Here is a 115,343-nt window from a genome sequence, read left to right on the forward strand (position 1 = left end):
TATCATTGATGAAATCAATGAAGCCCAAAAAAATGGGGGACAGTACACGGCTGATTTTGATCAGTATGATATCAGCCGGGAAGCGGTCATCCCCAAGAATTGTTATTTGGTTTTAGGAGACAATAGAGAATATGGGTATGACAGTCGAGATTATGGACTGATCGACAAGGAGCAGGTGATAGGGGTTGTTCGTATGCGCTTATTGCCTTTGAATGACTTGACGGCCTTCTGAATTTGGATTTAAATCTGTTAACAATAAAAAATGTACAAGGAAGTTTTTATTGAACTGGACAATGTGACTGTGGGGAAGATTATCGAAGTCACAATGAAAAACAAAGTTGTCAGCAAAATCGTTGTTGGCAGTATGAATATGGGTGGCAGCTTTGACGATAATGGAGAAGCACTGTCAAGGGATGAAACGATTGACAGTCAGGAACATTGGATTCCATGATTTAAGTACAAACATATATTTTAAAGGGGAAGCAGACAGCAGGACTGAGAATAAAATCTCAGTTCTTCTGTCTTTTTTTGCTCTATAATAAATTGGAACTGATCATCTATGCCAGTTTAAGTTCTCTGTTCCTCATTGTGCCTGTTCAGAGGAGCCCTTTACAACCAGTTAGAACGGAATAAAGGTTACTAGAATTCGCTTTGATTCCTTTAATTATTTACCTCTTGTCATGGAACTGGCCAAACAGTGTTATTTTTGTTTGGCTTATACCTGTCATTAGATGTCTCAATCTTATTTTGTTGCTTCTCATTGCTGTATTGCTAAGCATTTTTCTGGGAAGATTGCTGTGTTATTAAAAGAGAAAATTTCTCTTCATCTGATCACTTCTCTCTGTTAAGGTGTCCATTATACAGTCAGCCGTGTTCTTAAAAGTACAGAAGTGTATCTCCTTATATGAAAATGAACCTGTTTACCTTCCGTGTTGATGTTGGATGGATTTTGTACCTATACTTTCCTTGAAGATAACATGAGATCTATCTGTATCAATGGAGAAACCGGAGGAAGAATTAGTTGATCTGCTTCCTTCCTGGAAATCGAAGAACCTCATCCATTGATTTAAGAAATGTCCCGATTCAGAGAAGGTACGTGTTCTAGTCACAGATATGAATATCCACTATTTTCAATTAATTCCACAAGTCTTCTCCAAAGCGAAGTTTATCATTGATCGTTCTCATATTGTCCAACACTTAAATCGCGTGTTTAATACTTTTCGTATCAAAGAGTTTCTACATTTGAGGCAGGAGAATCACCAATACATAGATTTAGTCAGACTACCATGACTAAGAGCTGTCTCAATGAGATAATATTTTTCTTTTAGACATCTGGTTAGAATGACACTGCCGATACCTCCACCGGTATTAGTAATAATTACTTTTTTATTTTTACTCTATTCACTTTCTTTTTGCAGTTTGTTGTTCAATAGGATAGAAGAATGAATAAGTGGTTAATTTACAAAAAATTTATCTGATTTATCAGCAATTCTAACAGCCTCAATCCAAAAACTGATTATCCAGATATCTGGACATCAGCTCTAAATGATGCATGACTGCTGCTTTACGCATCACGCCCATTCCGGGAAACTTCTGTATGTTTACTGAATCGATCAACAGTTGAATTCCTAAAGTTGGTGTATCCCCGCACAATTTCTTCAACCAGTCAGTAACTTCGTTCATCAGTTCAAAAAATTTGTCTTGTTGAGAAGGGGCTTCTTCGCTGGAAAGAAAATGATGTATCCGAAGTACTCTTCCTTCGAAATAGACAAGATGCAGACTCAATATTGGGGATGGATAACCACCTTCATAATAGATACGGCTGTCAATCGAAAAATCACTAAATCCAACAAATCCACGTTTTTTATAGGACAGATGGGTAGTTGAAAAGAGTTCATCCGGTACTTCCTGGTAGAATATAGTTTTAGGCAGTCGTGTAAACACATCCTGAGACAGAATTTTAGGACCTTTTATCTTTTGGAGCAATCGAAATTCCTCTGGTAAAAGTACAGCTGTCTGATTGTTCAGCCAGTCACTCTCCAATATCGGAGTAGATTCATTTACGATTAATAGCTTAGGTGTTTCATCAAGTGTTTCAATCGGCTGTTTAATAATCAATGCATTGGCAGAGGGTAGCGAATTTAAAAAATCTACCCCTTCAGCAGTCAGGAAATCACCGGACTGAGGGTTTTGGATTAGATAGAAGGGATGTTGTTTTTTTTGGGATTCTGATAAAAGTTTTTTTAAAGCATTGGAATTTTTAACAGGTTCGATAATCGGCAGAATGTTTCTGGATAAACGCTCCTTTTCAAGGAGTGCAGTCAGTGCAAATAGATCAAATTGCTTGCCGCGAAAATAGGGATAATACATTAGTCTCCCTCCAAAAATCGTTGTTCCAGTTCAAAGTAGGCTTCACGAGTTGCTTCTAGTTCGCTTTTTAAAGCTTCAATTGCCTGATTTTGAATATCTTCTACGAAGCGATCATAGAAATTAACTCCGCCGCCAAACAAATCATAATCCGGCTGTCTTTTCTTTAATTCTTTATAGAGCTGATCTGTTGAAAAGACCCTTAGCCCCCGTGCTGTCTGTTTGGCTTTTCCTACTTCTCTTGCCTGAGCACCGATTAGTCGGAAGAGCAAGGTCTGTTCGTTGACTAGAAGTTTTTGCTTTTGTGGTTTTTTTTCAATAGTAAAATAGCCTGGGAGTGTCAGATTTTCAGCTGGCAGATAGGAGTGGTAAACCATCGCCCCAATATGTCCGGGAATGTCATCTTTTACTTTTTCATAAAGAGCTTCCGGCAGGACAAAATAATTATAGTGTCCCACAAAAGAAAGCTTAGCTTTTGAACGAAAGTCCGCTTTACTTATCTTAAGTTCATAGCAGCGCCACTCAAACTGATTTTCTGAAATCAAACGACAGCTGAGCGTATCAACGACGCCATGATCCTCCGGCATATTGACTTCCTCTATGACAATATCGCCATTTTCACGGCAATAATAATAAAGAGCTTCTTCCATCTGTATAGTTAATGAAGTTTTCATTTCAAATTCCTTTAAGTTTTTCCTCTACTATAAAACATAAGTTCGTATTTTAAAAGAGGAAACTTTGCATTTAAAGAAAAAGAAATATTCCTGTTCTTCTGAATGACTTCCTAGTTAAAAAGGAAACTAAGACATTTTTTTGTTTTTAACTGCCGCTGCTTGAAATGTCAGCATCTGCTGAGTCAGTGCCTACTTTTTACTAAAAATAAACTGTATATTGTTGATAAGCCGTGTATTCTCAAAATTCAGATTACGAAAATCCTCTTTACTTCAATCGCTTTTCAAAAGCGGTTTCGATAAAACGGTGAGTACAAGTTTGCTGTTAACTAATTTAAGAATTGTTTATGAATTAATACTAATTATGGAAGACTGAGTTTTGACCTGATGCAAAATGATACATTGTCTGGCTTGTATCTCTCGAAATTAACGACTGTCTCAGCAATTTTTCAATTGTGAGTATTTTTTATTTTGCATAGTTGTGTTGAGACAATAATTTTCATTTTGTAAGAAGAGAAAGAGACAGAATTAAAAAGCTGTGGGTCAATTGCTCTCTCAACTAATGCTGGATATATTTCTTTGTTTGTCAAAGAAAGCAGTGTTTTTTCTGCTGTATCTATAATGATTGAAGCTCCTGCCGCTCAGATAAAATAGAAGGTCCCTGTCGGTGAAATGAGTGTTTGTCACAGTCTCCTTCTCCAGCTTGTATATGGTTTAGTTTATAGTATAGCAAGAAGGAGAAATAGTTCTGGCAACCTTCAGTTATATTTTCTGTGAGAGCAGCTCCTTTAAAATATGCAGTTACCGAGGATTTATTTCTTCTATTCCTTATTATTTTTTTAGTCTCTATCTTGTTGCATTGTAAAAAAAGAAGAGCAGTTCGATTGGGCCGCCTGCTCTCTAGGAAGTACTTGGATGATAGTTTACATATAGGAAATTTGTTCATTTAATTATGCAATACAGGTTTAACCGAGATAGATTAGTTGCTTTTTATAAGCTACTGTTTTTTCAGGAAAATGTTCCCACTTGCTAAGGGAGCCTTACAAATACTTGATATACAAGTATTCACAAACTGTTCTCATTCTCTTGCTTTGCAATGGCTTGATTGTGTTATATTAGTTAGCGAAGTAAAAATTTGCAATGAGCAGTGTTGAGCTTAAATAGTTGTTATGGCGCTTTTTTTTGTATTTTTTACTATCAGAACATTCAATGATGGTGAGTCGTTGTCAGGTGGATCAGTTATTTAATTAGTAAGTTTTTCATAGATTCTTTTGAGTTGCCTGCTAAGGTCCGTTTATTTTAGTATGATTATGAATTTACAAAAATAGCAGGTTTGTGATAGTCTTAGAAAGTACGAAAAAAATTTCATCTTGTTAAACAGACAAACCTCTCAAATTTTCTTCATATAGTACTTAAAAACGGGGATAATAAGATATTAAAGTAATGTTTGATATAAGTTGAAATATTCTTGTAATGTTAATATTTCTAAATTGACACATGGTTATGTTAGAATTTACGTGTTGCAATTGAGGATTAAATTTAAAAAAATTAATTGGTGAGAATCCGTCGGAGGAATTAAGAGTGAAGAAACGTATATTTGCATCATTATTATTGTGTTCACTGACACTTAGTACGATAGCAGCTCCCAGTATTACTTTAGCAGATAACTTTGATGAAAAAATACAGCAAAAAGACAGTGAAATTTCCAACCTTAAGGAGCAGCAGGGAACAGTTGCTTCTCAGATTGCTTCCTTAGAATCTGATATTTCAGCTATTATTGAAGAAGGTACTGAGCTGAGACAACAACAGTTGGAGCTTGAAAATAAAACACAACAGCTGAAAACTGAAATTGAAGAGTTAAAGGTTCGCATTGAAAAGCGCGAAGAAGCAATCAAAAATCAGGCTCGTGATGTACAGGTCAATGGTCAAAGTACAACAATGATGGATGCTGTTTTGAATGCAAGCTCATTTACAGATGCAATCAGCCGTATTCAGGCAATTTCAACAATTGTCAGCGCCAATAATGACTTGGTAACACAACAAAAAGCAGATAAAGAAGCAGTTGTTGCAAAACAAGATGAGAATGAAAAGAAACTAGCTCAAATTGAAGAAACAAAAGCTGAATTAGAAGTCAAAAAAGAAGATATTGTTGTAAAGCAAGCAGATTTAAACGTTTTGAAGTCTTCTTTGGAATTGGAACAAGCATCAGCTGAGAGTTCAAAATCAGCATTGGTAGAACAAAAAGCAGCAGCAGAAGCAGAACAAGCTCGTGTTGCAGCTGAGAAACAAGCAGCTGAAGAACAAGCGAAAAAAGATGCCGAAGCAGCAGCTCTGGCAGTTGAAGAACAAAAAGCAGCAGCTTCTGCCAAAACAACAGAATCAAGTACAGCTACTTCAGCAACTCAAACCAGTCAGGACAGCGGAACAACGCAAGCGCAAGCGCCAAATACTGGAAGCAGTTCAGGAAACAGCGGATCATCAAATTCAGGAACAGGAAATACCGGTAATAATAATTCCGGCGGCGGTACAGTCTCAAACTCTTCTGATCCGACATTGGCAGCATTGAATGCATTGCGCAGCTCACATGGATTGAACCCTGTAAGTTGGGATGCTGGTCTTGCAGCAACAGCAACAGCTCGTGCGGCATTAGTTGAAGGATCTGGTTTCCAAATTCCTTCAGATCACTGGTCAAATGGCTATGAAGTAATCGCTATTATGTTTGCACCAGGTTCAGCAGTAATTAATGCCTGGTATTATGAAACAAACATGACGACTTCAACAGGAAGCGGACACCGCGACTGGGAATTGAATCCAAGCATTACTCGTGTTGGATTTGGCTATAGCGGTAGTGTAATTGTTGGACGTTCAGCATAAAAATGGAATTTTTAAAGACAGTTTCTCTTGAACGGAGAAGCTGTCTTTATTATAGAGCCTGAATAGAGACAATCTCAGGTTCTTTTTTTATTTATTTTGAAAGAAAAGAGAAGGGGCTTGGACAGAGGTAAATACTTGCGGGTGATAGAAATTGCTTTTTTGGGATATACCTTGATGAAAACAACAAGAAAATCTTTGGAATAATCTGCACCTGTTTTTTATATAAAAGAGTATTTTTAAGATATCTGTTTGATATTTTAGGTGTTATTTTTTATTTCATTTCGATTTTTTATTCAGTATTTTGTCAGTCTAAAGACTGATTTTTCACTGTAGTTATTAAGAAAGAAGAATATCCATAGACAAATATTTTTTAATAGGATAGAGTCAATAGTAAATGGTGAAAAGGTCTATCCAATCCCTCAGTCAGAAGGAACTTATTTTGATCGGTATAGAATTAATAATGAGATAATTTTACAAAAAACGAAAGAGATAGTAAACTGGATAACGAACGTTAAAGTTTGTATGCTACCCGCAATATAAATGCTGATTTGACTGATTGGGACATATAGAAACGGAAAAAGTAAGGAAGGAAATTTGAAATTGACTGCTGCAAGGCAGAAGATTTCCGCTTACTTTAGAGATAGTAAAATAGTAAATAAATTTAGAAAAAGATTATGGTGAAAAGTGCTTATGATAAAAATTACAATGTTCTCGCAGGCAGAAAAAGTTAGTGGTCAGGGAGTGGGAAGTGCCTACTCGGAATTAATGAAAACGTTAAAGAAGAATTTCAGCGATACGCTGGAAATAAAGGTAAATACGTATGGAAAATCAGATATTTCACATTATCATACAATAAATCCAACGTTCTATTTCTCAACTTTTTTCAAAAAATCACGGGGAGTCAGAGTGGGATATGTTCACTTTTTACCTGAAACCCTAGAAGGAAGTATCACTTTGGCCAAACCGTTTAAAGCGGTTTTTGATAAATACCTGATGTCCTTTTACAAGCGTATGGATCAGTTGGTAGTTGTTAATCCTGATTTTATCAACAAACTGGAAGCATTAGGGGTGTCACGGGAAAAAGTAGCGTATATCCCAAATTTTGTCAGCACCGATGTCTTTTTCAAAATGAGTGATACGGATAAGCAGGCATTTAGACGAGATAAACTGATTGAGGAAGAAAAATTTGTGGTATTAGGTGTCGGACAAATTCAGAAGCGAAAAGGTGTAGACGATTTTATTGAACTGGCTAAACGGAATCCGGATATTCAGTTTATCTGGGCTGGCGGCTTCTCATTTGGAAAAATTACTGATGGCTATGATGAATACAAGGAAATTTATGATAATCCCCCTGCCAATCTTTTATTTACAGGAATCATTGATCGGGAAGAGATTGTCGGCTATTACAATATTGCGAATGTATTTCTGCTTCCATCATTCAGTGAGCTGTTTCCTGTAAGTATTTTGGAAGCATTTAACTGTGAAACGCCGGTTATGCTGAGGCATTTAGATTTATATACAGGCATTTTAGGTGATTCGTATCTGAAAGCGGAAGATGCAGAACAAATGGATCAATTGCTGAAAGAGTACGCTGGGAATCCGGAAAAGCTGGAAGAGTACAGAGTGAGGTCCAAAGAAGCAGCAGCGTATTATTCTGAAGAGCATACTTCAAAAAGATGGTTGGAATATTACAGTCATTTAGTGGGTAAAGAAGTTTTTGAAAATGACTAATTCATCAAGAGACCTAGCCTATCAATAAAGGTGTATGAAAGCGTACAAGAAGGACTTGAAAAGGAGATTGTAGAAGCACAGAGCTTCAAGAGCCAAGTAGTAGTATGCAGTATATGCTCCTGCGGTTACTCGTCGCAGTTTCAGGCTGTGTAAGTGCTCCTGCGGTTACTCGTCGCAGTTTCAGGCTGTGTAAGTGCTCCTGCGGTTACAGGTCGCAGTTTCAGGCTGTGTAAGTGCTCCTGCGGTTACAGGTCGCAGTTTCAGGCTGTGTAAGTGCTCCTGCGGTTACTGTTCGCAGTTTCAGGCTGTGTAAGTGCTCCTGCGGTTACTGTTCGCAGTTTCAGGCTGTGTAAGTGCTCCTGCGGTTACTCGTCGCAGTTTCAGGCTGTGTAAGTGCTCCTGCGGTTACTGGTCGTAGTTTTAGACTGTATAAGTGCTTTTGCTATTACTGATCGTATGAAAAGACTTGCTTTGATAAATCAATCGCAGCGGTTCCAGAGGAATGAACGACAGGACCAAATAAGAACAGTTCTTTGATTCGCTCTTTCTATGAAACTAGAGTGAATCAGAAAACAATGGAGGAAATGGGTTTTACCAACGCTTTTCCAAATAGACATGTTTGTATCGAGAATCGAACAAGGTCCTTCAATTCTTAATGGCTCTGCCATTTAGAAATTGATGAGATCGAAACGAAGTGCAGTGTAGTGAGACTTGTAGATACAAGAATTTTCTTTAATGTAGGAGCATCTAGTAGAATGGTCTGCGTTGCCAATACGAAGAACGGGACAGCATCCTTTTTTAAATGGAAAGTAGTCTCTGTCCATTTTTTCGAAAATAGTTGCCGCTAGAGTTTTCAGACAGGTCCTAAACAGCGATAAAAATAATCCACCTGTAATATCAGATTTTTGGTTCTGGTATTACAGGTGGATATTTCATTAGAGCGTTTCTTTCAGCTATTCGTCTTTAAAGTGAATCAGCTGGACTGGCGAACAATCAGCTCAGTTCCAACAGTGATCTTTCTTGGAACAGGAGCACGTTCCCGAATCAGCTGATCCATTGTTTCAATGGCCAGTTCACCCATCCATTCTGTATAAACCTTTACAGTTGTCAATGCAGGTGAAACATATTTCGCTACACTGACATCATTAAATCCAATAACAGAGATTTCTTCTGGAATGCGCAAACCTGCTTCCTGAAAGGCTTTTAAAGCACCGATTGCCAATGCATCACTTGAGGCAAACAAAGCTTCCGGATATTCAGAATGTGTCTCCAAAAATTTTTTAGTTTGTCTATATCCATCATCCAAAGAAAAATCTGCAGAGATAATCAGTTGCTCATCAAATAATTCTGCTGCTTCAAGCTTTGATTTCAAATACTGGAAGCGGGGATCTTCAACACGCGTTTTGTTGCCTTTTGTGAATTCAACACCTGTCAAACAACCAATTTTTTTATACCCTGCCTTCATAAAGTGGTTGAATACCAAGTCCATTCCCTGAGAAAAATCGACAACAATTGAATTGTGACCATAGGTGATTCCGTCAAAGTCGACAAATAGCAGTTCACCATCCAGCGAAGCCAGTTCCTTAATCTGATCGTTATCAAATTTTCCAAGAGCAATCGTCCCATCGGCAGTTCGTTCAGATAATGTGTCGAAGGATTCCTTGATTAGCTGAACGTTCGCTTCTTCTGCTCTCTTCTCGATTCCCAGTCGTATAGAAAGATAATAGATATCTTCCAGTTCTTCCTGATCACTGAACCATTGAATTAAGCGAACTGTTTGACTGCTTGCCCGCTGATTCTTTTTATACTTGGTATAGTTCAATTCTTCCGCTGCTTCAAAAATTTTTTTCTTGGTTTCCAGTGCAACAGAGAGTTCGGCATCGTAATTCAATACTCTGGAAACAGTTGCTGGAGATACTCCGGCAAGCTGTGCAATATCTTTAATTGTAGCCATCGTATCAACCTCTCTTTATAAATAATTAATGAATCGCTGAAAGGCTTCCTGACCTTCCGTATCTCTTTTAAAAACCCCAGCGTCAATTAGTACTTGCTCAAAAATATGTCCGATAGAGTTTTCGATAACAGAGCGAACGGTTTCAGCAGTGAAATTTTGCTCCTTCAGCTGATTTGCCCAATCCAAATGTCGATCATTGATTATATTTGGTTTATTCAGTAAATAGTTTTCAACCTCTTTTATTTCATCTGCCAGACGGGGAGGAAGAATGGCCAGTCCCATTACTTCGATTAAACCAATATTTTCTTTTTTGATATGCTGCACATTTTTATGAGGATGGAAAATACCATCCGGATGATCCTCTGACGTATTATTATCTCTCAAAACCAGATCAAGCTCGAACAGCTCTCCATTACGTCGTGCAATTGGTGTGATAGTATGATGCGGAGTTCCGTCTTCTGAATAAGCTGAGACCCTTACTGTCGGATCAGAATAACTTCTCCATTTTTCTAAAATCATAACAGAGGCTTGAATCAGGTCTTCCTGCGAGCGGCTGCTTAGTCGAATAACAGACATTGGCCACTTTACGATTCCAGCATGGATTTGCTCGAATCCGGGAACTATAAATTTCTGTTCAACAGAGGCTTTGGCCATTGGAAATGTGTGACGGCCTGCCTGATAATGGTCGTGTGACAGAATAGAGCCGCCGACAATTGGCAAGTCGGCATTTGAGCCAACAAAATAGTGAGGCAGTACCTCTGTGATGTTTAACAGCCGCTGAAATGTTTTTTCATTGATGAGCATTGGTCGATGCTCTTCCGACAGAATAATCGAGTGTTCGTTATAATATGCATAGGGTGAATACTGAAAGCCCCATTTTTCGTCGGCAATATCCATTCGAATAATCCGATGGTTGGTGCGGGCAGGGTAATTCAGTCTGCCCTGATAGCCTTCATTTTCCATACACAGCATACATTTTGGAAAGGCAATGCTTGGCGCATTTCTTTCCGCTTCAATCTGCTTAGGATCTTTTTCGGGCTTGGAAAGATTGATTGTAATTTCCAAAGTACCGTAATCTGTCTCAACAGGGAAATAAAGGTTTTGAGCAATCGCTTTTGTTTTAATGTAGTTGTTTTCCTGACAAAGCCTGTAAAAATAGCTTGTTGCTTTTTCGGGTGATTCGTCATACAAGGTTGAAAAAAATTTATTTACAGCAGAGGGGGAGGGCGTCAGCAAATCCATCAGCTGAGCTTCCAGAATATCTGTTTCTGCCTGTAAATCCCCAATTACCTGGTTCTCCTGAGCTTTGGCAAGCAGCAGCTCAACCAGCTCCAAAGCAGATTGTTCAACGTTTCTGACAGGGGTGTTCTCCATCATTTCTTCACCGATTAAGCATAAAACTCTGTTTTCCAAATAGAGGCGGTCTATTTCTTCCCATTCTCCGGATTGGATAACAAGTGTTGTAAAATCTGTAACAGTCTGACTCACTAACACTCTTTTTCCTCCTAATCCTGATATCCATTAGGATGACTGTGATGCCACTCCCAAGCCGTTTTAATAATTTCGTTAATATCTGTATATTTCGGCTGCCACCCCAAAATTTCCTGTGCTTTTTTGCTGGATGCAACCAGACGGCTGGGATCTCCTGCTCGGCGTGGTACAACAGTCGCCGGAATTGCTTTTCCAGTAACTTTTTCTGCCGCTGTCAGCATTTCCTTAACAGAGTAGCCGTGGTTGCTGCCAAGATTGAAGACAGAACTGTCTTTACCGTTTTCCAGATAATTCAGAGCCAGCTGATGTGCTTTAGCTAAATCTTCTACATGAACATAGTCGCGAATACAAGTACCGTCTGGTGTACCATAATCATCTCCAAAAATTTGCAGCTGCGGCCGCTGTCCCAACGCTGTCTGAAGAATGATTGGAACTAGGTGACTTTCAGGCGTATGATCTTCTCCAATAGAAGCATCAGATTTTGCCCCGGCAACATTGAAATAGCGCAGAGCCACATACTTCAGACCATAGGCGTTGTCGCACCATTTAATCATTTTTTCCATAATCAACTTGCTTTCACCGTATGGATTCTTTGGATCAGTCCGGGTAGTTTCATCGATTGGTGTAACTTCAGGCTCGCCATAAGTTGCTGCCGTACTGGAAAAAACAATGTATTTGACATTAAACTCAACCATTGTTTCCAGAAGTACCTGCATACCATAAACATTGTTGTTGAAGTAAAGCAGCGGCTTTTCAACAGATTCTCCAACCAGAGAGCTTGCAGCAAAATGGACAACGCTATCGATCTTTTCATTTTGAAAGACACTCTGTAAAAAAGCTTTATCTCTGATGTCTCCCTGATAAAAGGCTGCCTCCGGATGAACAGCTTTTCGGTGACCAGTAGCCAAATTATCGACAACAACGACTTTCTGTCCTTCATTAATAAATAAATCTACTGCGTGAGAACCGATATATCCAGCTCCCCCTAAAATTAATATTGTCATTTGATTTCCTCAATTCTTCATTTTTTAGACTTTCTAGATCATTTTATCAGTTTTCCGGCACTATCGGCAATTTCTGCCGGATAGAAATCAGCTGCATAGCCAATTGCTTCTTTATATCCAGAACTGACAGCCTCTTTAAAGGCTTCAACAGCCTCTTTTTTCACTAAAGCAATAGCACAGCCGCCAAAACCTGCACCTGTCATCCGGGCACCCAGAACATTTGGCTGCTTTTGTGCAAAGTCAACCAGTGTGTCCAGCTCGATACCAGTTACTTCATAATCTTCCTGTAATGAACGGTGGGAATCATTCAGCAGCAGACCAAAAGCTTCCAGATCTCCAGCCTGCAGTGCTGCTTTTGCTTTTAATGTTCGCTGATTTTCAGTCACTGCATGTCGTGCCCGTTTTATCAGAACAGGATATTCAATTAAAGATTGATGTCGATTAAACTGCTCTTCTGTCAGCTCACCTAAAGATTGTATCTCAAGTATTGTCTGCAGCCGATGCAGTGCTTCTTCACATTCAGCTCGTCGTTCATTGTATTTTGAGTCAGCCAGTTCTCTTCGTTTATTTGTATTCATGATGACAATCGTATATTCTCCGAATGCAGCTGGTACTAATTCATACTTCAATGTATTGGTATCCAGCAGAATTGCGTGATCCTTTTTCCCCATACCGATGGCAAACTGATCCATGATACCAGAATTTACACCAATGAATTCATTTTCCACTCGCTTGCCGATTTTAACCAAGTCCAGTGTTTCCTGCTGCAGTTTGAACAGGTCGTTAAAGATAACTCCTGTAAGCAGCTCAATGGAAGCCGAAGAGGAAAGTCCCGCACCATTTGGGATGGTTCCATAAAAAAGAATGTCTGCACCAGATTCGATTTTTGCCCCGGCTTCAATTAAATACTTGATCACTCCTTTAGGGTAATTTGCCCAATCGTGTTCTTGATTGTAGGAAAGGTCATCCAGTGAAAAAGCGATGGTTCCTTTTTCCGGGAAATTTTCAGAGTACATGCGAACGGTTCGATCGTCCCTTTTTTCAGCAATTCCATAGGTACCAATACTGATTGCAGCAGGGAAGACATGACCGCCATTATAATCTGTGTGTTCACCGATTAAATTAATTCTTCCAGGTGCAAAATAGCTGCTGCTGCTCTCTGTCTCAAAAATTGTGTTAAATTTTTTCTCTAAGCTCTTTTCCATTTTTTCACCTCGTGGTAAAATATTTAGTAAATATATTATAAAACGTTTACTAAAGAATTTCAATGATAAATTGAAAGGGGTTTCCAGATTACAAGATACTTTTCTGTTTTTACAGCTGACTTAGTGCCATTTAAAGAAATTTCATGTAAAATGGTTGTTATAGATTATGCATGTAAAAGAACGGAAGATCGTCGAGAAAGGAAGAAATGAATAATGAAACTGACACAAAAACCGTTTGGCAACGGAGCGACACTTTATTCTCTTGAAAATGGAAAGGGTGTTATTATGGAGATTACGGATTTAGGAGCCCGGATTGTTCGGCTTCTTGTTCCGATAGGAGAAGAAAAACGAAATATCGTTTTGGGCTTTGATTCAGCAGAGGAATATGAAGAAAAAGATTTGTATTTTGGTGCAACAATCGGTCGAGTAGCTGGCCGAATACTAAATGGAACATTTACTATGGATGGTAAAACCGTTCAAATAGAACGGGCAGAAGACCAGCTGCATACGTTACATGGCGGAATACTGGGATTTGAAGCGAAAACATGGCTTGCTGAGACAAAGGAAGAAGAGTCAAAGGCATCTGTTACATTTTCTTTGGTGAGCCCAGCTGGTGAGAATGGTTTTCCGGGAGAACTGGCGGTTTCAGTGACCTATAGTCTGAATGAAGAAAATGAGTGGGAAGTTGTCTATCATGCTAAAACAACGCAGCCAACATTGTTTAACCCAACTAATCATGTGTATTTTAATCTGTTGGGAGATCCTGCCGCAGTTATTGATGACCACGAATTAATGGTTCGAGCGGAAGAATATGCTCCAGTGAACGAGGATATAACAGTTAAAGGAGAGCGTGTTTCTGTAGAAGGAACGGCGTTTGATTTTCGAAAGGGGAAAAAGCTGGTAGAAGCATTTAACAGTGAGGATCAGCAAATTATTCAAACAAAGGGAATGGATCATCCATTCTTTTTGAAAAAAGAGAGCAGCAAAGAGCCAAATGCGACTTTGATCAGTCCCGATAATAGGATTGAAGTAGAGGTGTTCACGGATCGTTCGGCAGTCGTTATTTTTACAGCAAACTTCTCCGGAGAAGGGCCGATAATGCAAGGCGAAAAAATGGTGGATCATGGAGGTATTACTTTTGAGACTCAGGAGGCACCGGGGGCAGAGCATTTCTCTGAATTTGGTGATATTACTTTGAGACCGGAGAAGGCGTACTATTCATCCACAATCTACAAAATAAAGACAACAGAATAAGTCTTTCAGGAAATGTTTAATTGAATCAGCTGAATAAACAAAAAAACATACTAAGATTAGTGGGTAAGATATTCAACAGAATATCTTACCCACTATTTTCTGTTTTCTGCAATATCAGCCACAGTTGTGTCCTGAAGTGTTTCCTGTGAATTAAAGGCGATCTCATAGACTGGTGCAACTTTTCTTGTCAGTTTCTGTAAATTTTGCAGCAGAAGTAAAATCCAGCTGAATGCCAGAAAGAAGGCGATCAGTTCGAAGGCAGTCAGAGAGAGATAACCAATATTTTTGAACAGAACATTGGCGATAAGCAGTACGGCTGCAATCATATACGAGATTCCCAGAAATTCTCTGGAAATAGCTGGCAGGAGCCAGCGAATACTGATAATCAAAATAATAATCATGTAAACAAGATAGTTTGCTGCCTGATTGTGCAGCTCATGAAGTCGTCCGTTTCCATTGTTGGGAAAGAAACCAACAGCACCCAAATCAATTGCCGTCAATGTCAGTAAAATACGCAAAATGGTCAGTTGAATATTTTTAGTCATTGATTTTTGCAGGGAAACAAAGAGATAGTCAATCAGTGCGATCATCAGCAATGCAGAAATAATCAGCGTTAGATTAAATTGCCAGCTGCTGTTGGCATTGCTGGTTCCTAAAAAGCTGAAATTGTACTGCCACCACTGAAGCTGTCCATTTGCAGCCATTGACATCAATACACCGCCGATGATGACGGAGATCAGCAGAGTTGTGATCAGTGCTGGTGAGATAGCTAGTGCAAAATAAATCATCAGGTAATTGATCATTCCAACAAACACAAAAAAGATAAATGTCGCTGTTAAAAGATCAAAGCTGGCTCCTTCAAAAAGAATTCCCAAAAGCCAGAAAAATCCCAGTAAAACCAATGCAAGAATGATCACAAAAGAAATTAGTATGGTGAGGAAGTTTCGCCAGTAAATGTCTTTAAATGAAAAAAGCTGTTTTCTTTTCCCTTTAACAAAAAAAATAATAAAGGAGCATATGCCGCTTAAAAGTCCCAAAATAAGAACTGAAGCAGCAATGGAAATACGCCCTGTAAGCAAGAGGTGGGACCGTCCCTGTTCATAAAAAAAGCCGAAAAAGATCACGCTGACCAGTAAAGACGGAATTAAAAACCAGCGAAGTGAAACAGCTTGTCTTTCTGTTTTTGTACGTTTCGGTTCAATAATTATTTTCTTGTTTTCAATTTTTATCTGAAGCGGTTCTTCTTCCTTCAGCTGCAGTTCCTGAACTACTTCTTCAGGTAGCTGTATGGTGTAATGAGGTTTTTTCATGTATATAACTCCTTGTGTGAACATAAGTTGTTTGTAATCAAGTACTTTTCATTGATGTGTAGAGACTATCCTCTTTGGTTGCTTCACTCGAAGAACAACGATATTCTGGATATATTCATTATAGTATTTGTTGTTTTATTCTCTCAGACTGTCAGAGTAATTACAAGCGACAATAGACAGAGAGGGGGATAAATTCTGTTGATATGCAGAACAAAGCCCGCAAAATTTCGACAAAAAAATTTTAAGATAAAGGAGACAATACCGACAGAGGAATATAAGCTACTTATTTCCATTTCAAATTGAAAAAGAGACTGTTTTAAATAAAACGGTTTCAAGTTATCTTATGACTATACGAGGAGGAAAAACAGATGAGGGAAGAAAAAATCATTCAGTACTTGATTGCCAGTACCGGTCGTCAGTCCTTGTTGAAGCTGGCGGATTTATTCGAAGTCTCACCTCGCACCATTTCCAGTGATATAAAGTTGATCAATGCCGCAGCAAGTCGTCATGGCTTTCAGATTACGAACAAGAGGGGGCTGGGATACGGTCTGGAGATATTTGACCATCCAGCATTTAACAACTATTTCACTCAACTCTCTGCAGAAAATGAACGAGAGATTTTAAATCCGAATTCACGTAAAACAAATATTGCTTTACTGCTGCTTTTTGCAAATGACTATCTGACAATGACTCAGATATCCAATATACTGGCTGTTAGTGTTTCAACTGTGAAAAAAGATATGAATCAAGTGAGAACAGAATTTGAACTGGATGGTCTGACCCTGTATTCAAAACCTCATTATGGATATAAAGTTGTTGGTTCGGAGGAAAACCGGAGAGCACTGATCATTCAACTGCTCCGTAATGAAATCACTCAGCCCAAAATTACGGCAGAGTATGCGGCATTTCTTTCCGCTTTTGATGAAGAGAGGTTTAAAGCCTATTTGATTCAGCAGATTCAGCAGTTTGAAATCAAAATGAACGATCTTGTCTTGGATAATCTGGTCCAGCATGTGGTGCTTTTGGGATTTCGTATCAGACAGAATAACTTGTTGAAAGAAGTACAGGAACAAGACGAAGCATCAACAGAATATGAAAATCTCACAGATCAAATTGCGGCTTATCTGAAGGCTGAGTTGGGGATTCAACTCCCGGGAAATGAAAAAAATTATTTGACTCGTCAGCTTTATGGAAAAATGCTAGCCGTTAATGAGCTGACCAAATATGATGATCTTCGCAGATATATTGAGCAAAGCTTGAAAGTGATTGATCATAAATACCACACTTTTTTCAGTCATGATGAAGAATTGAGCGGTGCACTGATTCTTCATGTGGCGCCGCTGCTGCAGCGGCTCTACGGTGGACATCAGCTGGAAAATCCGATTATTGAAGATGTGTATACCCGCTATGCCAATGTATTTACAATTACCTATGAATTTATTCAACTGATTAGTGATAATGTCGAAGTGAAAATCAGTAAGGATGAAATGGGGTATTTAGCAATTTACTTTGCCGCAAGTCTGGAAAAGACATCTCAGAAAGAGATTAAGCGATATCGATCAATTGCTGTCATTTGTGCGACTGGCGGAGGGGCTTCTTATTTTTTGAAAACCAAACTGGAACAGATTTTTGCCAATGCAGAGGTTCAGACGTTTTCGATCATTGAGAGCAATGAAATTGACGAAGATTTTGACCTGATTATTTCAACGGTACCAATTGAACAGAAATTTACTAAAATACCTGTCATTTATACACAGGCACTGCTGACAGAAAAAGAAATTCAAAAAATTCAAAATGATCTGCTGCTGATTCGGGAAAATCAGCTGTTGGAAACGGATGTTGATCATCAGCTGTTGTCACTTTTTTCGAAAGAGAATTTTAGTATTGCAAAAGAAACGAGTTACCTTGATTTATTGAAAAAAAGGGCAGAACGGCTGCAGGATGATGGGTATGCTGCGGCTGAGTATACAGAGCTGGTTCTGCAGCGGGAAAAGCTGTTGGATACGATTTATCAAAATGGGATTGCCGGACCTCACCCGATGGAGGCCAGAGCACTGAAAGAATGTATTGATGTTATACTGCTTCGACCGGGATTAACATACAGAAAGAAGCCTGTCCGGTTAATTTTTCTGATTAATATTGAAAACGGACATCTCTTTTTACACAAGGAAATCAGTCGTTTGATGATCCGCATGATTGATGATCAAAATTTGGAGAAGAATTTAAACGGCATTAAGAACTATCAGGACTTTTCTCACTATTTAAGAGAATTGATTAAGAAAGGATAAGCAGACATGACAGAACAGGAAAAAAGTATTTTTCAGATTATATCTTCAGCCGGAGACAGCCGAGGTGCTGCGTTTGAGGCGCTGCGTCTGGCCAGAAAAGGAAAATTTGAGGAAGCGGAAGTAAAGATGCAGGAGGCAAAGGAAAAGAGTATCACAGCCCATGAAGAACAAACTGCATTGATTACCAAAGAAATTAATGGAGAAAAAACAGAAACAACATTATTGATGGTTCATGCTCAGGACCATCTGATGAATAGTCTGCTTGCAAGAGATCTGATCGAAGAGATGATAGGGATGTTGAAAGAGAAAAATCTTGAAGCGTAAGAAAGGATGAAAAAAATGAAAACGTTATTAGTCTGTGCAGGTGGTTTTTCAACAACCATGATGATGGAAGCCATGAAGAAAGTAGTAAAGGATTCAGCTAAGCTTGAAATTGAAGACTATCCGATGGAAGCCATCGGAGTGGATAAGCTGGATCGGTATATTAATGAGTACGATGTTATTTTGGTTGGTCCTCAGCTCAGCCACAAATATGCGTTCATCAAAGGGGAGGCAGACAAACTGAATAAACCTGCTGTTCTGCTTACATCTGATATTTATGGATCAATGGATGGAGCGACAGTCATGAAACAGGCAATATTAGCTTACCGCAAAAATCAATAAATTTGTTATTTGGAGGAGAGAAAATGGAACAACAGAAAGTATCGGCCTTTGACAGAGTTGAAGGATTTATTCGCAGGACCCTTGTACCGGTTGCGAACAAAGTAGATAACAATGCTTATCTGACTGCCATTAAAAAGGGAATGGTCGTCTTAACACCAGCTTTATTACTAGGCTCAGTAGCAGCAATTTTTCCGTCGATTCCAGAGTTTATTAATGCAGCACCTGTTCAAAACTGGTTTGAGCAGTACGGCTACATTTTCGGTCTTTTATCAAAAGTGTCATTAGGGTTGGTGGGTCTTTATGCAGTGCTGGCAATTGCTTATTTTCTGAGTGAACAATGGAAACTCTATACGATTGGGTCCATGATTCTGTCGGCAATTGGTTTTTTACTGGTTGCGATGGATGTGGATGAGAATGGAAATATCATTCCAACCTATCTGGATTCAAAAGGACTATTTGCAGGAATTTTTATCGCTATTATTTGTGTTAAAATCTATCAGTTTTTTACAAAGCATAAGCTTGTTATCAAGATGCCGGAAGGGGTACCTGATTTTGTTTCCAGTTCCTTTGAACTGATTACACCGACAGCAACCATTGGAGTCTTGTTTATTACAGTTCGAGCGGTTACGGATGCACTGACGGGCGGGGTTCTGCTGCCGCAGGTTATTATGGAGTTTCTAGCACCGGCAATTGGTGGACTGGATTCATTAGGGGTCATTTACTTTGTTTTAGTTCTGCGTTTGGTTTTCTGGTTTTTCGGCATTCATTCAGCCGTGTTGTCGCCTATTCTATCGCCGATCGCAGTTCAGTATCTGTCAGAAAATATCGCAGCACATGAAGCAGGTCAGCCGCTGACGCACGTTATTACCGGAGGAACGTTATCCGCGTTCGCAAATTTTACTGGTTCCGGTGTGACAATGGGTCTGGTTATAGCCATGCTTGTCAGCAAATCTCTACGATATAAAAAAGTCGGAGCGGTTGCGCTTCTGCCTTCATTATTTGGGATTAATGAGCCTGTTCTTTTCGGAGTGCCGATTATTTTGAATCCGGTGTTAATGATCCCGTTTATCTTTGGCGGTGCTTTTGTGGGGATGATTCCAATGATCTGCATGAAGCTGGGCTGGCTGAATTATCCGATTTTTGATCCGCCTTATGTACCGGTCTTCATGGAAGGATTTCTGACTGGCTTTGACTGGCGGGCAATTATTATTCAGCTGGTTCAAATTGGTCTGTCTTTTGCTTTATATCTGCCGTTTTTCAAAGTGTTGGAGCGTCAGGAACTTGAGCAGGAAAAAGATGTAAAAGAGAGTCATTCAATCCTAAGTGAAGAAGATGAGGCATTGCTGTCTGATTTAGATTTCTAATGGAATAAAATATGAGGTGGAGGGAGGGTTGCTTTTTCGGTAATCATTCCTCTATTCTCATTCTGTTTTAAAGCAAGGAGGTGCAGCCGATGAATGAACGGCTAAAACAAGTGAAAAAAATAATGCATGAAAACTATTCGATCGATTTTTTGATAGTAAGTGATAAAATCAATTACCGGTACCTGTCTGGTTTTACTGGTTCAAATGGACTTTTAGTTGTGGGGGATGAGCGGGAATATCTGTTAGTTGATGGACGCTATACAGAACAGGCAGAACAGCAGACAGAAAATATCTGTATTCTTACAACAACACCGCAAAAAAATCAGTGGCAGTATCTGGCTGAAATTGTTGGAGATGGCAGTGTCGGCTTTGAACGGTCATCCATTTCTTATCTAATGTATCTTGAACTTGAAGCAGTCATTTCTGAGCAGAAGGGAAAACTGATTGAGACCATCCATCTGATTGAACAGCTCCGGATGATTAAAGAGCCGACAGAAATCAGGTATTTAAAAGAGGCTGCGATGTTGGCAGATCAAACGTTTGAGTATATCAAAACAATTATTAAACCAGGTATGTCTGAGTTGGATGTTGCCAATGAAATTGATTACTACAGTAAGCGAATCGGCAGTCAAGGACCTGCATTTGAGACCATTGTGGCATCAGGGAACCGGACAGCCCTGCCTCATGCACATGCATCCCGAAAAGTTATTCAGCCGGATGAGTTGATTATGATTGATTTTGGTTGCATGTATCATGGCTATCATTCTGATATGACACGGACTTTTGCATTGGGAAAAGCAGCTGATAAAATCAAGGAGACATATCAACAGGTTTTGAACGCTCAAAAACAGGCGATTCAGGCGATTGAGACTGGGAAAACGCTGAAGGAAATTGATCAAACTGCTCGAATGTATTTAGAAGAATCAGGAATTGCCGAGTATTTTTCACATGGACTGGGACATGGTATTGGTCTGTCCTGTCATGAATATCCTGTGGTTAATCAGGACAGCGCTGTCAATATTCGTGAAGGAATGGTATTTACTGTTGAACCAGGCATTTATTTTCCAGGAGACTACGGTATTCGGATCGAAGATGATATTTTTATCACAGCTGACGGCAGAGTAAAAAGCTTTACACAAACAAGCAAAGAATGGATGGAACTCGAATGGAACTAAAAGATCATTTGCTTTATTTATCAAATTTGGATGGAATTGCGGGAAGAGAAGATGCAGTGGGTGATTATCTGGCAACGATTATCAAACAATCTTCATTTAAGGATACGTTTAAAAATTATTATTTTGGCGATTTGACAACGAAGAAAAAAAGGGTGGCTGTTTATGCACATCTGGATGAGGTTGGCTTTTTCGTTAGAGAGATTGATTCGGCTGGCTTTATTCGTTTTCAGCCAATCGGCAGCTGGTGGGGACATGTCATTTTAGGTCAGAGAGTCCGCATTACTTCGAGAAAAACCGGACAGACTTTTATTGGAATTGTCGGAACGCTGTCTGAAGGTTCTGTGATGGATGACAGGGTTGTTGAGGTTGATAAGATGTATATTGATCTTGGCGCCGGCAGTCGGCAGGAGGCAGCAGATCTGGGAATTCAGATTGGTGATATGATCACACCGGATACAGCTGCTCAGGAAACGGCAACAGGTAACTTCATTACAGGAAAAGCATTGGATAACCGTGTAGGCTGTAGTGTAATGGCTGGTGTTATGGATTATTTTTCCAAGAATGAACTGGCTCAGATCGAAGTTCTGGGTGTTGCGACGGCTCAGGAAGAGGCAGGTACACGGGGATCAAAAGTGGCTGCACCGAAGGTTCGGGGAGATATTAATCTGATCATCGATGTAGCAAACGGGAAGGATACACCGAAGGCTGCTTCAACCAAAACCCGTATTTTAGGAGCAGGTCCCGGTATCTGTCTGTATGATAAAACGGCACTTGCCGATATAACTTTGGCAGATGCGTTGAAGGAAACAGCTGAGTCGAATCAGATTCCTTATCAATTTGATCAGTTTACCGGCGGTGGAACAGATGCCGGCTCCATTCAACTTTATGAAGGAAAACCAACAATTGTTATAAGTGTTCCAGTCCGCTACTGTCATTCATGGAATTCCATGGTTCATTTGTCAGATTGTGAAAATGCCGTTACGCTGATTTGTCGATATATTGAAAATTTTGAAAAGAAATTGGGTGAGTTGAATGACAAATTTTGATCGAGTAATCTCCAGATACGGAACCTATTCTACACAGTGGGACTATATTCAGGATCGTTTCGGGGAGAAAAATTTACTGCCTTTTTCTATTTCAGATATGGATTTCGAGCTTCCCTCTGGAACGAAGCAAGTGTTGAATGCAGCTGTAGAAAAAGGGATTTTTGGCTATACCCGCTGGAATCATAAAGAGTTTAAAGGAGCTATAAGCGGTTGGTTCCGCCGACAGTTTCACACACAGCTGAAAGATGACTGGATTGTCTACAGTCCCAGCGTAATCTACAGCTTATCTACAGCATTGCAGCTGCTTTCAAAGAGAGCGGGAAAGATTGTCACGCTGACACCTTGTTATGATGCCTTTTTTAATACTATCAAAGAGAATCATCAGCAGTTAATCTCAGTTAGTCTGATAAAAAATGAACGGTTTGATATTGATTTTTCAACACTTGAAGAAGCATTTAAAACAGAACAGCCGGAGCTTTTTCTTTTATGTAATCCTCATAACCCAACTGGCAGAGCATTTACGGAAGAAGAGCTTTTAACTATCATTGATCTGTGTAATCGTTATCAGGTTGGTCTGATCAGTGATGAGATTCATATGGATATTCGACGGTCGGGCATTGATCATCTTCCAGTACTAAAATTTATTAAGCAGATTAAAGTACCGGTTATGTTGGTGTCTTCAGCTTCAAAATCATTTAATACACCCGGATTAGGCTGTTCGTATTGTGTGATTCCTGATGAAAAATTGAGGGATCAGTTTTTGACTGTGTTAAAAGGTCGTGATGGTTTATCATCTGTTCCTTATCTCGGGCTGTTGGCATTGCAGGACTGCTATACACATCAGGAGCTGTGGCTGCAAGAGCTGAATCATTATATTGATGGAAATTTTCAGGTGATGCATGAACAATTGAAGAATCATCCATTCATCTCATCGTATATACCTGAAGCTAGTTATCTGGCTTGGCTTGATTTGACAACTTTACCGGTTAACATGGATCAACTGCAAAAGGTGCTTATTCAACAGGAAAAAGTAGCGATTATGCGAGGAGAAACCTATGGAGCAGAAGGAAGTATGTATCTGCGTCTGAACCTTGGTGCACCCCGAGAGAAGGTACTGGAAGGAACAGAACGTCTGTTGAGGGGAATTCAGGCTGTTTTGTAGTAAAAAGATGAAAGACAAGACTATGTCGCATGCTCTAAAAAACGAATAGACGGTGTTCCCGTCTTTGTATGATTCGAGCATTCGTAAGAAGCGCAGGAGCACGTGTATGAACTTAACTGCGACGAGTAACCGCAGGAGCACGTGCATGAACTTAACTGCGACGAGTAACTGCAGGAGCACGTGCATGAACTTAACTGCGACGAGTAATCGCAGGAGCACATGATACTTGATATCTCGAGGTAAAACACTTTTTTATCTGACCAGACATTGAATATTGGCAGCTTCCATCACTGCTTTATAGGTGTACAAATCCTCTGTATGCAGCTGAGGAATATCATGCATTGCATAATCCCGATTCAAGTATTGATACTTTTTTTCACCAAACTGGTGGAAGGGCAGCAGTTCAATCTGATTAACGCCCATTTCATTGAATAGCTTTGAAAATTCTTCTGCATCAGCCAGACTATCATTATAAAAGGGAATAACCGGAATTCTAACTACGAGTCCGGCATGCGTGCGAACTGCTGTCTGCAAATTCTTTAAAATCAGTTCATTCGGTACACCGATGCCGCTTTTATGCTTGGCTGAATCATAATGCTTTACATCAAAATATAATAAATCAACATGCTGGATAAATGCTTCAAAAACATCAGTTTTTGCATAACCGGTTGTCTCACAGGCGGTGTGAATATTTTTCTTTTTAAGCTCTTTTAGTAATTCAGTTGCAAAGACTGCCTGATACAAAACTTCTCCGCCTGACAACGTAACACCACCACCCGATTCTTCATAAAAGGGTTCGTCTTTCATGACCTCATTGACAATTTCAGCGATTGTCTTATATTCTCCTATAATTGTTGTCTCTTTTTTTTGGCTATTCCACATTTGTTCAGGTTCACCGCACTGTGATTCTGGATTTGAACACCAGTAGCATTTCAGCGGACAGCCTTTAAAGAAAACAACAGTTCGAATACCGGGGCCATCATGAATACTGAATTTTTGAATATTGAATATGCATGCTGTTTCACTCATTACTTTTCCCTCCTGTTTTTCAGTTCGATTTTAACATATGTAATTTCATTCGTAAATATTTTTAGTTTCGAAAATAAAATTTGTTGGATTGAGATAACCGAATGGCTGTGATAAACTAATGAAAACAGGAGGACTTATCTTATGTCGAGAGAAGAAGATATTATTTCAATAGTAAGCAGTCAAAAGAAAATAGAAGTGAATCAACTAGCTGAGCAGTTAAATGTTTCAAAGGTAACGATTCGAAAAGATCTGGACAAGCTGGAAGCACGAGGGATACTTCACCGTCAGCACGGTTTTGCTCTGCTGAATAATGAAGCAGATATCAATTATCGCTTAGCTAAGAACTATGATTTAAAGCTGAAAATTGCCAAAAAAGCTGCAAAGAGTGTCTCTGATGGAGAGATCGTTATGATTGAATCAGGATCAACCTGTACATTATTGGCAGAGGAATTGGCATTTAACAGAAATAATATCACAATTATTACTAATTCAAGCTTTATTGCTTCTTATATCCGCAAAGCGGAAAGTGTAAAAATTATTCTTTTAGGCGGAGAATATCAAAAGGAATCACAGGTTAATGTTGGACCGCTGATAAAGAAAGTTGTGGAAAATTTTCACGTGGATAAGTTGTTTGTCGGCGTTGACGGCTGTGACGAAAAGCGGGGATTCACTGGGAGCGATATCACTCGTTGTGATGCAGCAAGAATGATGGCGGAACATGCTGACAAGACCATTGTGCTGACGGATTCAAGCAAATTTATGCAAAAAGGTGTAGTTGCTGAGTTTGGCTTTGATGAGGTTTCTCTAGTTTATACAGATCAGGCAATTACTAAAGAGAAGAAGCAGTTATTAGAAAAAAGACAGATTGAGGTAGTGGCTGTATAAAAAGCATCATTTGATGCTTTTTTATTTTTGCACATATGTGCAACTTTATCTTAATTCTAAACAGGAATTGAATTTTCAATTGAATAATGATATATTCGTTTCAAAAGAAACTAATTTTCGTTTCAAAAGAAAATAGATTGGAGGGATTCAAGTGAATACGGTAATAGAAAAAGAGAGACCGCGATCCTATTTTGGGGAGCTGACTCCCAGAATGGCAGCATACCGCGAAAGTGTCTTGTCTACAAAGCCTTATGTCTGTGCAGAGCGCGCCCTTTTAACTACTGAGGCATATAAAGAATATCAGGATCAGCCGGTGGTTTTAAAACGGGCATATATGTTGAAAAATATCCTTGAGCACATGACATTATACATTGAAGATGAAAGTCTGCTGGCAGGAAATCAGGCTGCTGCGAATCGGTCGGCACCGATTTTTCCGGAATATGCGATGGACTGGGTAATTGCAGAATTGGACGAATTTGAACAACGTGATGGGGATGTTTTTTATATTACTGAAGAAACAAAAGAAGAGCTTCGTTCCATTTCTGATTACTGGAAGCACAATACAACAAAAGAAAAAGGTCTGGCAGCGATTCCTCCAGCCAGTCGTGTATTTTATGATTTGGGTATTATCAAGGCAGAAGGAAATATCACTTCCGGAGATGCACATATTGCAGTAAGTTATGAAACAGTTATTAAGAGCGGATTGAAGGGTTATCGGGAACGTGTGGAAAAATTAATGAAGGAATTGGATCTAACAGTTTTGGAAAATCAGAAGAAACTGTATTTCTATGAATCAGTTCTAATTACGCTGGATGCTGTTCAAAATTTTGCGTTGCGGTATGCAAAACTGGCAGAGGAAAAGGCGAGGTTGTCATCACCTGAACGAGCGGTTGAATTAAAGGAGATGGCGCGTGTTTTGAAAAAGGTTCCTTATGAGCCGGCAGAAACATTTTATGAAGCGATTCAGTCTGTTTGGATGATTCAGCTGGTTTTACAAATTGAATCAAATGGTCACTCACTCTCTTATGGTCGAATGGATCAGTATTTGAATCCACTGCTGGAAAAAGATTTAGCTGAGGGAAAAATGACCGAAGAAACTGCTGTGGAGCTGCTGACTAACCTCTGGATTAAAACGATTACGATTAATAAAATCCGCAGCTGGTCGCATACGCAATTCAGTGCCGGAAGTCCTTTGTATCAAAACGTAACGATTGGCGGACAGACAACAGAGAAAAAAGATGCAGTAAACAAATTATCCTATCTGATATTGCGCAGTGTGGCTCAGACCAAGCTGCCGCAGCCTAATTTAACTGTTCGCTATCATAAAGGACTGGATGATAGGTTTATGCGGGAATGTGTGGAAGTGATTAGAATTGGTATCGGGATGCCGGCATTTAACAATGATGAGATTATTATTCCGTCCTTTATTGAAAAGGGAATAAAAGAGGAGGATGCTTATAATTATAGTGCAATTGGCTGTGTGGAAACAGCAGTTCCGGGAAAATGGGGCTATCGCTGTACGGGTATGAGCTTTATTAACTTCCCCAAAACATTGCTGATTGCGATGAATAATGGTGTTGATCCGAAATCAGGAACTAAACTGGTTGAAGGATTGGGACATTTCGAAGAGATGACCTCTTACGAAGAGTTGGAAAAAGCCTGGGATCATGTGATTCGTGATTTCACCAAACATAGTGTCATTATTGAAAACAGCTGTGATATGGTTTTGGAAGAGGATGTCCCAGATGTTTTATGCTCAGCGCTGACAGAAGACTGTATTGGACGAGGAAAAACGTTGAAAGAAGGCGGTGCCGTTTACGACTTTATTTCAGGACTGCAGGTAGGGATTGCTAATTTGGCTGATTCACTGGCAGCAATTAAAAAGCTGGTTTTTGAAGAACAGAAGATAACTCAGAAAGAGCTTTGGGAGGCATTAATGACGGACTTTGCCGAAGAAAAAGGACAGGTAATTCAAAAACTATTATTGGAAGAAGCACCGAAATATGGTAATGATGATGATTACGTGGATCAGCTGGTTGTTGATGCGTATGACAGCTATATTGATGAGGTGAAAAAATATCCGAATACCCGTTTTGGCAGAGGACCAATCGGTGGTACAAGATATGCAGGAACTTCATCAATTTCAGCCAATGTTGGACAGGGAAGGGGAACGATGGCAACGCCTGACGGACGAAACGCTTCAACTCCTTTGGCGGAAGGCTGCTCTCCTTCTCACTCCATGGATAAAAATGGACCAACTGCAGTACTGAAAACTGTTTCGAAGCTGCCAACTAAAGAAATTACCGGGGGTGTATTGCTGAATCAGAAAGTAACCCCGCAGGTTTTGGAAAAAGAAGAGGATCGGATGAAACTGGTTATGCTGCTGAGAACTTTCTTCAATCGATTGCACGGTTATCATATTCAGTACAACGTTGTTTCAAAAGACACACTGCGGGATGCGCAGGCACGTCCTGAAAAATACCGGGATTTAATCGTTCGGGTAGCAGGCTACTCAGCATTTTTCAATGTTCTGTCCAAAGCAACACAGGATGATATTATTGAGCGGACGGAGCATATATTGTAGGTATTAGAACGTAAATAAAATTTGCCTGTAAATGATAGAAAGACAGCTGAATAAAGTACTTTGCATTTTTAAGAAGATGTGACAAACACCCATGAGGGCGATCGCCCTCATGGGTGTTTGTCTCGACCTCTTTTTCTTAGTCTTTATAAAATTTATGTCTCTTTGATAATTCTGCATAAAAAAATTCTTCATCATGTTCCTGAAGCCCTGAGACCTGTCCATCGCCTATCTCTATAATGATCAATTTGCCAGTTGTTTTTCTAGCATAGTCGACTGTGAAGAAAGGAGAGTGTATTTTCTTTCCCTGTTGTTTGATAAACCGCTCTTCCTCTTCCGAAAGCTGTACAGAATCATTATGCCAATAATCTATTAATGCAATCGGTTCATTTAGCCAATAAAAGACTCGATACTCTTCAAAAATTGGTGTATAACTTTTAGGATGTTCTCCAATTTTCATCAATTCAACAAATTCCCTCAAAACAATACCGCCCATTAAATTTTTTTCCTGACGTTCAATAAATGTATTGATTACTTTCAAGGCCTGTGTTGTATCGGACACATCAGGGACAAAAAAAGCATCGTGCCATTCATGCTTTCTGCTTTTAACAAAATCCTTTACGGTGACTGCACCGCTGAAGTGGGAAAGTAGATTAATCAAGGCTGTTTCTGATAAACTCTCTGTCCAATTCGTCTGCAGCATATGAGGCATACCAGCCCAGCTTGGAAGCAAGTGAGTATTTTTGTACTCTGAAAGAGCGGTCAACATCGAAGCTCCCTGTTGCTCAACGGCTTGTTGAAGCTGGTCATACTGACAAGGTGTCAGCATCCATCCTCGATAGACGATTATCTCGTTTTCAGTCAGGAGACGACTCAATTTTACTTTGTTTGATTCCATCAATGGCTCCAGCTGCAGCAAGCCAACATTAAAATATTGTTTTGCTGCATCATATTCTTTTTTATAGTCCTCATCCGGTAAGCTTGTATTGAGTGGATCTGCGGGAAACAGGAAGAGATAGTGAGAAATCATCTAGTTTCCTCCTTTTTGTATGCTTCATTAATTATATCAGGAATAGCGGAAACATTGACAGAATGACTGAAAATTAGTGTTCTAAAATTCGACCGGTTGAATGAGTGAAAAGAATTAGAGGATGGATTCCAGCTTAAAATAAGTGAGCGACTGACAAAAATCACCAAGTAGTTTTGCTTACAGAGATAATTGATTTAGACTCAGCATTAATTGATGTTAAAGTTTTTTCGGATGGTTAAACAAAAAGTGTAGAATGATATATAATGGAAAGTAGCTATGAGAGAAGAATCGATTAATTTATTTTTCGATCAATCGGATGGAAGAGCTATTTTCTGGTAAAAACGGTTTCGTTAAGGAGAAATAGTATTTTTCTGCAACTTCTTTCCAAATACAATTCTAGAACATTACACAATAACCAAGCAAATGAACGGTCATTAAATTATCAAGGAACAAAAAATGACAATTGAACCGAAAAAATTAGTTTATAAGTTTAGTTTATGAGGAAATATGGTATGAGAATGGTGTTTTCAAAACAGGAGCTGCTTGTAATTGTAGAAATGTTAAATGCAGAACCAATTGATTCCCGTTCTTATTTTGGATGGCAATACTAGCTTGTGGTAAGTCTGAAGCTCCAGAAGAGTGGCTGTTGGATTTGGTCTTTACTAACAAAAATTAAGCTGCTGTTCAGGTGTTTAGAAAATACATATATGACCTGCTCTTTGGGGAATTATCTGGAGGAATGGACTATTATACTGCTTCAATGTATATCCGCTATCGATTAGGATTTATCAGTTGGAAAAATTTTCTAATAATGTGTGGGCATGAAGCAGACAGACGTTGCAAAGAAAAATCTGACTGCAGTTGCTTCTTGGTATTTCTAACTGAAGCTGAAGGGAAGCAAAAGCTGTTTCGTGAGGTCAGACAAAGAAATCAGGCAGAGGTATCAAAAGGAGATTCAACAAGCGACACAGTTGAAAGTTTTTTTGACACGTTTTACAACGAGGAAATTTGTTAGCTGATTAGATGACAGGAAGGGAAAAGATAAATGATAAAAAATATTGTATTTGATGTAGGAAATGTACTGGTGCACTATGCTCCGGCAAAATTTATTAAGAGATTCACAGATGTTCCAGAATATCAGGAGCTGCTGCTTCATGAGATTTTTCTGTCTGTAGAATGGATTAAGTATGATCGGGGAACGATCTCCAAAGAAGAATTAGGCAGAGCGATTTGCAGCAGGGTAAAGGAAAATCTTCATGATACTGTGTTGGAAATTATTGACTGCTGGCACGAAGAAATCAAACCGAATGAAGCGATGAAACCTCTTGTAAAACAACTGAAAGATCAAGGATACAAGTTATATATTCTTTCTAATGCTCCTCATGCCTTTCATGAATTTAAACATAGAATTCCGGCGTTGGATCTTTTTGATAGTGCTTTTGTATCAGCTGAATGGAAGCTTTTGAAACCCCAAATCGAAATATTCCAGGCTTTTTGCAGTCATTTTCAACTGGTTCCGAGTGAATGCCTTTTTATTGATGATCTGGCGATAAATGTTGAGGGAGCAATCAATGCCGGAATGGACGGCTGTATTTTTAAAGGAAATATTCAGGAGCTGGTTTTGAAACTGGAAAATGCAGGAGTGAAATTGGATAAAAAGCAGCTGAACTTGAATATAAGTGATGACTGACGATATTTTTCTTAACTGTTACTTTGTAAATGATTTATCTATTATTAATAAGCAGAAATCTGATGTTATTTTCAGGTTTCTGCTTGTTTTCATTTTTCTGACTTAAACAGAGATCAGGTTGGGATTCAACTGCTTCAGTTTTTTAAACAACTCAGAGCACTCATTCAAATCTGTGATAACCCAATCGAACTCACAGATGCTGCCAATCTTGCAAAAAAATGTCTTTTCAAATTTAGTATGGTCTGCAACCAGCACATTTATTTTTGACTGAGCCATAATTGCCTGTTTCGTAAAGGTGTCTTCTTCACTTAGGAGAGTAACATTTCCTTGAGCATCAATTCCTTCAGTACCTATAAAGCAAATGTCAAAGTGATAGCTCCTAATATAACTGGCTGTTTCGATTCCTAAAAAGCCTTTTGAGAGTTCTCTGTATTTGCCTGGAATACTGTGGAGCATGATTCCTTCAATTTTTGAGAGAGCATTCAGAACCAAAAGAGAGTTAGAAAAAAAGTTACAGTATTTAAATGAAAATAATTCCTGAGCAACAAACAGAGTAGTGGTTCCTGTTTCAATAAAGACAGCATCTCCGTTTTTTACCAGATTTTTACAGTATTTAGCTATCATTTTTTTTTCTTCCACAGAGACATCTTCTTTGATGGACATAGGGTATTCCAGTAAATTTGCATCTTTATAAACAGCGCCGCCATGGAACAGTTCAACAATCTGCTGATTTGCCAGTTCTTTTAAATCCCGACCGATTGTCATGGAAGATACTGATAATTCATCAGCCAATTCTTTGGTAGTCACTTGTCCGGTCATTCGGATTCTTTCCACGATTAAATCCTGTCGCTGTTTTTGGTTCATTCTCTCTCCCTCTTTTCTTCAAATTATTATTTTAAACCCTCTGTAGAAATGACTGTTCTAAGACTAGTGATAGTTGGGTTTGTTTCTGAGCTCTTAAATTCAATTTTCTCTGAAATCTAGTAGCCTATTTTTTTACTGAAAAAGCCAGATTTTGATTTAGCAGGAAAGGTCTGTAATAAGCCACGATGTCATTCAACGGCAAAATGTCTTCTGAAAGCTGTATATTTAATTCGTTAATAATGTAGTCTCTGCGTTTGGAAAAACGTTCCCACATTTCAGGATATTCCTTTTGGATTTCAGCACGCAGCTCGTTATCTGCCAGTACAATACCATCTTCGCAGCTGACTCCGCCGTACCCCTTTACTTTAGGGATGATGTCAATTTGAAACAGCTGCCCGCTTTTAAGAATACTGGTTGAGCCCTCACAAAAAGGAGAAGCCATCCATTCTTCATCTGCTGTAAAATGACCGGGATTTAATTCCCAGTGATAGTTTTCTTTTGGCAGTATGGTCTGAATTGTGTCAAATAATTCTTTTCCAGTCATCCCGATTCGAATTGTCTCCAGCCAGGTAACAAATGCCTGATAATACGGCTGAGCAATTTTTTCTTCATAATCCTGTACAGCTGCCGGCAGATCTTTTGGAGACTGAGCAACATAGGCGGCTCGACTGGATAGTCCGCCCTTATAGCCAGTTGTTAATGAAAAGGTATCCCCTAGCTGAACCTGCTTATTTCTTGGATAAAGTACAGCGTTTGTGAACCGATCACCTGTTGCACAAATCGTTGTAACACTGTGAGGCTGTCCGGAAGCAGCCAGTGTTTCTGCCAGATCAAGCTCAGTTTTACCGAGCTTGATCCGATTTAGAGTAGTCAAAATACATTGACCAGCCAAGGCAGCACCGTATTCGTAATGTGCTATTTCATTTGCGTTGTTCACGGTTCTTAGACCATCAGAAGGACCAATCAGTAAATCTGCATAATTCATTAACTGAGCCGGACTGGCAACGAGCTTTTCCAGTCCTGAAACAATGAAATGCGGCAGATCAAATAGTGATCGATTATCCTGATAAGCTGTAGTGAAATTTTTCCAGCCGATAAGCCCCAGCCGACTGTCTTCATGAATGCCGGCCTGTACCAAATAACTGGTGAAAGGGGCGTCATCTTCCATCGGCTGATTAGGTAAAGAAAAGTAAGGAACATGAATAACTTCAGCAGCTATGCGGGAATAGCTGCCCATTTTTGTATTTTCATTTCCTAAAAGTAAAAAAGCACTGCCGTTTGAATGAACAACCAGACAGGCTTCTTCAAAACGGGGAATAAATCCAGTCAAATATTCGAAATTTGAACCATGCTCACGGTCCGCATAGATAAAAATAGTATCCAATTGATGTTCCTTCATTTTCGTCAATAGATTATTTTTTCTTTCTTCCATAGTCGTCTGACTCAAATCGACTGGAAATAACTTTTGGGATATAGTAGGTTGCGCGATTTCTGAGGTAACAATTTTCATTTTTCTTCTCCTCTATAAGTAATGATTTTCTACAAGTTTAATATAGCATGGTAAATATAACGAAACAACATATAACTTTATTTTTGTTATAATTTGTTAATTTCAAAGCGGATGTCAAATATAAAATCAATCTAAAGATAAATACATCGGAAATGCCTATTAATTATTGTCATTAAAGAATGACCGGATAGTAAATTATCTAAACAAATTGGATTTTTTAGACTGCTGTATAGTGTGGTTTTTTTTCCTTTATTTCCTGAATCAAGAAATTTACTTTTTTTCAGTGAGACAAAATTTCCAGAGTATGCCTTCCAGGAAAATATACTGAAAAAGTTGTTCTTAATCTCTTGACCTAAAGTTCACTTCAGGGGGTATTCTTGAAAGTATTGAAGGAATCTATTCAGTGTAAGTTAAATATTTGAAGATTTTATAGATACATGGAAGGGAGAGGTTTATGAGAATATTAATTTTGGGGGCTGCTGGAGAGATTAGTCGTCGGTTCACTAAAAGGATTTTGAATGAGCGGCAGGACGAACTGATTCTTTATGCGAGAAATGGCACTCGTCGGTTAACACGATTAAAACCAAAAAGAGAAAAAATTATTGATGGTGATTTTACTGATTGGAATATACTGGTGGAGGCAATGGAAGGAGTGGATATTGTTTATTTAAATAGTCTGGACTCTCCGGCAGCGACACAGCAGATTTTAAATGCTATGAAAATTTGTGAAGTAGATCGATTAATCTGCTCTTCTATTTTGGGAATTTATGATGAATTAATTGCCAGATATGGACATTCCTATGCTCGGATAGCAGGAAATACTCTGGTAGATCGCCAAAAACTTTCTGCTGAAATTATTGAACAATCTGGAATCAATTATACAATTCTACGGATGACATGGCTTTACAATCAGAGAAATAATGAAAGATATGTTTTGACACAAAAATCGGAGCCCGTCAGGGGCAGGCAAGTTGCCAGAGAGGCAGTTGCCCGGTTATTGATGGATATTTTGGCTGATCCCGAGTGTTATGCTCAACAAAGTCTGGGAGTAGCCGAGCCGAATGCAGACTGGACTGCGCAGTTTTATATTGATGATACCTTTTGGGCATGTGATGTCCGTCAACAGGTATTGGACGAATGGAAGTAAGGTGAACTGACAAGGGCTGGAATATGGACTGCATAAGATGATTTTAGTTTGAGAAGAGATAAGATGGAGGAGTATAGATGATAAAGAATGAAGAAATAAAGAACGGTATTATTTTTCCGGTTGGAGAAAAAAATGGGGTATTTTCCCAGTATTTTATCGGTCAAAGTTATCTTCAAATATTGATTGCTGATTCGGCTGTCAATGTTGGTGCGTAAAATGTGACTTTTGAGCCGGGCTGCCGGAATTACTGGCATATTCATTGAGATGGCTATCAGCTTTTACTGGTAGCGAGCGGAGGAGGCTAGTATCAGGAAGAAGGTTAGAAAGCCAGAGTGTTGAAGGTCGGAGATACAGTTATCACTCATGAGGGTGTGAAGTATTGGTATGGAGCGGCAAAGGATAGCCGGTTTGAGCATATTACGATAGCTGTCGGCATACCGGAATAGCTGGAGCTTATTTCAGATGATGAGTATGGTCCAATAATTAATTAGAGAAAAAAATTATTTAAAAAAGAGAAAGACTTCTTTGATAGGAATTTGTAAAAAGTCTCAATCTTGAAGATGATATATAAAGACTGAAGTCTTGTTATCTTCTTTTACAAGTATATTGGTAGAGAAATAATAATTAAAAGACCCGGAGGAACCTTCATAAATGAAGATTCACCGGGCTTTTTGTATGAAAATGAATTAAATTACTTACTTAAAGGTATTATGTACTTTATAAAGAGAAAAAAACAGTTATTTATCTGACTTTAATCAAAGTTATTCATTCTGCAAGACTTGTTTTTCGTGTTCAATAATTTTTGATGTATCATATAAAATAAAAATTGAAGTGTTATTTTCAAAATGTTATGATTTTTAAATGAGTATTTAATTGTAAAAAATATGTTTTTTTTTGAGAGAGAAAGAAAAAATGGTTGTGTGATTTCTACCTTATTAAATCAAGGGTAGTAATGAAACATATTTCTTAATTCAGCTAAAATTAGGAAATGTAAATGTTATTAAAATAAATATTTACAACAGAAAATTTTACAATCTGTTCATTACTTGTCGATATTATCTTAGCAATGTACTTAGTTTTTGTCAAGATAATCATAAAAATTTCACTTTTATTTTTTTATGATTTGTAAATTCAGAAAAAAATAAGAATTTTTAGAAAAAGAAGGAGGGAAAATACAAAATGAGCCGTCAAAAAAATTGTCAAGTGTTACTAGTGATGAGTGGAGAAAAGGGGAGATTCAATTGGCGAAAAAAGGTGAGAATATCTATAAACGAAAAGATGGCCGATGGGAAGGCAGATACGTAAAGGCAAGAACCAGCAACGGGAAAATCATCTATGGTTCTGTTTATGGGAAAAAATACACTGAGGTGAAAGAAAAATTATTCAAGGTAAAAGCACAACATCTTGAAAATAGTGCAGTGATTAATCCTTACTATGACCTATTTTCTGACTGGCTTCAATATTGGGTGACTACTCAGGTGAAAAATCAGGTAAAGCCTACTACGTATTCTAACTATTTCCGCTTGATTAAGAAGCATATATTACCGCTTCTAGGAAACTATCCACTCACAAAACTTCAAACAAAAGATTTACAAAATTTTATTTTTATTCTACAAAAAGATTTATCTGCAGGATCAATAAAAAATATATTCAGCATTGTAAAAAAATGCTTGAATGATGCAAAACGTCAGTCATATATTGTGGAAAACCCCTGTGATTTTGTAGAGCTTCCAAAAGCAAAAAGAACAGAGGTCCATGCTTTGTCTATAGAGCAACAGAGAAAATTGGAATTTGTTGCATTTCAGGAGAAAGGATGTTCACCAGTCATATTGTCTCTTTATTCCGGCATGCGAATTGGGGAGATCAGCGGCTTAAAATGGTCTGACATTGATATAGAAAATGAGCTTATCTACGTTAGGCGAACTGTATCCAGAGTGCTGGATGAGTCTTCTTTGCATTCGAAGACAAAATTGATAGAAGGGACACCTAAATCCAGCCGTTCAATCCGTCAGATTCCACTGGCAAATAATCTAAAAAAATATTTGTTGGAAAAACATAAGAGGGCTGCTACAGAATATGTCATAGAAGGTGCAACTGGTTTAGTGGAACCAAGAACAATAACGAATCATTTTAAAAGAAATTTAAAGGATGCCGGATTGAAAGATGTCAAGTTCCATGTATTGAGAAATACGTTTGCTACAAGGTGCATAGAAAAAGGAATAGATGTAGCCAGTTTAAGCAAAATCCTTGGACATCAATCAATAAAAATGACATTGGACACATATACAGACTCACTGATGGAAACAAGGCGACTGGCTATGTCAACAATCGATACCATGTTTTACGGGTCAGTATAACACGTCAGAAAAATGGTCATATTTTTTTTAATCCCGCATTACTATTGGAATTAGAAAGAATTTTCTCAATTTTAGCTGAATTAAGAAAGTTGTCAATTATTTACTTTGTAAAAAATAGTGGGATAAGAAAGAAAAAAATAGTTGAGCTGTAACAAATTGATGCTGTAGGAAATAATGTTTTAACTGAGGTGCAAAGAATTAAGGTTGTTTGTAAATGTTGTAAAAAAAAGATAGAAGATTGGAGCGGTGACACTAAATGTTTGGACTAGGTAAGCGTAAAGAGGAACAAGATTATAATGATGTCTATGTTTATGAAGATGAGTATGAGGACGAGTACGAGGATGAGTATGAAGAATACGATGACGAAGAATATGATGAAGAGAGCTATGATAGACAGTCGCAATATTCTACAAAGAGACAACGGGAAAAAGAAGTTCAGAGCGTTGCTGAGTCTGGCATTTCCAAACAGGAAGAAGAAGAGTTGCGCTTTGAGATTGATCATTTAGAGGAAACGGTGGAACGATTGACAGGTCAGTTGGAAGTGAAACAGGAAGAACTTTATAATGTGACCAATTTACTGACTGAAAAAGAAAGTCTCTCTGATGCAGCTGTAAGTGAGCTGAGAAAACAAGTAGATGAAGAAATTTCTCAGGTTCGCAGCGAGTCAGAGGCAGTGTTAAGAGAGTACAAGAATCGCATAGAGATGCTGGAAGATGAGCTGTCTGAACGTAAAAGACAGGTTCGCACACAAGATAGGCAGGTAGATTCTGTCAAACAGTCTTATGAAAGAAAAATAGCCGAGCAGGAGCAGCGAATTCATGAGCTGCAAGGGAAAACACATCAGCAGGAATCACTCAAAAATGATTTGGCAAATATTATTATTGAAACAAAAGAACAACAAAAAGAAACAATTACACGTGCGCAATGGGAAGCGGAGCAAATTCGTGAAAATGCACAAAGTGAAGCACAACGAGTGTTAACAGAAGCTGCAATGGAGTTACGTCTGATTAAACAGGCGGCAGAGAAACATCGGGAACAGCTGATTGAAATGAAAAATGAATCCGGTAAGCTGTTTGACCAGCTGATTATCAGAACGGAGAAACTAAGTCAGCAGGAAATACGGGGAGGGGACTTTACCATTGAAGGTAAGAGAGCTGCAAGTGAACATTTACCCGACATTAGCCCCGTCAACAGAAGAGCTACTCTATAAAAGAGAAGAGCTGGACGAATTATGTTATGTTTGTGAAAAAATCCATTTGAACAGGGAAATATTGGGGAAGTATGAATGTGATCAAGTCAAACAGCGTTTTCATTCTATGTTAAAAATAATGACCTTTGTTCATCATATGGAGTTTTCAATAATATCAGGAAAACTGAACTGGGAGCAGCTGATGCAAGACCTAGCTGTTTTACTCCCTCAGTTTGCCTGGATTAGGTGTAAAATGACAAAGAAAAAAAATAATCGATTTATTTATTATGTTGATTTTATTCCAGTTGTGTATCGTGAAACTAGCTGTACTTACGATATTCATCTGCAGGACAGTATCCAACAACAACTGTTTTATAGTCCAAAAGAATCAGTTAATAATTTATGTTCAGATATTGAACAAAGTATTTTATCTAAATCTTTAATACACCCATCGCAAGAAACAGAAATTAGCAAGAATGAACTTTATTCAGAGCCGCAGGAAGAAGCTACCTGTTTTATCAGAGAAGCGACCAGCTTGAAAAATCAGCTGTTGATATATCAGGAAGAGCTTAAACGAAGTAATTATACGAAAGAACGGATGCGAATTGCAAATGAGAAGCTGGAGATTCTGATTGAAGAAATGGAGCGGGCTGCAATATATAGCGGCATCCGTCAGTTAAACTCTTCAAAAGAAACTGATGAGGATAAAGAATATTTACATATTGCTTTTCGGGAATACTCTTATTTAATGCAAAAAGCCAAATATTTAGAAAAAATTTGGAAGCAGAATAGAGAGCTAACTATGCAATCAGAAAAAACAGTTGGAAAAACTCCAAACTACAAGTATAAAAATCAGGTGGAGGAGATCAAATCGACAATTTTGGATAGTGATGTATTTTTAACGATGAATAAGTGCAGAGAGATTGAAGAAAATGCCGTAATTAATCTCTATCCATGGTTTCGTAAGCCTTTTGTTAAACTAATGAAAGCAGACTACATTAGTTTGAAGAATAAGGCTGCCTATTTTGATTTATTACAGGGAGAAAATTACTTTTTAAGAAAATTAATCTACGATTGTCAACCTATTAACAGCTATCAGGTGAAATGATTTGTTCTTATATTCGATGGTAGCATTAGGTGTTTGAGTACATATACAGGGGGAATTAAAATGTGCACAGTTGGAATAATAAATGTTTCTGGAGAATTAGATGAATCCTATATCGGAGCCTTGGCAGAAGCGCAGCATGAGATTGTTTTTATGGATTCAGAAGATTTACTGTTCACGGCAAAGGAGACTGATGCAGTAGTTATATATGCTGAAGAAGAACAATTTGTTGGAATGGTCTGTAATTTAATTTTACAGATCAAAGATAAAAAGCATTCGTTTATATGGGTTGTTTCAAAAAAAATATCTGATGTTAATCGGCTGGTTTATCTTCAGCTCGGTGCAAATGGAACAATTCAGAAACCATGTACACCGACAGAATTCCAACTAGTTTTGGCAAATACTGTGAATCATTGCAAAGTCAAGAGTGAGGATGAAAAGTCTCTAAAAAATGCTAAACAAATAGTAGAATTGCGTAATCACAGTCAAAGTATGATGATTGATGACCGAATTGAAATTGGTTTGACCAGATTGGAATATCGTTTAGTGGATGCTTTGCATAGTGAACACGGAAAAGTGTTTGGCTATGAGGAACTAAATAAAATTCTTTGGAAAGAAAATGGAGTAGAAGATTACAAAATGCGCATTGCAAATTTAATTTTTTATTTAAGAAAAAAAGTCGAAGATCATACCGGCTGTTCAGAATTTATTCGAACGATCCGTTTGAAAGGCTATATGTTAAATCCGGAATTCAGTATTTAATTGATTGAAGGTGTGCAGCTGTTGTTGCATACGAAAGTAGTTGAATGTTAAAAAATGGAAAACTATTTTTTAGTAAGGGTAATTGTTAAAATCAGATGTTTTTTCGGGTTAATTATTTGAAAATTCTGACAATAAACAATAGTTGATAGATGAAAGTTTTTTCTAACCTTCTGATTTAAATAAGCTGAAAGTGTTGCAGCCGTGAATGAGAGGAGGTCTGTTTACATGTACAGACGTAACATTCAGATAAAACAATACACGCTATTATTCTGGCTGCACTATGTTGCTTCGCTGGTATTACTGACTGTTTTTTCTATCGTATTTTATTTTTGCTATTTTACTGACTTTCAGGAAAAAGTGACATTGGCTCATTTAATTTTGATGGTTCTGCTGATTATGCTAACCACTTTTTTTCGAATAAATGCCTGTCATTATCAAAGATTTTTATGGAAGGAAGAAGAAGCAGCCCGTGTACGGATAAGTAAAGAAAAGTTGCAGCAATTGAGGGAGGATACACAATTTTATGAATAAAAAATTGAATTATTTCACTGCTCTGACGATTTGTGCAGGGTTGCTGTTTTTGGGTGTAAAAAATGTACCCGGCAGAATTTTGGCACAGGAGCAGAACCAGACAACTGAAAGTACAGAAGAGACAGAAAGAATGGAATCAACAGATTTGAATACTGCTGAATTATCAGTTTTAGATATAGAGGAAACAACAGACAGCAGGTTGGAAGCATTAGAATTTTCAACAGATACAACAGATACAACAGAATCAACAGATGTAACAGATACAACATATGAAAGCACAGCATCTTCAAGTATGGAAGAGCCGTCTAGAGAAAGCCAAGAAGAGATAGCTACTACAACCTCTTCGGTCACTGAAGATTCTTCTGTTACTGAAAGCTCTGCCAGTCAAACAACAGAGTCCAACAGAAAAGAAACCTCACAAACAGAGGCAGCGGAACAAATGGAGGAGGAAGCAGCTGAGTCTCTTCCAGGAAGTGCTGTAACAGAAGAGGTGGAGGCAAATTATGAGTTTTCAGTTGTAAAAAATCAGAGCACAGGCGAGTTTATTGATTCGATCAGCTCATTTGCACAGGAAATTGCATGGAACAATGACTTATACGCTTCGGTAATGATTAGTCAGGCAATTTTAGAAACAGGTTCTGGCGGAAGCAGTCTTTCTCAGGCACCTAATTATAATTTATTTGGTGTCAAAGGTGCGTATGACGGAAAAAGTGTCAGCTTCCTCACTCAGGAAGATGCAGGAGACGGGAGCTTGTTTACTATAACTGCCAGCTTTAGAAAATATCCTAGCTACAAAGAGTCATTGGAAGATTACGCGAAATTGTTGAAAAACGGTATTGACGGTAATAAGAATTTCTACAGTAAAACGTGGAAATCCAATACTGAAAGTTATCGAGATGTGACGGCTTTTTTAACCGGCAGATATGCAACAGATACACAATATGGAAACAAATTGAATGCATTGATTGAAGCCTATGATTTAACAACCTTTGATGGCAATGTTATAGAGAAAAAGAAAAGCAAGCCTTCTGAGAAGGCAAAGCAGATAACAGATACTGAGCTTGATTCAAGAGCAATTGAGATTGTAGAAAAAGTGAAAGCTGCCTATAAATTTGGCTTTAGCAACAGTCAAGAGACCGATCCTTCACAGACCACAACCTACATTTTTAAAAACTGGACGGAAGAAAAAATGTCTATTTTCAAACAACCTGCCAGAGAAATTATGGGTAGTCAAGTCGTTTCATCTACAGTTGATGATACCTTTTCAGAGAGTTCAGAAGTCGATGAGGAATAGAATTGAAACGGTGCTGAATAGTTTGCGAAAAAACTGGAAAATCGAGATGGCTCATCATGAAGAAAAATAAAGAGGGGCGGGTTAAAACAGCTGTGACAGAGATCATAAGGAGCAGACAGCTGGATGAACGAGGTTTTTCATTACTGGAAATACTGATTGCCATTGTTTTGTTGGGGACTTCGTTCTTGTTTCTGGCATCAATGATTTATCAAAATAATCAGGCAATTAAGCTCAATAAACGAAAAGAAGAAGCAATCTTTGTTCGTGAAGACATTAAAGAATGGCTGCTTTATAAATCACAGCTGCAGGATATTGCCAACTTAAATTCATTTGTTTTTATTGAATTCAAAGCGTCGCTTGACGAGGGACAGATAGCTAGAAGGAATCATTTGATTCTGGATAACTCCGGCATTCAAAGAGATGTGCTGACAGGTAAGGGCAAGTATGGAGAGATTGAAGTGCCGTTGAGTGATGATGAGCGGGGAACCTTTATCCAAAAGCTTAAGTATCATTTGACGGATGCAGATTTTTTGCCGGAATCACTAAGAACGGATGGGAATCAATTATACATTGGTCAATATGTTGATCGTTTTAATGAAGAAACTGATTTTTTAGTGAAAGTTGTTGTGAATCACAAGGTTGGGGTTTCCGAATACAATCCGCGGACAGATGGTGTAAGCTTGAATATTTTAATTTATGACAAACAAAATGGCAGCTTGTTAACGGAAACTTACGTGAACTGGGTTGTTGAATCATAGGAGGGATATAGTGAGGAAGCTGTTGCAGGATGAAAATGGACTTTCAATGTTTGAATTAATTGGAGCAATTACCATTTTTGGGCTGGCTTCTTTCTTATTTTCCGCTATATTATTCAGTATTTTCAGAGCTTCTGTATTGCAGGGACAACAATTGGAGCTGCAGCAGACAGCTAATAATCTGGTTGCTCAAATGGAAGGAATCAGTAAAATTGAAAATATTTATAAAGATGCAGGGTATCGTGGAAAGTTTAACAGCGACTGGTCAGAGGCGCATATTGTCAAAATACTTGCTGCAGATAAAATGAGTGAGCTTCTGTCGATTGACCAGGGAGACAATCCTTTATACATTTCAGATATTTTAGATACTTCCAATCAGCGAGCTAGCAGTTATCATGTAAAGGATCAGAATATCAAGATTAAACTGATTCAGCAAAAAAATGAAAATGAAGTTACAAAGACTATTTACGCAACACCCAACTATCGGGATACATTCAGTATTCAAACCAGCGGAGTCATTCTTTTTTATAAAGAAGAGATTGAATTCAGCGATTATTACGACAGCTCTGCAGGATTATGGGCGCTTGAACAGCTGTTGGCTGAAAATGAAGCTTCTATTGTCTACAGCAGGAAATTTGTACTGACCTACAGAGATGATGAGAAAGCGAGCGGGGAGGTTCCTGGAAATGGGAGATGGTAAAGATGAAGCGGGCTATGCACTGCTCTATACACTTGGAGCAATTTTACTGATCAGTATGATTGTCGGCGGCATTTTCATTTTGGCAAGAACTGTATTTTTCCAGATGGAAAGAGTAGACAGCTTGAAAAAGGCAAAGGATGTTGAAGAATATGCTTTGCAGGAAGCCAGCAGCCAGATCAAAAAGAAATTAGAGCTTGAACTTTCTGAACTTGGAGCGGGAAGCAGCTTTGGAACAGACGAAATAGTTCTGAGAAACCTTGTGAACGGCTGGATTGGTGATTTTGAACTTTCAGATGAGGGGCTCGGCAGCGGACAGCAGTTTTCTTACCGTACAACGTTTAAAAACAGTGATCTTAGTGCCAGAAAGATTCTGCCCTATGTACTTGATACGGATATAGGGAGTTACGGCTGGAAGCAGTCCTCCACTGATCTTGCGAAAGTGACAAATGTTGAGCTGACTTTTCCGATCAGTGTTGAGGTCACTGAAAACAGGAAGGGGACGGTAACAACTGCTTCCGCTCAATGTGAGTATATTTATGAAATACAGTGGGATGAAGTAGAGGTAAATGAGGAAATTGTTGCATTGGATGTATGGCGCAACGTATTTTATTCCTATTATCTGCCCAACAGTGCCCAAACAATTTCAGCCGATGAATGGATGCGAAAAGTTGATCGAATTTATCGTTACCAAGCAGATGTTCAGTACTTTGATTATACTTCCTATAATAATTATTCCAGCTTTCAGTTTGGCGAAATGAACGGACAGATACAGGATATTCGTGATGGACTTTTCTTGGATTTTTCAACAGGGAATAAAACGATTGGACAACTTGGTTTTTCAGGGTCTTTATTTCTGGAAAACGGTGTAACCCTTAAAGGGATTGGGGGAGGTCAGCTTCAGACAGATAATTTACTTGTTTTAAGTAATGCAGCGAATCCCTCTGCTTCTCTTTTGAATTATCTGCAGGTTGATCAGGTTGTTGCAAAGATTGGGACATATATTGACTTTCCTAAAGAGCAGTCCAGATTTATTTTGGAATCAGGTCAGTTTACCACAAGTAATCTGCTGATAAACAATACAAATACAGTAAAAAAGGCTAATGTTTCTTCTGAAGGAGTACTTTTTTCAAAAGGGAATTTGATAGTGAATAAAGTTGCCGGAGCAGAAAACTTTTCTTTTGCCAACTATTCTGTGGAGGCGGGCAGGAAAAATCCCAAAGACAATTTGTGGACGGAGTTTTTAAAAGGTTCAATGGTTATTGCCAGTTCCAGTTTGTTTGCAGGACCGATAAATGAAAACAGCTCCCTCCATTCGGAATCGGGGGATACTCGAACAATTATGGTTGCGGGTAATTTTATGTTGACGAATGCAATGCTGTCAAGTGAGACAGGTGAAGATGGTTTTTCTTATTTTCAGGAGGAAGCAACTTTTACCCATCCCAATACACCTTCAAAAGTTACACTGGACGGTTCAGCAACCAAGATGATTGTCAGTGGTCAAAGCTTTATCGATTCGCCAAAAACGGAACGGCGGCAAGCATTGACAGAAAATGATTCAGCTTCCTCTTTTAACGGATATTACAAGGATAAGGATTTCTGGAACAGTATCAGTTTAAAAAACGGTGCGGTGATGGAGCTCGATTATACAGGCATTGAGCCGTTCAATCTGGATATTCAAAAAAATTCTTATTTATCTTTAAAGACATTGCCTGACTTGGCGTTGTTTGATACAAGCTTTATTGAGTACAGTGTCAGCAGAAGTCAGTTAAACGGTAAGCTGATTATTCAGCCTTTCAATAAAAAAGATGCAACAAGTTTAGAAACAAAAATGACGAGTGCAGCAATTCCTGTTGAGGTAGTTAATACATTTGCTGAAGCTGAAGCTGCAGAGGATGGTCAGGTAGTCATCGTTATGCCGGTAAATACGTCGGATAAAGAAGCTGCACAGATCATTTCAAGAACATTTGATTATGTGGGAACCATAGATTATTAAAGGGGAGAGCAATGTGAGACAAGAAGAGCGACCAATTGGAAGACATCGGAGCAGACCTGTCAGTGAGCGTTCCTCGATCAAACATCAAACCATTGATCTTTTCAATAGTTCACTGGATAAACAATTACTGGAGCTGATTCCAAGAAGTTTTGCGAAACAGTATAGTGTGTTTCCGATAAAAAGAAAACGCAATCGTTTGGTTGTAGCTATGAGCAATCCTGGTGATTATGCTGCACTAAATGAATTGCGTTTGATTACAGGATTGTTGATTGAGCCGGTTAAAGCAAACGAGGCAGATATTCAACAGTTGATTGTTCGTGACTACCCATCAGAAATTAATATGGAAGGTCTGCTTGAATCAGATCTGCCGGAAAAGGAAAGTGCGGCATTCAGTGAAACGGGCAATGACGATTCGCCGATTATCAAACTGGTAAACACATTGATCCATGATGCGATTGACCGGAGAGCCAGTGATATCCATTTTGATCCGCAGGAAAAGTATCTGGCTGTTCGAATTCGAACAGATGGAGAAATGAAGGAATTGAAAATACTGCCAAAAAATATTCAGTCAGCAGTGACGTCACGTTTGAAAATTATTTCTTCTCTGGATATAACTGAAATACGTGTGCCTCAGGATGGTCGAGCAATGCTTAAAGACGGACATAAAATCATTGATCTTCGGGTATCTGTGTTACCGACCATTCATGGTGAAAAAGTAGTTATTCGGATATTGGATCGTTCCGTAGGTATTCGAAAACTGGAAGATTTTAAGTTCAATACTCAGATGCTGATAGAGTTTCGCAACCTTTTAAAGCAGCCTCATGGAATTATTCTCGTTACGGGGCCTACAGGTTCAGGGAAATCTTCTACTTTATATGCCGCTCTGGGAGAGTTGAACAAACCCAATGTCAACATTATTACTGTAGAGGACCCTGTGGAGTATCAGCTGGAAGGAATCAATCAGGTGGCGGTAAACAGCAGTATCGGCTTGTCTTTCGCCAGTGGATTGCGCTCTATTTTACGGCAGGACCCTAATGTTGTCATGGTCGGAGAAATCCGAGACGGTGAGACAGCTGAGATTGCCATACGTGCTTCTATGACTGGACATTTGGTCCTGTCTACACTGCATACCAATGGCTCTGTGAGTACCATCAATCGTCTGGTGGATATGGGTGTAGATACCTTTCTTGTTGCGAATTCTTTGGCTGGAGTACTTGCTCAGCGTTTGGTTCGAACTATTTGTTCGGGCTGCAAAATAGAAGAGACTGCTTCAGCAGCTGAAGCAGCCTTTTTAGAAGAAAATCAGCTGCATGCCCGCCGACTGGCCAAAGGGAAAGGCTGTGCAAAATGTGGGTATACAGGCTATCAGGGGCGAATGGCTGTACAGGAGCTGTTGACGGTAACACCGGAACTGAGAAGGATGATTACCAGACAGGCAACCAATGATGAACTGCAGCAGTATGTCCGTCAGCAGGGAATGAAATTCCTGATTGATGATGGATTGGAAAAGGTTCTGGCTGGCTATACAACAATTGAAGAGGTATTAAAAGTTGCTGCACAGGAATGACATATTGAATGAATGGGGATGAAGCAGTTGAGAGAGTGGGAAACAGAACGTCCAAAAAAGTACAGAAACAGAGAGCAGGAGGGAGTCACGAGACGTCGAATCTCAAATCAGGACTACCGTTCACGCTATTCAGAGGCAATGACAGCTTCTGATGATCCAATCCGGCCCGCTGCTTCTGCATCCGTCAGCGGTTCGGTTTCGCCTAAGAAGCAGTTGGACGACTGGCTTAGATTGGCGGTTGAAAAGAAGGCATCAGATATTCACCTTATTGAAGGAGTTCCGCCGATGTTTCGTCTGCATGGAAATCTGCAGCCGATAGAAGGAATGCCGGTTTTGTATTCAGATAAAATTTCTGCTATGGGGGAATCTATCTGTACAAAAAAACAATGGGCGGATTTTAATGAACTGGGCGAAGTGGATTTGGCTTATGAGTTAAAAAATGTCAGCCGCTTCCGGGTAAATATTTTTAAGCAGATGGATGAAGTGGCCATCGCATTACGTCAGATTCCCATTGAGATTCCAAACTTGGATTCTTTGGGTGTTCCAGATGCGTTGCGCAGAATGATTCACAAAAGTCAGGGCTTGTTTCTTGTGACCGGACCAACCGGTTCTGGTAAATCGACAACCCTTGCCGCTATGCTTGACTACCTGAATGATACGAAAAAAACCCATGTTCTTACATTGGAAGACCCTGTGGAATATATACATAATCATAAGAAAAGCATTATTTCCCAAAGAGAAATCGGTCGGGATACAGCGTCATTTTCCAATGGACTGAGGGCAGCCTTACGGCAGGATCCGGACGTGATTCTGGTAGGAGAAATGCGGGATTTCGAAACAATTTCAATTGCTCTGACTGCAGCTGAAACCGGGCATTTGGTTTTAGGCACACTGCATACATCCAGTGCTCCTTCAACGATTGAACGGATTGTTGATGTTTTTCCGGCAGAGCAGCAGTCACAGGTTCGTACACAGCTGGCAGGAGCGCTTGTAGGTATCTTGTCTCAGAGGCTTCTGCCGACGCGAGATGGCAAAGGCAGAGCAGCCGCCACGGAAATGCTGATTAATACTAAAGGGATTGCCAGTATTATTCGCTCCGGCAAGACACATCAAATCAGCAACATGCTTCAAATGGGTAAAACCGAAGGTATGCATACGATGAGCGGCTCAATCACACATCTGGTCCAGTCTCAACGTGTAGATGCAGAGATTGCAGAAAGTTATCTCGAAGAAGGAAGTGATTTTTAGTGGCGTTGTTTACTTATCAGGGGATGAAATACACTGGTGAGAAAATGCGAGGGAGTATTCGCGCTAATTCAGTAATTGAAGCGAACAGCCTGCTGAAAAAAAAGCATATTAAGCCGCTGTCATTAGTTGAGCAAAAAGAGACGGCAGCTAATAAGGAACTCAACTTGTTTTCCAAAATCAGTTTAAAAGTACTGGTCGCATATTTACAGCAGTATTCAACACTGATTACTTCCGGCATTACAGTGCTGGAAGCAGCAAATATGTTGGAGGAACAGCAGCAGGATAAGAAGTTTAAGAAAATACTGACAGAAGTAAAGCAGGATTTGGAGGCGGGGTCTACTTTGTCTGAAAGTTATCGTAAACATCCCAATGCCTTTCCGACATTACTGGTTAATGTTATTGCGGTAGCTGAGATGTCTGGCTCATTGGAGAAAAATTTACAGCAGATGGCCAACTACTATGAAAAAAGCTCTGCGAACCGCAGCAGTATAATCACTGCAATGATCTACCCAATCCTCATGTTGATAGCTTCTATAGGGGTAGGAATATTTTTAATGCTTTCAATCGTTCCTATGTTCGTGGGAGTTTTTGAAAGCTTTGATGCAGAACTGCCGTTGATTACGAAAATAACCATGAAGATCAGTGAATTTCTTCAGACTAGAGGGGGCGTGATTGTGTTGATTATTTTCCTTATCTGGCTGGGGATTTTCATCGGGAAAAAGAACCCTGCATTTCAGCTTCAATATGACACATTCAAACTGAAGGCACCGATCTTTGGAGAGTTTATCCAAAAAAGCTATTTCTCTGTATTTATGACGACGTTGTCTTCTTTATTGTCAAGTTCTGTTCCTATGGTTACAGCATTGTCAATGAGTAAAGAAGTTGTGAATAATCAGTTTGTTAGAAATATGATTCAACAATGTGAAACAGAGGTAGAGCAGGGCGGGAGAATCAGTGAGGTTTTTTCACAAAACAGTGTGGTCCCGATTCTGGCAACACAGATGGTAAAAATCGGTGAAAATACAGGCTCTCTTGAAGATATGCTGGAAAAGTTAAGCAAGATTTTTGAGGCTGAAGCAGATGAGATGAGTGTTCGGATTAAGACCATAATGGAACCTTTGGTTATGCTGATTATCAGCGGTATTGTCGGCTTCATCATTGCCGCAATTATGATTCCGATGTTTTCCATGTATGGTTCTATTCAGGGATAAAAAGGAATGATGAATATATCTGCTGAATTGAAGCAACAGCAGTAGATAGAATAATTTTTTGAGTGAATAACACTTGGAAGAATTTGTTCAACGTCGAATGTGTTATTAACTGGATACCTAGACATCCAGTTAATATAGATGAACTATAAAATTAGAAACAATCAGGAGGAGAAACGAAAAATGATAGAAGCTTTAACGTTTCAAGAAGAAAGCAGAATGAGTCGTCTTTTAAAAGATGAGCGAGGAATGACTTTAATTGAATTATTGGCAACAGTAGTAATTTTAGCAATTATTGCTGGAATTGGTGTAGTAGCTATTGGTAATGTGATTCAAAACTCACGGGAAGATGCAGCAGTTGCAGATGTACAACAAGCTTTGAATGCTGCGAAGCTATATCAGGCCTCACCTACAAAGGCATTTGTACCTACTTCAACTTCTTTAGGCGATTTTTCATTACAAGAGGTTATTGATGCAAAAATGCTTGAAGGGACTTCAAAGTGGGCGGATCCTGATAAGGTAAATTTTGTAATAGATACTGAGGGAACTTTAACGGTTTACATTCCGGCAGGACAATTAACTGCTGGCTCTAAAACATCCCAAGAAATTGGAACTACAACAGTAGGAGTAGATACCCAAGAAATTAATAACTTAAGAAGAGATAACCTGTTTTAATTTTTTAGTAATCCAACTACAACTATATGAAGAAGGAATTTTTTATGAATATATTGAGTTACACAATACCCTCAAGTATCGTTTATTGCTATATATTTGTCATAGGAATGTGTCTGGGCTCATTCTTCATGGTTGCAGGCTATCGAATTCCCCGTAAAGAGACGCTGGTGGGACGCTCGCACTGTGAGAATTGTCAGCATGAACTGGCCTGGTGGCAGCTGATTCCGGTTGTTTCCTATATTTTCTTAAGAGGGAAATGTAAATATTGTACATCAAAAATAGGGGCAGCTGCCCCTGTTTTTGAGCTATTTACTGGAACTCTGTTTATGGGTACGGCAATGCAGTTCAATTTTTCTCCGGAAGTGCTGGTGGGCTGGCTGTTGATTTCTTTACTGCTGATTATCAGTGTATCTGATGTTCTATACCAGATTATTCCTAATAAAGTATTACTGCCGTTTTTCATTGCAGCAGTTTTAGAACGAATCATCATTCCTCAAAATCAGCATTGGTGGTATCCGGCGGCTGGTTTTCTGGTAGGCTTTATTCCGTTATATATTTTGGGAGAAGTCAGTAAAAAAGGAATGGGCGGCGGTGATATAAAACTTTTTGCCGTGTTAGGCGTTTTTCTGGGACCTGTTCAAGTATTTGCTTCTTTGTTTTTCGCAGCACTTATTGCACTTATTTTTGCTCTTATCTGGTTTGCTTATAAAAAAGAAAGACAGAAGTATATTCCGTTCGGTCCCTTTATCGCAATCAGTTCAGTGTTGGTTTATCTAATTTCAGCAGGTATTGGCAGGTAACACTTGGGACTCTAAATTGAAAAAGGCAGGTAGTAAAATGTTTGGAAAAAGAAAACATGCCGCAATCGGTATTGATATCAAAAAAAATATTCTAAGATATTGCACGACAAGAAATAATCAGCTCGTCTTTGGAGAAAAAATAATAAATGGTTCTTTTTTTAAAAATGGCAAATTAAGAAATCCGGAAGAGTTCATTTATATTCTGCAACAAATTGCTGCAGAGGTACATAGGAGAAACCCGGATTTTATATTTTCTGTGATGAATGAAAAGCTTCTGATTCGTCAGGTACCTTTGGGAGATATGAAATCTGAAAAGGAAATTAGAGAGTTTTTGTATTTTGAATTAGGGGAATCAATTTCGTTGCCATTTGATAATCCCATTTTTGATTTGCTGATTCTTGAGCAGCAGAATAAGAAAAAAGTAAATAGAAGAAGAGGCAGACACCGTCAGGAAAAAAATGCTAAACGCGCCGTTAAGATTCAGCGCAATCGGTTTGCTGTAAACGGTAAAGTGCCGGTTGTAGTTACTTCGGCACCTCTTATTGAGGAGGTGGGAGATTGCATTCACCAAAGCGGCGGACAGCTTATAGGGGTAGATTGCAGTGCTCTGGTCTATTCCCGTATTTTACAGAAGCGTATTAATTGGGGAGAAAATTTTCTGTTGGTGGAGCTGGATGCTGGAATGGCAACGATCACTATTTTTGAGCAGCTGGTCCCTGTGTATGTTCAGCATGATGATTATAACCAGGTGAACTGGAAATTTTTGGAAACAGAACACGGAGTGAAAACAGAATTTAACCACGTTGTTGAACTGGAAGAACTGGAAAATCTGGGAATAACTATTCGAAATGTTGTCCACTATTTTGAAACGGAGATCTCTTCTGGAAAAGAGCTGGTACAAATTTATTTAGTGGGCGGGCATCCGCTGCTGACCAAGGAAGTTCTGAAGATCATCCAGGCAACAAATGAACTGCCGGTGAAAGAGCTGCAGTCACCGTTAAGGCTTTCGAATCAAAAACGTTTACCGGAACGCTTTTTACTGGCTGCCGGTTTGTCGATGAAAGAGGTTTGATGAATGAACGTTAACTTATTACCGAAAAAATTTATAAAAAATCGGGCCATGGATGTCATCATTGTTACGACAGCTTTGATTTCTGCGATCCTGATTATCGCTTTTCTGATTACACACCTCTTTTTCACAACGCAAGTACGAACCTATACTAACAATGTTCAGATTGCTCAAACAGAAAAAATTGAACTGGAGAATAGAATCAATGAACTGCAGCAGGCGCAGTCACAAGCGATGCAGGATTTTTTACTAGTTTTAAAGGGAGAACAAAAACTGATGGAGCCGATCATGAGTGCGTTTAATGATATTGCACATAAGCTGAATTTGACACTGATAAATTATGAAGTCTATCTGGCTGAAGGAGAAGCTGCAGGAAACCAGAAGTTGGTAGGAGAAGACGGTACAGAGCTTTTACCTACAATTACCATTAAATTCAGAGGAGACCTATTTTCCAATTCTCCAAGCTTTAAAGAGAATGTTGAAATGCTTGAATGGGTCTATGATTGTCAGCCGATCTCAATGAGTCGCGACAATGATTATGCAGAAGCGGAGTTTGCAGTTCGGCTGAAAATGGCAGATGTCCCTGTAGTTTTGATGAAGGGAGAGGCTGCTGATGAATAGAGTATTGTTTACCAAAAAACATATATCTATTTCAGTGTTGATTTTGATTGCCATCGTTTCGCTGAGTATCGTCAGCTGGTTTTTGATTATTGCGCCTAAAAGTAAGGAACTGGGAGAATTGAATCAAAAATTGTCTGCCGTTAATGAAGAAATCAAACAGCAAGATAATTTATTGAGAAAAGTGGAGAATCTGCCAACATTATTGGAGTCGGATACGGTTAAAAACGAACCGGTTATTCCCAATGGACTCCAATTACAGAAATATTTTGATCAGCTTAGACAGCTGGATGAATCATTGGGCATTTCTCTTCAGCATATTTCTTTTGACAATGCAGTCATCTTCCCAGATCCGGAAAGTGGTGAAAGTGGAGAAGTTTCCGCAGCCGGGCAGCTGAAACAGTTGCAGAATACGACCGTTGGAATTGACATTCTTGCGAGGAATGAATCAGATTTACTTAACTTTGTGAAAGAACTGGAGTCTGCGCAACGATTTACCAAAATTGGACAAGTGAGTTATCGCTGCAATCCTGATGCTGTCGGAGAAGATGCTTATGCTTTTTCAGCAAGTATTATTATGCAAATGTATTACATCTCTTATGCAGAAACCGGCAAACCAGTTGAATGAGAAAATAGGAAAAAGCTTTAATGAAAGTAGTTAAAAATGTGTTTCAGACTTGTTCTATCGGTTGTGGAAAACAGGTTCATCTTTTCCTGTGTTCACATGCAGAGAGTTGTGCAAATAAATTAATAGTCAACTTAATTGGCAGTTTGTCTTGCATGACCATAAGACATGCGACGAGCATTCAAAGAAGCAGACTTTTAATACAGGAATGAATTATTGCTAACGTATCTGATTGTCAGTTCGCATACCGCTGTCTCTTTGGATAGGGAATAAATTTTGATAAATTTATCCCCATCAGAGCATTGCATACCCTCTCACTAGTTTATTTATTTTAGTGAGACGGGCAATCCCACTAGCTGCTCGTTCCTATCATTGAACCACATAAGTTAAAATTTTCTATTATTGAATATCATTTATAAAATACCTTTTAATATAAATTACAATCTGATCGGAGTCCTGGATCAAGTACTGTGATTCAATACTGCCCATTGTAACGCGTTTACTTCACTATCTAAGACAGCATAATTAGATTGTTGCAAGTGAGGGGCGAAAATAGATTGTAAATCTTTGTATATCAAGAATTTGGAAGGTTTAGGTGAATATATTTTGAATTACCTATTGTAGAGGAGGAAACAGATGAAGAAGAAACGCAGAAGAATTGTTCAGCCTAAATTGCTGATGGTAATAGGCAGCCTGCTGCTTACAGCATCTTTACTGGTTATCCTGGTTATTAACTTTTTGGGGAATCTTGGGAAAAACAACTATGTTCTTTCCAGTGAGTACAATGATCAGCAGAGTCATTATTATGTAACGATTGAAATCAATCAGCCAAAGGAGGAAACGATCCTTTTCCAGTCAACAGATGCTATGTCTGTCTCAATGGAATCACTTGAGGATTTTCAGTCTGATGAAGTGGAGCTTACAGAAGCACCGAATGAAGAAAATGGGGTTCAGCTAAAAATAAAGGCAGCCAATAAAAAGGTTCGCCTGTCATTGCCGATTCCCATTCTTGAAACAGAGGAACAAACCTTCCAGGTAGTTCGAAAAGGCAAGGTAATTAAAAAACACAAGGTAGCTATTTCAACAGAAAATCTTGAAGCAGCCGAGTTGGAAGAGGTGGGAACCGCAGCAGAAATGGAAAAACTATCATCTACCAATTCGGTAGTAAGGATGGCTGACCTTTCGTTGAAAAATAGCAAGAATCAGTTTGTATTGTTGGATGACAGTCAGTCAGAAACTGCTGTTGTCAGCACGTATCAGGAGTTGATTACAGCAGTAAACACTGCAGCTGTTTCTAAAATTGAATTTGCTGAGAATATTGTTGCCACAAGTACAAGACTGGCAAATATTACCAGAGATTTAACTATAGACGGAAAAGGGTATGCTTTTACAACGACAGCCAATACAGCGTTTACGTTGGGAGATACTAAAAAGGCAGATTGTACGTTTGAGCTGTTGAATCTTTCAGTAAATTATTCAGCTAGAAATGATGGCTTTATTTTTGCTTCTAATACAGCAGTTTCTTTTTATTGGACGGTTAATATCCAGAATGTTGAAGGCTCTTATGAGCAAGTTGGTACAGCAGGCCCCTATTTTCTAAGTATCCCTCAGGGAAATGTCAACATACAGGGAAGATTTTATTGGTACAGCAGCAATACCATCCCGTCTTTAAACAATTTTAAAGGAGTAATCTGTGCTTCAAATGTTCATATAACAAATAATGCAGACGTACGAATTACAGCGGCGCATACGATTATTCGTCTGTATCCTGGAACAAATTCAGTTGAAACATCCTTGATTATAGATCAAGGTTCAAAGGTCGTCTTGGCCAGTGATTTGCGACAAGCAGTCTGGGCAAACTATGAGGGGGCTAGTAATGTGATCGTTTTTTCAGTAGTAGGTGAAGGGACGACACTGACCGCTACGTCAAAAGGGTCATTCTATGGTTCTGACGGCGGGGTTATCACGCTTCAGGGCAGTGCAAAAGACGGACGTATTTCCAAGACAGAGGTTTTGGGAGGAGCGGTTGTTCATGTCTATGCGCAGGCTTCAAGCTCTGAAGCAGGAAAGGATAATCCAAGGACAGCCTCAGCATTTGTCAATCAGGTTATAGACGGCGTTTTTAATCTGGATGGTGAGGGCAGTATTTTAACTTTGGAAGCAGATGGTGAAGCACATAATTATTGTTCAACATTACGCTTTCGTCTGGTAGGTGCACAGACATTTTCTGTTACGAACAATGCAGAGATGAATGTGATTAAGCATTCTGGGGCAGCAGCAGCGGTAAGACTGTATGGTAGAGACAACAGCTTTATTGCCAAATCCGGCGGCAAGGTGAATATTGTGAAAAACGGAAATAACCGGGCGCAAAATGGCGGTGATACAGGTGGGCAGCAGGCGATACAATTCACTGTTGATTCCTATGGCGTTTCACTTTTCGAAATCGAGGATTCTGGAAGCACCATTTATGCAAAATCTTCTGATGGTCCTGCGATTGAAGCACTAAGTGGTGATTTCCGGTTCATCATAGGAAAGGACTCAACCTTTCGGATGGAAGGAACAACCTATGGCGCAGAACGAGGTATTGTTCATGCTGGAGCAGCCCAAATTGATATTCAAATAGATGAACCCATCTTTTATGATTTTAGGAATAATCGTATCAATGGCGGACAGGTTTTTTCAACTGGTATTTTTGGAAACAACCAGATATTTACTTCAAATAATGTTAGTCTTTCTGTCTGGAAAAAGAAAAACAATGTTGATTTGGATGCAAATCCTGATGTTTTTTGGAGCAAAATCGGCTATGAGTTGACTGGGAGAGATTTTAAGACTATTTCTTACTCTGAATTTCCCGGTCAGTTCAACGCCACTAATTATGAAGGAGCTGATAAGTATACACGAATGACTGGTAATAACTATCGGGCGGTTGTTGATGAACTGAGAGTACCTACAAATGCGGATAAACATGTTTATGGTCATGTAACGGTCCCTTATTCTGATGATGGAAGTGAATCCAGAGATGCTTGGGAAGAAGAAGTTTGGGTAACCCTTCAAATCGTAAATGCTGACGGTACTGAAAAAGAAAAGGCGATTGTGTCCACAAAAGGGATGAATGATGTCCTGCCGGGTGTAGCTGTGTATGGTGAAGCAGCCAGAGGAGGTATCTTTGAGTGGGAATTAGACGATTTTCTTCGTGAAGGGGAACAGGTCAACGTGCTGGATGCCTATCGAGGCGGTTCCATGGATGCTTCTTCCAGTCAAAATATTCATAGTAATGCAGAAGACATCAAGGTTGAAACAGTCGTTGTTCAGGATGTCACTCCTCCAATGAGTCTGACAGGTGATATGGAAAAAGTTACCGATACAACGAAGCAACTGACTGGAATAATTGATTTATGGGATGAACGAGATCAGAAACAGATGGACAAAGTACTTATTTTTGCGAAAATAGGTGAAAATTTCCTGACAGACAACGATGGAAATTTATTGTATGAAGAAATTACTGCAGATAGTGAATCTGTCTCAGATTCAGAATTGACAAAGAAAAAATGGGTGTTTGACTTATCTGACTATCTGCTTGTAGGAGAAACTATTGAAATCTTTGCAAAAGATACTGCTGATGTGGTAGGGACAAGCGGGGCACTGCCGGATACATTTACAGACACCCCTAATGGAGCGGCAGGAAATATTAATCCGTCGGCTTTTACCTATGACAGCTATGAAGGGTATCATGACGCGGTTGGTGACCAACGGTTTACTCCATCACTATATTTCGAGGCAACAGCAGCGGCGCCGTCAAACCCGGAAATCATTATTGAGGTTCCGGAAGGATTTGATCGTAATGAGGAAGATATTCCGATTTTAACAAAAGGAAATCAGCTGCTTTACGAAATAATCGTTAGAAGCGGCGACAGCAGAAATTCCGGAAGGGATCCTGTTAAAAAGCCGAAAGTAACAGTGACTTTATCAGATCAGCTCCAGTATGATTCATTCGATAAACTGTTGAATAATTCGGCTGTTGATTCTTATGAGTATAAATCAGCGGAAAATACACTGGATGTTTACCTGAAATCAGAATTGAAGGCAGGGAATATTGTATCCTTCGGTTTAAGTGCGGTAGTAAAAGATGATACACAGGCTATTAAAACAACAGCAACAGTTATCGGAGAATCCACACTTGAAGAACCATTTATTATTGGTCCGCCAAATGATACACATAATCATAAACAGCTCAGTGCAGAAGACAGTGTACTGGTTGTTCCTGGTGTGAAGAAGGAAAGCGGTGAAGCTGTCTATCTGTCTGTGGTCAATCAGCGATTGAAGGTTTTCTATTCCAATATTACTGAATTTACGGTGTATATGGATGGCAGTGTCTATAAAACGTATACAGTACCATTAAAAAAGACAACAGATTCAATGCAGCTGGATATTCCAGTTGATGAAATTCGAAATAAGATTTCTGTAAAATATAATGATGGAGCGGTCGATAAATGGGTGTACTGGAATAATAAATGGGACTTTGTTACAGAATAGGAGTGATAAAATGAACTTTTCTTGGGAACGTGAATTATCTGGATTTTCTGATGGAAAAATCGATCAAATAACAGAAAAATATTATAAGGATCTTCAAAATCAGGCTGTACATCTCATAGCAAAAATAAATGCAGAAAATTTTTCAGAGAGTATTTCGAAACTTCATGGAATTGATGAGAAATGCCAGCTGCTGTTTTTCTATATAGGACATATGGAGGAAGAATGGTTTAGAGACAGTTCTGAAATGATTACCTGTATTGAAGCAGATTACTTAAAATCCTATTTGGAAAAACTACCTGCTCAACAAGCATACGAAAAAGGGGCATTACTTTATACAGTAAGCTGAATAAAATAGAAAGTGGTAAGGATTCAATTTCTTAAATCATGTTTAAAGTTGTGAAAAAAAATGGGGATGGGACAGATGCTTGTCACGCCCCATTTTTTTCATATCTGGCTGAAAAACGTGACCTCCATAAATCCTGGAAGCTCGTATACTAAGAGTATAAATAGAAAGCTCACAGGAGGAAATCAGCAATGAAATGGCACAATCTAAAAAAAGAAGACATTACTCGAAGTTTAAATATATCATCTGAAGGCATGAATCAGAAAGAACGATTGATGAAGCTTCAAAGCGAAGGACCAAATAGTTTATCAGAGAAAAATGAATTGAAGACTTGGCAAAAGCTAGGAAAGCATTTTATCGATTTGTTAATGATTGTATTGATGGTTGCTGCATTGCTGAAAGGTATTACGGGAAGCTATGTTGAAATGGGTATAATTTTAGCTGTTGTTGTGATTAATGGACTGATCGGTTATTTTCAGGAGCGAAAAGCAGAGGAATCATTGAATGGTCTGAAGCAGATGATGGGACAAGAGGCGGTTATCCTTTCAGAAGGAGTCAGAAAAACGGTGGATTCTGATACGCTTGTGGTCGGTGATATTGTGGTTCTGCAAAGCGGTGATGTTGTTCCGGCGGATATTCGATTATTGGAGACGCATGAGTTAGTTATAGAAGAATCTGCACTCACGGGAGAATCTTTGCCTGTTGAAAAGCAGGAAGAGGAATTGGCAGAAGATACCCCGTTGGGCGATCGAACCAATATGGCATTTTCAGGAACGTTAGTACAGGCCGGTTCAGGAAATGGTGCAGTTATTGCGACAGGCGATGAGACACAGATTGGTCAGATTAATGCGGCATTACAATCTGTTCAAAAACAGACAACGCCTTTAATTCGAAAAATGAATCAGCTGAATAAGCAAATCTTTAAAGGATTGATGGGCTTTATCGTATTTCTGATTTTTTTCACAACCTTCAGATATGGAATGAATTTCAGCCTGCTTCTTTCTTCTGTTATTGCATTGATTGTGTCTGTGATTCCAGAGGGGCTGCCGGCAGTTCTAACAATGATCTTGTCTATGGGCGTAAAGGAAATGGCACAGGAAAAAGCAATCGTTAAAAGTATGCCGGCAGTGGAAACACTGGGAGCGATGACCGTTATTTGTTCGGATAAAACAGGAACCCTGACAAAAAACGAGATGACTGTTGTGGATATTGTTCTGCCAATGGACAGCGAAGAGGCTGACAGAAAAATGAGTGCTGAAACCAGGCTTTTCTCCATTATGAATAACTGTCAGGATTTGAAACTTCAGGAAGATCAGCAGCTGGAAGAGCTAAGTGGAAACCCAACTGAACTGGCATTGCTGAAATATGTAGATCCGCTTTCTGTACCGTATCTGGACAAACTGGAAAAAATTCCTTTCAGTTCTGCTTACAAGTACATGGCAACTGTTCATCGCAATACGGAAGGTAAAAAAGTGCTATTTGTAAAAGGGGCTCCAGAAGTATTGCTTGAAAAAGCAAAGTTATCCAGTGCTCAACAGAAATATTGGGAGCAAAAAGCCGCTGACTTGGCTAAAGAAGGGCGTCGTGTTCTTGGCTTTGCTTCAAAAGAATTAATTGAAAATGAGCTGCTGACGCATGAAATTTTGAATGAGCTGACAATGATAGGGCTGACAGGAATTATTGATCCTCCGAAAGAGTCAGCGATTCATGCTGTCAAAGAAGCACAACAGGCGGGTATTGCTGTAAAAATGATTACAGGAGATCACAAGGATACCGCTCAATCAATCGGCAGACAAATTGGACTGAATCATACTGCACAGGTATTGGAAGGAAAAGAGATTGATTACTTAACAGATGATGAGTTACAGATGAAAGTAAAATCAGTTGATGTTTTTGCACGGACAACCCCGGAGCATAAGCTGAGAATTGTAACGGCTTTGCAGCAAAATGGCGATGTTGTGGGAATGACCGGAGATGGTGTGAATGATGCACCTGCGTTGAAAAAAGCAGATATTGGTATCGCTATGGGGATTAAGGGAAGTGAAGTGAGCAAACAGGCTGCAGATATGGTACTGGCAGATGACAACTTTGCGACAATCACCCGTGCGGTAAAAGAAGGGAGAAGAATTTTTGACAACTTGAAAAAGACAATCAATTTCTTCCTGCCGACAGCATTAGCTCAGGGACTGATTGTAATTTTTGCTCTTTTGACTAATCGGGAACTACCTTTGACACCAGTTCAAATTCTTTGGGTGAATATGGTGACAACCATTACATTGTCTTATGCACTTGGTTTTGAGCAGGCACATCCGAAAATTATGCAGCGGATGCCGAGAGATCCAAAAGAGCCGATTCTTTCTGGCTACAGCCTATTTCGAATTCTGTATGTATCTCTGTTGATTACGATTCCTGCCTACCTGCTGTCAATGCAGTATGACAGCATTCAGGTACAACAGACCCTACTTTTACAAAATATTGTACTGGCACAGGCTTTTTACATGATTAACTGCAGAGAGCTTCTGGACCCGGCAATTAATAAGAACCTGTTTAAAAATCAGGCCCTTTTCATCTCACTTGGATGTCTGGTCATTTTGCAGGGGGCAGTTCTTCTTCTTCCAATCGCACAGAATATGATTGGGACAACAGCACTGTCACTTAGCCAACACCTGCCAATTCTGCTGAATACATTGATTATATTCCTTGTTGTAGAAGTAGAAAAGTTGGTGTCTAAAAAAATTAAAGCAAGAAAAACAGCAAAAGAAGTAATGATTTAATTTAAAAAAGCCTATTTACTGAAAACAGCCAGAATGCTGAACAGTAAATGGGCCTTTTGTATTTTTTAGAGGTAAAAAGGGCGAATAAGCTCCCTGATTTCCTGCATTTCGTTTTGTGTGGGAATGGAAGAGACATAAACAACTGTCTGTTTGGATTGGTATTGCAATGGATAGTTTGAAATAATAATATCATTTTCTTCTAACTGATAATTGCTGAGCTCATCTGTATTCAGGTTTTTTAAATGAACCCTGTTTCCCAGAAGATCCTGCAGTTCTCTGTATAAAAAGCTTTTCCATGCTGGTTCACCTTGGAAAAGAAAATAAGCTGTAATTTGTCGTGGACTGATACTATACAAGGCCTCTTTGATCAGAAACGCTAAGGTATTAATAACATAGCCTGAATCAGACAGATAATCTAATCCATAATTTTTAACTTCTTGACTGATTAACTGGTATAGCTCCGGAAATCGGCGCTGACTCAATGATGAAAGCTCATGATATTCCAATAAAAATTTATCAGAAAGCTGTTTGGATTCAAAATATTTTAGTAAAAACAGCACAAGATTCTCTGTCAAATCTGATTTATCTAAGTTATTTTGATTTAAAGCGGCAGACAAGCCGCTTACAAAACGATTCGCTCCAGCAAACAAATCAGGATATTCTTTTAATAGAAGATTTTTCAAAAAGGCATCAGGAATAACACTGTAATTCCAGCTTTCAATGAAACAGAAAAAGGCAAAGAAATGCTCCGTTTTATTTAACCGAATACCTTCAGAAGCATACAGTTTTTCTAGGTCTTTATGATAAAGTTTAAAGAGTGCATCTTCTTCATCAAAATGAAAAGCCTCTGTTAAACATCCGGCCTTGATTCGAATTGTATTTATGAAAAACCAGCAGGTACCAAAAATTTCTTCTGTTTCAATACCAATACCTGATCGTGAAATTCTTGCAAGAAAATCACGGTAATTGGTTTGATGAATGGCATATTCCTCGAAGAAAAAATTGTTATGAGTAAAGGGCAGAAGCAGACGATGGTAGAAGACACGAATACTTGATTCTTCACCGGTCAAAGAAATAGCGGTGGCAGAGACAGTAATGCGCAGCTGAAAATCTTTTAATTTCTGATTAACTTTTTTAGTGTGGCGTTTTAGTGTTTCAAAAGAAATTCCGTGAGTGTTAACAAAGGTCTGTACTGCGAGTTTTTTTGAAAAAAGTAATTTCTTGATAAGTTGAATACTGATGGAATCCTTCATGAAATATTCCCAGACTTCATTAGTTGTTGCATAGTCAGCAGAAATAAGCGACAATCCATTATTCCCATCGGCTTCCAGTTGCCATCCCATAGGTAAATCGCTTCTCAAAGATTGGATATCATTAAAAACAGTTCGTTCTGTTGTACCAATATTGGCCGCCAGTTCTTTTGCCGTCAATTGCGGATGATTTACTAAATTTTCGAGAAGACTGATTTTTCTGCTTAAATCTTTTTCAGTAATAAGGTTTTTTGCTAATGAATACATATAATTTTCTCCTCTTGCTTATTAAGTGAAGTATACATTTTTTTATGAAAAGCCTCAATGGGGAACTACCCGTAAATACAATAAAAGCATGAAAAAATATTTTTCTGAAACTGTAGAAAACTTTCTGAAATACATGGTTATTAATCAGAAAATTTGCAATTGGTACGTAATAACTGTGAATTACAAGAAAAGACCGTACAAGTAATCTCCCGGTTGTTGAAATTCATGTTTAATTTATAGTAGGTCTCCGGCTATTACAGCACTTTGCATCATCATTTTTAAATTTTTATAGCTAAAATACTTATTTTCAAATATATGAAGAATATTCTTGATGACTCTTTAATGATTTATAATAATTGCTGAAATTGTTGCCGAGCAATCATTTCAGCAATTATCTTCTTTTTCCTACAGTGAATCAGTATAGGTATCCAGTGTGGGTTCAATGGAAGTATGGTCTAGTAATTTACTTAATGAAGAAATAGCTACTCAGCTTTCTATAACCGCATACAGCGGAGGTATATCTTAAGGCATAGAAGTTAAAAAATTCAGTATTACATTTTACAATTGTTTTCTTTAAGCTGCAATTAATTACTCTTGATTCCATAAAACTAGCATTGTTTGATGCGATATGCTCTGAAACTATCTGTTTTTTCTTTTATAATAGATAGATGTTCAAATTCTTAGCCAACGTAATCTTGTGAAATGCTCCGTTTATTTTTTGACTATTTATAAGTATTTTTATTTTCTTTAAGTTATCTGGAATAGGAATTCTTTAAAGTGTATGCTTAATATTTATAATATCTTCAGTAAAATCAATATCTGTCCATTTCAACCCGCACAGTTCTCCAATTCTCATTCCTGTTGCTAAACCAATAATAACAGTGGAACAATAGTTTTCTCGAAGTCCATATAATTCAAGCTTTTTGCAAGTGAAGGTACATGTTCTTTGAATATTTAGTGTTTATTGCACACGTCTAAGATATTTTTGAAATATAACAGAAATGTTTCCGGACGTATTATCCTAATATTTTTTTGTGATAAATAGTAAAAAAAACCTAGATACATTATTTTTTATAATAAAAATATTTTTTTCTTACTAAAAAAGCTGATATGATTTCTGAATTTCACCTCGTAGCTAATCTATGTAGATTGTTTTACTTGTTTCTTTATTACTTCCCGCAGCCAGTAATTCATCCATTCTTCTACAAAATAATATTTCTGAATCTTCTATAATGTTATGTTTTTTTGTTGACAATTTTTCACATATTTCTATATATTCATTCCTATAAGTATACTTGTAAACAATTTTTTCTTTTCTATTTTGGGCTTTTTTATACCTGTCTTCCCAGCAGCCATCTTTCCGCTTGCAATTTTTTTCTCCTCTTCTGACCATATATCTACCACTCTCCATTTGACGTTTTTTTTGATAGTCAATAAAATCTTTCTCAAGAAGATATCTTTTAAAATGCTAAAAATAATGATTGTATTTTAAGTTCCTCTCATTTTTTTCTTTTAAATGTTAAAAACATGAGAAATTTTACTTATATTTTATATAGACTTTAAAAAATACGTATATTATAATTTGAATTGTCGAAGATAACATTTAAATTTGATTTCTTGTAATATAAAAAATAATTGTTTATCTGTTTATATCTGAAAAATAATCTAAATAATCATAATTTCAAGATATTATTTCATCGGAAATTTTATTTTTATCTCAAAATAATAAAAGTGAAGGAGGAAGGTACATGTATAACATAGGTGTGAATCATTCAGCGAAAGAATTTGAGTCTACATACATAGAGAATATAGAAAAGAATAGATACAATGTCTTGCAAGTTGATAACGAAAATATGGATAAGGTTGTAGACAATCTGGATGGAGTTGTTCTTAAAGAAGATAGTGATCAGAATATTGGTGTAATCTGCGGGTTGATTATGAAAATCAAAGAAAAATCTAATCCGCTTATCTGGGTTCTTTCCGATCAGCCATCTGCCCTTCAAAAAGTTCTTTATCTTCAACTGGGAGTAGACGGTACATTTACTTCAGAAACAGCTCCTGAAGAAGTAAACCTGATTATCAGAAATTCATTGAATCGTTATCAAAAAGTGAAAAGTAAATCAACAAAGCCTGAAATTGAAAAGGGATTGGGTATTGAACTGCTGCCATATAACCTGAGTATCAAACTAGAGGCAACACAGCAGGAAATTCCTTTAACCAAACTGGAATTTCAATTGATGAAGCTGTTGTATGACAATTTGCATGTCGGCGTTTCGTATAAAGAGATTTACGAGTATGTTTGGCAAAAGCCATATAAAAATAATAAATACAGAGTAGCAAATCTTGTTTTTCATTTGCGATCCAAATTGGAAGGTGCCGAAGTTGAATCAGTAGTTATACGAACAGTTCGCTCCAAAGGATATATGTTGTCAGCCTAGTTAATGGAATAAAAACTGGACAACAATCCAATGTAGAAAAAAAACAAACAATTATATAGTATTTCGTTTCTAATCAAAAATCAGAGATCAAAAACACACTATGAAATCTAAAAGATCTCCTTTTTGAAGAAATTGAAATAAATGTGTTGTCTATCATCAACACGCTATTTTTGAGGAAAGGAGGAAAATAATGAAAATTGGAAGAAAGCTTCAATATCTTATAAAAGCTGGTGTAGTTGTTACGATGCTATTTATATTTTTGGGTACTGCTCAAAAAGCTGAAGCAGGCACAGTAACTTCCTGGGCAGAGTTTGTTTCGGAACTTCAAAATCCTGATATTTCAGAAATAACTTTAGGAGGTCCTATTACAAAGCCGACGGGAGGAGCTACTCCTGGAACCATTTCCAGAGATATTACGATTAATGGGAATGGCAACACTATAAATTTCTTTACAGGTACTGTTAATGGTGTGATTTTGGGGAATGTCGGCAGTCCAACGACGTTGACTTTAAACAATGTGGATTTGCATAAATACACAACTCCCGCAACAGCAGTTTTTTCTGGTAATGGTACCAATTGGACGATTAACCTGAATTCAGTAACAACTGGAACGCAGACAACAACAGCTCAAAGTGCTATTTTGGATGCTGTAGGTGCAACAGTAAATATTTCCGGTACAACAAAGCTGCGTATGCAGTCGAACACAGATATTCCTCATATTAAAGCCACATCATTAAATATATTAGATGGAGCAGATGTTACATTTGCTCAAACATCCAATCGACATGGTGGTGCTTTTCAAGGAAATACAGTGACGGTTGGCGAAAATGCAACAGTTGATTTAGGGACATGGACGACCAATGGAGCTGCTGCAAACTATAACTATGGCTTGAATGCTGCGACAAGTGTTGTACTTGAAGAAGGTGCTTCTGTAAAAACTGGTACTATTTCAGCAAACTACACGAGGGTAATCAATACAGGTTCATTTACTGCGAAAACAAATTCAACACTTGAAGCTGCATCAACTTCGACTTATGCAACGGTTATTGCCACAGCAGGTGATATCACAATTGAAGACGGAGCAACTGTAAAAGGTTCTTCGACAGGTGTTAACAATACACAGATTGATGCTGCTGGCTCTGTAAATGTCTTAAGCGGCGGAACATTGGATCTAACTGCCAGTGGGGCAAATACTACGCAAGTAAAAGCTGGTGCTGCTGAGTTTGTCGTTCGTAATGGAGCTAACCTTAATATTGAGTATACCAATACAACCAATACAACGAGTTACTCATTTTATGTGAATAAATTTATTGTAGAGGACAATACAACGTTTAAACTTACTCCAACAGGAACTGGTCACCGTATTTATGGAACCGGCTTTACTGTAGGAAAAGGTGCCGATGTAGAAATTACCAGCAATTCAGCGAATAGTGATGCAGTTATCTTTCTTATGGAAGAAGCAGATGTACTGATCAAGGAAGATGCAAAAGTAGCAATTACCAACAATGGTACATCTACTACAGTATCTACTAGTGCAAACTATGCTGCCGGTGCACAAGGTTCACATGGTATTTATGGACTGATTTCCAGCTTTACGATGGAAGCTAACTCTACACTTGACTTGAATGCCAATACAATTGGCTACTGGGTAAGAGGGAGAAACTCATTAACGATGTCTGATGGGGCTGTTTTTAATGCCTATTCAAGAACTAGAGAAGCTTTAGCTTTGTGTTATGACTTTGGTGATGGAGCCAACGCAAATACTCCATCGACAATTAATATTTCTGGTGAAGGTACTCAATTGAATATGGACTCTGGGAATACTTCAATGACTGCTAACAATGGAGCAACCATGCGTGTTCAAGGAGACGGAGCTGAGTTCAATCTGTCAGATGGAGCAGAGCTAAACAGTAAAGGGCTCCGTACATCTGCTTTGCAGATACAGTCATTAGGATCTGTGTTTAATGTGAGAAACGGTGCAAAACTAAAACTTCTTAAAGATTCAACTGGGGTGGCAAACTATGATTTAGGTTCAGCTTTACGTTTCCGTATCAGAGGAGCGATGACTTTCAACATTGATAATGCTGTTGTAGATATCACTAGTAGAGCAACTACCGCTTTTGGTATTCGGATGTATGGTGATGGTAATGGTGTGAATGTTACAAACGGTGGACAGTTACGTATTACCAATGAAGGATATAATGGCTCTGCCTCTAATAATAGTAATGGCGGAATAGAATACACGGGTACAGGGTTCTTCTATTTGGAAGGGAAAGACAGCTTGGTAGATATTACTGCTGCCGACGGTCCGGCAATTTTTTCTACATCTGCATTAAGTGCAGATGTTGGTCCGGGTACAAACTTTATTCTAGAAGGAAGAAGTTCTTCTGCAAATAGCGGTGGAGCAATTGAGGCAGGTACATTAACCTTTGATTTAAATGCTCCTAAGTATTTCGATATGAGAAATAATCGTCCTGGTGGTGGATACACACTTTCGGGGGGACCAAGTTCGAGAATGACTTCTACACAATCAGATTTGTCAGTATGGAAAGTAGGTTCAAATCTTAACGGAAATCCATTTAGATCATGGTCTATTTTTGATTATACGCTGACTGGTGCTGATTTTGTTACGATAGCCAGTACGAATGTTCCTGACGAGTTTAATACAACACCTACTTCTTATGGAAATATTGGGGCACGGGCTTATTCACGGATGAGTGCGAATAATGCTTCGGCAATTATTGATGAACTCAGAATTCCAACCAATGCTGACAAATTTATCTTTGGGCATGCTTCTGTTCCGGAAGGACTAGATGACATCCGAGATGCTTGGACAGATGAGGTATACATTGAAGTGCAAGTTTATAATCCTGATGGTTCACCAGCATTTAAAACAACAGGTGCTAGTGTCGGTAAAGACGACACCAGTCCGGGGCTGAGTGTTTATGGAGAAGATCCGCGCGGAGGAATATTTGTTATTCCAATTCCAGATGGTCAATTTGCTGTTGAAGGAATGACAGCAGAAGTCATTGCTGCATGGCGTGGCGGAGCCGATTCAACATCTGATCGTGTCCATACAAGTGAGGCTGATGATATCTTAGCGGGGACTGTCAAAACAATTGATGTTACACCTCCAGTTCAAGTTGTTTCATCAACCGATTTAACCAATGCAACCAAACAAATTTCTGGAACTGGCGATGAAAATGGTGCGAAAGTCTTTGTTAAGCTCAATAATGAATGGCTGGAAGACAGTGATGGTAATTTGGTTACTACAACAGTTGCAAATGGACAGTGGCTGATTAATTTGCCTGCATATGTAGAAGAGGCAGATAAAGTAGATGTTTACCTAAAAGATAATACACTAATCGATCCTGTTCCAGAGTATGTTCTACCAGTAAGCTATACACAGGAGCCTGATGGTATTTATGGAAATATCAACAAAGAAGTGGACGGTTATGATGCTTTTGAGGGATATCATGATGCTGTAATTACGGGTGATGCCGATTATCGTTTCGATAAGGCTTTGCGTCTTACAGCTAATAATGTAATTCCGGAAGATGTTTCACTTGTAAAGGATGCGAAAGTATATCGTAAAGATATAGAAGTTTCCGATGCACAAGTTGGCGATACAGTGGAATATTCTTTAACGGCCAAAAATTTGACAGCTGACACATTCTGGAATGCTGTTGTTTTGACAGATGTTCTGCCAAGTCAGGTTGATTTTGATTTAGCAACTGCTGATGTAAAAATTGACGGAACTGCTGTGACAGAAGATCAGGTAGAGTATGACGAAGCAACTCGTACATTGTCTGTAAAAGTAGGAGATATAACGACGAATCAAGTAGTTGTTACGTTTAATGTGAAAATTAATACGACTGGTGCTGGAGCAACTATTATAAATAAGGCAATAGCCGATGGTGAATCTTTACGTGAGACACCGTTTGTTCCCGGTCCAGTGAATCCTGACTCTGACCATGAGCCAATCACTACTGAGTCCAATGAAAATAAATTATTGGATGTTTATGGAACATTGAGTTTAGTTTCAGCTCCAAGTGAAATTGACTTTGGAACAAAAACTACTGGAAGCTATGGAGCAGTTTTTGCTGACCAGCCAACATTTGATACAGCTTTAGTTGTGAATGACAGCCGTGCTACTGCTTCAAACTGGACATTGACAGCGACAGTTACCAAGGTAATGACTTCTGTGGATGATGAAAACTATACGTTGCCAACTTCATTGAAATATAAAAATGATGATGGAATAGAAACAATGAGCTTAGATCAGGCAGTTATAATCACCCAACAGACTGCCGCAGGTGACTATAATGTCAGTCAGTCGGAATGGGAAAACAAAGACAATGGCTTTGTGATGGATGTTTCTGCTACGCAATATCGAAAACTTGGTGAGTACCAAGCTGTCATTGAGTTTACTGTTGCGGATACGTTTATACCATAAAAAGGAGGTAATAGTGTTGAAAATGAAAAAATTGTTCCTACTATTATCGTCTCTGATTATGGTAATAGGGTTTACAGTAGTTGGAAATACAGCTTTTGCTGAAGGTAACGGCGGTCAAGTTCAGACCAATGGACAAATAACATTCTATGAAGATGAACCGAAGCCTTCCAGCTCCGAACCGCCTGTTTCAAGCAGTTCGCAAGAACCTGTACCTTCGGTCAGCTCTTCTGAACTGCCGGTAACCAAACCGGCTGGGAAATACCCCTCTACAGGGGAACTGGTGAAGAAAAGTCTGTCCATCAGCGGAGCAGCTCTGATTGTTGCTGCCTTCCTCTTATTCCTTTATAAACGTAGGAAAAAGGAGGCAGAAGAATGAAACAGACGTTAACACATCTGCTTGGCTGTCTAGTTCTTGGGAGCGTACTCTGTGCAGCACTTCCTGTGTCTGCACAGGCGGAAACCTCAAGTACAGCCGGCAATGGCCACGTACGGTTTGCTGGGGATGAAGGCGACGGGCTGGTCAAGGATCCGGAACATCCGGATACACCGGTGGATCCGGGTGAAAGTCCAAGGACCAACGGAGACCTGCGCATCGAATTTGTTCCGCAGCTGAGCTTCTCAGCGAATAGGCTGTCATCAAAGGATACCAGTTATCCGGTCAATGCCCAGCTGTTTCACGACGGTACGGCAGCCCGGGGAAACTTTATCCAGATTTCGGATTACCGGGGTGGTGCTTTAGGCTGGACGTTACAGCTTCGGCAGGAGATGCAGTTTTATAATCCTGACACCCCGAACCGACAGCTGGATGGTGCCGTGCTGTCTCTAGATCAGGCGTGGACTAACTCCGCCCAGACAGCGGTTCAGGCACCGGTGGTGTCCAAAGAAGTCATTCATCTGGACAATATCGGTTCTACCTATAATCTGGCAGAAGCTGCCGTGGGTACGGGTTCAGGTACCTGGTCGATTTCCTTTGGGGCTTCAGCGGAGAATCCATTAGGATTAACCAGTACATTGACCCCTAAAATAACGGAAGATGGTCAGCCTGTCGTTGATGCGGCCTATGAAAACCAGCAGGTTTATGAAAACAGCGCCATCAAGTTGTCCATACCGGGGGCAACCAAAAAGGACCCGGTTACTTACACAACGGTGTTAACTTGGATATTAGCCGAGTTGCCATAAATAAAACACACACACATTAGGAGGAAACACACATGAAATTATCACACAAATTATGCGGAGCTGCATTAGTAGCAGCAGCAGGACTGGCAATTGCGTTGCCAAATGCTACAAAAGCGGTAGAAGATCCAAAAATTGGTACCGGTACCGGGCATATTGCTTTCACATCTGACACTTCAGGTGTACCAACAATCACAGATCCAGGTTCTTCTGATGGTACACAGATTACAGATCCATCTATGGTAAACCCAGGTGATTTCGGAATGATCTTTGTAACACCATTAGAATTTGGCGAGCACAGCGTGGCTGGTATAGGTTCTCAAACAACTTGGAATGCTGAATTATTTGCAGCAAACAAAGGTAATGCTGATGAATTTGACGTACAAAACTTTGTATCTTTCCAAGACTTCCGTGAAGCAGCGGATCACCAATATACATTGCAAGCAGAAGTATCAGAACAATTCAAAACAGGTACAGGTGTGCTATTAACTGGTGCGACAATCCAATACAACAACATGTGGTTAAGCAACAACGGTGGAGCAGCTGAATTGGATCCTGCAGGCGTAACAACAAGTGCAGTAACATTAGCCGGTGACACTGGTGAAAAACAAACATTTATCGACAACCCAGCAGGTGGTGCAGGGAAAGGATACGGACAATTCGAATTGAACTTCGGTACAGCATCTGATGCAACTGGAGCAGAATCAGTTGTTCTTGAAATTCCAGTAACAACAGCGAAAAAAGGGGATTACACAGCAGTAATCACTTGGACACTTGCGTCTGTAAACTAAGAAGATTTAATGTGTTGGAGGGCGTCGGCTTGACTCAAGTCGGCGACCTTCTTTCATAAAAGGAAGCGAGGAAGACAAAAAGATGAACAAGCGATGGATCAGCCTGATGATTGGGCTATTATACATAGTAGGACTGGGAGGTTTTGCGACCTCGACATATGCAGAAGAAGGATCTTCTGACACGAATGCCAACCCGGCGGGTTTTTCATACAAGGTGATGTTTCCAGAGAATCAGCGAGATATGACGATCGGGTACTTTGATTTACGGATGAGTCCTGGCCAGCAACAAACGGTTCAGATTGAATTGGCCAACAATGGAGGGGTAGAAAAAACGGTGGAAGTTTCGTTAAATGGGGCCAAGACCAATGGGAACGGCGTTATTGAATATGGTCCTATCGCCATTGATAACGATGCTTCGTTAAAGTACGATTTCAAGGACTTGGTAAAAGGACCGGAGACGGTGACTCTCCCGCCGGGAGAAGTGGTGACGCTGGATCTGGCCATCACAATGCCGGAGGTAAGCTATGACGGCGTGATTTCTGGTGGGATTCAGCTGAAGGAAAAAATAGATGAAGAAGCCCGAAAAGGACAGACTGGATTGATTAATGAATATGCCTTTTTGATTGGTATGATGTTGACAGAGACCGATACAGAGGTACAGCCGAATTTGGAACTGAATCAGGTATATGCAGGTACCAACAATGCCCGCAATACGATCTATGTAAACTTTTCAAATGTGGAAGCAGAATACCTGAACGCGTTGACTGTGGAAGCGCAAATTACTAAACAAGGTAGTGAGGATGTCATCTATGATACAAAGAAAGCCAATATGCGGGTAGCTCCAAATAGTATGGTGGACTTTCCTATCTCCATGAATGGTGAACGGATGGAACCTGGGGACTATCATGCTCGTGTTGTGGCCACTGCCGGTGACCGAAGTTGGGAATGGGATCAGGACTTCACGATTACAGATGAAGAAGCGGACAAATTTAATAAACAGGATGTACAGCTGACTCAGGAACAAGGCATCAACTGGTTGTTGGTGGGACTGATTGTCGGAGGCGGGCTGGTGCTTGGTGGAGTCCTCTTTTTGATTGTGTACCTGAATCGTAAGAAAAAGAAAAAACAACGCAAAACAAAGAAAAAAAGAAAGTAAGTAATGGAGAGGAGGGAAAGAAATGAGTGTATTAGATTGGTCATTCGTTTCGCTGTTAGCTGCGGCCCTTCTCTTTTTGTTTTTCGGGCTGTTCTTTCTTTTTTTCTGGGGGCGAACCCGAGGCAGAATGAAGAAGCTGTCGGGGAGACGACCGCCTAAAAACAAAAAAAAGAGAAAACGGTGGAAACGACAACAGAAAGAGTTGCGTGCACAGTACAGCCGTCAGTGTACCGGTTGGATTGTTCTACTGGTATTGGCACTACTGGCAGGTGGGGGCAGTTTTTATACCCGCTACTATCAACAGTATCATTTACAGGCAGAAGATTCAGAAGCCATTGTTCAAAGTTATTATTTATTGGAGGAGCTGGTAGTACAGCTGCAGGAGCTGGAAGCTGGCACAACGCCGCAGAAATCCTTTAAAAATATCCATGAGCTGTCAGGACGACTGGGCAGTTATGGGGCACGAAAGGCTTATCAGGGGTTGACAGAAGACAATCAAAAGCTGTTGAACCGATACTTTGTTCAGTTGAGAGAATTAGGTGTGAACCTAAATGGACAGAGGGTGGAAACGTTACAGGCGACAGAAGCCATTCAGGGCTATCTAACAGATATTGAAAAAGCAGAAGAAAGTCAGACAAAAGTCTTTAAGCAGTTTAAGGTAAATGAAGCCGCATTGAAGAAGAACCAGTAAGAAGGTGGAGAAGCGTGCAGAAAAAAAGAGCAGCCACCAACCAACGACAAATAAAGCTGCAGGCCTACACAGAAGGAACAGGGAAGCAGAAGAAGACAGCTGTGGCTAAGCAGGGAAAGAAACAGAGAAAAACAGGGAGACCGGCTTCCGATGATTGCGGGAACGCGTCTTCTACAGTGAACCTGCAGAAAGCAGCTGCGAAAAAGAAAAAACGAGTAAACAATACAGAAAAACCAAAGTCGGGTAGAAAAAGACGAAGCCGTTCAGTTAGTGCTTCTTCTCATACATATGTAAAAATGAAAAAAAGAAAACAGAAACGATCCCGAATACTACGCACTTTTTTGATCGAGCTGGGTCTTACAGTGGCTATTGTGAGTATGCTGGCAGGAAGTATAGGCTATCTGACGCTTTCCTTACCAGTAGTGGACGGTTACGGGATGACTCCGACACTGAATGATCAGGAGCGACTGTTGGTGAGAAAACAGGGAAGCATCAAACGATTTAGTCTGGTATATATCAAGAATCCACAGACTGGGCAGCGACTGATTCGTCGCGTGATCGGTCTGCCGGGAGAAACAGTGGAGTATCAGGAAGGACACCTCTGGATCGATGGAGAGGAAATCCCAGAACGTTTTTTATCTAGCATCGGAGAAAGCGAAGATAGCACACCGGCAACAGCAAATTTTATTTTACAGGAGCTACTGGGCCAAAGTAGGGTCCCACAAGACAGCTATTTTGTATTAGGTGACAATCGTCGCTATGCCAGCGATAGCCGAAGTTTCGGTTTTGTTTCGGAAGAGGTGGTGATAGGGGTAGTAACAGCCCGTATCTTCCCCTTACATCAAATGACTCAGTTTTAACAGACAAGGAGGTGTGCAGGTGAGTGTAACGCAGTCAGCTGTATCGTCAAAAAAACGTATACAAAAAAAGTCACGGACTCGTCAGGCAATGGCACAACCGATCAGTCCTCGTCAACAACATACGCCACGTTCTAAGAAAAAGAAACCAACTGTCGGTGGTAGTGTCCAAACACCAAAAAAAATGCGCGTGAAGGTGAAAAAAGTCCCTAAGATGGTAGCTTCAGCGCCACAGACAGTTGGTCAACGAGTCAGTCGCTATCGAGATACACTGATTATATTGAGCTTGGCTGTTTTGCTGGGGCTTTTCTTTTTCCGGTTTGGCACTCACCGGGTAGATGGCCGATCGATGGCACCAACCTTTCAAACCAATAATCGAATTTTGTTCAATAAGCATCAACTCCCTGTACGCTATGCCATTGTAACCTTTATTCCTGCAGATGCGCCCGATGACTCATATGTGAAACGGGTGATCGGTTTGCCGGGGGATCCTCTGCTGGTGGATGGGACGGCCCTGTATCTTTTGCCTAAAGAAACCGGGCAGGAGCTGCCAGTAATAGAGGAGCTATCCTCTTTACCTGACGGGACCATCAAGCTGACTGTGAGCGAAGGTGTTGCTCAGTCTCTGACAAACCTGACAGAGATTCCACCAGACCAATACTTTGTATTGGGCGACAATCGAAACCACTCCACTGACAGCCGGGCCTTTGGCTTGATCAGACAGGATCAGATTGAAGGTGTGGTGGTGTCACGTTATTATCCGATTGGTGGGCTAGAAGGACAGATAAATGAAAGAAAGTGAGAAGACGATGATACAGACAATAAAGAAAAAATGGTTGAATCAGAACAGCGCTGCTGCGCTGCTGAGTTTTTTACTGCCGGTATTAATACTGGCAATCGTTTATTGGCGTCATGGGATTTATCCGGGAAGTGAGCTGACCATTCTGTCCAGTGATTCCTTTGTCCAGTATTCGAATTTCCATGCCAGCTTACATAACGTTCTTACAGGAAAACAAAACATATTTTATACATGGTCCGGGTCTTTGGGCCTGAATTACTGGTCGCTGATGGCCTATTACTTAAATGGGTTGTTCAGTCCGCTGGTTGTATTTTTTGACAACTATGCCATGCCGGATACCCTATACTATCTGACACTTTTGAAGTTTGGCTGCAGCGGCTTGTCCTTTTGGGTGTTTGGCCGGGCAACCTATCGTAAGCTTTCTCCTTGGATGGTGATGGGACTGAGTGTCAGTTATGCGCTGATAGGCTATGCGGTGGGGTATTCTCAGGTCATTATGTGGCTAGATACATTTGTTTATCTTCCTCTGATTATTTTAGGAATCCATCGGCTGATGGATCAGCAAAAACCAGGCCTGTTGTTTATCAGTTATCTGGTCTTGTTTGTTTCAAATTTTTATATGGCATTCATGGTTGGTGTGTTTAGCTTCCTGTATTTTCTGATTCGTACCCTGATTCACTGGGAGAAAGCAAAAAGACAGATCGGGCTGTATTTGGCAACATCCTTGTTGGCCGGAGGCGCCTCCATGGTGACCATTTTACCTACCCTGCTGGATCTTAGCAGCAATGGGGAAAGTTTGACGAGTATACAGACTCTAGTGACCGCTGATACAGGGCCTTGGGATATGGTGGCAAAATTGATGGTGGGGGTCTATGACACATCTAAGTATGAAAGTATGGCCTTTGTTTATGCCGGACTGCTCCCGTTGATTTTCTGTCTGTTTTATTTTGTCAGCAGACAGACCACATGGAAGGAACGTCTGGGCTATGGCAGCTTATTTGTTCTGTTGATTGGGAGTATTTATATCTACCCGTTGAACTTATTTTGGCATGGGCTTCATGCGCCGAACATGTTTTTATTTCGGTTTAGTTTTTTGATTGCTTTTTTAATTTTATTGTTAGCTGGTTATGGATTAGAACGATATACCAGCAGACAGATGAATACATTGATGAATATCTTTTTAGGCCTCGGCGGTGTGTTTCTGGCTTTTCTGCTGCTGTCGAACAAGAAGCGTTATGGGATTATCACCACTGAAACCATTTACATTACTTTTGGTCTTTTGATCATTTATCTAGGGATTTATCTACTTTGGGAGAAAAAACCGACTTGGCATAGGGGCTTACTGGCCTTGCTGGTTCTGTTGATGTGTGGAGAAGCCTTTGTCAACACTCGGGCAATGATTACCGGAATCCGTCAGGATTGGGGCTATCCAAGCCGGGTCCTCTATACTACCGGACATCAGGAGATTCAAACGCTGACTGATCTTGCAAATGATTCACAGGAAACGTTTTTCCGTATGGAAAATCTGGACAGACTTACATTAAATGACAGCTTTAATTTTGGGTATTCTGGTGTAGGAATGTTCTCATCAATCCGGAACCGACATTCGTCACAGTATGTGAATGCTCTTGGGTTTCGTTCGCTGGGGACTAATCTGAATATTCAATATGCAAACAATACGTTATTGGGCGACGCCCTTGTGGGGATTCAGTATAACATTGCCAAGGAAGATCCGATGAAGTTCGGTTTTGAAAAAGTCGCTACAAACGGTGACTACAGCCTGTATGAAAATCGTTATGCTCTGCCGTTGGGGATTCTAACGGATGAGGGGATTTATCAGGAGGGTGTGTTGAACAATCAAACCGAGCTGTTTCAGTATTTCTCAGGAAAGCAGCTGGATTTCTATTCGGTTAAAGATGCAACAATTGTGGATTCGGAGTATGCAATTTTAACAGAAAAAGAAAATGGTACAATTCTGAACATTGGAGAAGAGCAGCCAGGGAAAAACAAATCAGTGACCTGGTCGGTCACTGTTCCAGCCCACAGCCAGGGGTATTTAAGCCTTGTTCCGACCGATTTTGGTCTGTCCAGCGGGATGGATGTTCAGTTAACGGTCAACGAGATAACCCGTTCTATGAGTCTGCCAAACAGTGGGCAGTATTATAATATTGGGTATTATGAGGAAACGACGACAGTGGAAGTGACAACGACGTTTCCACGGGGAACATTGGAGCAGACACATGTCAGTCTGTATAAACCGGATGTGTTGGTGTTGGATACAGAGAAGTATGCGGCAGCAATTGAACTGATTCAGAACAAAGGCGTGGAGATGGTGACAGAGGGGCGTGCAGCGATCGGTAAAGTAAACGCAGCAGATGATCAGGTGTTGTTTACGACCATTCCCTATGACAGAGGCTGGCGTGTCTATATTGATGGTAAGGAAGTAGCAATCACTCCGTTCAAAGAGGCTTTTTTAACAGTTCCTGTGACTGCCGGTGAGCATGAGATCCGTTTTGTTTATCTGCCGCCAGGCTTTGCAATCGGGGTAGGACTGCTGTTGGGCTGCACGGGCTTGTTTATTGGTATGATGTGGATGCTGAGAAGGAAACAGAGAAAGGAAGTCGAAGATGACACAAACTAGCTGGCGAGTACTTGTCGTTTTCTGCCTGTTGCTTCTGATACTGACGGGATGTGGACAAGGCAAACTGTCTGCAGAGACGGTGAGCTTTACCGGTAACGAAATAGCGTATCGCTTTTCTCTGCCAGAAAAATGGGAAGCAGTTGAGGCGTATAAGGAAGTCTTTAATCAAGCCGCTGTATTTGGTGCTGAGGACAGCCAAAGTACAGCTCGAATGTTTATTCGGGTAGAAGAGGTACCGGGGTTAGCCAAAGAGGACCTGATTGAGACAACTCAGACGACTTTGGAAGAACTGTATAGTGTTGAAGGAAGCATGACTCCGACAGAATTTGAGGTGGGAGAGTGGCCGGGCGTGTATTATCTGGCAGAAAGTACCTATAAAAAACGAAAAATGTGGGTTCACCTCTTTTACGTGGCAACAGACACCAATTTGGTGGAGTTTCAGTTTTACAGTCCGGATGATCAGTCAGATGCCAAGCGTAAGGCATTGTTTGAGCAATCTGTCCAGACGTTGAAAGAAACAGGTGTAGCGACTACTGATACTTCTGAGGGGGCGACTACTGGTAACGACTTGGGGACAATGAACAATGATATAGTTGATCTGCAAATCACAGGATATAAACAAGTGGATTGGACGACAGAGGAAGACCTGTTGGTTCTTCGTTTTACCTGTGTAAATGTCAGCACAGCATCCTTTTCTCCCAAAGAGCAATGGAGTAAGGGAATCAAGGCAACTGCGGGCAGCACACCGATGACACTGGTTTCTTTAATGGACCTGGGCGAGTTGGATAGTGAGATTAAGACGCTGCTTGAAGCAGGAGAAGACTCGCTTGAGGCAGGAAAGACAAGGGAGGCGGCAGTGGTATATCTTCTGCCGAAGGCAGACCGCACCAAAGAATTATTGTTAACGCCGGATGTAGTTGTCTTTCCAGAGAAGGAAGCCATTCGTCTGGCGAATAATAACACCTGAGAAGGAGAAAGATAAATGAAACATTGGCTATCAATAGTAGTGATTGGCTGGGTGAGTCTGGGACTTAGCGGTTGTACATCGAACCCATCGACAGCAGAAGTCTCTTTGCCAAAAGAGGAAGCTGCATTTACCTGGTGGGGGGACCAGACCCGTGCATTTGGGTCTTACAACTACGCCGATTCAGAGGAAACCATCAAAACAGAGTTGACAGACAAGTTTGGTCTGTCGGTGCTGCCATCGTTTGATGCACTGCGGGCATCGATAGAAGAAGAGTTTGCCCAAGAGGGTGTGGAGTCAGAACTGGGGGAGCTTCAGCTGTCGACAACAGATAAACAATTGAAGCTCAGTGTAACGGATACCTTTTCAAACAGTGAAGGGACCTATGTGGCGTATGGAACTGTAACAGCTGTGTATCAGTATCTACCGGAGCTGAAAAAAGTTAAACTGTCTGGGCAGAAAATTGATATTTTTAACTGGACAGGAGAGAAGAGCTATCAGGGTAAGGAGTTTTTGACTTTAATCCGACAACTGGGTGAGATTCTGCAAATACAGGATTTGGATCAGCGAATGAGGGAGTTTGAAGCCACAGTGAAAACACCAGAGGAAATGGCAAATCAATCGGTGACGCTTTATGCAGATTATCTGAAAGGCAAAGAAGCCAAGACATTTGGCAAGGGACTGATAGTGGAATTTGACAGTACGGGTTATCCCTATAAGATATCAGGAGCAACGTACGATTATCGAGTATAAGCTTAGAAGAGGAAAAGCGAGATAGAAAAAGAGGAGTGTATCAATGAATGAACAGAAGACCATGAACAAAGCCAACGAATGGCCGGCACGTCGGCGCCTGCTATTTCCTTATCTGATTTTTGCGATATTGGCTGCCGTGTCACTGTTTGGTGCACTGAGGATAGATGGACGTCTCTTTTTTGGAGATGACTTGAATTTTCATCTGGGTCGGATCGAAGGCCTGGCTCAATCGTTGGGACAAGGGGATTGGCTGCCGAAAATCAATTACTTTATCACCGGCGGTATGGGGTATGCGACAGGTATTTTTTATCCGGATTTCTTTCTATATCCAGCGGCGTTGCTGCGGATAGGGGGACTTTCTCTAGTACAGAGCTACAGTCTCTATTTGTATCTGGTAAGTCTGGCGACATTTGTGATTGCCTATCAAAGCTTTCTGCAGCTGCGTCCGACACAGCGAACAGGGGCCTGTTTGTTTGCGGTGGTCTATGGTCTGTCTACCTATCGGCTGACAGATGTTCTATATCGAGCTGCACTGGGAGAAGTATTGGCTTTTATGGTCTTCCCGCTGATTTTGGTAGGTGGGTATCAGGTGGTGTGCGGGGATCAGAACCGCTGGTTCTGGCTGACTGCCGGTATGACAGGATTGTTTTACGGGCACCTGTTATCCACTTTGATAGCCTGTTTGTTTCTTGCTCTGTTTTGTTTGCGCAATGTAGGGAATCTGATTCGTGCTCCCCGACGACTTTGGTCTTTGGCGAAGGCAGCTGGCTGTACGCTATTATTGACGATGGCTGGCTGGGCGCCGATGGTGGAACAGCTAGTCTATCAGAAGTTGCGGGTTGCAGAGGAACCTATATTTTACCTGTCGCACACGGCAGAAAGTCTGGAAGAGTACTGGGCAGGTGCTGTGAGCAACTTGAGGTATAATAATCTGGGGATCTGGGTGTTTGTGGTGCTGGTGGTCAGCCTTATGTTGTATTGGCGGCTGGATACATTTAATCGACAGTTGGCGGAGCTGGGTACTGTGTTTCTGTTTTTAGCGACGAACTTGTTTCCCCATCACTTGTTTGACGGGACCTTTTTCAATGTGCTGCAGTTTCCCTGGCGGTACTTTTTACTTGTCAGCCTGTGTTTTAGCTGGGTAGTGGCAGATGGTCTGTTGAAGCTGTTTTCTAAGCCAATGTATCGACGGAGTTTTTTTCTAGTCCTCAGCCTGTGGCTGCTGGGAAGCAGTCTACAGATGCAGCTTCAGATGAGAGCTTCTGACACCCGACTGGTCCCCTATGAATCCTTTGAGCAAATGAGCGGTGAGTATGAGACCGGCTCCGGCAGAGAATTTCTGCCGGCGGGGATGGAAAGCTGGATGACTCCGACCACATTAATTTCAGAACCGGAAGGGGCTGCAGCAGTTAGTCAGATGTCTCGGGAAAACAATATTTTTTCACTGAGCTATGAGACTAGCGAACCTGTTCGTCTTATTTTTCCGGTTCTATTATATAAGGGCTATACGGTCAGCGGAACAGGCATGTACAGTAAGGTTCGTAATGCCGGAACATACAAGGGGACGTCCATGCATGGGTTTGCGGAGGTGGAAGTCAATGGCAGAGGCGAATTAACGCTGTGGTATCAGGGAACCTGGATTCAGAAGATTAGTTTGGGGATTAGTTTGTTGACGGGAATAGGTCTGCTAGTATGGTGGCGTAAAGCTGACTTTGAAGAAAGACTGCAGTAGCAGACTGTACTTGGAGAGAATCAATGAAACAAGCAAAATCAGTTCGTTGAGCATCGGTTGTTCGAAGCGATCAGTCGGTGCTGCGGAAGCGGAAGGAGAGGCAGAAATGGTTCAGGGAAAGAAAAGCATTCCTTTATTATACATAATGAGTCTTCTGTTTTGTCTGTACAGCAGCGTGACAGTCTATGGTGTAGAGACAGAAGGAAGCACTATAGAAAACCCGATCGGTTTTACCTATAAAGTTATTCATCCAGAGAATCAGCGAAGCCAGGTAGGGTATTTTGATTTGCGGATGAAACCAAAACAGAAACAGACAATCGAAGTGGAGTTAAGAAATCTGACGGATAAAGACCAAACAATTGAAGTGTCTTTGAACGGTACGACTACCAACAGTAACGGGGTGATTGAAAACGGTCCAACAGGCATTGAACAGGATGCGTCACTGCGTTATGCGTTTGAAGAGATAGTGAGCGGGCCTGAAACCATCAAGGTACCGGCCAAAGGAACAGAGAAGCTTTCCCTAACAATCCAGATGCCGGCTAAGTCCTATGATGGGGTGATCTCGGGCGGAATTCAGCTAAAGGAAACGGTGGATGAAAAGAAACGCTCTAAACAGACTGGAGTCATCAACGAGTATGCCTTTTTGATCGGAGTACTACTGACAGAAACGGATACGGAAGTATATCCGAAACTAGTATTGAATACTGTAGTTGCGGGTACGAAGAATGGTGAGGGTGTGTTGTTTGTGAACCTCTCAAATATAGAGGCAGCGTATTTGGGGGATTTAGTTTTGGAAGTGACGATTACTCAGGCAGGCAAAGCAGCAGTGCTGTATGAGACCAAGAGGAGTGATCTGCAGATGGGGCCGAACAATCAGATGAGCTTCCCTGTTCCAGTCGGAAGCAAGCTGGTAGCGGGGGATTATGAAGCCCATGTTTTAGCTGTATCTGGTGAGCATGAGTGGTCGTGGGATCAACCATTTACAATCACAGATGAAGAAGCCAAAAATGCTAATGAAGGATTGACCAATAGAGGGAAGCAAGGCTTCGATTGGCAATTGGTAGTTCTGATATTTGTGGTTATCTTATTGACTAGTTTTGGGATATTTTATATTGTACGAAGAGTGAATAAGGAGAAAGTTAATCAAAATAAGAAATCCGAGAGAAAAGAAAAACTTCAACGGATGAAACAAAAGAAATCTGGTAAGATCAGCAAAAAATGATTCTCCGGGTTCAATTAACATGAAAAGACTAACTATCTATTCCTATCCTGCAATGGATATATTTTTGTCCAAAAGGCGTGTTTATATCATTGTAATGTATAAAGAATACTGGAGTAATCTGATTATTATAAATGCCAGTGTAACATGTGTTCAATACTGGTGGTCTCAGCTTGCAAATTATCTTGTTCTGTTTATTTACACTAATGTTGCATTCCGGTTTTCTCTAGAAATTTATTTCTGTCTTAATTAGGAAAAGTTTGCAGCGCCTGTACAATAATAAAAATACGTTTAAAAGTTCATTTTACGAAGCTTTTAAACGTATTTTTGGGTGTTGATATTTTACACTTGATGACATTTTCAGACTCTATAATATCTAGTGTTGGTGAGGTTACATTTACTGGCACTTTTTTTGAAAAAAACAGGAAAGACACCTTGAACCCCGTTAGAATTAAAGTCGACCAAAATCAATCTAAAGGAGTTTCTCAAGATGGCTCTATCTGATCATACCAAAGGCTTCCTAGATATTCTAGCCCCTAATCTTTCTTTTAAAGAGAATCATTTTCAAAAAGTTTTCATCAAAGACCAGTTCTACTTTCACTGCCAAGCGAAGAATGAGCAGACCATTATCAAATGGGACTGGAAAAAAGATAAATCGGATCAGGGACTATCACATTTTGTTTTTTCAGAAGTAGCTAGTAATTTCTTAATGGATTTTTCTAACAATGGATGTATGGATATGAATTATCTGGAATATTTTTAGAATTTGGGAATAAGCTATGAACCAGTTTAAGGAAGTTGAATTGTCAGAGATGACCGAAAGTACAATTTTATCAATGTTGACGATGGTCGTACGGCAAGAAAGATTTTTGGAAGGCTTGATTTACACTCAATCTAAAAGTATTGTAAAATGCACAAATGACTTAGTTTAGTTGTCTAGCTTAATTTGACAAATCAAATAATGAAAAGCAAAAAAATGAGGTGTCTGTTATGGAATTGTGTTTGAGTGATAAACAGATTCTTGAGGCTTATCCGGTAATGAAACAATTAAGAACTCATTTATCTGAACAAGCGTATCTAAAAAAAGTCAGAGAGTGTCAGAAGGAGGGAGACTATCAGCTCTATGCTCATCGCTCCGACAATAGGGAGACTGTTGCCTGTTGTGGTGTGATGAACAGGCAGACACTTATGACCGTTGTCTATGGATTTGTAATCTGGTTGTAGACGAGAATGAATGTTCCGGCGGCGTTGGAACAGATGTTTTGAAACAGCTCGAAGAAATTACCAAGGCAGATGGTTATAACTAAACCACATTATCTTCAGGATTGCAGAGAGTGGAAGCACATCGGTTTTATGAAGAAAAGGCAGTATTTGAAAAATCCAGTTATTCTTTTATTAAGAGTATTTAGCAAATATTTTTGATTGTTTCAGACGAATAAATAAGACAATGAGTTGAGCGGACGAATAAAGCAAGCTCAACCTATTGTCCTTTTTTTAATGTTCAAAATCATTGAAATATCCTTGGGTAAAAAGGAGGATAAACTCTTTAAAGCGAATTGCTGCCGGCGACAGAAAATGCTCTTTTTTTGTTGCCAGATAAATATATCTTGGCTGAGAATTGTCAATTAGACGTATTGCTTTTACCTGATAAGAAGAAATGGAAGGGATGCTGGGCATCAATGCGATGCCAAAGCCATGGGCAACAAAGCCAAGCATCGAGTGGTCTTCCTCTACTTCACAGACAATTTCGGGTTCGACATTTGATGTGCTCAAAATTTTATCAATGTACGGTCGAAGTCCGCTTCGCTTATTGAAGTAGACAAATGGGTATCCAGCTGTTTCTTTTAACGAAATCTGGTCGTATTGAGCCAGAGGATGATTTGGCGGCACAATCAGCACCACTTCATCCTCGGTTAAAATATCATAATGAAGCTGTTTGTCTTCTTTTAGTTTTGATGTAATGGCCAGATCGACTTCTTCTCGCAGCAGGAGATCCATCATATCAGAGGAATTTCCCTGAAATAAATTAAATCGAATCTGACTATTTCCTTCTCTGGCAGAAAATTCCTTCAAGAGCATTGGAGCAAGAAACGAACCGGCTGTATAGATAAAGCCAAAATCAATCAGGCCCTTATCTGGACTGACCAAATCTTTCAATGCTCGTTCACCCTTTGATAGTTCACTTAAAGCCGTATTGACATACTTGTAAAAAAACTTTCCATATTTCGTCAGCTGAATATTTCGCCCGATTTTTTCAAACAGCTGTGCTTCCAGCTCTTTTTCCAATTCGGACATGGCATGACTTAAATTAGGCTGTGTGGTATTTAGCAGCTTGGCTGCCTGAGTCATATGCTCTGTATCCGCCAGCATTTTAAAAAATTCCAACTGCCTAAGATTCATAGGAGACTCCTTTCGAATTTCATTCACTTATATATTTTTATTTATCTGTACTAATTTTTAGTCAGAAATGATAGTGGGACAGAAATAAAGTTTCAAACTCTCTTCGTACCTATCTCCGAATAAACGGTGATACAAAAGCAAAAATTCTTTTTGCGACGAGTAATCGCAGGAGCAGTTCTTTCGGAATTAAGCCGAACGATCCTGAAAACATGAGGCAGATCCTTCACCGAGTAGGTAACAGGACGTCATCTACTCTGCTAAAGTAATCCTGGTGAAGCCTGTCAACTCTCGTATGTTTTCTACGTAGAAGTTGATGGGATTAAAGCGCAGTGCAGTGTATCCATTCTCAGCTATTCATTTTATGAATGGTGTTCCTTGACAATTTTCGGATATTCCGTCTTAATTCTTGGAGCTGATTGCTTTTGTCTCGACTTCCATCTTATCAATAATCACGAAATTATGCATTATTTTGATAGAAAGTCTTACTATCTGTTATAGCTATCCGCTTGTAATAAAGATAGATTAAATTTCTTTAATTGTTAGTAGTTGGAGAAATTTCTTTGGTGACAGTATAAACCACTTCAGCGACTGATTTTCCCGTGGTATCAATTAAAACAGTTGTCAGTTCATTGTATAACGGCAGACGTGCAACTGCGTTTGGTAAAGCGGATTCGCTGCGGGTTCTCTGTTCGATAGTCTTTGAAATCTTTCTGGTCAATTCTTCTTCAGTGCAAATAAGCGAAAAACTAAAAAAACGATGATCATCCAGAAATAGTCTTTCTTTTATTTCATCAAGAATCTCCTGTCTGTTCATTACTCAGCAGAACACAATGTTTTCAATCGTTGAATTAGCAATAAAAGAATTGAGAAGGAAGCCGATATTGCTTACAACAATCTTTTTATTTCCCTCATTTACTACAAATGGATGCATGTTTCAATACCAGTATCCGTCTAGAAAAACACTGTGGGGAAGGAGTTTCGCTGACTGCTTTGCCGTTGTCGACTTCCCAACGCCCGTAGGTCTGCCTATAAAAATAATATTTTTCAGCTGGTCAGCTTCTCTCTGCTTAATTTTTGTATCTCCAATCTGGATTCAACTGCGTGTTTATTAAACTGTCATATGACTGGTTGTTTCTATATGAGAATAAATAAGTATAAATTTTTTTGAAACCCATTTATTTTACGAATAGAGATTAGAGTTGGCCTTTCATTATTAAATTAAAAATATCACGAATAGATAGTTACAGCAAGCCTATTTGCCGTCAAAGAGATGTTCTGTTTTTTTAATGAACTATTTTTTTGAAAGTTTTCTTTTTTTAGAGAATATTCATCAGATTTTTTTCTCCATAAGCTATTAATATATTTCTTTAAGCTATTAAAAAAGTATTTATAAATAATATTTATGGATTACCCTAAAAAGTTTCATTGGAATTTATCGGTATTTTTTCATAAACTGTAATTGTGAATAACTTAACAATTGAAAAGGAAACAGGAGGCAATCATGGATAAATATCAAGCAATTTTTGAACCGTTGACAGTGAAACGAATGACACTAAAAAATAGGGTTATTATGCCGCCAATGGGAACAAATTTCGCAAATATGGATGGAACATTCAGTATGCAGCATGTTTCTTACTATGAACAGCGTGCCAAAGGCGGAACTGGATTGATTACATTGGAAAATGTCTGTATTGATTTTCCGCTGGGAACAAATGGTGCCAGACAATTGAGAATGGATAATGATCAGTACATATCAGGCTTATGGCATTTTAATGAAAAGATGCATGCATATGGTGCCTGTACTTCGGTTCAAATAAATCATGCAGGAGCTTCAGCTTATGGATTGAGGCTGGAAGGAGAACAGCCCGTATCGGCTTCAGACATTCCTTCTAAAAAAGGCAATCCAATTCCTCGTCCACTGAAAGAGGAGGAAATCTATCAAATCATTGATCGTTATGCAGATGGCGCGCAACGTGCACAGCGTGCCGGCTTTGATTGTGTGGAGATTCATGCAGGTCATTCCTATTTGTTAAGTCAGTTCCTGTCTCCGGTGTATAACAAGAGAACAGATCAATTTGGCGGAAGCACAGAAAACAGAGCGAGATTTACAAAGTTGGTTGTTGAAGCAATTCGCAAAGCAGTTGGACCATTTTTTCCAATTTCACTGAGAATTAGTGCAGATGAACTTTTAGAAGGGAGCAATACGCTGGAAGAAAGTCTGCAGATTCTTGATTATTTCGCTGAGGAAGTCGATATTTTAAATGTATCTGCTGCGTTAAACGACAATTTGCAGTATCAAATTGATAAAATGAATTTGCCGGACGGCTGGCGCTCATATATGGCAAAAGAAGTGAAAGGAAAATATCCGGATAAAGTGATTGTCACTTCTGGAAATATTAGAAGTCCGAAACGGGCTGCAGAAATTCTGGAAAATGGGGAAGCGGATCTGCTCGCAATGGGACGGGGACTGATTGCTGAACCAAGCTGGGTGAATAAAGTAGCGAATGGACAGGAACATTTATTGAGAAAATGTATTTCCTGTAATATCGGTTGTGCAGATCACAGAATTTCAAAAGCCAGACCGATTCGCTGTACGGTGAATCCTGATCTGCATTATGAAGATAGCTACAAAATGAAGCTGGTTCTGCATCCAACAAAAATGGTGGTTATCGGCGGAGGAACAGCAGGACTTGAAGCAGCTGCAACTGCAGCTGAAGTAGGGGTTTCTGTGGAATTATTTGAACAGAAGGACTATCTGGGCGGACTGGGGCATGAAATTGCCCGCTTCCCTGACAAGAAACGAATAGATGATTTTATTACGTATCAGATAAACCGCTGTAAAGAGCTGGATAATCTGTCCATTCACCTAAACCACCAAGCTGGATTGAAAGAAATCGAAGCAATGAGTCCGGATGTCATTGTAAATGCTACAGGAGCAAAACCATTATTACCGCCGATTAAAGGTTTGCATGAACAGCTTGAAAATAAAAATAGAAAGATTTTTTCCATTTTTGATATCTTGAACAACATGGATGATTTTCAGGAGTTTGAAGGAAAAGAAGTGGTGGTTATCGGCGGTGGAGCAGTTGGCTTGGATGTCGTAGAATACTATGCTGAACGGGGAGCAAAAAAAGTCAGTATCGTGGAAATGCAGACAGAGCTTGGAAAAGATTTGGATGTAATTACGAAGCTGGCAATGATGGAGATTGTCGAAGAATATGGGGTAGAAGCTTACGTGTCCACCAAGCTGATGGAAGTCAATGAATCAAGCTTTACTGTGGAGACGGACGGCAAAACGGCAGAGCTTTCGTTTGATTTGGGCTTTGTCTGTCTCGGTATGAGAGCAGAGGCACCGTTGATTCGTGAACTGGATTGCTATGCACGTGAAAATGGCACAGTTTTGTTGAATATTGGGGACAGTAAAACAGCTCGAAGAATCATGGAAGGAACCAGAGAAGCCAGGGATGTTCTGAAAACACTGGAAGTATTGGAAACAACGAGAACACAGAAGCAATTGTATGAACAGACAAAAAGTCTGCAAAAATTATAAAAGCGAGGAATCTAAAAAATGACAGAACGATTGGATGGACACACGTTATTAATTGGTTTAATGGCAACACCGATTCGCCATAGTCTTTCACCGACGATGCACAATGAGGCGTTTGCGAAGCTTGGCTTGGATTATGCTTATCTGGCATTTGAAGTCGGCAATAAAGAGCTGGCGGATGCAGTACAGGGACTGAGAGCTTTGGGGATTCGCGGATCAAACGTATCAATGCCGAATAAACAGGCGATTATTCCTTATCTTGATGAGTTATCACCAGCTGCTGAATTAGTTGGAGCGGTTAACACGGTAACAAATCTGGACGGCAAAGGGCATTTGGTTGGTCATGTGACTGATGGAACCGGTGCAATGAGGGCGTTGAAAGAAGAAGGTGTGGAAGTCAAAGATCAAATTGTTACCATGACGGGAGCTGGAGGCGCCGGAACTGCTATTGCCATTCAGGCTGCATTAGATGGCGTAAAAGAGCTGAGAATTTTTAATATCAATGATCAGCAGTTTAAAGCAGCTGAAGAAACAGTGGAAAAAATCAACAGTAAAACAGACTGTAAAGCTACATTGACAGATTTATCTGATCAGGCTGCATTTAAGCAGTCAATCAGTGAAAGCAGCATTTATATTGATGCGACCGGCTGTGGCATGAAGCCGTTGGAAGATGTCAGTCTGATTACTGATCCTGAAGTGATTCGTCCGGACCTTGTGATATTCGATGTTGTCTATATTCCAAAAGAAACAAAGTTGTTAAAATTTGCCAAAGAAAATGGAGCGAAGAAAACTATCAACGGGTTAGGTATGATGCTCTATCAGGGAGCAGAAGCGTTTAAACTGTTTACAGGGGAAGAAATGCCGGTTGACTATATCAAAGAATTGTTATTTAAAGACTAGTGTTTGCCTTGCGGAAAGGATCTGAGAAATACAGTGAAAATTAAATTTTTCAGACACAATCCAGATAAATTAATACAATTTCAATGAGTATCTCAAATTTACAACGATAAGCTATTATAAAAGATGAGGAGCAAAACAATGAAAAACAAGTATATGCCGACAGCAATTGGGTTATATATCAATTACATCATCCATGGTATGGGTGTCTTAATTATCATGCAGAACAAAGATGCACTGGCATCACAATGGAATACGAATATAGAAGGGGTTTCCAGTGTTGTTGCAATGTTGGGGATTGGACGCTTAATTGCTATTTTAATTTCAGGTCGTCTGTCAGATAAATTTGGACGTAAGCCGTTTGTCTACTTGGGAATGTTTGTTTATATCCTGTTCTTTGCAGGAATTTTATTCAGTCCGAGTGTTCCGCTGGCAATGATCTTTGGGGTTGTAGCCGGTATTGCTAATTCCTGTCTGGATTCAGGTACTTATCCGGCATTAATGGAATCTTTTCCTAAAACAGCCGGAACAGCCAATGTTCTGATTAAAGCAGCGGTTCAAATTGGTCAGTTTGGACTGCCATTTATTATTGCCTTTTTAGGTACAAGCGGGTTATGGTTCGGCTGGTCCTTCATGGTTTGTATCGTTCTGCTGGTGTTAAACGGTCTGTTCTTGCTGAAAATGCCGTTTCCGGATGAGGATACAAAGGCTGCTGAAAAAGCTGGGGAGGAAGTACCGACAACAAACTTTAAAAGCAAACCTAAGATGCAGATTGAAGGAGTGGCTTTTGTTATCTACGGATTTATTTCTCAGGCAACATTTTACTTGATTAGTCAGTATATTGCCCTGTATGGTCAGGAAGTAGCGTTAATGACAGAAAATGCAGCAAAACTTCTGGTTTCCTACTATTCTACAGGGTCATTGGTCTGTGTGGCAGTAACAGCAGTTGTTGCGACGAAGGTTCGTCCGGTTAATCTGATCCTGCCGTATACGTTGGCTTCGTTTATTTCAATTGGTGCAATGTGGCTGTTTCCAACACCGGCAGTCTTGAAAATCGGAGCAGTAAGTGTCGGCTTTTTTGCGGCCGGAGGCGTCATGCAGCTTGGCTTAACAGTGATGGGTGAAATGTTCCCTGCTGGTAAAGGAACAATTACTGGTATTTTCTATACATTTGGAAGCATTGCCTCCTTTGTTATCCCGGTTGTTTCTGGTAAAATTGCTAGTAGTAACCCGCGCGGAATTATGCTGTTTGACACGATTATTGCAGGAATCGGCTTTATCCTGGCTGTCGTTATTTTCATTCGCTACAGACAAGTCATAGACACAACGCCGGAAAAGACAAAAGGAGGGCTTGCTGGTGAAGCTGGTTAAAGTAAAAAATACCACTTTGGGTGAAGGAAAACCAAAAATTATTGTACCGCTTGTTGGTAAAACAAAGTCAGATGTTTTAGCTGAAGCAAGGCGATTAAATAATCTGGATTGTGATTTAGCGGAATGGCGAATTGATTTCTATGAAGATGTGGCTGATTTTCAGGCAGTTGCAGAGCTGTCAAAAGAAGTAGCTGAGGTTCTTCAGGAGAAGCCGCTGCTGGTAACGTTCCGAACAAAAAAAGAAGGTGGCGAGCGCGAATTTTCTGACGAAGATTATTTCGCTGTTTACCAGACCGTGATTGAAAGTGGTCAGCTGGATTTATTGGATGTTGAGCTTTTTATGGATCACGAAAAAGTTCAACATCTTATTGCTCAGGCTCACGCTAAAGGGATTAAAATTGTTATGTGCAACCATGACTTTGATAAAACACCGGAGAAAGGCGAGATCGTTCAGCGTCTTCATTCCATGCAGGAAAAACATGCAGATATTTGTAAAATTGCAGTAATGCCGCAAAGCGCTGCGGATGTATTAACGCTGCTGGAAGCAACAAATGAAATGAAAACGAAGTATGCAGATCGACCGATTGTGACCATGTCTATGGGGCAGTTGGGGATGGTCAGTCGTTTGACTGGAGAAGTATTTGGCTCAGCCATGACATTTGGTGCGGCAGCACAGGCTTCTGCTCCAGGACAAGTACCGGTAGCTGTCCTGCGGGAAATGCTGGAAACATTATCATTGAATAAATAGAGATAACAATGCTGAGGCAGGAGAATTTTTCTCTGATTGTCTCAGCTTTAAGTCTAAAAACAGCTTTAAATTATTTAAAGAACCGTTATACTGAAGTAAGGAGTCTAATGTATTGTGAACTAAGTAACAATATATTGGTGCAGGTGGAAATAAGAGGGGATGATGAATCTTTATGACGGAAGTAATTGGCATTATTTTATTTTTATCTTTTATAGGACTTGTGGTTTATTCGATTAAAGGATTCAATTTGATGGTTGGTTTTATTGTGATGGCTGCCCTTTGGACAATTTTACCAAGTATCGATATTTTTGTGACAGAAGGCTCAATTACGCCGGTGCTTGAGATGATTCAGGCTGTTTACCAGAAGGCACCTGAAGCATGGGGTGGTATTTTGGTAAATGTATTCTTTGGCGCCTGGTTTGGGCGTGTGCTGCTGGACACTGGTATAGCAGCTACAATTATCAGAAAAGCTGTTGAACTGGGCGGTGACAATTCAGCAGTGATTCTGGTTTTAACGAATATTATTACAGCGGTAATTTTTACTTCAATGAGCGGAGCAGGTCCAGTACTGGCAATTGCCATTGTTATTTTGCCAATCCTTTTTTCAATTGGTATACCGAAAGAAATTGCTTTGTTTGCATTTACCGGGTCTGTTGCTGCAGGAATTTTTATCAACCCGATTAACTATGCACAGTATCGGGCATTCTTTGCAGATATTGCTCCGATGACTGAATATGATTATTCAACGTATTTCACATTTGGATTTCTAGCCTTTGTCGTAATGATTTCGATTGTTTCTGTTTTTTCTGTGATTTATCTGAAAATTAAGAATCCTCGTTATACATGGACTGTTTCCAAAGAACCGCAAATTGTCAATGCACCTAATTTGTCATTGTTAACACCGTTTTTACCGGTTGTAGGTGTCATTTTTCTGAGATTGCCGATGATCCTGTGTTTCATTCTGGCGGGTCTTTTTGCTTTAATGGTTTGCGGAGAATTTAAAGGCGGCTTCCGGGCGGCCTGCAGGCTTTTAACGAAGCTGTATGCGGATGGTGTAAAAGATACCTCTTCATTAGTAGGCTTCTGGTTGTGTCTGTCTATGTTCAATGCAGCTGCAAAATTTGCCGGTCCTTACTTCCAGTCGATTATTGGCGGGTTAATTCCCACTTCTGCTTTTTGGCTGTGCGTGCTGTTCTTTGTTCTGGCACCTCTGACATGGTTTAGAGGGCCCATGAGTCTGATTGGAAGCGGTGCGGCTTTGCTGGCAGTGATTGCGCAAAATCCGGCTGCCTATCCAATCACATTTCTTTATCCGCTATTCATTTCAATTATGATTGGAATGGGTCATTTTGATATTACAACATCATGGATTGCCTGGGGGCTTGGATACAGTAATGTGGAACCAAAGGATTATATGAAAGCGGCGATTATTCCGGGAATGGTTATTTGTCTGATTCTGGAAGCAGCTACATTTATACTATACGGCGGCATGTAAAGGAGAAAAAAATGACTGAACGAAAGGTACGAATTGGAATAGATGTCGGAGGAACGCATACTAAAGCAGTTGCAATTGATAATCTGACGAAAGAAATTATCGGCAAATCCTCTGTAAAAACAACACATGATAGTGAAAGCGGCGTTTCAGGCGGTGTTGTTGCAGCATTTTTGAAATGTCTGGAAGAGTATGAGATTGCACCGGAGTCTGTGGTTTTTGTTGCCCACAGTACAACACAGGCAACGAATGCATTGCTGGAAGGCGATGTGGCAACAGTCGGTGTAATTGGAACCGGGGGCAATGGTATTGAAGGCTTTCTTGCAAAGCTGCAGACGAAGGTGAAAGATATTGATTTGGGAACTGGGCGAAAAATAGTAGTTATCAGTCGATATATTCCAGGAAAAGAATACACGGCAGCTGCAGTTGATCAGGCATTGGCTGAGCTAAGGTCTGAGAAGGTAAATGTGCTGGTTGCGACAAGTGCCTTTGGTGTTGATGATTTAACGAAGGAGCAGGAAATTCTGGCTGCTGCAGAAAAACAGGGCTTTTCCTGTACAATGGCATCGGAAATGACTAAGCTGTATGGATTATCCAGAAGAACCCGCACAGCTGTTATTAACGGCTCTATTCTTCCCAAAATGCTGGAAACAGCCAACTGTACAGAAGAAAGTGTAAGGGAAGCAGGAGTAGATGTTCCCCTGATGATTATGCGGGGAGACGGCGGTGTTATGGATGTTGGCGAGATGAAAAAGCGTCCGGTATTAACGATGCTTTCTGGGCCTGCTGCAAGTGTAATGGGCTCGCTGATGTATTTGCGGGCTTCAAACGGCATCTATTTTGAAGTAGGCGGAACATCCACGAATATTGGAGTGATTAAAGATGGACGGCCTGCAATCGATTATTCGCAAATTGGCGGCAGAAATACATATATCAGCTCTCTGGATGTACGGGTACTGGGAGTGGCAGGAGGCAGTATGGTTCGGGTAGAACAGCACAAACTGCTTGATATTGGACCGAGAAGTGCGCATATTGGCGGAATGGACTATGCCGCATTTACGCCTCTGGAAGAAATTGAAGAGCCGACGCTTGAATTCTTTTCTCCTAAAGAAGGCGATCCCAAAGATTATGCGGCGATTCGTTTAAAAAACGGCAAAAGAATTACAATTACCACAACAGATGCTGCCAATGTGTTGGGGCTGATTCAACCGGAACATTTTTCCTATGGAAATCAGGAGTCAATTCGAAAAGCAATGCAGCCGTTGGCGGACTATGTCAATAAAACTATTGAAGAGATGGCAGAGGAATTACTGGCATTGGCATTTGCTAAAATTCGGCCGGTGATTCTGTCATTGGCTGAGAAATATAAGCTGGAAAAAGATCAAATGTCTCTTGTAGGTGTCGGCGGCGGGGCCGCTTCACTAATCATTTATACCGCAGAAAAGCTGGGTTTAAACTACCAAATTCCAGAGAATGCAGAAGTAATATCCTCTATTGGCGTGGCCTTGGCCATGGTTCAGGATGTTGTGGAGCGAATGATTCCAAATCCGACACGGGAAGACATTAATGCCATCAAAAGAGAAGCTGCGGATAAAGCCATTGAGAATGGTGCAACAGAAGACAGCATAGAAGTGCATATTGATATTGATCCTCAAACACAGAAAATTACAGCGATTGCAACTGGATCAACAGAGGTTCAGACGACTGAGCTTCTTTCAGCCTGTACCGAAGAAGAGGCACACGAAATTGCCGGTACGGATTTGAGAGTAGGGGATGAACAGCTTCAACTCGTTGAACAAAGTGAGCACTTCTATGTTTTCAGTGCAAAAATTAAATCAGGAGATGCGGTGCGTGTGATTGACCGAAAAGGATTTATTCGTATGCAGCGTGGACATGCGAAAACCATTAAAACCCCGATGAGCAATTATATGGATGCAATCAGCTTTTTATGGGAAGAGATGGCCAACTACAAATCAGATTTGATTATCAGACCGGATTTCTATATCTGCGCGGGACCGAGAATGATGGATTTTTCCAGTAATGATTTTTCTCAGCTGATGATGCTGATTGAAGTGGAAATGGCGGATTTTCAATCAAATGAAGATGTGCTGATTATTGCAGCCAACCAGTCCTATTAGGACATGACTGAAAACGCTAGCGGTGAATATTTTGCTGTTTCTATGGAATTCTTCGTTATAAATATTCGCTTGTGAACCACATTGCCAGTCCTTCTATCTAATAGAACCCTCTAGCGGAAGGGGATGATTCATCCTCAAAAAGCTAATATTTTAATAGATCACTTAGTAAGAATAGGAAGTTATTATCAACTTTCAGCGAATAGCTGATAGAAACTTCCCTCGTTTGACAAAATAGTAACGATGATTAGGGAATAGATCGCTGAATAGTTTCCTTTCTTACTTCTGGGGAGACGAATCATGGTATGTGTACGAGAATAAGTTTCATTTTTCCAACCGTTGTTTATAGAGAAATGAATACGCTAAAATGAGCGAGCTCTTTTATTTGTTAAATTTAGACGTTCACAAAAATATCTGGAAATTTCGGATTCCGCTGAACTTTTCAGACACAACCTATTGAAAAGAGGAGAAAAGAATGGATTGGAGCGACGAATTTCTAGCTTATTTGGAATTAAAAAAATCTCTGTTTTTCAGATATATTCCTAAAGATGCTGTTCTTGAGTATATTTCTGGGGCATTGGATTTGGGATATAAGGGTGCGCTCGAAATAGAGAATAACGAAATCAGAGAGCTATACACCGCGCATGCTATTCAAATTCACTATATTGAGACTTCAGCAAAGATCGGAAGTGGAATGGTTCGGGCAGAGTTTGAGTATGATCACAGAGGTAGACATAAAGTTTTTTTGTATGCCGCAGCCATTCAGGAATTGATAAATACTACGGGCAGTACCGAAAAGCAAGTAGAGGATTTGCTGCTTGTCCATGAATGGTTTCATTTTCTGGAAAGTGAGCGTGGTTTTGCATACGAGCAATTACCCCCTCTGGAAGTTCCCGGCTTGTTTGGCAGAAAGAGAAAAGTAATGATACGTCAGCTAAGTGAGATTGCTGCTCATGCATTTGTCAGAGGATATCAGCAATTGCCGGTTTTACCGTTATTCTATGATGTGCAGGAGCTGGTAAAAAACGGGCAGCTGTCAGAAGAAGAAATGGTGGAAGAATATAAACAATTTCAAGAATATAAATAAAAAGTAAACTGTCCCCTATAGAGTAGACACTTAGAAAAAGAGTGTCCTCTAGGGGGATTTTTTTGCAGAGAAAATTTTTGTTTCTCCAACTTTTCAGATTTCATATAAAACAACTGCACTGGTCATTGTTGCCATAAAAGGATCAAGATATAATGAATGGACTTTAAAATGGTGAAATTCCTCAAAACTTCTATTGTTCAATATGAGCAGTCTGTCGAAATTTTGCAGGTTGCGCTGAATTTATGGAGGAAAGAAGCATGGTGAAGGGAGTGAATATGCACTGATAAAAGTGATATTCAACGATACGACGAATATCTGTTTATCCGTAAAAATACAGTAAAGTATTGAATCAGAAAAATCAGCGAGTTAGTGGGCTATGATCTGATTCTTTTCTTCGAAGCCTTCGAATGGTATCTCGCCTGTATGCAGCTTTGGCTGTTTTGCAAAAATTCTGCAAAAGACTGTGAGCGTTTTGATTGTATATAATTTAAAAAAGGGAACTCAAAAGAAAACAATGGGTCCGCTCTTCCATAAAGGTTATTGCAGTGAAAGCGCCGGCTATCTGGAGCAATTTGTACTTAAGCTGTCGATGAAGGTTGAGTAGAATAATTTATTGAATGAAGTATGATCATCTTAAAAAAAGAATAGCAGGAAATTTGAACATAGTAGCCTCAAAAAGTTAGACTTATTGAGCTCAGCACAAAACCCTGCTATCCTCTCCTGTGTTACTGCTTTAGACACCTATTTACTCAAATAGCTAAAATCGGTTAGTTCTTCATAAGTATATGCTTTATCTATTTGCCCTTTTTCTTTTGTCCATGTGATGATGGTTTCAAACTGATCTTCAGGAACAGCCTGAGCATATGGATAGCTGTCCGTCTGATTATCCAGATAGTTGCTCATTGCATTTGGAAATTGATAGTTAGTTAGAATATCTGCATATTCTGAAGCTTTATGCTCATTCATGTAGTCAATGGCCTGATTGTAGGCTCTGTAGAATGCAGCGACATCTTGAGGTCGATCAGCTAATACGGAATCCATAAATTGAATAGTGCCGCCCTTGATCCCTTGATCTTTAGAACTGCCCAAAACGATCGCGCCTTCTTGTGCCAGCATGCTTGCCTGTGGCTCTGTATAAACAGCGCCGTCCACCTGATTGTTTAGAAGTGCTTCAGAACGGGCAGAGAAGGAGGGAATATCAACTACTTCATAGGTGAAATCATCTTCATGAGCAAACTCATCCATAATGTATTCTAAAATAAAGTTGGGAACTAGGGTAACTTTTTTTCCATCTAGCTCTTTCATCTCAGTAATACCTGATTTTGGGGAAGCCAAAATTTTAAAGTCTTCCAAAATATCTGATGTAATAGTCATATCAATTCCGTTCTTTTTAAACGTTGCCTCGGTCATGACATCGCTGATCGTTCCATCCAGTTCTTTAGACTGGATTGCAACATTACGGTCTGTTGGTGCGGTAAAGGCTTTGATTGCTACATTTAATCCTAGTTCGTTAAAAAAGCCCTGTTCTTTGGCTAAAATAATGGGAATGGCTGATTCAGCTGGTAAAATACCGATATTTAAGGTTTGATCAGTAACCGCAGCTGCCTTACTTTCCACGGTGGAACTATCTGCTGAATTTTCTGAATCATTTGTATTATTTCCGCAAGCTGCCAAGCCTGCCATAGTGAATAAAAGAACTGTAGCTGTTCCTAAAATTTTTTTCATATTCCTATACCTCTTCCATCAAATTTTTAAATTGTTCTATTGATAATGAATAAGGGATGACATCCCGATGCAGTTCCAACGGATGGGTGTCTTTTGTATTGACCCCCGGCTTCGTTGTAAATGCCAGTTTAAAGCTCATTTCTTTTAATGTGTCAATTGTTCGTTGGTCATACAAGCCAAAAGGATAGGCAAACGCATCTTTGATATCAACAAACTGATTACAGTCGTACAAATCCTGTTTAAAGTCTTCCGTTGTTTCCCACATAGCAGAGGACATTGTTGTTCCTTTTCTCCGGTGAAAATGACTGGTATGATTGACGTACTCAAAAACATCCCGCATCTCTTCCAACTCTGCTGTGCTCAATACTCGGGAGCTGTTTGGATCATAGGCAGACGGTTCGTCAAATAGCCAGCCGGAGACGACAAATGCTGCGGCTTTCCAGCCAGCTTTTTTCAGGACCGGATAGGCGTATTCTTTCATCGACTGATAGCAGTCATCGAATGTGAGTAGAACCGATTTTTCCGGTAATAGAAGTTTTTTTTCATAGAAGCCTTGAACTTCGCCAATACTTAATGAATGGTAACCCGCATCCTTCAGATAGTTTATTTGTTCTTCAAAAAGAGGTAAACTATCAAATAACGGTAAAGGTAAGGAGTCCTCGTAACCGTCACTGACAGCAATGGGTCTTTGCCGGCCGTTCAGTTCTTTCTGAGGGCGAACTTCGTGGAATACAAGTGTTCTGAACACTGGAGTTTCACCTGACTTTCTTCAAAATAATTCAGATAACAGTATAACATAGAATCAGTGAAAAACAGTTGTGTAACTATGCACAAAAGGAGGTCGGGGTATGAGAATCAATTTGGAAGAAGTATCTTTCAGCTATGAAGAAAAAAATATTATTTCTGGTATGAACGTTTCTTTTGAAAAAGGGAAAACCTACGTGCTGTTGGGACGTTCTGGGGTAGGGAAAAGTACGCTGCTGGCTTTGCTGAAAGGATTTCAGCTGCCGGTTTCCGGCAAGATCAGTTATGAACAAACATCACAACGGCAAGTGGAAATTGTCTTTCAGGATTTACAGCTTTTTCCTTGGCAAACGGTTTATCAGGCAGTCGAAATGCCTCTGAAGATCCGGAAAGAGGAAAAAGACAGTTGTCAAACTAAAATTTGTCAGTTATTGGAGGAACTGGAATTGTCAGAGTTGTCAGCCAAGTTTCCTGATGAACTCAGCGGTGGTCAGCGGCAGCGGGTTGCCATGGCCCGAGGGCTGATTACAGAACCTGACTTTCTGCTGCTGGATGAACCAACCTCATCTTTGGATCAGGAAACAAAGGAACGAGCACAGGAGTTTATATTATCCGAGCAAAGAAAACGGCAGAATACAGTGATTACCGTCACACATGACATTGAAGAAGCAGTGTATCTGGGAGAAACCATTTTGATCATGGGCGGCGGCTCTGTGCTTAGTTACAAAAATCCAATATTTTCTTTTGATGAGCGTCGTGAATCAGTCGAATTTTATAAATTTTGTATTTTACTTAGAAATATTCTGAAAGGAGGCCATTGATGAAAAAACAAAAGATTGTTTCCTTTTTTATTGGTTTTCTTTCTCTCATTTTATTATGGCAGCTGTTAACATTTATAACAGAGAATCGGGCGGTCCCTGCTCCTTTAGGGACATTCCAAAGAGCTTGGTTGATGAAAACTGACCTTCTGCTTCATGCTGGGGCGAGTGTTTTAAGAATCGGTGCAGCACTTGTTTTTTCTCTGATAATCGGTCTTCCTTTAGGGATTTTACTAAGTCGAAGCAAGTGGATAGCGTTCTTATTTGGTCCCTTGATTTATTTTCTTTATCCCTTGCCAAAGGTTGCGTTCTTACCTGTGTTTATGATCTTTTTTGGTTTGGGGAATCTTTCAAAGATCCTATTAATTGTCGCAATTATTTCCATTCAGGTTACTGTTTCTATTCGGGACAGTGTTAACAATATCCCGAAAAATTATTATCGGGTGATGTCCAACTATAACAGCAGCCGACTCCAAACTGTTCGATTCCTGATTCTTCCGGCATTACTGCCGGGTCTGCTGGCAAGTTTAAGGGTAAGTACGGGAATTTCTCTGGCATCATTGTTTTTCGCCGAAAATTACAACACTGTCTATGGATTGGGCTATCTGATTTTGAGCGCGTGGTCCAAGATGGATTATGAAGAAATGTTTGCGGGTATCCTGATGATTGGACTGGCAGGTTATTTGATTTTCAGTTTGTTTGATACGCTCGAAAAGCGATTTTGCAACTATAAATGAGTTAATACAGATTAAATAACCTCCTGTATACCAAGCTTTTCAATTAAGAGAAATGATGTTGAGAAGTGTTCTGTCCGCATGCTACAATGGACAAAGAAAAGAATTGCTTTATAGACATAAAAGGAAGAGGCTGGAAAAAGGGATGAAAAAGAAAATTTTACTGGTTGCTGGTCTGACCATTTTACTTGCAGGATGTTCTGAATTGCCTCAGCAGGAAAGGAAGAAACAGGCAGAGGCAGAAGAATTTGGCTTGTTTGTGGACAAGCTTGCTGTACTTTTAAAAGAAAGAAAGCTCGAAGAAAAAGAGAAAGCGACAGAGGAAACCAGCAGCAGTTCTCAGGAAACAACAGCAGCTTCAACAGATGTTTCTGCAGAAGCAGTTCAAGAAGCAGCGGATAAAAGCCAGTATCCCTATATGGTTTCTTTAACAGATTTGGCAACTGTCGGAAGATTTTCAACGAATGGTATGAACACGCCAAATAATATTGACCTGTCATTCATTACTGAATCGAATGGGGTAGTCACAATGAGCTTTAATCAGCCGAGCTCTAACATTATTATGTACACAGCTTCGTATCGCCAAATACCCACCAAATCGATTCGTGTTTTCTCAGCAGGTACAAATGAAATCCGCACAGTTTCTGTAAATTCAGAGATTATATTGGAGTATCTGGCCAGTGCATACGGCGGGTTGGATCAGGGAAATCTGTATGTCTTTACCAATAGCGGCGGCGGGCTGTCTTTGGCAACACCAAATTATGCTGGAAATGCAGCGTCGGGACAAGAAGATGTTATGCTGGAATATTTACCTTAGTAAATGACTGTTGGTTTTGTTTACAGAGCTGAGGGAAAGAAGCAAGATAAAATCAAGGATGGCAAGAGATAGGTCCGTAGGTTTGTTTTTTTTTTGACAGGAAAAAAAGGATACTTGTTTACAATTAGTGCGTTTTAAAACTCTTTAAGTTTTGTCAGCTTATTTCTATGGATGTTAGGATAGAGTAGTGTCTTAAGATACTTATAATAGATTGAAATAACAGTTGCTTTAAAAAGAATTACAAAGTAAAATTTAAAAAGATATCTTCTATCACTTTTATTTTAATGAAATTTTTATTCAAGACTAGGAGGTCATGAATTGTCAAGAGGAAAAAAAATTCTATTAGTTGTGTTAAGTGTGCTTGCGGTTATCGTAGTGGGTACAATTGCTCTGAGTGCCAAAGTATATAATGATATTTCAAAAACTGTATCAAAAACCTATGAAACAGTTGAGAGGCAGGCTGAACCTTTACGTGAGGAAGAAGTCAGTATTCAGGAGCAGGATGCTTTTTCAGTTCTTTTAATGGGAATTGATACTGGTGACTTAGGTCGTGTGGAGCAGGGAAGATCAGATACGATGATGATTGCTACTGTTAGTCCTGAAAAACAACAGACAACCATTGTCAGTATTGCCAGAGATACATATACAGAAATTGTAGGTTACGGAACACAAGATAAGATTAATCATGCCTACGCTTTTGGCGGAGCGTCCATGTCAATGGATACGGTGCAGAAAATGCTGGATATTCCTGTAGACCATTATATCTCCATAAATATGCAGGGATTGAAAGAGCTGGTAGATGCAGTTGGCGGGATTACTGTAAGCAATACCCTGGATTTTAGTCAGGATGGCTACGACTTCAAAGTTGGACAAGTGGAACTGGATGGAGAGAAGGCTCTTTCTTACTCACGGATGCGTTATGAAGATCCCAATGGGGATTACGGCAGACAGGAACGTCAAAGAAAGATTGTTGACGGACTTGCCAGAAAGCTGCTGACATTTTCAGGAGCGGCTAAATACAAGGAAGTACTGGACGCAGTTGGCGAACACGTGAAAACCGATATGAGCTTTGATGATATGAAAACGTTGGCTCTAAATTATCGTTCGGCATTAGGTGCCATTAAACAGGATCAGTTGAAAGGCGAAGGCTTTATGCAGGATGGTGTTTCCTATCAGGGGATTTCTTCTGAAGAAATGACGCGTGTACAAACTGAACTGAAAGAACAGCTTGGTCTGTAAGCTTATTTGAGTGATGTTGAATCAATGTTTGATGAATTTACTATGAGTAGAAGTAATGACCCGGTCCTAGACAACTAAATGGACGGGTCATTTTTAGTTGCTGACAGACAGATGAGTATGCTGTCCTGTTAAATAAAGAAGTGGAGTGAACCAAGGCATGAATATGTTGTTTATTTTTGAAGATGGAATGGCTACGACCTTTTATTTATATCTGTTGAAAGATGGAAAGAAAAAACTGCTTCGGTTTTCGCCTGAGGTACAGTATCAGAGTGGTGAGACACTTTCGCAGAAATATAGGCTGCTTTCTACCACAGCATTTATTGATTTTTTCGAAACAGCCGTACAGCTTAAAATAGAAAATTTCGTAATCGCTGATAAGGAAAGAGTTCTTGATTTTCTCTTTAAAAATAAACAGGAGCTTGTGATTAACAATCCTGCAACGTTTACCTATACTGCAAGTGATCGATATTTCGAAAAGGGCAAACAGCATGTAACTAAGGCAGCATTGACTGATTTTATCAGCTATCAGTTGGATGCTCCAAATCAGCTGGGGATTTTTGAACGACAGGAACATGTATTGAGATTAATAAAGAATGAGCTGGTGGGGGATAAGCGGATAACTGCAATCCCTAAAAAATTTAATGAGCTGAATAAAAGCGTCACAACCAATATGAAACTGCCGACGCTGCTGAAATTTTTTAAAGCATACAGGGAAACAGATAAAGGGAAAACACAACGATTGACAGTACCGGATGTTTTGAGTGGTTCAGATAAGCTGAACTGGCCGCAAAAGAAGATTGAAACATTTATAAATTGAGGCTGACTAAAGCAAACATAAAGGTTAAATAAATAGAGAGGTCGTGAGGTTGTGACAAAAGCGATCAGCTCCGAGAATATAAGAAGGAATATCCGAAAATAGTCAAGGAACACTAGTCATAGAATGAATAGCTGTGAATTAATACACTGCGCTGCGCTTCGATCACCTCAACTTCTACGTATGAAACATACGAGAGTTGACAGTCTTCACTAGGATTGCTTTAGCAGAATAGATGAAGTCCTGTTACCTACTCGGTGAAGGAACTGCTCCTGCGGTTACTCGTCGCAAAAAGAATTTTTGCTTTTGTACCTCCGTTTATTCGAGGGTAGATATGAAGAGAGTTTGGAACTTTTTTTCTGCCTCACTTTCACAGACCCTTCAGTTTTTGTTTTACAGGTATAGTACCAGCAGGGTTAAGAGTATGATGGTGACAGCACCAATGGTCATCAGGAGTTCATCTTTTGGTGGAGTACCATATTTTCCAAGGGATCAGACACACCTTTTCTTTCAATGATTTTTTACTTCTGGAAAGCTGCTTGTAATAACTTTTAAGAACAAATAAATGGAACCTGAAAAAGAGACGAAACAGCAAACTATTTAATCAGTTTGTTGTTTCGTCTCTTTTTCCATAAATTCCATATAAGAAAATAGCTGTAATTTCATCGGTAAATGGCAGTATAGTTTTATAGATGTCTTCATTTTGCATCGAGGTTGAAAGCAGCTGCATATAAATCAGCAATGCCTGATCAGAAATATCTTTGTTGACAACGCCCTCTTCTTTTCCTTGATCAAATAATGTCTGGTACATGGTTATTCCTTTTGTCAAAAAATTCTTCATATACGGATTATCAGACTCACTGAACTTCAGCATAATAAATTCATAAAATTCGGGATGGATGTCTTTTGATAATTGGCTTTTAGTGAATATCAGGTACTGCATCTTTTCTTCGAAGCTTTTGTCAGAATGGATTATTTGAAAAAAATCATTATATGTTTTATTAAAGTAGAGAGTACATGACTCAATAAGCAGGTTTTCTTTTGCATCGAAATAGTTAAAGATGGTGACAGGTGAAACCTTTGCCGAAGCAGCGATGGCTTGTACGGAAGTGTTCTTAATCCCATTTTTCATAAATAAATCCAGAGCTGCCTGAAGAATGTTTTGTTCTTTTTCTTTTCTTCTCCGTTCAAAACCATTCATGTGTCTTTTCAGCTCCTCTTTGAAAATCCTCGATAGTTTCTGTTTGCTATTTTAATATAGGATATTTTTTGAATTATTTCAACGTGTTGAATAGAAAAGCTCTTGCTATAAAAAAGCAAAGAGCGTATATTATGAATTATAATTTTGGTAATAATTCATAATTAAGAAAATAAATAAGTCGATATAAATACTTGAAGATACAGGAGAAATAAAATGAATATCATTGAGTTGTCAGGTGTAACAAAAAAATTTGGACGCTTTGAAGCATTGAAATCAATTGATTTAACTGTAAGAAAAGGAGAAATTTTGGGCTTTATTGGACCTAACGGAGCTGGGAAATCGACAACAATTAAAACGTTGTTAGGAGTTTTAAAAGCAACCTCAGGAGAAGCAAAGGTCTTCGGGATGGATTCATGGAAAGACACTGTTGAAATCCATAAAAGAATTGCTTATGTACCGGGAGATGTTAATCTCTGGCCAAATCTGACTGGCGGTGAAGTCATTGATCTGTTTATGTCGCTGCAAGGCAGTCCGGCTATTGAGAAACGGGATGAGCTGATTCGTCGTTTTGATTTAGATCCGACAAAAAAATGTCGTACGTATTCAAAGGGGAATCGGCAAAAAATTGCACTGATCGCTGCTTTCGCAAGTAATGCAGAACTGTTTATACTGGATGAACCAACCTCAGGGCTAGATCCTTTAATGGAAAGAGTGTTTCAGGAGTATGTGGAGGAAGCTAAAGCGCAAGGGAAAACAGTTCTGCTTTCCAGCCATATTTTATCCGAAGTGGAGAAGCTTTGCGATCGTATTACGATTATCAGAGAAGGAAAAATTGTTGAAACAGGTTCACTGAAAGAGATGCGTCACTTGACTCGTACTTTGCTGACTGTTGCAACTAAATTACCTGTACCTGATCTGGAGCAGCAGGAAGGAGTTCATGATTTTACCGGGACAAACACAGCGTTCAGTTTTCAGGTAGATACAGAAAAGCTCAGTGGTGTTATTCAATATTTGTCCCCTTTTACAGTCCTGAAATTGGAAAGTACACCGCCAACACTGGAAGATCTTTTTATGAGGCATTATGAGGATAAAAAAGGGAATCTGGAAGGAGATTATTAAAATGGATATCTATTTTTCCGGATGGCTTAGATTATTAAGACTGAATCTTCGCAGAGACCGCTGGCAGATTTTATTTTGGATATTGGGAATTGCTGGGATGTCAATCATTGTAGCGAGGGCATTTTCTGAGTTGTTTCCAACTGCTGAAGAACGTCAGATAATGGCAGAGACAGTGAGAAACCCAGCAATGATTGCCATGATTGGTCCAAGCTCCAGTCTGGACAACTATACCCTAGGTGCAATGTTTGGACATGAAATGACTTTATTCATGGCACTGACTGCTGCAGTAATGACAATCTTACTGACAGCACGCCATACCAGGGGAGATGAGGAGGATGGACAGCTTGAAATGATTCGTGCGTTGGCTGTTGGTCGACTGGCACCGTTGATTGCGGTGATGGTTGAGATGCTGCTGATTAGTTTGCTGATTGCTGTGACAAATGGGGTGGGTGTCGGTATTTTAGGGATTGAAACGATGCCGATAAGCTCCTCGCTTTTATATGGTGCAGCTTTGGGCGGGACAGCTCTGGTGTTTTCAGGAGCAGCGGCGATTTTTGCTCAGTTAACTGAAACAAATCGGGGAACAATCGGTTTTTCTCTCAGCTTTTTAGGAATTGCCTACCTTTTCAGGGGCTTTACAGATTTAAAAAATGAATCGCTGTCCTGGGTTTTGCCAGCAGCTTGGCCTTATAAGACGGAAGTCTTCGTAAATGATTTCTGGTTTCCGGTACTATTAAGTATTGTTGCTGCAGGCTGCTTTTTCGCAGTCAGCCTCTACTTGAACAGTATTAGAGATTTGGGTTCCGGCTTCATTCCTCAGAGAAAAGGTCGCAGTCATGCCGGACGTTTATTAAGAACGCCATTAGGCTTGAGCTTCCGCTTGATAAAAACAATATTGATCAGCTGGCTGGCCGTATTGTTTATTGCAGGTGCCAGTTATGGTTCTTTCTTTGGAGATCTGGAAAGCTTCTTTAAATCAAATGATATGCTGGTGCTGCTTTTGCCCAAGGACAGCAATTATTCTTTAACGGAACAGTTTATGACTGTTTTGATGGTTATTTTATCTATTTTAAGTACCATTCCTGTTGTATCTATTCTTCTGAAAATCTATGGGGAGGAAAAGAAGGGACGGATGGACCAGCTGCTGTCCAAGGAAGTCAATAGATTTCAGTTGTTAGGCTCCTATTTTATTCTTGGCTTCTTCACAGCTGCTTTGATGATTCTGACCGGAATAATTGGGCTGTATTTTGCATCCAGCAGTGTGATGGCTCAGCCGATTTCGCTGGCAGTAATGATGAAATCAGGGTTTGTTTATTTACCGGCTATCTGGTTTGTGTTGTCTCTAAGTGCTATTTTGGTCGGCTATTTGCCGGGTTGGAGCAGTTTGGTGTGGGTGTATCTGGGCTTTTCATTTTTTGTTGATTACTTTGGCAATCTTTTAGATGTACCGGACTGGCTGAAAAACATTTCCGTATTCAGCTATATTCCGCGTCTTCCGGTGGATTCGTTTAGCTGGCAGCCGCTGCTGATTATTAGCGGTATTGCTGTTGTCTTTTCCTTGATCGGGTTTTATGGCTATCGTGAAAGGGATATTCTGGGATAATGAAAATAAAACCTTTCTTCCAGTCAGGCAGCTGCTTCTGGCTGAAAATTGGAGAGGAACCTCAGATGATTATACCAAGTTTTTTCTTTGCAAATGATCTATACGGAAAATCAAGAGAAGCAATGAATGAGTGGATCGAAACTTTTGGTAATGGAGAAATTATCTTTGATCTTCCAGATGAAGAAGGGAAAATGCAGTTAGCAAAATTTAATCTCTTTGATCAAATCTTTTATATTATGGATAGTACAATTCCGCACGACTTTACTTTTTCTTTGGGCAATTCGTTTTATGTATACTGCAAAGATCAGGATGAAATAGGCCGATTATGGAATCGAATTATTTCTGAGGGAGAAGAGTATCCATCCCTGCGGCTGGATGCTGGATAAATTCGGTGTTGCCTGGCAGACAGTAACGGAGAACATGGACGACCTGTTTGATTCACGAGACCCTGAAAAGGCCTATAAAACTACCCTTGCTATGTATGAGAGGATAGTAGCAAGCTTCGTAGAATTCATAAGGAAGCATAATGAGAGGAGATGGAATGGAAGGCTGATACTTCTGTTCCATCTTTATTTAGTAAAAAGAAATAAGTACTGGAATAATTGAGTCTACCTCCAAAAGATTTAAAATAATGACAGCTTCAGGAATCAGAATAAGTTTGCTTCAATAATTGACGAGGAACATTAATTTTTTCGTATATTATAGTATATAGAGTATTTGTTAAGTGAATTAGAATTTTTAATTTTGTGCAGTAGCTCTTTGTCTATTTTTTTCAGTTATATTAGGGTGTGTCTGAAAACTCAAGCGGCGAATATTTTGATGATTTTTATCAAACTCCTCGTCATAAATACTCGCTTATAACCCACATAAGCTGTGTTTTCTTCCTTGATTTCCACAAAAATCACTGAAAAATTTGAATTCCACTAACGTTTCAGACACGCCCTAGATTTATTTAATGATTATTTTACTATCTAGTCGAATTGACCTGTATGTACATCTTGATGTAAAATAAACAGAGTTATCGTTGAAAATACAGGAACTTGTTTTAGATATTTTTATTGTTCTTGATCAGGTATTAATGGGGGTATCAGCTTGTCAGGATTAAATGTTTTGCTTATTGGAAAGATGATTTTATTTTATCTAATGATGACAGTGATTATGTATATGACAGGTTCGGGAGTATGCAGACGATTTGGGATTAATGCGGTGAGAATAGAACGCTTAAGTATAGGGTTTGTTTTTCATATGGCACTTATTCAATTGTTCGGCTGGTTTTTTGTGGCATTTAGATGGCCGATGTCAGCTTTTATTTTACAGGTTATTTTTATTTCATTTTTTGGTATTATTTTGGGAATATCCAGGGAAGCATATAAAGCTGAAAAGAGAAAAATTGAATGGTCTGGTTTGATTGTTTTAGGAATTCTGCTTTTTCAAATTACCCTGTTGTTTATTATGTATCGCTCAGATGCAGATGATTCATTTTATGTAAGCAATGTGACTCTTTTTCAAAACAGTCAAAATCTTAATCTCTATGATGGGAGCTTCGGAAATCCACTTTTGGGGACTGTTCCAATGTACGACTTTGAAATATGGGAAGCATACATGGCATTTTTTTGTAAGCTGTTGCAGATTGACGGGGCAACGATGCTGCATTTTGTGTTGGTTCCCTGGCTGCTTGTTGTCTCCGCATCTGCCTATCTTTTTTTAGGCAGAATTCTATTTGATGGTGATGAAAGAAAAGGTAATTATTTTTATATTCTACTTTCTGTATTTCACTTAATGGGAGGGTATGAAGTTTTTTCACAGGGGAGTTTTTTACTGTCCAGAATTTGGCAAGGTAAAGCAGTTTATCTGCATATTGTACTTCCTGTTATGATGGGGTTATTGTTGAGCTGTGTTTCTCACAAAAAAGAGTTGGACCAAACTGTTGAAAAGACGGAGAATAAATTATTTGTTTTACTTTTTGCTTGTATATTGGCAGGTGCAGGATTAAATCCTACAAGCTTATATGTTTTAGGTTTTCAGCTTGCAGCAATGCTTTTGGCACTGGCTATCTACAAACGAAAAGCTAAGTTGCTGCTCCATGCATTCCCGGCAGTTATTACAGTGCTGTTTTTTACTTTGCTGGTTTATTTAAGAGCTAGACAATTCAGTGGACAGTTGGAGGCGGCTTCAGAAGCAGCTGATAATTTTGTTTTTGCAACGTTTAAGAGTTTTTTTGGAAGTGGTATGTTGTACTTTTATATATATATTTTAGCTGTCTTCATCATTCTTGCAATTGGGAATACTAGAGCTAAAATTAGTTTCGTACTTACACCAATTATTTTGTTTATTGGCGTATGGAATCCGCTAACCGGGAAATTGGTTGCTGAAACACTAACGAAGGTTCCTTCTTTCTGGCGTGTTTTCTGGTTGATTCCTGTAGGACTTGCTGTCAGTTATACGTTAGTTCTGATAGCCGGTTATTTCAAATCCGGTTTTATAGGGCTCCTTGTCAGCTGTGTTATCATAGCACTACCTGGGCAATGGATGTTCTTAAAGGAAAATAATTTTGTACGTGCAAATAATGTAGAACGACTTCCGACAGAAGTAATGCAATTTGGCAATCGGGCTATTGAAGAAAAAGATAATCCGGTTATTCTTGGAACAGATGAATTTGCAACTACTTTCAGACAAAAATATGATCAAATTGAGCTTATTTACTCCAGACATCAGTATATTTTAGATTTATTTGTATATAGGGACAAAGAAGAGGAAGGAACAGAACGGATTGCACTTATGGATTTTTCACGTGGACTTTCGAGTGAAGAAGAAAAAACTTTAGCACTATTAAAAAAATATTCCGTTGATTATGTCGTTCTGGAAAATAATCATACTGAAAGCCGTTATATATTAGAAAATAATAATTGGCATATTGTTGACAAGAGTGAAGAGTATCTTATGTACAGCAGAAGAGATTAATCATTACTTGTTGGATAAAATCTATCTAGTTTTCTTATAACGTCAGCTTTTATCGAGCAACAGGAAAGGTGTACAAAATGAATTCAAAAGATTGTGTTGGAATAATTATCCCTTCATTGGAACCTGATAATAAATTTCTTTGTCTACTTAAAGATCTGAAAGAATCAGGTTTTAATAACATATTTGTTATCAATGATGGCAGTAATGAAAGCTACCTAAGCTATTATCAAAAGGCAGTAACAGAATATGAGAGCAGCCTTTTGACACACTATGTAAATTTGGGGAAAGGTCGGGCTCTAAAAACAGCATTTAACCATATATTAAATGAATATCCGAAAATAAAAAGTGTGGTGGCTGTTGATTCTGATGGGCAGCACCGAATTGAGGATATTGAAAAATGTTATCAGGCTTCTATTAAAAATGAACATGCCTTGATTATGGGGTGCAGGAATTTTTCAAAAGAAACAAGTGAAATCCCTTTTAGGAGCAGGTTTGGCAATATTATGACGTGCAAAGTACTTAAAATGTTTTGCGGTATTCAGCTTACAGATACACAGACGGGATTGCGCGGAATTTCCAGAGAGCTGATGAAAATTTTTTTAACAGTGGATGGTGAGCGGTTTGAATATGAGATGAATATGATTCTTGAAACAAGAGAGAGGAATATCTCCATTGTCGAGATTCCCATTCAAACGATCTATATTGAAGAAAATGCGACTTCTCATTTCAATCCGTTGAAGGATTCGTTGAGAATATACTCCTTATTTGTCAAGTTTATCTTTTCATCTGTTTCTTCATTTTTTATAGATATCATTTTATTTACTCTTTTTACAGGATTGTTATCAGGAGCCAGCGAACATTATATTTTGTATTCAGCTTATTTGGCTCGGGCAATTTCTTCTTTATTTAATTATCAAATCAATAAGACCAAAGTTTTTAAAGCTGGAGATGAAAATCATTCTGCTTTGGTTAAGTACATTATTTTATGTATAGTACAAATACTTATATCCTCTTTCGCCACTGAGTTTTTGTTCAATCAGTTGAACATTAATGTAACAGGTATAAAGATTGTTGTAGATGCAATACTGTTCTTAATCAGCTTTCAAATACAGCGTAATTGGGTTTTTAAGAAAAAGTAAAACGTGACAACAATTAGGAATTATTTTTTATGGAACTCTATTTTCAGCGGAAGTTATTAGTGTTGAAAATAGAGTTATTTGTGGTTCTAAGAGAAAATAAGGTGCTCCTATTTTATTGGCAAGATTTGAAGTGAAAAACATAATTTTTAGAAGCAGATTCATTTGGATGGTATAATTTTAAAGAAAGAACACTATTGAGAAAGCAATCTGATAATAAGGAAAATCAATAAGGCAGGTGAGGAAAATCAGTTTATTTGAACAAGATATTTCGTCTGCAAACAGTCAATTAAATAGAACGCTATCTGAAAAAGAGGCACTGATAGTATCAAAGCAGCAGGAGTACTGTCGACATTTAGGCTGGGATGCCGCTGCCTGTGAAGCTTACGCAGCTTATGTGGAAGAACAGCTGGAATACCGTGAGAAGTCCGCAGAAGAAATACTGGTGACAAGTGAAGAAGAGATTCATTTGGCAGGTTCCTCTGTTTATTTTCATTTGTTTAAGCATTCCCAACTTGCTCCTCGTGAAAAGGTTCGGCTGGTACTGGACCAGCTGGGAAGAAGTCTTGATGAGCATGGCATGCTTCAGCTTAGCGGTCTCTGCAGGATTGATCCGGATATGTCTCCGCACAGTGAATTTTTAGAACAGTTCGCAGCTTGTGTAAAAATTGGTTATCCGGGAGGCTTGATTGCAGCCTCTCATCCAACAATTAGTTGGGAGGAATTAAAATGTGTCCATCAACTCAGATATTATTTTGACCGACAAAATTTATTTTATATCCGCTCAAATTTTAAAGGGAAAACAGATTATGAAAAACTGCTGGCTTATTCAAAGCAAACGGGACAAAAACTAAATTATCGAGATTCTTCCCGTTTTCACAATCGTGTTCGGCAGAGTGGGAAAACAATGAACTCTAAATATCGATCAAGAGAAGGACGCCATGAGCAAACCAATGACAAAATAAAAACGGAGAACGGCTTGTCTGAGTTTATTCTAAATGTTGAAACTGGCTGTTTTGTTTCTCAGTGGAATCGGTTGAAAACAGTAGGCGGAAAGCTGGTTTTTGATGAGACAAAGGAGAGTACTGTTGCTCGAATGAAAGAGCTGATTGACAGTAATCCGGAAAATTATGATCTGACAGGGCATGTCGGGAAAGAAATCGCAGATACTGAATCGTTTAATTATGATCGTGGCTTTTTTGATTGGCTTCCATGGAGAAGAGTTCATGATTATTACGATATGAAGCCAAGCGGGCAAGAAAAGTTTGACAGCGATCTCCGCAAGCTGGCCAAAAGAAAGTGGCCGTTTCCTCAAAAATACAAGGAATGTTATCGAACAGCCCGTAGTATTCAGAAAGTACTGAAAAAAGAAGAATGAAGAACTGATGATCGTTTTATCGATTGGATAGGGTAATTTTAGATAGAAAAAAGCTCTTTATCATGCTAATAATAGTCAGCTGTATTGGTATTCTTGCCATGAATTATTTTGGTTATCAGTTTATTATTTTTACTTTGCAGAAAAACTATTTTGATTCAAAGGTTAGTTTAACTATTTTTTTTGATTATAGCTTGAAAAAGCTGATCTATTTCGTTCTATACAGTTTATTTACAGGTATTTTGATTTATAAGTGTGTGCACGCACTCTGCTTTATACTTAAAAGGGGATTCAGCTTGGAAAATGAAAGTCTTTACTTAGAAAAGGAATTTGAGCTGAATCGGGAAGAGCTTTCAATTAAGGATGAATAGTCTGAAACCTACCATTCTTGGAAAAGTTTTAGCTCTATTATTGAGTTGAAAGACTTTATTTGACGTATTCCTGATCCCCAAAAAATAATTTTTTTTGTATAAAAAGAGCAGCTTTATGAAACTCAGTTGTAGGATTTAAAGAAATGTTTACAGTTGAAAGAAAAGATAGACAACTAAAACTTAATGAAGAACACTGCTGATATTCCTTTTAAATGAATATCAGTTTTTTTATTTGGCCGCCAGCTAAAAGATCTTTAAACATTTTTAAGATTCATTTTTTTAAGGGTGAAACGCCGGTAAGTCAACAGATTGTTTCTATAGATGATTGAAAAACAATATAAATTTATCGTTTATCGATAAATTTATATTGACGTTCAAAAAATCATTTCGTATCATAAAGTTACTTTAAGCGGGGAGTGAAAAAGATGCAATGGACGGATAAACAGTCAATCAAGCTGTCAACCTGGTGTATTTATGTTTTAGCAATGCTAATTTTTATGGTAATGATTTTTATCTCATCATTTATTGATGCCATCGTTCCGTCTCAGATGGTGTCATCAGCAAATCGCTTTTTCTTTATTCTGACATTGGAGCTTTGTCTGGGAATCGGGCTGGTTATTCTGTATTTTCTATATCAGTTAATACGAAATATTGAGAAGGAAAAGATATTTACTGAGCAGAATATTAAGCTGCTGCGTATCACCAGCTGGCTTTGTTTTTTGGAGGCAATAATCCTGCTGATTTCTTCCAGCTATTATTTCCCCTGGTTTTTTGTTGCCGGAGTGGCTGCTTTTGTCGGTGTTATTGTTAGAATAATCAAAAATGTGTTCTGTCAGGCACGTTTGATTAAAGAAGAAAATGACTTTACGATCTAATGGCAATCATAGTAAATATTGATGTCATGATGGCAAAACGAAAGATGAGTGCAGGCGAACTGGCAGAGAAAATTAATATTACGCCGGCAAATCTTTCAATTTTGAAAAATAATAAAGCAAAAGCAATACGTTTCAGTACGTTGGAGGCATTATGTAAAGCCTTGGATTGCCAGCCGGCAGACCTATTGGAGTATCAGGAGGAGGAATAATTATGGAAATACATGAAGAAGACAGACAGCAGAAAAACTGGATTGAACAACAGCCAAAATTCGAAAGCAAAGATATTCTGCTCAGTATAGCAAGTATTGTTATTGCTTATTTTTCATTACAATTGCTTAAGGGATATGGTGGATTGTGGATTACATTATTTACTGTATTATTCTGCGGAACCTTGCTCGCATATATCAGAGCCAAGGACATGGAGATATCTCGTCGGTGTTTCGGCTATATGGGTTACACGTTAGCTTTTGGGGTATCTTTTTCATTATTTGAAAATACTGTTCTGATGGGAGTAAATTTCATTTTTTTAGTTTTAAATTTAGCCTATTTGATTTTAGTTTTTTCAGGAACCAGAAAGAATGGAAAGTTGGATGGCTACATTGTATTTGATTTTATCGATGGACTTATTGTACGGTCTTTTAAAAATTTTACAGCTGATATTACAGCTTATCTATCATTAGGAAAAAAACACAAAAATCTAAAATATGTGTTGATTGGCATAGCTATGTCAATCCCTTTAGCTGTCATAGTCTTGACACTCTTAACCGGAGCTGACAGCATGTTTGCTCGTTTTTTTAATTCATTTGTCAATCGCATATCCATGAATGTCATTGAACATCTGATTACATTTATCATCGCGGTTCCTGTAGGCATTTATCTTTTCTTATGCATTTACCGAAATATAGAAAAAAGTCCGGTTAAGCCTCACACTCTTTCGTTTCTAAAAGGACCGGATGTGCTGTTTTTAACGATTCTGTTTATTTTTACAGCTATCTATCTGTTGTTCTTTGGTGTAGCTGCAATGGGCTATTTTCAGTTTACTCAATCTGCATCCACAACGTTATCTGCATATGCCAGAGAAGGGTTTTTCCAGCTGTTGCTGGTTTCGGTGATTAATGTTTTCATTTTTTGGGCAATCAATGCCTTTAGCGGGAACTCCAAGATGATTAAAAGTGGTTTAAGTCTGATTGGCGTAGAAACCTTGGGATTGATTGTCCTGGCATTTGCTAAAATGCAGCTTTATATTGCTTCCTTTGGTCTGACCGTTTTACGCTTTAACACTTCTTTGTTTATGATTGCACTGTTTGTTTGTGTCAGTATTTTCATTGCGGCGTTATGGAAAGAGTTTAACTACATGCGGATCATTCTTGTCTTTATGAGTATTTGTCTTTTGATAATCAGCTGTAGGAATACAGGAAATGATATTGTTTCGTATAATTATGAAAAATATCAACAGGGGAAGCTTTCAGAAATGGATATTAGCGTTTTCTACGTGTTGGGTGCAGAGGCAGTTCCAAAGGCAGTCAAAATTTATAATGAAACAATTGATCCGGAGCTGAAAGAAGAGCTGTCAGGGTATCTGGCTTGGGTGAAAAAAAATATTGAAGAAGATTCAATGGTGCGTAACTTACAACGAAGCAGAAGTTTGGCGCTAATTAAGCAAACTAATAAATAAACAGAAGGAAGCGAGGAAATCTCAGGCTTAGGTGTCTGCTTTTTCGGCTCGAAGTCAAATAGTGTTGTTTGAGAAAAATCATTTAAGGAAATGTTTCGGCATTTCCTTTTTTAAAAGTGGACATAGTTTTGAGCTAATCTGATTTCCATTTCTGCTAAAATAATAGATAGGAGAAATAAAATTATGTCACAGATAGATATTACAGAAGCAAGCGTATTTTCAAAGAATATGAGCCTAAATATCAAAAATCATTATAATAAATACGTGACCTGTTCTTTCAAGCAGTCGAACAGATTGCTTCCGAAGAAGTAGTTGTAGAGAACCTAAAATGGAATTAGCCAGGCTTTGTTGTTAGAAATATTTTTCTAATCAGAGTTGACTATTTCAGTGAAGCCAAAATAGCTGTCTTTTTCAACTGTCAGGCGCCATTGGTGGAAAACTTCAGAGAACAGTATTCTGATGTTTTGCAGGTTTCAAAAAATCGGGCGAGTACCCTTGATCCGGAAGAAAAATTACGAATAGATAAGTTAGTTGCTGCATTCAAAAGATGTGGCCATGTCATAAAAAATGAGCTTCTTTAGTGTTGTTGATTTTTCGATAATCTCAAAAATCGACAGAATCTTTTGACAGAGAATATTCTCTTTTTTACTGTCAAAAGCTTTTGCCTTGTACTTCCAGCTGTGTTACTATATACTTTTTAAAGACAAAGAGTTTAGGATATGACTGAAAAGTTTGGCAGATTTGTTGTCTTTAGACTGATGAAAAAAGGGGAGTTGGCTATGGAAGTTAATTTGAAGGTAAAGATTAATGAGAAGAAAATAAATATTC

General features: G+C 39.4%; 96 protein-coding genes and 2 pseudogenes (1 of these 98 running past the window's edge). 79 read left to right on the top strand and 19 right to left on the bottom strand.

The genetic code is table 11. From position 1 onward, the window contains the following. From lepB (LI954_RS00005) to LI954_RS16255, 3 genes and pseudogenes are all read left to right on the top strand, one after another. A partial coding sequence (lepB, locus tag LI954_RS00005) for a signal peptidase I (RefSeq protein WP_229443137.1) occupies window positions 1-232 on the top strand: 232 nt, incomplete at its 5' end. A gap of 30 nt (window positions 233-262) precedes the next feature. After that, window positions 263-451, top strand: a complete 189-nt coding sequence (locus LI954_RS00010) for a hypothetical protein (protein ID WP_229442142.1) — start codon at window positions 263-265, stop codon at window positions 449-451. Between the two features lie 641 nt (window positions 452-1,092). Next, window positions 1,093-1,290 (top strand): annotated as a pseudogene (locus LI954_RS16255) (transposase); the annotation flags it as partial. Window positions 1,291-1,500: 210 nt separating this feature from the next. On the opposite strand, the gene LI954_RS00015 reads toward LI954_RS16255, so the two are convergent. Further along, entirely contained in the window at window positions 1,501-2,370 is an 870-nt protein-coding gene (locus tag LI954_RS00015) for a sce7725 family protein (RefSeq protein WP_229443138.1), read from the bottom strand. Next, window positions 2,370-3,041 (bottom strand): hypothetical protein, encoded by a 672-nt coding sequence (locus LI954_RS00020; protein ID WP_229443139.1) that lies wholly within the window; start codon window positions 3,039-3,041, stop codon window positions 2,370-2,372. The genes LI954_RS00015 and LI954_RS00020 overlap by 1 nt, the downstream gene beginning before the upstream one ends. A 1,578-nt stretch (window positions 3,042-4,619) precedes the next feature. Between LI954_RS00020 and LI954_RS00025 the strand changes: the two genes are divergently transcribed. Continuing rightward, window positions 4,620-5,912 (top strand): CAP domain-containing protein, encoded by a 1,293-nt coding sequence (locus LI954_RS00025; RefSeq protein WP_229443140.1) that lies wholly within the window; start codon window positions 4,620-4,622, stop codon window positions 5,910-5,912. Between the two features lie 690 nt (window positions 5,913-6,602). Continuing rightward, the gene (locus tag LI954_RS00030; RefSeq protein WP_229443141.1) at window positions 6,603-7,643 is read left to right on the top strand and encodes a glycosyltransferase family 4 protein; all 1,041 of its coding nucleotides are present in this window, start codon (window positions 6,603-6,605) and stop codon (window positions 7,641-7,643) included. A gap of 973 nt (window positions 7,644-8,616) precedes the next feature. Here the strand turns inward: LI954_RS00030 and LI954_RS00035 are convergent. From LI954_RS00035 to LI954_RS00050, 4 genes are read right to left on the bottom strand one after another with little or no spacing between them, the layout of a single operon-like run. Further along, window positions 8,617-9,597, bottom strand: a complete 981-nt coding sequence (locus LI954_RS00035; RefSeq protein ID WP_202067095.1) for a LacI family DNA-binding transcriptional regulator — start codon at window positions 9,595-9,597, stop codon at window positions 8,617-8,619. A gap of 15 nt (window positions 9,598-9,612) precedes the next feature. Then, on the bottom strand, window positions 9,613-11,091 hold the full coding sequence (gene galT, locus LI954_RS00040; protein ID WP_202067094.1) for a UDP-glucose--hexose-1-phosphate uridylyltransferase: 1,479 nt from the start codon (window positions 11,089-11,091) through the stop codon (window positions 9,613-9,615). Between the two features lie 11 nt (window positions 11,092-11,102). Further along, window positions 11,103-12,092, bottom strand: coding sequence for a UDP-glucose 4-epimerase GalE (galE, locus tag LI954_RS00045; RefSeq protein WP_229443142.1), 990 nt, complete (start codon window positions 12,090-12,092; stop codon window positions 11,103-11,105). Window positions 12,093-12,130: 38 nt separating this feature from the next. Beyond that, on the bottom strand, window positions 12,131-13,297 hold the full coding sequence (locus tag LI954_RS00050; RefSeq protein ID WP_229443143.1) for a galactokinase: 1,167 nt from the start codon (window positions 13,295-13,297) through the stop codon (window positions 12,131-12,133). A 213-nt stretch (window positions 13,298-13,510) separates the two neighbouring features. Between LI954_RS00050 and LI954_RS00055 the strand changes: the two genes are divergently transcribed. After that, a complete protein-coding gene (locus LI954_RS00055; protein WP_229443144.1) occupies window positions 13,511-14,551 on the top strand; it encodes an aldose epimerase family protein in 1,041 nt (346 codons plus the stop codon). A gap of 92 nt (window positions 14,552-14,643) precedes the next feature. Here the strand turns inward: LI954_RS00055 and LI954_RS00060 are convergent, their stop codons facing one another. After that, window positions 14,644-15,861, bottom strand: coding sequence for a DUF998 domain-containing protein (locus LI954_RS00060; protein WP_202067090.1), 1,218 nt, complete (start codon window positions 15,859-15,861; stop codon window positions 14,644-14,646). Between the two features lie 368 nt (window positions 15,862-16,229). Between LI954_RS00060 and LI954_RS00065 the strand changes: the two genes are divergently transcribed. The 7 genes from LI954_RS00065 to LI954_RS00095 all read left to right on the top strand — a co-directional run bounded on the left by LI954_RS00065 (window position 16,230) and on the right by LI954_RS00095 (window position 23,559). Then, the gene (locus tag LI954_RS00065; RefSeq protein ID WP_202067089.1) at window positions 16,230-18,149 is read left to right on the top strand and encodes a BglG family transcription antiterminator; all 1,920 of its coding nucleotides are present in this window, start codon (window positions 16,230-16,232) and stop codon (window positions 18,147-18,149) included. 6 nt (window positions 18,150-18,155) lie between these two features. Next, window positions 18,156-18,473 carry a PTS lactose/cellobiose transporter subunit IIA gene (locus LI954_RS00070; protein WP_202067088.1) on the top strand — a complete coding sequence of 106 codons (318 nt, stop codon included), beginning with the start codon at window positions 18,156-18,158 and terminating at the stop codon, window positions 18,471-18,473. Between the two features lie 15 nt (window positions 18,474-18,488). After that, window positions 18,489-18,812 (top strand): PTS sugar transporter subunit IIB, encoded by a 324-nt coding sequence (locus tag LI954_RS00075; protein WP_202067087.1) that lies wholly within the window; start codon window positions 18,489-18,491, stop codon window positions 18,810-18,812. A 23-nt stretch (window positions 18,813-18,835) separates the two neighbouring features. After that, window positions 18,836-20,176 carry a PTS sugar transporter subunit IIC gene (locus tag LI954_RS00080; protein ID WP_202067086.1) on the top strand — a complete coding sequence of 447 codons (1,341 nt, stop codon included), beginning with the start codon at window positions 18,836-18,838 and terminating at the stop codon, window positions 20,174-20,176. A gap of 89 nt (window positions 20,177-20,265) precedes the next feature. Continuing rightward, window positions 20,266-21,351, top strand: coding sequence for a M24 family metallopeptidase (locus LI954_RS00085; RefSeq protein ID WP_229443145.1), 1,086 nt, complete (start codon window positions 20,266-20,268; stop codon window positions 21,349-21,351). Beyond that, on the top strand, window positions 21,342-22,397 hold the full coding sequence (locus LI954_RS00090) for a M42 family metallopeptidase (protein WP_229443146.1): 1,056 nt from the start codon (window positions 21,342-21,344) through the stop codon (window positions 22,395-22,397). Before LI954_RS00085 ends, LI954_RS00090 begins: the two co-directional genes overlap by 10 nt. Beyond that, window positions 22,384-23,559, top strand: a complete 1,176-nt coding sequence (locus LI954_RS00095; RefSeq protein ID WP_229443148.1) for a MalY/PatB family protein — start codon at window positions 22,384-22,386, stop codon at window positions 23,557-23,559. Before LI954_RS00090 ends, LI954_RS00095 begins: the two co-directional genes overlap by 14 nt. A gap of 252 nt (window positions 23,560-23,811) precedes the next feature. Here LI954_RS00095 and LI954_RS00100 read toward each other — a convergent pair whose 3' ends face one another. Next, a complete protein-coding gene (locus tag LI954_RS00100) occupies window positions 23,812-24,588 on the bottom strand; it encodes a glycyl-radical enzyme activating protein (RefSeq protein ID WP_202067082.1) in 777 nt (258 codons plus the stop codon). A gap of 141 nt (window positions 24,589-24,729) precedes the next feature. Here LI954_RS00100 and LI954_RS00105 point away from each other — a divergent pair, with 141 nt between their 5' ends. Beyond that, window positions 24,730-25,473 (top strand): DeoR/GlpR family DNA-binding transcription regulator, encoded by a 744-nt coding sequence (locus LI954_RS00105; RefSeq protein ID WP_202067081.1) that lies wholly within the window; start codon window positions 24,730-24,732, stop codon window positions 25,471-25,473. A 211-nt stretch (window positions 25,474-25,684) separates the two neighbouring features. Continuing rightward, the gene (locus LI954_RS00110) at window positions 25,685-28,057 is read left to right on the top strand and encodes a glycyl radical protein (protein ID WP_202067112.1); all 2,373 of its coding nucleotides are present in this window, start codon (window positions 25,685-25,687) and stop codon (window positions 28,055-28,057) included. Window positions 28,058-28,193: 136 nt separating this feature from the next. Here LI954_RS00110 and LI954_RS00115 read toward each other — a convergent pair whose 3' ends face one another. Further along, complete coding sequence (locus LI954_RS00115; RefSeq protein WP_229443150.1) at window positions 28,194-29,084, bottom strand: ATP-grasp domain-containing protein; 891 nt, start codon at window positions 29,082-29,084, stop codon at window positions 28,194-28,196. A gap of 739 nt (window positions 29,085-29,823) precedes the next feature. Here LI954_RS00115 and LI954_RS00120 point away from each other — a divergent pair. After that, the gene (locus tag LI954_RS00120; RefSeq protein ID WP_229442129.1) at window positions 29,824-30,099 is read left to right on the top strand and encodes a hypothetical protein; all 276 of its coding nucleotides are present in this window, start codon (window positions 29,824-29,826) and stop codon (window positions 30,097-30,099) included. A 30-nt stretch (window positions 30,100-30,129) separates the two neighbouring features. Continuing rightward, on the top strand, window positions 30,130-30,774 hold the full coding sequence (locus tag LI954_RS00125; RefSeq protein ID WP_229443152.1) for an HAD family hydrolase: 645 nt from the start codon (window positions 30,130-30,132) through the stop codon (window positions 30,772-30,774). A gap of 102 nt (window positions 30,775-30,876) precedes the next feature. Here the strand turns inward: LI954_RS00125 and LI954_RS00130 are convergent, their stop codons facing one another. Continuing rightward, window positions 30,877-31,638: a DeoR/GlpR family DNA-binding transcription regulator gene (locus LI954_RS00130; RefSeq protein ID WP_229443153.1), complete on the bottom strand. Its 762-nt coding sequence runs from the start codon at window positions 31,636-31,638 to the stop codon at window positions 30,877-30,879. 124 nt (window positions 31,639-31,762) lie between these two features. Continuing rightward, entirely contained in the window at window positions 31,763-33,148 is a 1,386-nt protein-coding gene (locus tag LI954_RS00135; RefSeq protein WP_202067076.1) for a M24 family metallopeptidase, read from the bottom strand. 454 nt (window positions 33,149-33,602) lie between these two features. Between LI954_RS00135 and LI954_RS00140 the strand changes: the two genes are divergently transcribed. The 22 genes and pseudogenes from LI954_RS00140 (at window position 33,603) to LI954_RS00245 (ending at window position 60,441) form a co-directional block, all read left to right on the top strand. After that, window positions 33,603-34,295 (top strand): NAD(P)H-binding protein, encoded by a 693-nt coding sequence (locus tag LI954_RS00140; RefSeq protein WP_229443154.1) that lies wholly within the window; start codon window positions 33,603-33,605, stop codon window positions 34,293-34,295. A gap of 77 nt (window positions 34,296-34,372) precedes the next feature. Continuing rightward, window positions 34,373-34,741 (top strand): annotated as a pseudogene (locus tag LI954_RS00145) (cupin domain-containing protein). A gap of 795 nt (window positions 34,742-35,536) precedes the next feature. Next, entirely contained in the window at window positions 35,537-36,652 is a 1,116-nt protein-coding gene (locus LI954_RS00150; RefSeq protein ID WP_202067074.1) for a tyrosine-type recombinase/integrase, read from the top strand. Between the two features lie 256 nt (window positions 36,653-36,908). Then, window positions 36,909-37,862, top strand: a complete 954-nt coding sequence (locus LI954_RS00155; protein ID WP_202067073.1) for a hypothetical protein — start codon at window positions 36,909-36,911, stop codon at window positions 37,860-37,862. After that, window positions 37,792-38,949 (top strand): hypothetical protein, encoded by a 1,158-nt coding sequence (locus LI954_RS00160; protein ID WP_229443155.1) that lies wholly within the window; start codon window positions 37,792-37,794, stop codon window positions 38,947-38,949. The genes LI954_RS00155 and LI954_RS00160 overlap by 71 nt, the downstream gene beginning before the upstream one ends. Before the next feature lie 60 nt (window positions 38,950-39,009). Further along, the gene (locus LI954_RS00165; RefSeq protein ID WP_202067071.1) at window positions 39,010-39,708 is read left to right on the top strand and encodes a winged helix-turn-helix domain-containing protein; all 699 of its coding nucleotides are present in this window, start codon (window positions 39,010-39,012) and stop codon (window positions 39,706-39,708) included. Window positions 39,709-39,933: 225 nt separating this feature from the next. Next, entirely contained in the window at window positions 39,934-40,239 is a 306-nt protein-coding gene (locus LI954_RS00170) for a hypothetical protein (protein WP_202067070.1), read from the top strand. Beyond that, window positions 40,232-41,533: a glucosaminidase domain-containing protein gene (locus tag LI954_RS00175; protein WP_229443156.1), complete on the top strand. Its 1,302-nt coding sequence runs from the start codon at window positions 40,232-40,234 to the stop codon at window positions 41,531-41,533. The genes LI954_RS00170 and LI954_RS00175 overlap by 8 nt, the downstream gene beginning before the upstream one ends. Window positions 41,534-41,589: 56 nt before the next feature. Next, window positions 41,590-42,291: a type IV pilus modification PilV family protein gene (locus tag LI954_RS00180; protein WP_229443157.1), complete on the top strand. Its 702-nt coding sequence runs from the start codon at window positions 41,590-41,592 to the stop codon at window positions 42,289-42,291. Between the two features lie 10 nt (window positions 42,292-42,301). Then, window positions 42,302-42,988 carry a type II secretion system protein gene (locus tag LI954_RS00185; protein ID WP_202067068.1) on the top strand — a complete coding sequence of 229 codons (687 nt, stop codon included), beginning with the start codon at window positions 42,302-42,304 and terminating at the stop codon, window positions 42,986-42,988. Continuing rightward, window positions 42,975-44,981 carry a hypothetical protein gene (locus tag LI954_RS00190; RefSeq protein WP_229443159.1) on the top strand — a complete coding sequence of 669 codons (2,007 nt, stop codon included), beginning with the start codon at window positions 42,975-42,977 and terminating at the stop codon, window positions 44,979-44,981. The genes LI954_RS00185 and LI954_RS00190 overlap by 14 nt, the downstream gene beginning before the upstream one ends. Window positions 44,982-44,994: 13 nt before the next feature. After that, the gene (locus LI954_RS00195) at window positions 44,995-46,548 is read left to right on the top strand and encodes a GspE/PulE family protein (RefSeq protein WP_229442118.1); all 1,554 of its coding nucleotides are present in this window, start codon (window positions 44,995-44,997) and stop codon (window positions 46,546-46,548) included. Between the two features lie 18 nt (window positions 46,549-46,566). After that, window positions 46,567-47,796 carry a type IV pilus twitching motility protein PilT gene (locus LI954_RS00200; protein ID WP_229443161.1) on the top strand — a complete coding sequence of 410 codons (1,230 nt, stop codon included), beginning with the start codon at window positions 46,567-46,569 and terminating at the stop codon, window positions 47,794-47,796. Further along, window positions 47,796-49,007, top strand: a complete 1,212-nt coding sequence (locus LI954_RS00205) for a type II secretion system F family protein (protein WP_202067065.1) — start codon at window positions 47,796-47,798, stop codon at window positions 49,005-49,007. Before LI954_RS00200 ends, LI954_RS00205 begins: the two co-directional genes overlap by 1 nt. A 180-nt stretch (window positions 49,008-49,187) precedes the next feature. After that, on the top strand, window positions 49,188-49,679 hold the full coding sequence (locus LI954_RS00210) for a prepilin-type N-terminal cleavage/methylation domain-containing protein (RefSeq protein ID WP_229443162.1): 492 nt from the start codon (window positions 49,188-49,190) through the stop codon (window positions 49,677-49,679). Between the two features lie 44 nt (window positions 49,680-49,723). Next, the gene (locus LI954_RS00215; protein WP_202067063.1) at window positions 49,724-50,479 is read left to right on the top strand and encodes a prepilin peptidase; all 756 of its coding nucleotides are present in this window, start codon (window positions 49,724-49,726) and stop codon (window positions 50,477-50,479) included. 37 nt (window positions 50,480-50,516) lie between these two features. Beyond that, window positions 50,517-51,551: a hypothetical protein gene (locus LI954_RS00220; protein ID WP_202067062.1), complete on the top strand. Its 1,035-nt coding sequence runs from the start codon at window positions 50,517-50,519 to the stop codon at window positions 51,549-51,551. 3 nt (window positions 51,552-51,554) lie between these two features. Continuing rightward, complete coding sequence (locus LI954_RS00225; RefSeq protein ID WP_202067061.1) at window positions 51,555-52,169, top strand: hypothetical protein; 615 nt, start codon at window positions 51,555-51,557, stop codon at window positions 52,167-52,169. Beyond that, window positions 52,162-52,794, top strand: coding sequence for a hypothetical protein (locus LI954_RS00230; protein WP_202067060.1), 633 nt, complete (start codon window positions 52,162-52,164; stop codon window positions 52,792-52,794). Before LI954_RS00225 ends, LI954_RS00230 begins: the two co-directional genes overlap by 8 nt. Window positions 52,795-53,427: 633 nt before the next feature. Continuing rightward, window positions 53,428-57,324, top strand: coding sequence for a pectate lyase-like adhesive domain-containing protein (locus LI954_RS00235; protein ID WP_229443163.1), 3,897 nt, complete (start codon window positions 53,428-53,430; stop codon window positions 57,322-57,324). A gap of 10 nt (window positions 57,325-57,334) precedes the next feature. Beyond that, on the top strand, window positions 57,335-57,670 hold the full coding sequence (locus tag LI954_RS00240; RefSeq protein ID WP_229443164.1) for a DUF7006 family protein: 336 nt from the start codon (window positions 57,335-57,337) through the stop codon (window positions 57,668-57,670). A gap of 188 nt (window positions 57,671-57,858) precedes the next feature. Then, window positions 57,859-60,441 carry an HAD-IC family P-type ATPase gene (locus LI954_RS00245; protein WP_229443165.1) on the top strand — a complete coding sequence of 861 codons (2,583 nt, stop codon included), beginning with the start codon at window positions 57,859-57,861 and terminating at the stop codon, window positions 60,439-60,441. A gap of 65 nt (window positions 60,442-60,506) precedes the next feature. Here LI954_RS00245 and LI954_RS00250 read toward each other — a convergent pair whose 3' ends face one another. The 3 genes from LI954_RS00250 to LI954_RS00255 all read right to left on the bottom strand — a co-directional run bounded on the left by LI954_RS00250 (window position 60,507) and on the right by LI954_RS00255 (window position 63,351). Further along, window positions 60,507-61,958 carry a helix-turn-helix domain-containing protein gene (locus LI954_RS00250; RefSeq protein WP_229443166.1) on the bottom strand — a complete coding sequence of 484 codons (1,452 nt, stop codon included), beginning with the start codon at window positions 61,956-61,958 and terminating at the stop codon, window positions 60,507-60,509. A 772-nt stretch (window positions 61,959-62,730) separates the two neighbouring features. Beyond that, entirely contained in the window at window positions 62,731-62,910 is a 180-nt protein-coding gene (locus tag LI954_RS16260; RefSeq protein ID WP_420705962.1) for a tyrosine-type recombinase/integrase, read from the bottom strand. A 183-nt stretch (window positions 62,911-63,093) separates the two neighbouring features. Next, window positions 63,094-63,351, bottom strand: coding sequence for a hypothetical protein (locus LI954_RS00255; protein ID WP_229443167.1), 258 nt, complete (start codon window positions 63,349-63,351; stop codon window positions 63,094-63,096). Between the two features lie 355 nt (window positions 63,352-63,706). Here LI954_RS00255 and LI954_RS00260 point away from each other — a divergent pair, with 355 nt between their 5' ends. From LI954_RS00260 to LI954_RS00335, 17 genes are all read left to right on the top strand, one after another. Beyond that, on the top strand, window positions 63,707-64,396 hold the full coding sequence (locus LI954_RS00260) for a winged helix-turn-helix domain-containing protein (RefSeq protein WP_229443168.1): 690 nt from the start codon (window positions 63,707-63,709) through the stop codon (window positions 64,394-64,396). 190 nt (window positions 64,397-64,586) lie between these two features. Then, the gene (locus LI954_RS00265; RefSeq protein WP_229443169.1) at window positions 64,587-68,852 is read left to right on the top strand and encodes an isopeptide-forming domain-containing fimbrial protein; all 4,266 of its coding nucleotides are present in this window, start codon (window positions 64,587-64,589) and stop codon (window positions 68,850-68,852) included. Window positions 68,853-68,874: 22 nt separating this feature from the next. Beyond that, a complete protein-coding gene (locus tag LI954_RS00270; RefSeq protein WP_229443465.1) occupies window positions 68,875-69,228 on the top strand; it encodes an LPXTG cell wall anchor domain-containing protein in 354 nt (117 codons plus the stop codon). Beyond that, entirely contained in the window at window positions 69,225-70,031 is an 807-nt protein-coding gene (locus LI954_RS00275) for a WxL domain-containing protein (protein WP_202067052.1), read from the top strand. Before LI954_RS00270 ends, LI954_RS00275 begins: the two co-directional genes overlap by 4 nt. A gap of 32 nt (window positions 70,032-70,063) precedes the next feature. Then, window positions 70,064-70,819 (top strand): WxL domain-containing protein, encoded by a 756-nt coding sequence (locus LI954_RS00280; RefSeq protein ID WP_202067051.1) that lies wholly within the window; start codon window positions 70,064-70,066, stop codon window positions 70,817-70,819. 82 nt (window positions 70,820-70,901) lie between these two features. Further along, window positions 70,902-71,975 (top strand): DUF916 and DUF3324 domain-containing protein, encoded by a 1,074-nt coding sequence (locus LI954_RS00285; protein ID WP_202067050.1) that lies wholly within the window; start codon window positions 70,902-70,904, stop codon window positions 71,973-71,975. A 22-nt stretch (window positions 71,976-71,997) separates the two neighbouring features. Then, the gene (locus LI954_RS00290) at window positions 71,998-72,666 is read left to right on the top strand and encodes a hypothetical protein (protein WP_202067049.1); all 669 of its coding nucleotides are present in this window, start codon (window positions 71,998-72,000) and stop codon (window positions 72,664-72,666) included. 14 nt (window positions 72,667-72,680) lie between these two features. Beyond that, window positions 72,681-73,526 carry a signal peptidase I gene (lepB, locus tag LI954_RS00295; RefSeq protein ID WP_229443171.1) on the top strand — a complete coding sequence of 282 codons (846 nt, stop codon included), beginning with the start codon at window positions 72,681-72,683 and terminating at the stop codon, window positions 73,524-73,526. 19 nt (window positions 73,527-73,545) lie between these two features. Beyond that, on the top strand, window positions 73,546-74,325 hold the full coding sequence (gene lepB, locus LI954_RS00300; RefSeq protein WP_229442109.1) for a signal peptidase I: 780 nt from the start codon (window positions 73,546-73,548) through the stop codon (window positions 74,323-74,325). After that, window positions 74,312-76,963, top strand: a complete 2,652-nt coding sequence (locus LI954_RS00305; protein ID WP_420705956.1) for a YfhO family protein — start codon at window positions 74,312-74,314, stop codon at window positions 76,961-76,963. Before lepB (LI954_RS00300) ends, LI954_RS00305 begins: the two co-directional genes overlap by 14 nt. Next, on the top strand, window positions 76,950-77,930 hold the full coding sequence (locus tag LI954_RS00310) for a hypothetical protein (RefSeq protein WP_229442108.1): 981 nt from the start codon (window positions 76,950-76,952) through the stop codon (window positions 77,928-77,930). The genes LI954_RS00305 and LI954_RS00310 overlap by 14 nt, the downstream gene beginning before the upstream one ends. A gap of 15 nt (window positions 77,931-77,945) precedes the next feature. Beyond that, on the top strand, window positions 77,946-78,680 hold the full coding sequence (locus LI954_RS00315; protein ID WP_202067045.1) for a hypothetical protein: 735 nt from the start codon (window positions 77,946-77,948) through the stop codon (window positions 78,678-78,680). 43 nt (window positions 78,681-78,723) lie between these two features. Beyond that, entirely contained in the window at window positions 78,724-80,412 is a 1,689-nt protein-coding gene (locus tag LI954_RS00320; protein ID WP_229443172.1) for a hypothetical protein, read from the top strand. 10 nt (window positions 80,413-80,422) lie between these two features. After that, window positions 80,423-81,634, top strand: a complete 1,212-nt coding sequence (locus LI954_RS00325) for a DUF916 and DUF3324 domain-containing protein (protein ID WP_202067043.1) — start codon at window positions 80,423-80,425, stop codon at window positions 81,632-81,634. A 487-nt stretch (window positions 81,635-82,121) separates the two neighbouring features. Further along, window positions 82,122-82,394 carry a hypothetical protein gene (locus tag LI954_RS00330; protein WP_202067042.1) on the top strand — a complete coding sequence of 91 codons (273 nt, stop codon included), beginning with the start codon at window positions 82,122-82,124 and terminating at the stop codon, window positions 82,392-82,394. A 49-nt stretch (window positions 82,395-82,443) separates the two neighbouring features. Further along, on the top strand, window positions 82,444-82,563 hold the full coding sequence (locus LI954_RS16265) for a hypothetical protein (protein ID WP_420705963.1): 120 nt from the start codon (window positions 82,444-82,446) through the stop codon (window positions 82,561-82,563). A 58-nt stretch (window positions 82,564-82,621) separates the two neighbouring features. Beyond that, a complete protein-coding gene (locus LI954_RS00335; protein WP_229443173.1) occupies window positions 82,622-82,855 on the top strand; it encodes a hypothetical protein in 234 nt (77 codons plus the stop codon). A 270-nt stretch (window positions 82,856-83,125) separates the two neighbouring features. On the opposite strand, the gene LI954_RS00340 is transcribed toward LI954_RS00335, so the two are convergent. Then, window positions 83,126-84,031: a LysR family transcriptional regulator gene (locus LI954_RS00340; protein ID WP_202067040.1), complete on the bottom strand. Its 906-nt coding sequence runs from the start codon at window positions 84,029-84,031 to the stop codon at window positions 83,126-83,128. Between the two features lie 532 nt (window positions 84,032-84,563). After that, entirely contained in the window at window positions 84,564-84,845 is a 282-nt protein-coding gene (locus LI954_RS00345) for a hypothetical protein (RefSeq protein ID WP_202067039.1), read from the bottom strand. Window positions 84,846-85,532: 687 nt separating this feature from the next. On the opposite strand from LI954_RS00345, the gene LI954_RS00350 reads away from it, so the two are divergent. From LI954_RS00350 to LI954_RS00380, 7 genes are all read left to right on the top strand, one after another. After that, on the top strand, window positions 85,533-87,581 hold the full coding sequence (locus tag LI954_RS00350; RefSeq protein ID WP_229443174.1) for an FAD-dependent oxidoreductase: 2,049 nt from the start codon (window positions 85,533-85,535) through the stop codon (window positions 87,579-87,581). Window positions 87,582-87,599: 18 nt separating this feature from the next. Next, window positions 87,600-88,478: a shikimate dehydrogenase gene (locus LI954_RS00355; protein ID WP_229443175.1), complete on the top strand. Its 879-nt coding sequence runs from the start codon at window positions 87,600-87,602 to the stop codon at window positions 88,476-88,478. A gap of 138 nt (window positions 88,479-88,616) precedes the next feature. Then, on the top strand, window positions 88,617-89,846 hold the full coding sequence (locus tag LI954_RS00360) for an MFS transporter (protein WP_202067036.1): 1,230 nt from the start codon (window positions 88,617-88,619) through the stop codon (window positions 89,844-89,846). Continuing rightward, window positions 89,833-90,594, top strand: coding sequence for a type I 3-dehydroquinate dehydratase (gene aroD, locus LI954_RS00365; RefSeq protein ID WP_229443176.1), 762 nt, complete (start codon window positions 89,833-89,835; stop codon window positions 90,592-90,594). Before LI954_RS00360 ends, aroD begins: the two co-directional genes overlap by 14 nt. A gap of 172 nt (window positions 90,595-90,766) precedes the next feature. Beyond that, entirely contained in the window at window positions 90,767-92,089 is a 1,323-nt protein-coding gene (locus LI954_RS00370) for a citrate transporter (RefSeq protein WP_229442102.1), read from the top strand. An 11-nt stretch (window positions 92,090-92,100) separates the two neighbouring features. After that, on the top strand, window positions 92,101-94,224 hold the full coding sequence (locus tag LI954_RS00375; protein WP_229443177.1) for a hydantoinase/oxoprolinase family protein: 2,124 nt from the start codon (window positions 92,101-92,103) through the stop codon (window positions 94,222-94,224). A 472-nt stretch (window positions 94,225-94,696) separates the two neighbouring features. Further along, a complete protein-coding gene (locus LI954_RS00380) occupies window positions 94,697-95,308 on the top strand; it encodes a hypothetical protein (protein ID WP_229443178.1) in 612 nt (203 codons plus the stop codon). A gap of 741 nt (window positions 95,309-96,049) precedes the next feature. Here the strand turns inward: LI954_RS00380 and LI954_RS00385 are convergent. Continuing rightward, complete coding sequence (locus tag LI954_RS00385; protein WP_229443179.1) at window positions 96,050-97,033, bottom strand: ABC transporter substrate-binding protein; 984 nt, start codon at window positions 97,031-97,033, stop codon at window positions 96,050-96,052. Window positions 97,034-97,037: 4 nt separating this feature from the next. After that, window positions 97,038-97,781 carry a polysaccharide deacetylase family protein gene (locus LI954_RS00390; RefSeq protein ID WP_229443180.1) on the bottom strand — a complete coding sequence of 248 codons (744 nt, stop codon included), beginning with the start codon at window positions 97,779-97,781 and terminating at the stop codon, window positions 97,038-97,040. 100 nt (window positions 97,782-97,881) lie between these two features. Between LI954_RS00390 and LI954_RS00395 the strand changes: the two genes are divergently transcribed. From LI954_RS00395 to LI954_RS00415, 5 genes are all read left to right on the top strand, one after another. After that, window positions 97,882-98,598 (top strand): ABC transporter ATP-binding protein, encoded by a 717-nt coding sequence (locus tag LI954_RS00395; RefSeq protein WP_229443182.1) that lies wholly within the window; start codon window positions 97,882-97,884, stop codon window positions 98,596-98,598. Continuing rightward, the gene (locus LI954_RS00400) at window positions 98,598-99,332 is read left to right on the top strand and encodes an ABC transporter permease (protein ID WP_229443184.1); all 735 of its coding nucleotides are present in this window, start codon (window positions 98,598-98,600) and stop codon (window positions 99,330-99,332) included. Before LI954_RS00395 ends, LI954_RS00400 begins: the two co-directional genes overlap by 1 nt. A 142-nt stretch (window positions 99,333-99,474) precedes the next feature. Continuing rightward, the gene (locus tag LI954_RS00405; protein ID WP_229443185.1) at window positions 99,475-100,146 is read left to right on the top strand and encodes a hypothetical protein; all 672 of its coding nucleotides are present in this window, start codon (window positions 99,475-99,477) and stop codon (window positions 100,144-100,146) included. A gap of 318 nt (window positions 100,147-100,464) precedes the next feature. Further along, complete coding sequence (locus LI954_RS00410; protein ID WP_202067026.1) at window positions 100,465-101,385, top strand: LCP family protein; 921 nt, start codon at window positions 100,465-100,467, stop codon at window positions 101,383-101,385. A gap of 157 nt (window positions 101,386-101,542) precedes the next feature. Then, window positions 101,543-102,202 (top strand): hypothetical protein, encoded by a 660-nt coding sequence (locus LI954_RS00415; protein ID WP_229443186.1) that lies wholly within the window; start codon window positions 101,543-101,545, stop codon window positions 102,200-102,202. 601 nt (window positions 102,203-102,803) lie between these two features. On the opposite strand, the gene LI954_RS00420 is transcribed toward LI954_RS00415, so the two are convergent. Further along, window positions 102,804-103,400, bottom strand: coding sequence for a TetR/AcrR family transcriptional regulator (locus LI954_RS00420; protein ID WP_229443187.1), 597 nt, complete (start codon window positions 103,398-103,400; stop codon window positions 102,804-102,806). A gap of 213 nt (window positions 103,401-103,613) precedes the next feature. Between LI954_RS00420 and LI954_RS00425 the strand changes: the two genes are divergently transcribed. The 11 genes from LI954_RS00425 to LI954_RS00475 all read left to right on the top strand — a co-directional run. Then, window positions 103,614-104,519, top strand: coding sequence for an ABC transporter ATP-binding protein (locus LI954_RS00425; protein ID WP_229443188.1), 906 nt, complete (start codon window positions 103,614-103,616; stop codon window positions 104,517-104,519). Window position 104,520: 1 nt separating this feature from the next. Then, window positions 104,521-106,122: an ABC transporter permease gene (locus tag LI954_RS00430; protein WP_229443189.1), complete on the top strand. Its 1,602-nt coding sequence runs from the start codon at window positions 104,521-104,523 to the stop codon at window positions 106,120-106,122. Window positions 106,123-106,187: 65 nt separating this feature from the next. Continuing rightward, the gene (locus LI954_RS00435; protein WP_229443190.1) at window positions 106,188-106,508 is read left to right on the top strand and encodes a VOC family protein; all 321 of its coding nucleotides are present in this window, start codon (window positions 106,188-106,190) and stop codon (window positions 106,506-106,508) included. Window positions 106,509-107,214: 706 nt separating this feature from the next. Next, window positions 107,215-109,083, top strand: a complete 1,869-nt coding sequence (locus tag LI954_RS00440) for a DUF6077 domain-containing protein (protein ID WP_229443191.1) — start codon at window positions 107,215-107,217, stop codon at window positions 109,081-109,083. Between the two features lie 77 nt (window positions 109,084-109,160). Continuing rightward, complete coding sequence (locus LI954_RS00445; RefSeq protein WP_229443193.1) at window positions 109,161-110,222, top strand: bifunctional glycosyltransferase family 2/GtrA family protein; 1,062 nt, start codon at window positions 109,161-109,163, stop codon at window positions 110,220-110,222. A gap of 235 nt (window positions 110,223-110,457) precedes the next feature. Next, the gene (locus LI954_RS00450; protein WP_229443194.1) at window positions 110,458-111,597 is read left to right on the top strand and encodes a DUF3114 domain-containing protein; all 1,140 of its coding nucleotides are present in this window, start codon (window positions 110,458-110,460) and stop codon (window positions 111,595-111,597) included. A 62-nt stretch (window positions 111,598-111,659) separates the two neighbouring features. Beyond that, window positions 111,660-111,965 (top strand): hypothetical protein, encoded by a 306-nt coding sequence (locus LI954_RS00455; RefSeq protein WP_229443195.1) that lies wholly within the window; start codon window positions 111,660-111,662, stop codon window positions 111,963-111,965. 425 nt (window positions 111,966-112,390) lie between these two features. Next, a complete protein-coding gene (locus tag LI954_RS00460) occupies window positions 112,391-112,840 on the top strand; it encodes a DUF2975 domain-containing protein (RefSeq protein WP_202067022.1) in 450 nt (149 codons plus the stop codon). Next, window positions 112,840-113,049, top strand: coding sequence for a helix-turn-helix domain-containing protein (locus LI954_RS00465; RefSeq protein WP_202067021.1), 210 nt, complete (start codon window positions 112,840-112,842; stop codon window positions 113,047-113,049). The genes LI954_RS00460 and LI954_RS00465 overlap by 1 nt, the downstream gene beginning before the upstream one ends. A gap of 2 nt (window positions 113,050-113,051) precedes the next feature. Continuing rightward, window positions 113,052-114,515 (top strand): DUF4153 domain-containing protein, encoded by a 1,464-nt coding sequence (locus tag LI954_RS00470; protein ID WP_229443196.1) that lies wholly within the window; start codon window positions 113,052-113,054, stop codon window positions 114,513-114,515. Between the two features lie 719 nt (window positions 114,516-115,234). Next, window positions 115,235-115,343, top strand: the 5' end (the start) of a protein-coding gene (locus LI954_RS00475; RefSeq protein WP_229442086.1) for a DUF4357 domain-containing protein. The gene runs 743 nt beyond the window's last position; the window shows 109 of its 852 coding nt (coding positions 1-109); its start codon is at window positions 115,235-115,237; the stop codon falls past the right edge of the window.

Origin of the sequence: Enterococcus sp. CWB-B31 (assembly GCF_020567645.1) — a bacterium.
GTDB lineage: Bacteria > Bacillota > Bacilli > Lactobacillales > Enterococcaceae > Enterococcus_L.

Excerpts from the sequence above, each read along its gene's own strand:
- LI954_RS00405 (WP_229443185.1), top strand. The coding sequence starts at position 99,475 with ATGAAAAAGAAAATTTTACTGGTTGCTGGTCTGACCATTTTACTTGCA.
- LI954_RS00055 (WP_229443144.1), top strand. The coding sequence starts at position 13,511 with ATGAAACTGACACAAAAACCGTTTGGCAACGGAGCGACACTTTATTCT.
- LI954_RS00100 (WP_202067082.1), bottom strand. The coding sequence starts at position 24,588 with ATGAGTGAAACAGCATGCATATTCAATATTCAAAAATTCAGTATTCAT.
- LI954_RS00400 (WP_229443184.1), top strand. The coding sequence starts at position 98,598 with ATGAAAAAACAAAAGATTGTTTCCTTTTTTATTGGTTTTCTTTCTCTC.
- LI954_RS00250 (WP_229443166.1), bottom strand. The coding sequence starts at position 61,958 with ATGTATTCATTAGCAAAAAACCTTATTACTGAAAAAGATTTAAGCAGA.
- LI954_RS00050 (WP_229443143.1), bottom strand. The coding sequence starts at position 13,297 with ATGGAAAAGAGCTTAGAGAAAAAATTTAACACAATTTTTGAGACAGAG.
- LI954_RS00070 (WP_202067088.1), top strand. The coding sequence starts at position 18,156 with ATGACAGAACAGGAAAAAAGTATTTTTCAGATTATATCTTCAGCCGGA.
- LI954_RS00415 (WP_229443186.1), top strand. The coding sequence starts at position 101,543 with ATGAATATGTTGTTTATTTTTGAAGATGGAATGGCTACGACCTTTTAT.
- galE (WP_229443142.1), bottom strand. The coding sequence starts at position 12,092 with ATGACAATATTAATTTTAGGGGGAGCTGGATATATCGGTTCTCACGCA.
- LI954_RS00090 (WP_229443146.1), top strand. The coding sequence starts at position 21,342 with ATGGAACTAAAAGATCATTTGCTTTATTTATCAAATTTGGATGGAATT.
- LI954_RS00460 (WP_202067022.1), top strand. The coding sequence starts at position 112,391 with ATGCAATGGACGGATAAACAGTCAATCAAGCTGTCAACCTGGTGTATT.
- LI954_RS00355 (WP_229443175.1), top strand. The coding sequence starts at position 87,600 with ATGACAGAACGATTGGATGGACACACGTTATTAATTGGTTTAATGGCA.
- LI954_RS00010 (WP_229442142.1), top strand. The coding sequence starts at position 263 with ATGTACAAGGAAGTTTTTATTGAACTGGACAATGTGACTGTGGGGAAG.
- LI954_RS00225 (WP_202067061.1), top strand. The coding sequence starts at position 51,555 with ATGAACGTTAACTTATTACCGAAAAAATTTATAAAAAATCGGGCCATG.
- LI954_RS00255 (WP_229443167.1), bottom strand. The coding sequence starts at position 63,351 with ATGGTCAGAAGAGGAGAAAAAAATTGCAAGCGGAAAGATGGCTGCTGG.
- LI954_RS00200 (WP_229443161.1), top strand. The coding sequence starts at position 46,567 with ATGAAGCAGTTGAGAGAGTGGGAAACAGAACGTCCAAAAAAGTACAGA.
- LI954_RS00140 (WP_229443154.1), top strand. The coding sequence starts at position 33,603 with ATGAGAATATTAATTTTGGGGGCTGCTGGAGAGATTAGTCGTCGGTTC.
- LI954_RS00035 (WP_202067095.1), bottom strand. The coding sequence starts at position 9,597 with ATGGCTACAATTAAAGATATTGCACAGCTTGCCGGAGTATCTCCAGCA.
- LI954_RS00030 (WP_229443141.1), top strand. The coding sequence starts at position 6,603 with ATGATAAAAATTACAATGTTCTCGCAGGCAGAAAAAGTTAGTGGTCAG.
- LI954_RS00020 (WP_229443139.1), bottom strand. The coding sequence starts at position 3,041 with ATGAAAACTTCATTAACTATACAGATGGAAGAAGCTCTTTATTATTAT.
- LI954_RS00425 (WP_229443188.1), top strand. The coding sequence starts at position 103,614 with ATGAATATCATTGAGTTGTCAGGTGTAACAAAAAAATTTGGACGCTTT.
- LI954_RS00135 (WP_202067076.1), bottom strand. The coding sequence starts at position 33,148 with ATGAAAATTGTTACCTCAGAAATCGCGCAACCTACTATATCCCAAAAG.
- LI954_RS00065 (WP_202067089.1), top strand. The coding sequence starts at position 16,230 with ATGAGGGAAGAAAAAATCATTCAGTACTTGATTGCCAGTACCGGTCGT.
- LI954_RS00445 (WP_229443193.1), top strand. The coding sequence starts at position 109,161 with ATGAATTCAAAAGATTGTGTTGGAATAATTATCCCTTCATTGGAACCT.
- LI954_RS00380 (WP_229443178.1), top strand. The coding sequence starts at position 94,697 with ATGGATTGGAGCGACGAATTTCTAGCTTATTTGGAATTAAAAAAATCT.
- LI954_RS00115 (WP_229443150.1), bottom strand. The coding sequence starts at position 29,084 with ATGATTTCTCACTATCTCTTCCTGTTTCCCGCAGATCCACTCAATACA.
- LI954_RS00435 (WP_229443190.1), top strand. The coding sequence starts at position 106,188 with ATGATTATACCAAGTTTTTTCTTTGCAAATGATCTATACGGAAAATCA.
- LI954_RS00420 (WP_229443187.1), bottom strand. The coding sequence starts at position 103,400 with ATGAATGGTTTTGAACGGAGAAGAAAAGAAAAAGAACAAAACATTCTT.
- LI954_RS00120 (WP_229442129.1), top strand. The coding sequence starts at position 29,824 with ATGGACTATTATACTGCTTCAATGTATATCCGCTATCGATTAGGATTT.
- LI954_RS00385 (WP_229443179.1), bottom strand. The coding sequence starts at position 97,033 with ATGAAAAAAATTTTAGGAACAGCTACAGTTCTTTTATTCACTATGGCA.
- LI954_RS00360 (WP_202067036.1), top strand. The coding sequence starts at position 88,617 with ATGAAAAACAAGTATATGCCGACAGCAATTGGGTTATATATCAATTAC.
- LI954_RS00465 (WP_202067021.1), top strand. The coding sequence starts at position 112,840 with ATGGCAATCATAGTAAATATTGATGTCATGATGGCAAAACGAAAGATG.
- LI954_RS00260 (WP_229443168.1), top strand. The coding sequence starts at position 63,707 with ATGTATAACATAGGTGTGAATCATTCAGCGAAAGAATTTGAGTCTACA.
- LI954_RS00370 (WP_229442102.1), top strand. The coding sequence starts at position 90,767 with ATGACGGAAGTAATTGGCATTATTTTATTTTTATCTTTTATAGGACTT.
- LI954_RS00285 (WP_202067050.1), top strand. The coding sequence starts at position 70,902 with ATGAACAAGCGATGGATCAGCCTGATGATTGGGCTATTATACATAGTA.
- LI954_RS16265 (WP_420705963.1), top strand. The coding sequence starts at position 82,444 with ATGACCGAAAGTACAATTTTATCAATGTTGACGATGGTCGTACGGCAA.
- LI954_RS00320 (WP_229443172.1), top strand. The coding sequence starts at position 78,724 with ATGAATGAACAGAAGACCATGAACAAAGCCAACGAATGGCCGGCACGT.
- LI954_RS00015 (WP_229443138.1), bottom strand. The coding sequence starts at position 2,370 with ATGTATTATCCCTATTTTCGCGGCAAGCAATTTGATCTATTTGCACTG.
- LI954_RS00155 (WP_202067073.1), top strand. The coding sequence starts at position 36,909 with ATGTTTGGACTAGGTAAGCGTAAAGAGGAACAAGATTATAATGATGTC.
- LI954_RS00395 (WP_229443182.1), top strand. The coding sequence starts at position 97,882 with ATGAGAATCAATTTGGAAGAAGTATCTTTCAGCTATGAAGAAAAAAAT.
- LI954_RS00060 (WP_202067090.1), bottom strand. The coding sequence starts at position 15,861 with ATGAAAAAACCTCATTACACCATACAGCTACCTGAAGAAGTAGTTCAG.
- LI954_RS00270 (WP_229443465.1), top strand. The coding sequence starts at position 68,875 with ATGAAAAAATTGTTCCTACTATTATCGTCTCTGATTATGGTAATAGGG.
- LI954_RS00175 (WP_229443156.1), top strand. The coding sequence starts at position 40,232 with ATGAATAAAAAATTGAATTATTTCACTGCTCTGACGATTTGTGCAGGG.
- LI954_RS00095 (WP_229443148.1), top strand. The coding sequence starts at position 22,384 with ATGACAAATTTTGATCGAGTAATCTCCAGATACGGAACCTATTCTACA.
- LI954_RS00165 (WP_202067071.1), top strand. The coding sequence starts at position 39,010 with ATGTGCACAGTTGGAATAATAAATGTTTCTGGAGAATTAGATGAATCC.
- LI954_RS00245 (WP_229443165.1), top strand. The coding sequence starts at position 57,859 with ATGAAATGGCACAATCTAAAAAAAGAAGACATTACTCGAAGTTTAAAT.
- LI954_RS00085 (WP_229443145.1), top strand. The coding sequence starts at position 20,266 with ATGAATGAACGGCTAAAACAAGTGAAAAAAATAATGCATGAAAACTAT.
- LI954_RS00075 (WP_202067087.1), top strand. The coding sequence starts at position 18,489 with ATGAAAACGTTATTAGTCTGTGCAGGTGGTTTTTCAACAACCATGATG.
- LI954_RS00240 (WP_229443164.1), top strand. The coding sequence starts at position 57,335 with ATGAACTTTTCTTGGGAACGTGAATTATCTGGATTTTCTGATGGAAAA.
- LI954_RS00310 (WP_229442108.1), top strand. The coding sequence starts at position 76,950 with ATGACACAAACTAGCTGGCGAGTACTTGTCGTTTTCTGCCTGTTGCTT.
- LI954_RS00190 (WP_229443159.1), top strand. The coding sequence starts at position 42,975 with ATGGGAGATGGTAAAGATGAAGCGGGCTATGCACTGCTCTATACACTT.
- LI954_RS00275 (WP_202067052.1), top strand. The coding sequence starts at position 69,225 with ATGAAACAGACGTTAACACATCTGCTTGGCTGTCTAGTTCTTGGGAGC.
- LI954_RS00290 (WP_202067049.1), top strand. The coding sequence starts at position 71,998 with ATGAGTGTATTAGATTGGTCATTCGTTTCGCTGTTAGCTGCGGCCCTT.
- LI954_RS00345 (WP_202067039.1), bottom strand. The coding sequence starts at position 84,845 with ATGAACAGACAGGAGATTCTTGATGAAATAAAAGAAAGACTATTTCTG.
- LI954_RS00265 (WP_229443169.1), top strand. The coding sequence starts at position 64,587 with ATGAAAATTGGAAGAAAGCTTCAATATCTTATAAAAGCTGGTGTAGTT.
- LI954_RS00330 (WP_202067042.1), top strand. The coding sequence starts at position 82,122 with ATGGCTCTATCTGATCATACCAAAGGCTTCCTAGATATTCTAGCCCCT.
- LI954_RS00125 (WP_229443152.1), top strand. The coding sequence starts at position 30,130 with ATGATAAAAAATATTGTATTTGATGTAGGAAATGTACTGGTGCACTAT.
- LI954_RS00305 (WP_420705956.1), top strand. The coding sequence starts at position 74,312 with ATGAAAGAAAGTGAGAAGACGATGATACAGACAATAAAGAAAAAATGG.
- LI954_RS00315 (WP_202067045.1), top strand. The coding sequence starts at position 77,946 with ATGAAACATTGGCTATCAATAGTAGTGATTGGCTGGGTGAGTCTGGGA.
- LI954_RS00215 (WP_202067063.1), top strand. The coding sequence starts at position 49,724 with ATGAATATATTGAGTTACACAATACCCTCAAGTATCGTTTATTGCTAT.
- LI954_RS00210 (WP_229443162.1), top strand. The coding sequence starts at position 49,188 with ATGATAGAAGCTTTAACGTTTCAAGAAGAAAGCAGAATGAGTCGTCTT.
- LI954_RS00470 (WP_229443196.1), top strand. The coding sequence starts at position 113,052 with ATGGAAATACATGAAGAAGACAGACAGCAGAAAAACTGGATTGAACAA.
- LI954_RS00340 (WP_202067040.1), bottom strand. The coding sequence starts at position 84,031 with ATGAATCTTAGGCAGTTGGAATTTTTTAAAATGCTGGCGGATACAGAG.
- LI954_RS00220 (WP_202067062.1), top strand. The coding sequence starts at position 50,517 with ATGTTTGGAAAAAGAAAACATGCCGCAATCGGTATTGATATCAAAAAA.
- LI954_RS00455 (WP_229443195.1), top strand. The coding sequence starts at position 111,660 with ATGCTAATAATAGTCAGCTGTATTGGTATTCTTGCCATGAATTATTTT.
- LI954_RS00335 (WP_229443173.1), top strand. The coding sequence starts at position 82,622 with ATGGAATTGTGTTTGAGTGATAAACAGATTCTTGAGGCTTATCCGGTA.
- LI954_RS00430 (WP_229443189.1), top strand. The coding sequence starts at position 104,521 with ATGGATATCTATTTTTCCGGATGGCTTAGATTATTAAGACTGAATCTT.
- LI954_RS00350 (WP_229443174.1), top strand. The coding sequence starts at position 85,533 with ATGGATAAATATCAAGCAATTTTTGAACCGTTGACAGTGAAACGAATG.
- LI954_RS00170 (WP_202067070.1), top strand. The coding sequence starts at position 39,934 with ATGTACAGACGTAACATTCAGATAAAACAATACACGCTATTATTCTGG.
- LI954_RS00080 (WP_202067086.1), top strand. The coding sequence starts at position 18,836 with ATGGAACAACAGAAAGTATCGGCCTTTGACAGAGTTGAAGGATTTATT.
- LI954_RS00180 (WP_229443157.1), top strand. The coding sequence starts at position 41,590 with ATGAAGAAAAATAAAGAGGGGCGGGTTAAAACAGCTGTGACAGAGATC.
- LI954_RS00105 (WP_202067081.1), top strand. The coding sequence starts at position 24,730 with ATGTCGAGAGAAGAAGATATTATTTCAATAGTAAGCAGTCAAAAGAAA.
- LI954_RS00235 (WP_229443163.1), top strand. The coding sequence starts at position 53,428 with ATGAAGAAGAAACGCAGAAGAATTGTTCAGCCTAAATTGCTGATGGTA.
- LI954_RS00230 (WP_202067060.1), top strand. The coding sequence starts at position 52,162 with ATGAATAGAGTATTGTTTACCAAAAAACATATATCTATTTCAGTGTTG.
- LI954_RS00280 (WP_202067051.1), top strand. The coding sequence starts at position 70,064 with ATGAAATTATCACACAAATTATGCGGAGCTGCATTAGTAGCAGCAGCA.
- LI954_RS00110 (WP_202067112.1), top strand. The coding sequence starts at position 25,685 with ATGGCAGCATACCGCGAAAGTGTCTTGTCTACAAAGCCTTATGTCTGT.
- LI954_RS00130 (WP_229443153.1), bottom strand. The coding sequence starts at position 31,638 with ATGAACCAAAAACAGCGACAGGATTTAATCGTGGAAAGAATCCGAATG.
- LI954_RS00375 (WP_229443177.1), top strand. The coding sequence starts at position 92,101 with ATGACTGAACGAAAGGTACGAATTGGAATAGATGTCGGAGGAACGCAT.